We start from the raw sequence: 115,343 nt of genomic DNA, 5'->3' as shown, positions 1-115,343 counted from the left end.
CTCTGGCCTGAAGCTGAACCGGGATCGGCGATGCGTGCGCGCCGCGGCCGGCCGACGGCGTCGAAAATTGAAGCGTGGCCGCTATAACGCCATGTAAGACATGGGTTTTTTGTCGTGGGGCGATTCTCCGGCCAAGCAGCGGCCGCCGCGTCTGCGCGCGCAGCCGAGCCGGCCCCGCCACTCGGGCAATGCCCGGGTATGTATAATGAGTACATACTTTCTGGAGCGTACTCATGGAAGCCACCGTCGCCGAGCGGGGTCAGATCACTCTCCCCAAAGCGGTGCGCGATGCCCTCGGCCTGACCAAGGGCACGCTGCTCAAGGTCGAACTCGACGGCAGCCGGATCATCCTGCGCAAGAGCGTGGACGATGCGATCTCCAAGGCGCGCGGCAAGTTCGCCCTGGACGGCTTCGATTCCGGCGAGGACGCCGCGCGCGCGATGCGCGACGAGGAATGAGCCGGTGATCGCGGTCGACTCGCCAGTGCTGATCGAACTGCTCAGCGACGGCCCGCAGGCCGACGCGGTCGAGTCGTGCCTGCGCCAGAGCCTGGTCGGCGGCCGCGTGGTCGTGTGCGACGTCAGCCTGGCCGAGATCTGCGCGGCGCTGCGCGGCGGCGCGCAAGCGCAGGAGGCGCTGGAGGAGATGGGCATCCATTTCAGCGCGCTGGAAGCCAAGTCGGCGTTGCGCGCGGGCGAGATGCACCGGCGCCACCGCCAGCGCGGCGGCGAGCCGCGCGGCTTCGGCGGTTTCCTGGTCGGCGCCCACGCCTTGCTCCAGTGCGACGGCCTGATCACCTGGAACGACACGTTTTATCGCGACTACTTCAAGGGCCTGAAGCTGATCGTGCCGCAAGCCTGAGCCCCCGTTCGACATCATTCGTTTTTTAGCGCACCACACCACCAGATCCACGCGGAGAATCTTTATGTTGGAAGCCTATCGCCACCACGTTGCCGAGCGCGCCGCGCTGGGCATTCCGCCGCTGCCCCTGACCGCCCAGCAGACCGCCGAAGTCATCGAACTGCTGAAGGCCCCGCCGGCCGGCGAGGGCGAGTTCCTGCTGGACCTGCTCACCCACCGCGTCCCGGCCGGCGTCGACGACGCGGCCAAGGTCAAGGCCTCGTACCTGGCCGCGGTCGCCTTCGGCACGGAGAAGAACGCGCTGATCCCGCGCGCCCGCGCCACCCAGCTGCTGGGCACCATGCTCGGCGGCTACAACATCCATCCGCTGATCGAACTGCTCGACGACGCCGAAGTCGGCACCGTCGCCGCCGACGCGCTCAAGCACACCCTGCTGATGTTCGACGCCTTCCACGACGTGCAGGAGAAGGCCGAGAAGGGCAACGCCAACGCCCGCGCCGTGCTGCAAAGCTGGGCCGATGCGGAGTGGTTCACCAGCAAGCCGGAAGTGCCGCAGTCGATGACCGTCACCGTGTTCAAGGTGACCGGCGAAACCAACACCGACGACCTGTCGCCGGCGCCGGATGCGACCACGCGTCCGGACATCCCGCTGCACGCGCTGGCGATGCTGAAGAACAAGCGCGACGGCATCGAGCCGGAAGAAGACGGCAAGCGCGGCCCGATCGCCTTCATCGAATCGCTGAAGGACAAGGGCCATCTGGTCGCCTACGTCGGCGACGTGGTCGGCACCGGCTCCAGCCGCAAGTCGGCGACCAACTCGGTGCTGTGGTTCACCGGCGAGGACATCCCCTTCATCCCGAACAAGCGCTTCGGCGGCGTGTGCCTGGGCTCGAAGATCGCGCCGATCTTCTACAACACCATGGAAGACGCCGGCGCGCTGCCGATCGAACTCGACGTGTCGCAGATGGACATGGGCGACGTGGTCGAACTGCGTCCGTACGAAGGCAAGGCGTTCAAGAACGGCGAGCTGATCGCCGAGTTCGCGCTCAAGTCCGACGTGTTGCTCGACGAAGTCCGCGCCGGCGGCCGCATCCCGTTGATCGTCGGCCGCGGCCTGACCGCCAAGGCGCGCGAAGCGCTGGGCCTGGCCCCGTCCACGCTGTTCCGCCTGCCGCAGAACCCGGCCGACAGCGGCAAAGGCTACTCGCTGGCGCAGAAGATGGTCGGCCGCGCCTGCGGCCTGGCCGAGGGCCAGGGCATCCGTCCGGGCACCTACTGCGAGCCGAAGATGACCTCGGTGGGTTCGCAGGACACCACCGGCCCGATGACCCGCGACGAGTTGAAGGACCTGGCTTGCCTGGGCTTCTCGGCCGATCTGGTGATGCAGTCGTTCTGCCACACCGCGGCGTATCCGAAGCCGGTCGACGTCAAGACCCACCACGAGCTGCCGGCCTTCATCAGCAACCGCGGCGGCATCGCCCTGCGTCCCGGCGACGGCGTGATCCACTCGTGGCTCAACCGCATGCTGATGCCCGACACCGTCGGCACCGGCGGCGACTCGCACACCCGTTTCCCGGTCGGCATCTCGTTCCCGGCCGGCTCCGGTCTGGTCGCGTTCGCCGCGGCCACCGGCGTGATGCCGCTGGACATGCCCGAGTCGGTGCTGGTGCGCTTCAAGGGCGAAATGCAGCCCGGCGTGACCCTGCGCGACCTGGTCAACGCGATCCCGCTGGCCGCGATCAAGTCGGGCCTGCTGACCGTCGCCAAGCAGGGCAAGAAGAACATCTTCTCCGGCCGCATCCTCGAGATCGAAGGCCTGCCGCAGCTCAAGGTCGAGCAGGCGTTCGAGCTGTCCGACGCCTCGGCCGAGCGTTCCGCCGCCGGCTGCACGGTGAAGCTGGACAAGGAACCGATCATCGAGTACCTGACCAGCAACATCACCCTGCTGAAGTGGATGATCGCCGAAGGCTATGCCGACCCGCGCTCGCTGTCGCGCCGGATCAAGGCGATGGAAGGCTGGCTGGCCAACCCGCAGCTGCTGGAAGGCGATGCCGACGCCGAGTACGCCGCGGTGATCGAGATCGACCTCAACGAAATCGTCGAGCCGATCGTCGCCTGCCCGAACGACCCGGACGACGTGAAGACCCTGTCCGATGTCGCCGGCGCGGTCATCGACGAAGTGTTCATCGGTTCGTGCATGACCAATATCGGCCACTTCCGCGCGGCCGCGAAGCTGCTGGAAGGCAAGCGCGACATCCCGACCCGTCTGTGGGTCGCGCCGCCGACCAAGATGGACGCGTCCGAGCTCACCAAGGAAGGCCACTACGGCACCTTCGGCACCGCCGGCGCGCGCATGGAAATGCCGGGCTGCTCGCTGTGCATGGGCAACCAGGCGCAGGCGCGCGAGGGCGCGACGGTGTTCTCCACCAGCACCCGCAACTTCCCCAACCGCCTGGGCCGCAACACCAACGTGTACCTGGGTTCGGCCGAGTTGGCCGCGATCTGCTCGCGTCTGGGCCGGATCCCGACGCGCGAGGAGTACATGGCCGACATCGGCGTGATCAACGCCAACGGCGACAAGATCTACCGCTACATGAACTTCGATCAGATCCAGGACTACAAGCAGGTCGCCGACACCGTCGCCGCCTGATCGGTTCCGCCCGGTCAGCGGCGGATCGAGAAAACCCCGGCCTCGCGCCGGGGTTTTTCTTTTTCGGTCGGGCGCTCGCGAAACGCTTTACGCCGGGCCGGCGAACGTTCACGCTGCGCCGCACGAGTGGGGGCGGCGGATGCCCTCGTTCGTCTTCATTCCATCCCCCGAGAAGGATTTCGCCATGAACCGTTCGTTGTCCCGCTTCGCATCCGTCGCCGTCTCGGCGCTGGCCCTGGCCCTGCCGCTGGCCGCCAGCGCCGCCGAAGCGCCTTACCGCGACGCCGCGCAGGTGCGCGCCGAACTGGCCAAGATCGTGACCTGCGAAGCCACGCGCGAGGAGTTCATGCGCATGGGCAGCGCGCTGACCCCGCTGTACTACGACAAGCCGGAGGAGGTGCAGCCGGCGCTGGCGGGATGGCGCAACGCCAAGGACGCGAACACGTTCGTGGCCATCTTCGAGATGCCCGAGCCGATCAAGGTCTACGGCCACTCGACCAAGCAGGTGATGATGGCCGGCGAGGGCCTGCTCGCGGTGATCGACGGCGACGTCGCCGACGCGCTGTCCAAGCAGTTCAAGCTCAAGCCCAGCGACGAGCCGCTGGCCAAGCACATCCGCACGCGCGAACTGCGGCGCGAAGCGCTCGGCGACGGTATCGACGCCACCGTCACCCAGACGGTCAGCACGCTCAGCACCCATCCGGGCAAGACCATGGTGGGATGCGAGTACAAGATGGTGTGGTGACCCGCCAAGGCGCCTGGCCTGGGAGTCGCGGAGACTCCAGGCCGGCGCGGCGGTTGGATCGGCGCGGTCGCCGCTTGCGCCGCTCCTGCAGGAACCCCATGCCGATACGCGACGACTTGCGCCTGCGGTAGGAGCGGCGCAAGCCGCGACCGCGCACCATCCCGAACCTGCGTCTGCGCGAAGCCGCGCGAATCCTGCGAACCGGACGCGCGGGCTCAGGCCGACGTCAGCGCCGCTGGCGGCCGCCCGCCCGGCTCAATCCAGCCGCGCCTCGGTCGCATCGACCATCGCCCGCTTGCGCAGCAGGAAGTCCCAGTAGCTGCCGCCGAGCTGGCGCCACAGCACCGCCGAGCGCACCGCGGCCAGCAGCACCGCGCGCACTTCGGCGACCACCCCGGGCTGGCCCAGGTAATGCGGATTGCCCTGCACCAGCACCCGCGGGCGCAGGTGGCTCAGGGTGTCGGCGTAGAGCGTGCCGAGCGCGGCGATCACGTCGGGGTGGCTGCTGCCCAGGCGCTGGGCCTGGTCGGCCTGGGCGCGGATGCCGCCCAGGACCTTGTCGGCCATCGCCGCGTCCTGGACGAAGCGGCGCTCCAGCTGCAGCACCGCCAGCGCCAGCCGCGGCAGGTGTTCGTCGTGGCTGCGGCTGGTGAAGTAGTCCTGCACCAGCACCAGGCCGGGGCGCAGCTGGGCGACGCTGCCGTACACCGCCGTGGGCGAGGAGGCGTCGATGCGGAACACCGACTCCAGCGCGGTTTCCAGCACGCTGGCGTTGGCCTGGCCGGTGTCGGCGATGCGCCGCACCTGGGCCAGCGCCTGGGCGAGGCCGGCGAGGGCGAGGACGCGTTCGGAAAGTTCGGCCATTACGGATTCGTCGTCAAAGTCGTCGGGAAAGGGGAGGCCGCGCGCAGGCCCGGCACCGGCGCGTCGGTGGCGGCGATCACCGCGCCGCCGAGGCATTCCTCGCCGGCGTACAGCACCAGCGACTGGCCCGGGGTGACCGCGCGCTGCGGCTGGGCGAAGCGCACCGACAGGGTACCGTCCTCGCCGACCTCGACCTCGCACGACTGGTCGGGCTGGCGGTAGCGGGTCTGCGCGGCGCAGGCGAAGCGGCGCCCGGGCGGGTGGCCGGCGATCCAGTGCGCGGTCTCGGTGACCAGCGCCTGCGAGCGCAGCCAAGGCGTGTCGCTGCCCTGGTCCACGTACAGCACGTTGCCGGCTACGTCCTTGCCGACCACGTACCACGGCGCCTGCTCGAAGCCGCGAACGCCGCCGATGTTGAGGCCCTCGCGCTGGCCGAGGGTGAAATAGAACACGCCCGGGTGGCGGCCGACGACGCGGCCGTCGACGGCGCGGCTGTCGACGGCACGAATCTCGCCTTCGCGCGCCGGCAGGTAGCGGGCCAGGAACTCGCGGAAGTCGCGCTCGCCGATGAAGCAGATGCCGGTGGAGTCCTTCTTGGCCGCGGTCGGCAGGTTCGCCGCCCGCGCCATCTCGCGCACGTCGCGCTTGAGCAGCTCGCCGAGCGGAAAGCGGGTGGCCGCCAGCTGGGCTTGGCCGAGCTGGTGCAGGAAGTAGCTCTGGTCCTTGCTCCGGTCCAGCGCCTTGAGCAGGCGGAAGCGGCCGCCGGCCTCATCGACCCGGGCGTAGTGGCCGGTGGCGATGTAGTCGGCGCCCAGTTCGCGCGCGGCGTCGAGGAAATGCTTGAACTTGATCTCGCGGTTGCACAGCACGTCGGGATTGGGCGTGCGCCCGGCCGCATATTCGGCGACGAAGTGTTCGAACACCCCGGCCCAGTACTCGCCGGAGAAATCGCGGAAGTGGATCGGCAGGCCGAGCCGGCCGGACACCGCGACCGCGTCGCGGCGGTCGTCCTCGGCGCGGCAGTCGCCGCTGCCGTCGTCGGCCCAGTTCTGCATGAACAACCCCGACAGGGCTTGCCCGGAATCGCGCAGCAACAGCGCGGCGACCGAGGAATCGACCCCGCCCGACATGCCCACGATGGTGTCCGCCGACCGTGCCATGGCCATCAGCGCGGCGCTGCGGCGTCCGCGAAGTGCTGGACCAGGTCGAGCGAATGGCGGCGCCCGCCGAGGTAGTCGGCGGCGACCTGCCACACCAGCGGGCTGCGGTGGTCGCCGGCGCGCGCCTGCAGCTCGGCCGGGGTCAGCCACAGCGCCTGGACGATGCCTTCGTCGAGCGGCCGTTGCGGATCGTGGCGGACCGGCTCGGCGGCGAAGGCGAAGCGCAGGTAGTGGCGGCCGCTGCCGCCGGCGGAGGCGGCCGGCGCTTTCCATTGGTAGGCGCCGACGAAGGCGGTCAGGCGCACCTGCCAGCCGGTCTCTTCCAAGGTCTCGCGCAGCGCGGCTTCGAGCAGGCTTTCGTCCGGCTCCAGGTGGCCGGCCGGCTGGTTGAGCACCAGGCGCCCGCCGACGGTCTCCTCGACCATCAGCAGGCGGCCGCCGTCGACCACCACGGTGGCCACGGTCACGTCGGGTTGCCAGAAACGGCCTTCGCGGTAGCTCACGTCAGAATTCGTCCTGGCCGGGGGTGAGTTCGGCTTCCATTTGATCGGCCGCCCGCACCGCATAGTCGATCGCATCGTCGAGGGTCTGCTGCGACGCGTCGGCGTCGAGCTTGACCACGAACACCGCGACGCCATCCTGGCTGACCCAGCCGCCGAGCTTGCTGAGCTGGCCGTCCTCGAGCAGGCGGTTGGCGACCGCCGCCGGCAGCGCGCCGCGGTCGGCGCTGCGGTAGGCGGGCGACCAGATCTCGCGCACCTTCAGCGAGCCGTAGCGCTGGGTGCGCGAGAGCACGTAGGCCATCTGGCTGCGTTGCTCGTCCAGGGCGAAGGTGAGGACGAAGTCGCCGTCCTCGTCGACCTCGTACTTGTAGCCCAGCGCCTGCAGCTGCGCGCGCAGGGCCGGGTCGCCGTCCTTGGACGCGGCGCCCTCGGCCTTGTCCTCGCGCGCCGGCTTGGCGGCGGCCTTGGTCCCGTCGGTCGAGGTCGCGGCCGACGCGCCGGGCTTGGCCGGGTCCGCCCACGCGGGCGCGGCGGCCAGCGCAGCGAGCAGCGCGGCGCCGGCGAGGCGGAACGTGGAGCCGGTCGGAAAGCCGGAGATGGGGCGCATGCGGGTCCTTGAATTCGCGGGCATCGGCGCAATCTGCACCGACGGCACCGCTACAGATGGCGGCGCTGCGGCATTTTGCAATGCGGCCGCGGATGCGTCCAACGCCGCGCCGCGACCGCCGCGCGCGTGACAGGGGCCGCGTCCTGAGAGGGCAGGAGTCTATAATCTTCGCATGGCCAAACAGACCGATCACGAACACAGCCACGGGGTCCTGGTGGAAGCCGGCAAGCCCGAGCTCGCCCGTCCGCCGCTGTATTCCGTAATGCTGCTCAACGACGACTACACCCCGATGGACTTCGTAGTCGAGGTGTTGATGCGCTTTTTCCCGATGAACGTCGAAAAAGCCACACAGATCATGCTGCACGTGCATACCCGCGGCCGCGGCGTATGCGGCGTCTTCACGCGCGAAGTCGCCGAATCGAAGGTAGCGCAGGTGAACGAATTTTCAAGGATGCATCAGCACCCCTTGCTGTGCACGATGGAAAAGGCCTAAAAGGGAGCTGAAGCATCCCCCTGGGGCGGGGCATGGAAAAGCCGGCGAGCGCCCCCACGTAGCGAGCATACGTCCTGGAGGCTCCGTCCCCATGTTCAGCAAGGATCTCGAATACAGCATCGGCCAGTGCTACAAGCGCGCCCGCGAGGCGCGCCACGAGTACATGACGGTCGAACACCTGCTGCTCGCACTACTCGACAACCCGTCCGCCGAGGCCGTCCTCAAGGCCACCGGCGTCGACTTCGCGCGATTGCGCAGCGACCTGGAGCAGGCCATCGCGACCTCGGTCCAGGTCCTGCCCGACGACGTCGACCGCGACACCCAGCCCACCCTGGGCTTCCAGCGCGTGCTGCAGCGCGCGGTCTACCACGTCCAGTCCTCGGGCAAGAAGGAGGTCACCGGCGCCAACGTGCTGGTGGCGATCTTCGGCGAGAAGGACTCGCACGCGGTCTACTTCCTCAACCAGCAGGACGTGGCCCGCCTGGACGTGGTGAACTACCTGTCCCACGGCATCGTCAAGCAGGGCGGCGAAGACGGCCACGCCCACCACGAGGAAGAGGCCAAGCCGGCCGAGGGCATGGACGCGGACGGCAAGTCCGACGCCCTGGCCGAGTTCGCCAGCAACCTCAACCAGCTCGCCCGCGACGGCAAGATCGACCCGCTGGTCGGCCGCGCCGACGAGGTCGAGCGCACCATCCAGGTGCTGTGCCGGCGGCGCAAGAACAACCCGCTCTACGTCGGCGAGGCCGGCGTGGGCAAGACCGCGATCGCCGAGGGCCTGGCCAAGCGCATCGTCGACGGCGAAGTGCCCGAGGTGCTGCGCGGCGCCACCATCTTCGCCCTCGACCTGGGCGCGCTGGTGGCCGGCACCAAGTACCGCGGCGACTTCGAGAAGCGGCTCAAGGCGGTGCTGGCCCAGCTCAAGAAGCAGCCCGAGTCGATCCTGTTCGTCGATGAGATCCACACCATCATCGGCGCCGGTTCGGCCAGCGGCGGCACCATGGACGCCAGCAACCTGATCAAGCCGGCGCTGTCGTCCGGCGAGCTGCGCTGCATCGGCTCGACCACGTTCCAGGAATACCGCGGCATCTTCGAGAAGGACCGCGCGCTGGCGCGGCGCTTCCAGAAGATCGACATCGTCGAGCCGACGGTCGGCGAGACCTACCAGATCCTGCAGGGCCTCAAGCCCAAGTACGAGTCGCACCACGGCGTCACCTACGCCGACGACGCGCTGCAGGCGGCGGTCGACCTGTCGGTCAAGCACATCGGCGACCGCCTGCTGCCGGACAAGGCCATCGACGTCATCGACGAGGCCGGCGCGCGCCAGCGGCTGCTGCCGGAGAGCGCGCGCAAGAGCCTGATCGACATCGAGGAAATCGAGACGATCGTGGCCAAGATGGCGCGCATCCCGACCAAGCAGGTCTCGGCCAGCGACAAGGACGTGCTCAAGAACCTCGAGCGCAACCTCAAGATGGTGATCTTCGGCCAGGACCCGGCGATCGAGACCCTGGCCTCGGCGATCAAGCTCGCGCGCTCGGGCCTGGGCAATCCGGACAAGCCGATCGGCAACTTCCTGTTCGCCGGCCCGACCGGCGTCGGCAAGACCGAGGTGACCAAGCAGCTCGCGCTGCAACTGGGCATCGAGCTGGTGCGCTTCGACATGTCCGAGTACATGGAGCCGCATTCGGTCAGCCGCCTGATCGGCGCGCCTCCGGGCTACGTCGGCTTCGACCAGGGCGGCCTGTTGACCGAGAAGATCGTCAAGACTCCGCACTGCGTGCTGCTGCTGGACGAGGTCGAGAAGGCGCATCCGGACATCTTCAACATCCTGTTGCAGGTCATGGACCGCGGCACGCTCACCGACACCAACGGGCGCGAGGCCAACTTCAAGAACGTGATCGTGGTGATGACCACCAACGCCGGCGCGGCGCAGGCCTCGCGGCGCTCGATCGGTTTCACCAAGCAGGACCACTCCACCGACGCGATGGAAGTCATCCGCAAGGGCTTCTCGCCGGAATTCCGCAACCGCCTCGACGCGGTGGTGCAGTTCCAGGCGTTGGGCTTCGACCACATCCTGCGGGTGGTGGACAAGTTCCTGATCGAGCTGGAGACCCAGCTGCACGAGAAGAACGTCTCGCTCTCGGCCACCCCGAGCGCGCGCGACTGGCTGGCCCAGCACGGCTTCGACCCGCTGATGGGCGCGCGGCCGATGGCGCGGGTGATCCAGGACCAGATCAAGCGCCCGCTCGCCGACGAACTGCTGTTCGGCAAGCTGGTCGGCGGCGGTCGGGTCAGCATCGACGTCAAGGACGACCGTCTCGTGGTCGACGCCCAGGCCGAGCCGGAGAAGCTGTTGCCGGCGACGGTGTAATCGTCGGCCGCGCTTGCGGCGGAAAGGAAAAGGCGGCCCGTGGGCCGCCTTTTTCTTTGCGCGAGCTTGCCGGCGCGGATCGGTTGCGTGGAGGCGATCGCGCCGTCGACCTGCGGACGCGGTCGGCCTGCGAAGAGGCGGCTGCGCCGGACCGACGGTTTCTTATACGTCGACACCGCGAACGCGTGGGCCGGGCCCGCGCGTTCGGGTTTTCGCGTTTTCGCGTAGCGGCCGGCTCAGCGCCGGGTATAGCGCTTGTAGGCCTGCGCGTCGATCTTCTCCACCCGCGTGATCGAGCAGTAATCGCGCTCGGTGGTGAGCTTCGAGCCTTGCGGGCACAGGCGCGCGCTCTGATCGTCGGTGGAGATCGACAGCTTGCCCGAATAGCTCAGGTCGCTGCAGCCCTGGCGCGTCTGCGCGCGGTAATACTGCTCGCCGTCGCGGATCGCGACGGCGCCGTCGCCGGCGCGGCGCACGCTGTGCTGCGCGCCCAGATCGGTGCAGTCCTGCAAGGGCTCGGCGGCAAGCGCGGGTGCGCAGGCGGCGGCGAGCGCGGTGGCGACGGCGATGGCGGACAACAGCTTCATGCTTCGTATCCTCGGGCTTGGGTGATCGGCGTATGCGCAAATCTAGCGTCGGCGCGCGGCGGCCAAATCTGGAAAAAGTCGCGGTGACCTTCGTCACGGCATGACCTTCGGCCCAGACGCGCGGCGTCGTTGCGGCATCCGCGGTGCGGACGTCGCTTCGTCGCTAGAAATGCGTTCGATCCATGGATGCATTCGCGGGTGCGATGGTTGCAGCGGCGATGTACGTCGTTCGCATCGCGCCGCGATGCGCCGGTGAGTCGCCGGCGCTGGCGTGGAAGACGCGCGACGATGCGTGCGCATCGCGACATGGCGGCTGCGTCGTCGCAACGCGGCAGTGAATCCAAGCGAGAGGTTGCGTCGTGCGCACGTCGCTTCGGCACGCCGGCGGATGCGCGCTGTCGGCAAGCGCCTCAGTCGTGGCGGTCGCGGACCCGGTTGCCTTGCTGCGCTGCGCAAAGATGCAGCGCGCATGGACGCGCGAAACGCGCTGCGCGTCGCATCGGCGACGTGCGCAACAACGCGCGCCCTGTCGGTTTTGCCAGGGGCCGTCGGCGCCTCCGGGCGCCGGTGCTAGCGTCCGCTCGCCCGCGGCTTGCGGGCGGCGGCGATGCCGCCTCACCAGGAAGAGGAGTCCGATCCGATGAAGAAGCGTTCCCTCGCGGCGATGGCCGCGTTCGTGTTCGGTTGCGCGGTGGTCACCACGGCGATGGCCGGCGATGCCTGCCAGACCTGCTGGCAGCGCTACAACAAGTGCGTGTCGATGCTGGATGTGCAGACCTGCGAGTACCAGGTCGCGAATTGCCTGAAGAGCAACGGCTGCCCGAACCCGCCGTGGTGAGCGGCGCGCTCGCGCGCGCTTGAGCGATCGATGGATGCATGGACCAAGGAGCTGACATGAAGTCTCGCCACACCCTGCTCGCGGCGCTGGCCGCGTTCGCGTTCTCCGCCTCGGCCATCGCGGTCGCGGCGCCGCCGTTCAATCCCTGCCAGCAGTGCCGCGATGCGTATCAGCGGTGCATGAACAATGGCGGTCTCGACGGCACCCGCGATTGCGAAACGCCGTTCAGCCAGTGCCTGCTGAGCGCCGGCTGCCCGCTCGAGTAAGACCCAGGCGCGGGCCGGCACAGGCTCGCGCGCTCCACGCCGGCGACGGACGTGCCGTCGCCGTGCCGGAAACGAAAAAGGCGGCCATTGGCCGCCTTTTTCAACAGGTTGCCGCCATTACTTCATGCGGTACGTAATCCGGCCCTTGGTCAGATCGTAGGGCGTCATCTCGACCTTGACCTTGTCGCCGGTCAGGATGCGGATGTAGTTCTTGCGCATGCGACCCGAGATGTGGGCGATGATTTCGTGCCCGTTTTCGAGACGCACGCGGAACATGGTGTTCGGAAGAGTTTCCGCCACCGTGCCCTCGAATTCGATCACGTCGTCTTTTGCCATGTGCTTCCCAGGAAGGTGGACTCGCAGAGGAGTCCTGGAGTCGGGTGTGTGGGCGTCGCGCGCCCGCGAAGCCGCTTATTTTGGCACGGCTGCGGCCTGGGAGCAAAAAATCCGTTAATCGGGTCGCTGGCGGGCCCGCGGAGGGCGCCGGGTGGGCGTCTCAGCCGCCGGGCGCGGGCAGGGGCTCGGCCAGTTCCGCCGCGGCCATCGTGCCGAAACGCCCGGTCCAGGGGCCGGGCTCAAAGCCGGGCCGGGCCGCCAGTTCGCCGGCCCGTTCCAGGAACCGGGCGCGCGGCATGGCCTCGGCGCCGAGGCTGGCCAGGTGCGGGTTCTCGACCTGGGCGTCGAGCAGCGGCCAGCCCCAGCCGTGCAAGCGCCGCGCCATCGCTGCCAGCGCCGCCTTGGAGCCGCCGGAGACCGCACTGAACATGCTTTCGCCATAGAACATGCGGCCGATGGCGATGCCGTAGATGCCGCCGACCAAGGCCTCGCCGTCGAACACCTCGACCGAGTGGGCGTGGCCGAGGCGGTGCATGCGGGTATAGGCCTCGATCATCTCCGGCACGATCCAGGTGCCGTCCTGGCCCGGCCGCGGCGCCGCCGCGCAGGCGCCGATGACCGCCTCGAACGCGGTGTCGGCGCGCACCGTCCAGGCGCTGCGGCGCAGGCCGCGGCGGAACTTGGAGGCCAGCCGCACGCCGTCGGTGCGGAACACCGTGCGCGGGTCCGGGCACCACCACAGCAGCGGATAGCCTTCGCTGGGCCAGGGGAACACGCCGCTGCGGTAGGCGTTGAGCAGGCGCGCCGGGCCGAGGTCGCCGCCGACCGCGAGCAGTCCGTCGGGCTCGCTCAGGGCGCGATCGCCGGGCGGGAAGGGCGCTTCGGGGTCGCTGGGCAACAGGAACGGCAGGCGCTTCATGCGGCCGATGATGGCCGATCCGGCGGCGCGTCGTCGTCGGCGGCGGCGTCAGCAGCCTCCGCCTTGAACGGCGAATGCGCGCGCAAGGTCGCGGCGTAGCGCCGGATCGAGGCCGCTTCCTCGCGGCACCACGGCCGCAGCGCGTCGCGGAAGGCGGGGTGGGCGATCCAGTGGCGGCTGCGCACCTCGGCCGGCAGGAAGCCGCGCGCCAGCTTGTGCTCGCCCTGGGCGCCGGGCTCGAACGCGCGCAGGCCTTCGCGCAGGCAGTACTCGATGCCCTGGTAGTAGCAGGTTTCGAAGTGCAGCCCCGGCAATTGCGCGTGCGCGCCCCAGTAGCGGCCGTAGAGGGTGTCGTCGCCGCGCAGGCACAGCGCGCCGGCCACCGGCTCGCCTTCGTATTCGGCCAGGAACATCACCAGCGCCCGCGGCATCGTCCGCGCCAGGTGGCCCAGGAAGTCCAGGGTCAGCGCGGCGTGGTTGCCGTACTGGTCGAAGGTGCTGCGGTAGAAGCCGTACATCGTCGCCAGATCGGCGTCGCTGGCCTGCGCGCCCTCGACGGTGCGGAACACGACGCCGGCGCGCGCGACCTTGGCCCGTTCCTGGCGGATGTTCTTGCGGTGCTTGTGGTCGAACGCGGCGAGGAACTGGTCGAAGTCGCGCCAGCGTAGGCCGTGCGGGTCGGCCGGGTTGCGCCAGTGGTACTGCACGTCCACGCGCTGCAGCCAGGCGCCGTCGCCTTCGCCGGCGAAGGCGGCGTCTTCGTCCTCTCGATGGAAGTTCACGTGCGCCGAGGACAGTTCCTGGCGCTCGCACAATTGCGTCATCGCCTGCAGCAGCAACCGCCGGTGTTCGGGTTCGCGCGCGAGCAGGCGCGGGCCGGTCACCGGCGAGTAGGGCACCGCCGCCAGCCACTTGGGGTAATAGTCCAGGCCGTGCTGCTCGTAGGCGCGGGCCCAGGCATGGTCGAACACGAACTCTCCGTGCGAGTTCTGCTTCAGGTACGCCGGCATCGCCGCGACCAGATGCTCGCCGCGCCAGACGCTGAGGTGGTGCGGCGTCCAGCCCCAGTCCTCGCGCAGGCAGCCGGTGGCCTCCAGGCCGTGCAGGAAAGCGTGGGCGAGGAACGGATTGGCGCCGTCGTGCAGCGCGTCCCACTGCGCCGCCGGCACGTCGGCGAGCGCGCCGAGCAGGCGCACGGCGTAGGCGTCGCCGGCCTCGCTCACGGCGCGGGCGCGGCCCCGCCGGCGCGCAGGTACACGTCGGGGTCGTGTTTTTGCATGTGCTGCTCCGGCCGCGGCAGTGCGGTGAAACCGAGCTTGGCGTACAGCGGCTGCATGTCGCTGGTGACCAGCAGCCAGCGGCGCAGGCCTTGCACGCGCGGGTCGGCCATCAAGGCCTCCACGACCGCGCGGCCGTAGCCGTTGCCGCGGTGCGCGGGCACCACGAACACGTCGGCCAGATAGGCGAAGGTGGCCTGGTCGGTGACCGCGCGGGCGAAGGCGACGAGTTCGCCGTCGAGGTAGCCGCGATAGCACAGCGAGCCGTCCAGCGCGCGGCGCAAGGTCTCGGCGGGAATGCCGGCGGCCCAGTAGGTCTGCGAGAGAACGCCGTGGACGACGGCGAAATCGGCATCGGACAGGGCGTCGTCGCGGAAGCTCAGCATCGTGGCGGCTCTAGAGGCTGGAGGCTGGAGGATCGAACCCGAGGTGTGGCGAACGGCCCGTCGCCGTCATGGGCCGGCGGGCGCGTGGCGCCCGTCCGGCTTGCGCGCGAGAACTTCGCGCTCAGGCGTCCTTGTCGAGGAACTTCTCGGCGTCCAGCGCGGCCATGCAGCCGAAACCGGCCGAGGTGATCGCCTGGCGATAGACCTGGTCGGCGACGTCGCCGGCGGCGAACACGCCATCCACCGAGGTCTGGGTGGCGTTGCCGTCCAGGCCGGTGCGGATGGTCAGGTAGCCGTTCTTCATCTCCAGCTGGCCGTCGAACAGGCTGGTGTTCGGGGTGTGGCCGATGGCGACGAACAGGCCGTGGATCGCCAGTTCGCGGCTGGAGCCGTCGAGCACCGACTTGAGCTTGAGCCCGGTCACGCCGGCGTCGTTGCCGGTCACTTCGTCGACGGTGTGGTGCCACACCGGCTCGATCTTGCCGGCCTGGATCTTGGCCTGCAGCTTGTCCTGCATGATCTTCTCGGCGCGCAGCGTGTCGCGGCGATGCACCAGATAGACCTTGCGCGCGATGTTGGACAGGTACAGCGCTTCCTCGACCGCGGTGTTGCCGCCGCCGACCACGGCCACGTCCTGGTCCTTGTAGAAGAAACCGTCGCAGGTCGCGCACGCGGACACGCCGCGGCCCTTGTACTCGTCTTCCGAGGGCAGGCCCAGGTACTTGGCGGTGGCGCCGGTGGCGATGATCAGCGCGTCGGCGGTGTACTCGCCGCTGTCGCCGATCAAGCGGAACGGGCGCTTGGACAGGTCGGCGGTGTGGATGTGGTCGAACTGCACTTCGGTGTCGAAGCGTTCGGCGTGCGCCTGCATGCGCGCCATCAGGTCCGGGCCCATCAGGCCGTGCGCGTCGCCGGGCCAGTTGTCGACCTCGGTGGTGGTCATCAGCTGGCCGCCCTGCTGCAGGCCCGTGATCACCAGCGGCTTGAGGTTGGCGCGCGCGGCGTAGACGGCGGCGGTCCAGCCAGCGGGGCCGGAACCGAGGATGACGACGCGGGAGTGCTTGGTTGGGCTCATGTATATGATCGCGGGCTGTAAGGAATGCGCTGCGCGCAGAAAGGAATCGACGCAAGTTCGCGCAGCGCCGGGGCCTGTAAACGATTCATCGGCCCATACGCCGGCGTGTAGAAGATTCCGGAGCAGGGCATAGCTTGGAGGCGCCGCCCCTGCAAAACAAGGCGTGGCGCGCGGACGCAACGTTGCGCGACGCGACGCGCGGCGCGAACCGCCAAACCGCAGCTGGCATTGCGGCCGGGGTGAGAGTAAAAAGCCGCGTGTGCGGGCCATCCCCGCCCGACGGAACCGCGTCACGGTGCGTTCCGGACGGCCGCGGATGGTGCGGCGCCGCACCTCGCCACGTTCGCCACCCCGCCCATTCCAAACGTTCCATCCCTCACCGCTCACAGAAAACACAACCTGGCTCGGCGCGCCGCGGATGCGGCGTTTTTTCTGGGCCGCACTGGAGACTGCAATGCGTATCGGCGTACCGAAGGAAACCAAGACTCTCGAAGGGCGCGTCGCGCTCGTCCCCGCCGCCGCGGGCGACCTGGTCAAGCGCGGCCACGAGGTCTGGCTGGAGCAGGACGCGGGCGTCAAGAGCGGCTTCAAGGATGCCGACTACACCCGTCTGGGCGTGAAGATCGCGCCGGACGCGGCGGGGCTGTACGAGAAGGGCGAGCTGATCGTCAAGGTCAAGGAGCCGATCGCCGGCGACCTGCAGCACCTGCGCAAGGATCACCTGCTGTTCTGCTACCTGCACCTGGCCGCCGAACCGGCGCTGACCAAGCACCTGCTCGACATCGGCTTGACCGGCGTCGCCTTCGAGACCGTCGAGCTGCCCAACGGCGACCTGCCGCTGCTGGCGCCGATGTCGGTCATCGCCGGCAAGATCGGCGTCCAGGTCGGCACCCACCTGCTGCACCAGCCGATGTCGGGCAAGGGCAAGCTGCTCGGCGGCCTGCCGTCGACCGAGCGCGGCAAGGTCGTGGTGTTCGGCGCGGGCAAGGCCGGCGGCGCGTCCGCCGCGCTGGCCGCCGCGGCCGGCGCCAACGTCACCGTGTTCGAAATGCGCCAGGACCGCATGGACGAGATGATGCGCCTGGGCAACAACGTCACCGCGCTGTACCCGTACCACGACGTGGTCGCGCGCGAAGTCGCCTCGGCCGACCTGGTCATCGGCGCGGTGCTGATCACCGGCGCCAAGGCGCCGCACGTGATGACCCGCGAGATGCTGCGCGACATGGAAGACGGCAGCGTCGTGGTCGACATCGCCATCGACCAGGGCGGCTGCTTCGAGACCTCGCGTCCGACCACCTGGAAGGAGCCGACCTACGTGGAAGAGGGCGTGACCCACTTCTGCGTGACCAACATGCCCGGTGCGGTGCCGCAGACCTCCTCGCAGGCGATCTGCGCGGCGATCCTGCCGTGGGTCAACAAGCTCGCCGCCGGCAACGACTGGCGCAACAACCCGGCGCTGGTGCGCGGCATCAACGTCGAGGGCGGCAAGATCGTCCATCCGGCGCTGCAGGACATGAAGCTCTGAGGACGCAGGCCCGGGTCCCGGATGTCCGGGCTTGGGCCGGCTGAGCCGCACAACAAAGGGTCGGGCGGAGTATTCCGTCCGACCCTTTGTGCTTTTATGGTGCCGGTGCGGCCGCAGGCCCGCCGTACCGGCTGAACAGGGGCCGCCCGGCGTTCCCCCGCTCGTTTCTCGCTCCTCGTTACTCACTCCCAAGCTCTTCCTGTATATTCAACGACTAACGGAATCTAGCTAAGGCAGCACATCACGGTGGCGTCCGCTCCCACAGCCAGTCGCAAGAAGGCCAAGGCTTCCGCCGAGGCCGCACCGCGCGCGGCCGCGTCGTCGCCGCCGTCGCCGAAGCGGCAGCGGTTGATGCGCGATATCTCGCTGATCGTGATCGCGCCGTTGCTGCTGTATCTGCTGGCCAGCCTCTTCACCTTCTCGCCGACCGATCCGGGCTGGTCGCATTCGGGTTCGATCACCGCGCCGCTGCACAATCTCGGCGGCCGGGTAGGCGCCTGGATCGCCGACGTGCTGCTGTACCTGTGCGGCTACGTCGCCTTCCTGCTGCCCTTCATGCTCGGCGCGATCGCCTGGATCGCGCTGTTCGGCATGGACACCGACGGCGACGGCGAGGCCGATCTCGGCCCGGCGCTGCGCCTGGTCGGCATCGTCGGTTTCCTGGTCTCCTCGGCCGGCCTGCTGCAGCTGCGCATCGGCGCGGTCGACAATTTCTCCGCCGGCGCCGGCGGCATTCTCGGCCAGTTGGTCGGGCGCTCGCTGTATTCCGGCTTCGGGCCGGTCGGCGGCAACCTGTTCCTGGCGGCGCTGCTGCTGATTTCCTTCACCCTCGCAACCGGGGTGTCGTGGTTCGCGGTGATGGACTGGATCGGCCAGCGCGTGCTGACCCTCGGCCCGGTCGCGAGCAAGCTGTTCCGCCGCGGCAGCCAGCAGGCGACCGAGTGGCGCCAGACCCAGGTCATGCGCGAGGAGCGCGAGGAAGCGCGCAAGGCCGACACCGAGCTGCGCGCCAAGCGCGAGAAGGTCAAGATCGAGCCGCCGCCGGCGCCGGTGGTGGAGAAGAGCGAGCGCGCCAAGCGCGAGACCCAGATCCCGCTGTTCCACACCGCCGACGGCAGCGGCGTGCCGCCGCTGGCGCTGCTCGACGATCCCAAGCCGCAGCCCAAGGGCTACAGCGAAGAGACCCTGGAAACCCTGTCGCGGCAGATCGAATTCAAGCTCAAGGACTTCCGCATCGACGCGCAAGTGGTCGGCGCCTATCCGGGCCCGGTCATCACCCGCTTCGAAATCGAGCCCGCGCCGGGCGTCAAGGTCAGCCAGATCTCCTCGCTGGACAAGGACATCGCCCGCGGCCTGTCGGTCAAGTCGGTGCGCGTGGTCGACGTGATCCCGGGCAAGTCGGTGATCGGCCTGGAAACGCCGAACACCTCGCGCGAGATGATCTTCCTGTCCGAGCTGCTGCGCTCGAAGGAATACGACAAGTCCGGCAGCCCGCTGACCCTGGCGCTGGGCAAGGACATCGCCGGCCGGCCGACCGTGGCCGACCTGGCGCGCATGCCGCATCTGCTGGTCGCCGGCACCACCGGTTCGGGCAAGTCGGTCGCGGTCAACGCGATGGTGCTGAGCCTGCTGTACAAGGCCTCCGCGAAGGACCTGCGGATGCTGATGATCGACCCGAAGATGCTCGAGCTGTCGGTCTACGAGGGCATCCCGCACCTGCTGGCGCCGGTGGTCACCGACATGAAGGAGGCCGCCAACGGCCTGCGCTGGTGCGTGGCCGAGATGGAGCGGCGCTACAAGCTGATGTCGGCGGTCGGCGTGCGCAACCTGGCCGGCTTCAACAAGAAGGTCAAGGACGCGCAGGACGCCGGGCAGCCGATGATGGACCCGCTGTTCAAGCCCAACGCCGAACTCGGCGAAGTGCCGATCGCGCTGGAGACCCTGCCGTTCATCGTCATCTTCATCGACGAATTCGCCGACATGATGATGATCGTCGGCAAGAAGGTCGAAGAGCTGATCGCGCGCCTGGCGCAGAAGGCGCGCGCGGCCGGCATCCATCTGATCCTGGCGACCCAGCGTCCGTCGGTGGACGTGATCACCGGCCTGATCAAGGCCAACATCCCGACCCGCATCGCGTTCCAGGTGTCGAGCAAGATCGACTCGCGCACCATCCTCGACCAGTCCGGCGCCGAGACGCTGCTCGGTCACGGCGACATGCTGTACCTGCCGCCGGGCACCGCGATGCCCGAACGCGTGCACGGCGCGTTCGTGTCCGACGAGGAAGTGCATCGCGTGGTCGAGCACCTCAAGCAGATCGGCGGCGGCCCGGATTACATCGAGGGCGTGCTCGACGAGACCCAGACCATGGGCGACGGCACCGTGGTCGGCGCGACCGGCCTGCCGGAAGCGCCCAGCTCCGGCGGCGACGAATCCGACCCGCTCTACGACGAAGCCGTGCGCATCGTCACCGAGACCCGCCGCGCCTCGATTTCCGGGGTGCAGCGCCGGCTCAAGATCGGCTACAACCGCGCCGCGCGCCTGATCGAGGCGATGGAAGCCGCGGGCGTGGTGACGCCGCCGGAACACAACGGCGACCGCAGCGTGCTGGCGCCGCCGCCGCCGAAGTAAGCCCGCGGCATCGCCGCAGCGCGCGGGCGTCCGCGAGTGTCCGCCGGTGCCTTTTCCCGATCCGCGTGTCCAGGCAGCGGCCTTAGAGCGAGGTTGCGCAAGCGCCGTGTTTCCGGCGGATCGGGCGAGGCGGAAGATCGACATCGCCGCGCGCATGGGCCGACGCGCGCTACGTGGCAAAATGCGCGGTGAACCCGGATGCGGCCGTCGCGAGCCCGTTCAGTTTCGTCCCAGCACACTGCCGCCATCTCATCCAGGAGTCGCCCGTGACCCGTTTCGTCCGCCAAGCCGCCCTCGCGTTGTCGCTGTCGGCGACGCTGTTCGCCGGCGCCGCCGTTGCCGGCGCGCGCGACGACCTCAACGCCTTCACCCGCGGCCTCAAGGGCCTGGACGGCCAGTTCGCCCAGCAGGTCTACGACCCCAACGGCAAGCTCAAGGAATCCTCGACCGGGCAGGTCGCGCTGTCGGCGCCGCGGCTGTTCCGCTGGGAATACGCTAAGCCGTATCCGCAGCTGATCGTCGCCGACGGCAAGAAGGTCTGGGTGTACGAGCCGGACCTGCAGCAGGTCAGCGTGCGTCCGCAGGGCGCCGAGGAGCAGAACAGCCCGCTGGCGGCGCTGATCGATCCGAGCAAGCTCGATGCGATGTTCGCGGTCAAGGAACTCGGTGGCGGCGACGGCGGCCTGAGCTGGTTGCTGCTGACGCCCAAGAGCCAGGGCGAGGCCAGCTTCCGCAGCGCGCGCCTGGGCTTCAGCGGCGGCACCTTGAGCAAGATGGAGATCGTCGACGCGCTGGGGCAGAAGACCGAGATCAGCTTCTCCGGCTGGAAGCGCAACCCGAGCTTCCCGGCCAGCACCTTCAAGTACGCGCCGGGCAAGGGCGTGGATGTGATCGGCGAGGGTTGAGTTCCGGCGCGGTTGGATCTGCGCGGAGCCGTTCGGAAATCGGGAACGCGAGCCTTCGGGCTCGCGTTTTTCTTTTGCAGGCGCCCACGCGCATCCGAACCGCGGCTACAACGCCTTCTCGTAGCGGATCGTGGTCAACCCGCTGTTCCATTCTTCGTCGGGATAGCGCGCGGTCTCGCGGTAGCCCAGGGCCAGGTACAGCGCCTGGCTGGCGGTGTTGAAGGTGTCGGTTTCCAGGCTCGCCAGCGCCAGGCCGTCCGCGCGCATCGCGGTTTCCAACGCCTGCATCAGCGCCCGGGCGATGCCGCGGCGGCGGCCGCGCGCGCTGACGTGCAGGGAGTCGACGAAGCCGGCGTCGCGGCCGGCGAAGCCGAGCACGGCGCCGTCGATCTCGGCGACCAGCAACTGCGGCAGTTGCGCGTCGATGTAGCGTTCGGCGACGCGGTTGTCGCGGTAGTCGGCGATGGCCTGTTCGGTCAGCTGCGGGCGCCAGGTGTCGAGGAAGGTTTCCTCGAGCAGGGCGAGTACGGCGGCGCGGTCGTCGGCGTGGGCGGGGCGGATCAGCGGAGCGGCGGCGGACATGGCGGCGACGACGGGGGCGGGGCGCCATTGTCGCCGTCGCGGGAGATCGGGCATAGCCTCGTGCGGGTGCGGGTGCGGGTGCGGGCGCGGGCGCAGGCGCGACGCGGTACTTCGCGGACCGCGCCGTCGTAACCGACGGCGCGGTCGCCGGCGGCTCAGCGCGGAATCGCCTCTCGCTGCAGGGTGGCGGCGTCGACCGTGGCGCAGGGCGCTTCGTTGGCGAACAGGCGGTCCAGGTCCAGGCTCGGGTCGAGCTTGAGCGCGTCGGCCACGCAGGCGGCGCGCTTGATCGAACTCGACGCCTGGTACCAGTCGCAGTTCTTCGGGTTGACCTCGAACGCGTTCTTCTTCCACTGCTGGGTCGGCGCGGCGTCGCGGGTCACGCAGCGGGTCGAGGCCGGGAAGGCGTACCACGCGCCGCCGTCGCTCTTGTCGTCCTTGCCGGTGGCGGTGCAGGTCTTGCCGCTGTTGAGGCAGACGCGCTTGCACTGCTTGAGCAGGTCGAGGTCGCTGGTCTTGCAGGCCTTGTCGCCGAGCTCGAAATTGCAGTTGCAGTAGGCGTTGGGCGCGCTGGCGATGCGGATCACGCTGAAGCGGATGGCCAGGGTCTTGGGGCCGCCGGCATAGCCCTTGATGACCGGTTCGAACGAGGCCTGGCTGGTGCCGTTGGCTTCCTGCAGCGACAAGGAATCGCGGCCGGCGGCGTCGGTCAGCAGGGCCGGCCAGGTCTGCACGCGGTAGACCGCGATGGTCTCGCACGGCGAGCCGTCGGGGCAGGCGGCCTGGGCGCCGCCGGCGGCGAGCAGCAGCGTCAGCGCGGCCAGGGCGCGGCGGAAGGAACGGGGCGGGAACGGACGAAGGGACATGGGCGACTCCGGACGTGAGGCGGTGGGCCAGGGCGCGCGCGGCGCCGGTACCTGTGCGAACGCCGGCGGCGCGGCGTTGTGAGCGGCGGCGCGGACCGGGCCGCCGCGGGCGCCGTCCCGACGGGCGCGCCGTGCCCGCGCCGGTTTTGCCGTGTCCCGCCGTATGCGCGCGCGCCGGTTCGCCGCGGGTCCGCCGACAGCCGCCGCGGCGCGATCTTGTTATCGTGGCGGTCCCCCCGTGCTAGCCCGATTCGCCGCAGTGGCCCGCAAAACCGCCTCACGTTCCGGCAACGCCGGAGACACGCCCGACCTGCTCAGCGTCGACCGCGAAGGCCTGCGCCCGCTGGCCGAACGCATGCGCCCGCGCGCGCTCGACGAGATGGTCGGCCAGCGCCGGTTGCTCGCGCCGGGTTCGGCGCTGCGCCGCGCGGTCGAATCCGGGCGCGTGCATTCGATGATCCTGTGGGGCCCGCCGGGCTGCGGCAAGACCACCCTGGCGCTGCTGCTGGCGCGCTACGCCGACGCCGATTTCCGCGCCATCTCCGCGGTGCTGTCCGGCCTGCCGGAGGTGCGCCAGGTGCTGGCCGAGGCCGCCCACCGCTTCGCCGAAGGCCGGCGCACGGTGCTGTTCGTCGACGAGGTGCACCGCTTCAACAAGACCCAGCAGGACGCGTTCCTGCCGCACATCGAGCGCGGCACCATCATCTTCGTCGGCGCGACCACCGAGAATCCCTCGTTCGAACTCAACTCGGCGCTGCTGTCGCGCTGCCGCGTGCACGTGATGGAGGCGGTCTCGCCCGAAGACGTGCGGGTGACCCTGCGGCGCGCGCTGGAGGACGCCGACCGCGGCCTCGGCGCGCAGCAGGTCAGCGCCGGCGACGACCTGCTGCTGCAGATCGCCACCGCCGCCGACGGCGACGTGCGCCGCGCGCTGACCCTGCTGGAGATCGCCGCCGAACTGGCCCAGGACGAGGGCGGCGAGGTCACTCCGGCGACCCTGGCCCAGGTCCTGGCCGACCGCACCCGCCGCTTCGACAAGGGCGGCGAGCAGTTCTACGACCAGATCTCGGCGCTGCACAAATCCGTGCGCAGCTCCAATCCCGATTCGGCGCTGTACTGGTTCGCGCGCATGCTCGACGGCGGCTGCGACCCGCATTACCTGGCGCGGCGGCTGACCCGCATGGCGGTGGAGGACATCGGCCTGGCCGACCCGCGCGCGCTGCAGATGGCGGTCGACGCGTGGGACACCTACGACCGCCTCGGCAGCCCCGAGGGCGACCTGGCCCTGGCCCAGGTGGTGATCTACCTGGCCAGCACCGCCAAGTCCAACGCCGCCTATGCCGCGTTCAACCAGGCCAAGGCCGACGTGGCCGAATACGGCACCCAGGAGGTGCCGCTGCACCTGCGCAACGCGCCGACCAAGCTGATGAAGCAACTCGGCTACGCCCAGGGTTACCAGTACGACCACGACGCCGACGGCGGGGTGGCGCTGGACCAGACCGGTTTCCCCGACGCGATGGGCGAGCGGGTGTACTACCAGCCGGTGGCGCGCGGGCTGGAGATCAAGCTCGGCGAGAAGTTGCAGCGGCTGCGGGTCTTGCGCGAGCAGGCGCGCGGCGAGGGCGTGGACGGGGAGTAAGTAGGTTCGGACGTCGCCGCGGCGGCTCCCCGTAGGAGCGGCGCGAGCCGCGACCGCGACAATCCGCCGACGACGAGGCTTGCGGCGCAGCTGCGATGTCGCGGTCGCGGCTCGCGCCGCTCCTACAAAGAGCGGCGCGGCTTACTCGGGCTGGTTCGACGCCGGCAGCCGGGTCATCCGCAGCACTTCGTCGCTGGGCGCGCTGGACTTGTTGACCAGCACCTGCTGGAGCGACTCGACCTCGGCCCAGACCATGTGTTGCAAGGCCTGCAGCAGGGTGTTGCCGGCGTCCGACAGGCTCAGCCGGCCGTCCGCGCTCAGCGCCAGTCCGTCCTCGATCAGGGCGTGCTTCATATGGCTGGTCTCCGGCTGCACGCCGCGCTGCAGCCCGACCAGCACGCTCAGCAGAGCATGTTCCCGCAACGACACCTTGAACAAAGCGATAGTCCCCTGGGCGCACCCGGCACGTAGTGCTTTATATGTGCCTGTAATCACGATATGGGATCGCATGTGATGACATTTTTGACTCGCATCCGTGCAGGTGAAAGTGGCGTTCACGCCGTCGCCAGGGTACGGTAGCCGGCGCGCGCCGGGTCGCCGGCGGCCGGACGCGTTGTAACTGTCACGCCGATGGCGCATCTTCGCCGCTCCCGCCGGTGCTCCTGCCGGCGGTCGCCACCAGGAATCGGAATTCCATGCTGATCTACGACCGCGTCGTCCCGCTCAACCGCGAAACCCACCGCCGCCTGCGCATCCGCACCGCGCAGCACAACGCGCGGTTCGCCGCCTCGCTCAACTCGGTGCCGGTGGCCACCATCGAGTTCCCGGCCGCGGCCAACGAGTACGCGATCGTGTTCGCCAAGCTCGCCAACGGCGACTTCCTGCCGGCGGTGCTGGTCGGCCTGCGCAGCCAGCAGAACCTGTACGTGGACGAGAACGCGCGCTGGCGCCGCGGCTACGTGCCGGCGTTCCTGCGCCAGTACCCGTTCGTGCTGGCCGAGGACGCCGACACCGGCACGGTCACGGTGTGCGTGGACCTGGCCTACGACGGCCTGTCGGAGGACGAGGGCGAGCCGCTGTTCGGCGAGGACGGCGGCGACACCGAGAGCCTGACCCGGGCGGTGAACTTCCTGCAGGAGCTGCACGGCGAGTTCAAGCGCACCGCGGCGTTCGCGGCCAAGATCAAGGAACTGGACCTGCTGGAAGAGAAGGTGATCCGGTTCGGCAATCCCGACCAGCCGCAGGCCGAGTTGAACGGCGTCTACGCGGTGTCGGAAGAGAAGCTGATGAAGCTCACCGACGCGCAGCTGCCGGAGCTGTTCCGCACCGGCGTGCTCGGCCTGATCTACACCCACCTGCTGTCGATGCGCAACCTGGAGCGGCTGTCGGAACTGGCGCAGCAGGCGCCGGCCACCGCCGCGGCGAACGCGCCGCAGGGCGACGCGGCGAACTGAGCCGGCCGACGTCGGCGCGGTTCCCGCAAGGGCGGCTTCGGCCGCCCTTTCTTTTTGCCTGGCGCCCGGCCGGCGATTCGCGCGGCGCTGGCCAGCGACGGTCGTTGCCCGCGACTCGAAGCCACCCGGCCTCAGTAGCAGGGTCCTGAGTTTGTGCGAGGGCTTTACTGATGTCGGAGGGCATTGCTGTTGTGGGAGGGCCTTCAGGCCCGATGCTCTTCTCTCAGGTTGATGCGATCTGAAAGGAAAGCATCGGGCCTGAAGGCCCTCCCACAACAGCTAAAGGCCCTCTCACGCGAGTCGGCCGCCATCGTCGATGTTGCCAAGACGAAATATCGCGGCATCGGCGCGGCCGCGATCGCTATCGCATCGCTTCTCATCGGCAGGCGCGAGAGCGCCGCCGCGTGCGACAGCGCCGCCATGTCGCGCTCATATCGCATGCGCGCATTCGACTTGCTGGATCGACAACGAGACGAAGACGAAAACCGCTCGACCGCCCGCGACGAAAACGCGCCGTTCGCGCCGCGCTTCGCGACGCACGCACGCTTGCCCTTGTGCACGCCGACAGAATCGCGACGGCTTCGCACTTGTCGCTGCGACTAAAGAATCGTTCGTCGCTGAGATCGATCCGCCCACGAAGCAACTACAAATCGGCGCATTTCTCACCTGTGTGATATCGCTCAGCTACGCATGAGATGTCGCGTGACCGAACGCGTAGTTCTCATGTCATGCGCCGGACTTGTGAGCGACGCGTTGCAAACGCGATACATCTGTGACGCCTTTCGTGTGCCTTGTCATGTAGCAGTTCAAACATCGTCATATAGCGAACCTACCTTGGCGCGGTCTGCCGTCCCCCGATCGCGGGGCCGGCGCAACAGGGATGGTTTCGGGTCGATGCATCTACGCCTCATCGCAGCCGTCGGTCTGACCATGTTCGGACCGACGGTTCTCCATGCGCAGGAAACCGCTCCCCAGGCCGGCGCCGTGCCGGCCGCGGCGGCGCGCTTCGACATCCTCGCCTACCAGGTGCTCGGCAACAGCAAGCTGAGCAATCTGGACATCGAGAAAGTGGTCTATCCGCACCTGGGCCCCAAGCGCAGCGAAGAGGACGTGGAGAACGCGCGCGCGGCGCTGCAGTCGCTGTACGACAGCCGCGGCTATCCCACCGTCAGCGTCGCGATTCCCGAACAGGACGTGGCTACCGGCCTGGTGACCTTGCAGGTCAACGAACAGAAGATCGGCCGGTTGCGGGTCAACGGCGCCGATTATTTCTCGCCCGACGACATCGAGCGCGCCGCGCCGTCGCTGGCTGAGGGGGCCGTGCCCAACTTCAAGGACGTGCAGCGCGACATCGTCGCCTTGAACCAGTTGCCGGACCGCCGCGTCACTCCGGAAATCAAGGCCGGAACCACGCCCAACACCGTCGACGTGGATCTCAACGTCGAGGACAAGCTGCCGCTGCACGGCTCGCTGGAACTCAACAACCGCAACAGCGCCAACACCAGCGATCAGCGCCTGGCCGCGAGCGTGCGCTACGACAATCTGTGGCAGCTCGGCCACAGCGTCAGCCTGTCGGCGCAGGTCGCGCCGCAGCGCAGTTCCGACGCGCAGGTGTACTCGGCTTCGTACCTGGCGCGTTTCGGCGCTTCGCCGTGGTCGCTGCTGGGCTATGCGGTGCGCAGCAAGAGCGACATCGCCGTGGTCGGCGATCTCAACGTGATCGGCAACGGCACCCTGGCCGGGCTGCGCCTGATGCGCTCGTTCGCCGCCGGCGAGGGCTTCTATCATTCGCTCAGCGTCGGCGCGGACTACAAGGACTTCACCGAATCGCTGATCCAGGGCGCCGACCGCGGCGCGGTGCCGATCGAGTACTTCCCGCTCAGCGTCAACTACAACGCCGATTGGGTGAAGGAACGTTCGGTCGCCGACCTGGCGCTGTCGGCGGTGTTCAACCTGCGCGGCGTCGGCGACGGGCGCGCGGCGTTCGACGCCAAGCGCTACCAGGCCCAGCCCAACTTCTTCTATCTGCGCGCCAGCGGTTCCTACACCTGGAAGTCGGCCGGCGACGCGCAGCTGATGCTGCGCCTGCAGACCCAGTTCGCCGGCGAGCCGCTGATCAGCAACGAGCAGTTCAGCATCGGCGGCCTCGACAGCGTGCGCGGCTATTACGAATCCGAAGCGCTCGGCGATCTCGGCGGCGCGGCGACGCTGGAAGCGCGCACGCCGTCGTTCGCCGACAAGCTCGGCGAGGCGTTCCAGGAACTGCGCCTGCGCGCGTTCGTCGATGCCGGCTATGCCCGCATCAACGATCCGCTGCCCGAGCAGTCGCGCAGCGAAACCCTGGTCAGCGCCGGGCTCGGCGCGACGATCAAGGCCTTCGGCCATCTCAACGGTTCCATCGACGTGGCCCATCCGTTGTCCAACCCGAACGGACGCGAACGCAAACCCGACTCGGTCGAGGTGGGCGTGCGGCTGTGGGGCGAGTTCTGACGAAGTCCGAAATCTGAAGTCTGGAGTGTGGGAGGGGCTTGCGCCCCGACGCTTTTGTCCCAGATCGCCGGCAGCGCTCGTCGCGACCGGACCGGAAGGCATCGGGCCTCAAGGCCCTCCCACCAGTACCGAACATCTCTTGGGGAAAGTGTCGTGACTCAATTGCGCGTGCTGTTGGCCTGTTCGCTGTTGCTGCTGTTGTCGCTGCTGTCGGCCCCGGCCGCGGCGGCCTCGTGGTGGGACGGCAAGTGGAACTACCGGGCCAAGATCGATCTCAACACCACCTCCACCGGCGCTGCGACGACCGAGCCGGGCGGCCGCGCGCAAGTGCTGGTGCGGCTGCATTCGGGCAACTTCAACTTCGCCGACGCCAAGGAGGACGGCAGCGACGTGCGCTTCATCGCCGCCGACGACCGCACGCCGCTGAAGTACCACTTCGAGAAGTACGACGGTCTGGTCGACCAGGTCGCGCTGGCCTGGGTGGACGTGCCCAAGCTCGACGCCAACGCGGCGGCCTCGGTCTACGTGTATTTCGGCAATCCCGAGGCCACGCCGGGCAGCGATCCCAAGGGCAGCTACGACGCCGACAGCATCGCGGTGTTCCACTTCGCCGACCAGGGCGCGGCCGGCGCCGACACCACCGCCTACGGCAACAACGCGCAGGCGCCGCTGACGCTGGCGCAGACCGCGCTGATCGGCTCGGGCCTGCAGCTCGACGGCAAGGCGCCGGTGAAGGTGCCGGCGTCGCCGTCGCTGAATCTCGCCGCCGAGCAGCCGCTGACCCTGAGCGCGTGGATCAAGCCGGCCGGCGCCAACGCCAGCGGCGTGATCGCCTCGCTGCCGGGCGCGCTGACCGTGGGCATCGAACAAGGCGTGGTCTACGCCGAGAGCGCCGACGTGCGCACCGCCGCGGGCGCGCCGCTGGTGGGCGAGGGCTGGGCGCACGTGGCGGTGCGCGCCGATGCCGGCAAGCTCGCGGTCTACGTCAACGGCGCGCCGGCCGGCGACGCCGCGGCGGCGCTGCCGGCGGCGGCCGCGGGCCTGCTGGTCGGCGGCGAGGACGGCGCGGCGCGGCCGAACTTCATCGGCCAGATCGACGAACTGCAACTGTCCAAGGTCGCCCGTCCGCTCGGCCTGATCCAGGCCGCCGCGCACAGCCAGGGCCTGGACGCCAAGCTGCTGACCTTCCAGCCGGTCGAGCAGCGCTCCGGCGACGGCGGCCACAACTACTTCGGCATCCTGTTCAACGCGCTCACCGTCGATGCCTGGGTGGTGATCGTGATCCTCGGCTTCATGGCCGCGATCTCGTGGTGGGTGATGATCGGCAAGGGCCTGTTCGTCGGCGCCACCGCCAAGGCCAACGAGCGCTTCCTGCTCGCGTTCCGCAAGCACGCCGCCGAATACCCGCTGCACGACGCGGCCTGGGTGCGCGCGGCCGAGGGCAGCGGCCCGCTCAACGGCGAGAAGTCCAACCTCGCGCGCTTGCTGGCGATCGGCCTGGACGAACTGCGCAACCGCATCGCCGCCGGCGGCGGCCGCCAGGTGGTGCGGCCGCAGTCGATCGCCGCGATCCGATCGGCGCTCGACGCCGCCGCGGTACGCGAGGGCCAGCGCCTCAACAAGCTGATGGTGATGCTGACCATCGCCATCTCCGGCGGCCCGTTCCTGGGCCTGCTCGGCACCGTGGTCGGCGTGATGATCACCTTTGCCGCGGTGGCCGCGGCCGGCGACGTCAACATCAACGCGATCGCGCCCGGCATCGCCGCGGCGCTGCTGGCGACGGTGGCCGGCCTGGCCGTCGCGATCCCGGCGCTGTTCGGCTACAACTACCTGCTCAGCCGCACCGAGGCCATCGGCGCGGACATGCAGGTGTTCGTCGACGAGCTGGAAAAGCGCATCGCCGAGGACTACGCCGGCGACGCGCCGCTGCCGGCGCACCTGGCCCGCAGCGTGTCGACGGAGACGCTGCCGTGAAGGTCCAGGGCAAGAAGCCTTACGACGACATCAACATCACGCCGATGCTGGACCTGGCGTACGTGCTGCTGGTGATCTTCATCATCATGACCACCGCCGCGGTGCAGGGCATCAAGGTCGACCTGCCCAAGGCCAGCGCGGCGCAGCCGCTGTCGCAGCCCAAGACCAAGGTCATCGCCATCGACAACGCCGGCCAGGTCAGCATCGACGCGGTGCCGGTCAGCATGAGCGAGCTGGAGCAGCAATTGCGCAACGCGCTGGCCAACGACGCCGAACTGCCGGTGATCCTGCGCGGCGACCGCGCGGTGCAGTACGACAAGGTCATGGCGGTGCTGGACCTGTGCAGCAAGCTCGGCATTTCCTCGATCGGCCTGGCCTCGCAGCGCCAGGCCGCGGGCTAGGGCAGGGGCCTGGACGTGTCCGAGACCTACGGCCGCGGTTCCAAGTTCTCGCGCGCGCTCGGCGTGCTCGGCGCCATCGGCGTCGTCGCGGTGATGGCGTGGCTGGTGTGGTCGCTGATGCAGGGCGCCGGTCCCACGACCAAGCGCCAGCCGCCGCGCATCACCCAGGTGATCCTGCCGCCGCCGCCACCGCCGCCGCCTCCGCCGGAACCCGACAAAGTGCAAGACGAGCCCAAGCCGGTCGAGAACACGCCGTTCGAATCGATCGAGCCGCCCAAGGACGACTCGGCCGAACCGCCCGGCGATCCGCTGACCGCCGACGCCGGCCCGGGCAACAACGAGTTCGGCTTGCAGGCCGGCACCGGCGGAGGCGGCACCCGCATCGGCGGCAACGGCGGCGGCGGAAATCCGTATGCCGGCTACGCCGCGATGGTGCAGCGGACCGTGCAGCAGTACCTGCAGCAGGGCGAGAAGACCCGCAAGGGCCGCTACAGCGCCACGGTGGCGATGTGGCTGAACCCCGACGGGACGATCCAGCGCTCGCAGGTGATCGCCGGCACCGGCAAGCCCGAGCTCGACGCGGCGATCGTCGCCGCGCTGCAGGGCCGCTCGCTGCCGCAGGCGCCGCCGGCGGAGATGCCGCAACCGATCAACTTGCGCATCGGCGCGTCGTCGCCGGGCTGACCGCGGCGCGCTTCGATACGACTTCAACTTCAGGAAGGCCACGCATGACCGCTTCGATCCAACCCCGCCGCCGTCTCCGTCCCCGCCTGCGCGTGCGCGCGCTGGCGCTCGCGCTGCTGGCGGCCTGCGCCGCGCCGGCGCTGGCCGCCTCGCCGGCGGACGCGGCGAAGATCAGTCCCGAGGTGACGCTCAAGCTGATCGACCTGCTGGTGGCGAAGGGCGTACTGACCCGCGGCCAGGCCGACGATTTGATCGCCGAGGCGCGCGCGTCGGCCGCGACCGCTCCGGCGACCGCGGCGGCGACGCCTGCCTATCAGACCGCGCCCGGCGCCGTCGTCGTGCCCTACGTGCCCGAAGTGGTGCGCCAGCAGATCAAGGACGAACTGCGCGCCGAGGTGGTGCAACAGGCCAAGAGCGAAGGCTGGGCGGCGCCGAACGCGCTGCCGGAGTGGACCCAGCGCATCAGCGTCTACGGCGATCTGCGCGCGCGCGCCGAGGACGTGCTCAACGACGGCGAGAACTACCGCGAGTTCCCCAACTTCGCCGCGCTCAACAGCGGCTCGGGCTACGACGTCGCCGATCCGGTCGCCAACCCGGTGCCCTACGTCAACACCACCAAGAACCGCGGCCGCATGCGCCTGCGCGCGCGCCTGGGCGTGCATGCGCAGATCGCCGACTGGGTCGAGGCCGACCTGCGCCTGGCCACCGGCAGCGACCGCAGCCCGGTCTCGACCAACCAGACCCTCGGCGCCGGCGGCAACCTGTCCAAGTATTCGCTGTGGCTGGATCGCGCCTACGTGCGGCTCAAGCCGACGTCCTGGCTCAGCGCCGACATCGGCCGCACGCCGAATCCGTTCTGGACCAGCGAGCTGCTGTTCGACAACGACCTCAACTTCGACGGCGTGGCGGTGAAGACCCAGTTCGCGCACGACCCGGATTTCAAGACCTTCGTCAACGTCGGCGCGTTCCCGGTGTTCAACACCGACTTCGACTTCGGCTCGACCCAGAAGATGGACAAGGAATCCAGCCGCGACAAGTGGCTGTACGGCGCCCAGGCCGGGCTGGACTGGAACTTCGCCGACGCCATGTCGCTCAAGCTGGGGCTGGGCTATTTCCTGTTCGACAAGCTCAACGGCCAGTTCTCCTCGCCGTGCCTGGCGCCGACCGCCAAGGACGTGTGCGACACCGACCTGTCGCGCCCGCAGTTCCAGCAGTTCGGCAACACCATGTTCGCGATCCGCAACATCGTGCCGGCGCAGGGCGCGCCGAACGGTCCGCAGCTGCAGTACTTCGGCTACGCCAGCGAATTCGGCGTGGCCAACCTGCACGCGGCGCTGGAGATCGCGCGCTTCGACCCGGTCAAGATCGTGCTCGAGGCCGACGTGGTCAAGAACACCAAGTACGACGCCAAGCGCATCCGCGCGCTCGGCCCGCTCAACAACTTCAAGCCGACCCTGGACCCGGCCGACACCACCGCGATCTTCGACGGCGGCGACATGGGCTACTACGTCAACCTTCTGGTCGGCCAGCCGAAGATCGAGAAGGCCTGGGACTGGAACGCGAGCATCGGCTACAAGCGGCTCGAATCCGATGCGGTGCCGGATGCGTTCGCCGATTCGGATTTCCATCTCGGCGGCACCAACGCGCGCGGCTTCATCGTCGGCGGTTCGCTGGGCCTGGCCCGCAACACCTGGCTGGGGCTGCGTTGGCTCAGCGCCAACGAGGTCACCGGCCAGCCGTATTCGGTCGATGTGATCCAGCTCGATCTCAACACCCAGTTCTGACCCGGAAGGACGCCTAGCGTATGAGTCTGCCTTCGATTCGCCATGCCGCCCTGCGCAGCGCGCCGTTGCTGGCGGCGCTGTGGTTCGCCGCGTCCGCCGCGCATGCGCAGAGCGCCAACGAAACCCGCCTGCGCGACGCGCTGCGCGACACCGCCTCGCGCCTGCGCACCGCCGAGGCCGCGCTGGCCCAGCAGCAGGCCGCGACCGCCGCGGCCGAGCGCGAGCGCGACGAGCTCAAGGGCCGCGCGGCCAAGCCCGCGCCGGCCGCCGACGGCGCGCAACTGGCGGCGCTGCAACAGCGCCTGGGCCAGGCTTCGGCGTCGGCCGAGCAGGCGCGCGGCGAGGCGCTCAAGTGGCGCAGCGCGCAGGAACAGGCCGCGCACAGCGCGCAGCAGAAGGAACGCGAGCGCGCGGAACTGGCGAAACGGCTCGACGCCGCGCAGGCGCGCGCGGCCGATTGCGCGGCCGGCAGCGAGGCCTTGTACCAGGCCGGGCGCGAGCTGGCCCAGCTGTATCGCGATCCCGCCTATGCCAAGGGTAAGCGGGTGACCTTGCTCGGCTTCGGCCAGGTCGAGCGCGAGAACCGCGCGCGCGAACTCGAGAACAAGCTCGAGGACGAACGCGCCAAGACCGCCCAGTGCGGCGCCGGCGATGCCGCCGCGCGCACCGCCGGCACGATGTCGAACGGCTGATGCGTATGCCGCGCGCCCGCGCTGTCGTGGCCCGTCGCGCGGTTTCGCGCGCGACGCGCGCGCCTGCGGGCGCGCGGCGGACGTTCGCGCGCACGGCGCTGATGCTGGCGCTGTGCGCCGTCGCCGCGGCGCTGCCGGCGCAGCGGCGGATCCTGCCGGCCTCGCAGCCGTCGCCGCCGCCGTGCGTGCAGGTGCGCATCGGCCACGACGAGGCCGGGCGCTGGGATTGCGTCAACGCCGCGATCAAGACCGAAGTCGGCAAGACCGCGCCGGTAAGCGCCGCCGATTCGCCGGGCGAGCGCCTGGCGCCGATCGGGCAGGGCCTGGCGGTGCCGGCGGCGACGCGGCAGCGGCTCGGCGACCAGTACGGCAAGTCGATCGTGCCGCAACGACCCGAACGCGCTTTTCCCGCGACGCCTCTGTCGCGGCCGCCGGTGCGCTGAGATGCGCGCGCGGACAGCCGCAAAGTTTTTCCCATTCCACCGCGTCGCCGCGTTGCGCGACGCCTCCGCCGCGTCCACGCCCACGCCGCCCGCGCAAAGGAAGCCGTCATGACCCGCAAGCCCCTCGCCGGTAACGCCCCTGGCCGTCCTTCGCCCGCGCGCTTGCGCCTGTTCGCGCTGAGCGCGGCGATTTCGCTGGCGCTGGTCGGCGGCGCCGCGTACGCGGATCCCAATCCGTTCGCGCGTCGCGGCGCCGATCCGGCTGCGCAGGCCGCGCGCAACGTGCAGCAGCAGGGCCTGCAATCGGCGCAGGCGCAGCAGATGGCGCAGCGCTCGCTGGCCGCGTTCGCCCAGGCCGCGCGCGTGCGCTCCGCGCTCGACGCCGCGCAGGTGGCCGCGCGCGCCGCGGCGGCGGCGTCGAGCGCGGCCAACCAAGTGCCCGACGGCATGGTCCAGGGCGGGCTCAAGGTCGCCGCCGGCGTTCGCTTCGAACCCGGCGCCATCGCGGTCGAAGACCCGCGCCTCAACCAATCCAAGCTGTGGCTCGGCGCCAAGGGCCCGAGCCAGAACAACGACGCGTCCGGCAACGTCACCGTCACCGTCGAGCAGACCCAGAAGAAGGCGATCCTGAGCTGGGAGAGCTTCAACGTCGGCCGCCGCACCACGGTCTACTTCGACCAGCGTGGCGGCAACCAGAGCGGCGGCGGCAACGACTGGATCGCGCTCAACCGGGTCGACGATCCCAGCGGCCGGCCCAGCCAGATCTTCGGCCAGATCAAGGCCGAAGGCAGCGTGTATCTGCTCAACCGCAACGGCGTGGTGTTCGGCGGCACCAGCCAGGTCAACACCCGCTCGCTGCTGGTGTCGTCGTTGAACCTCTTCAGCAACGACGTCGCCCAAAGCAACCGCATCTTCATCGGCGAAGGCGTGCGCCGGGCCAAGGCCGATGCGGCGGTGCTGACCTCGGAACTGGCCGAGTTCGTCGGCGGCGCCGCGGCGCGGCCGCAGGCCTCCGGCGACATCCGCATCGACGCCGGCGCGCAGATCAAGACCGGTTCCGGCGGCTACGCCCTGATCGCCGCGCCGAACCTCAGCAACGCCGGCAGCGTGACCGCCGAAGACGGCCACGCGCAGCTGGCCGCGGTGGTCGGCGCGTTCTCGACCCCGGCGCCGGCCGGCGCCAGCAACGAACTGAATCTGCGCTACAGCGGCGTAGCCCCGCAGGCCAGCGCGCCCAACGTCGGCTACGGCCGCCTGGACAACACCGGCATCGTCGCCAGCAAGCGCGGCACGGTGACGCTGACCGGCTACGACCTGCATCAGGACGGCTATGTCGGCACCACCACCTCGGTCAGCCGGCCGGGGCGGATCTCGATCGTGGCCGCCAACCACTCGCGTTCGGCCGGCGTCGACAAGCCGGCCGATCTCAGCGGCAGCACCGGCGGCAAGCTCAGCTTCGGCAGCGCTTCGGTCACCGCGATCCTGCCCGAGCGCGACGGCGAGACCACCACCTCGGCGGCGACCGCCGACAAGGCGTTCCAGGCGCCCAACGCGGTGCTGGCCGCGGCGCAGATGCGCCTGCAGGAAAGCTCGCTGGTGCTGATGCCCGGCGCCAAGCTCGACCTGGTCGGCATGGAGCCGCTGCGCGACGGCACCAGCAAGCCCGAGGTCGCGCGCATCCAGATCGACCGCGGCGCGCAGATCAACGTCGCCGGCCTGGCCGACGTGCAGCGGCCGATGTCCGACCACTTCATCACCATCGAGCGCATCGGCGAGAACGAACTGGCCGATTCGCCGCTGCTGCGCAGCGGCGCGTTCTACCGCAAGAAGGTCGTGCTCGACGCGCGCGAGCGCGGCGTCGCCGACGACGGCCGCGCCTGGGTCGGCAGCCCGCTGCTCAACGCCGCCGGCTACGCCGACCAGCGTCCGCGCGGCATCGACCAGTTGCTGGTCGACGGCGGCACCATCAACGTCAGCGCGCGCGAATTCGTCGCCCGCGGCGGTTCGGTGATCGACGTCAGCGGCGGCTTCCTGCATTACCAGGGCGGCATGGTCGAAACCCCGCGGGTGATCGGCGCGGACGGGCGCACCTACCGCCTGGCCGGGGCCGACCCGTCGCAGTCCTACCTCGGCTTCGCCGGCCAGTTCTCGCTCGACCACCAGCGCTGGAACGTGCGCGAGTATTTCCATTCCGCGTTCGCGCGTTCGGACCGCTACTACGAATCCGACTACGTGCAGGGCGGCGACGGCGGCGAGATCAACATCGTGCTGCGCCAGGACGCCGGCACCGACGCGACCCGGGTCGACACAGGGCTGGTGCTGGCCGGCGAACTGCGCGGCAACGCCGAATCCGGGCGCGACCAGCGCGAGCGCGGCGCGCCGGCGCTGGGCGGCAAGTTCAGCGTCTCGGTCAGCGGCGCCGGTTACGGTCGCTGGACGTTGCAGAACGGCGCGGTGCCCGACGTGGCCGCGGACTTCTCGATGCAGCAGCGTTTGACGCAAGGGCAGGGCGGCACGCTGTCGGCCCAGGCGTTGAATCAGGCCGGCTTCGGCACGGTCGAGCTCAGCGACAAACTCTCGCGCATCGACGTGGCCGGCGACGCGCACCTGCAAGTCGATGCCGGCGGCCGCATCGCCCTGAGCGGGTCGCGGGTGAACGTGGCCGGCACCTTGCAGGCCGATTCGGGCGAGATCGCGCTCAGCGCGACCAGCGAGAACGACGCGAATCCCGAAGCCGGCGCGCGCCGCGGCATCACCGTGCAATCCGGCGGCCGCCTGCTCGCGCGCGGACAATGGGTCAACGACCGCGACCGCGTCGCCGACCAGCGCCAGGGCGGCGCGCACATCGATGGCGGCCGCATCAGCCTCAGCGTCTCCGAATATCCACTCTTGGACGGCGCCGGCGGCGGCCGCGACGCGAGCGGTTCGATCGTGCTCGATCCGGGCGCGCTGCTCGACGTGTCCGGCGGCGGCAGGATCCTGCCGAACGGCCAGCTCGCGGCCAAGGACGGGGTGCCGCTGGGACGCGGCGGCGATATCGCCTTGAAGCTGTACCAGCCGCGCGAAGGCACCCAGTCGCTGAATCCGTTCCTGCCCGCGTCGGCGTTCGACGCCGAGCCCGGCGCCGGCGAACTGCGCTTCAGCGCGCAGAACCTGCGCGGCGGCGGCCTCGCCGGCGGCGGCACGTTGAGCCTGCACGCGCGCGACATCCTGATCGGCGCGTCGGCGACCGATCCGCTCGCCGGCGATGCGCGCACCCTGCGCCTCGATGCCGGCTTCTTCCGCGACGGCGATTTCGGCGCCTACGACCTGGTCGCGCGCCACGACGCGCGCATCGTCGCCGGCACCCAGCTGAGCGTGTCGCAGCGCAATTTCCTGCCCGACCTGGACGCGCTGCGCGAACTGCGCAGCGGCGGCGATCTCTACGCCGGGCTGAACACCGCCGGCGTGGGCCAGTACGGCGCGTTCGGTCGCCTCGACGACTATCACCGCGACGCCGCCGACTTCTTCCTCGAAGCCGGCGCGGCCGCCGGCCGCACCCTGCCGAACGTGACGGGGCTCGACCAAGTTCGCGACACGCTCACGCTCGAACGCGGCGCGCAGGTGCAGGTCGACGCCGGCGGCGCGGTGCGCCTGGGCTCGCGCGGCCAGCTCACCGTGCTCGGCTCGGTGATCGCGCGCGGCGGCAGCATCGATCTGTCCGGCGACACCTCGAGCACGGCGCTGTCGCCGTCGCACAGCCCGTCGCAGGTGGATTACTGGCGCGCGGACAAGTCGGTGTGGGTCGGCAAGGACGCGGTACTGGATGTATCCGGCGTGGCCTTGCTCAATCCGTTCAAGGCGCCGCTGCCGAACGGCGGCGCGGTGCCGCGCGACGGCAAGCTGCTTGACGGCGGCCGCATCCGCCTGAGCAACGACGGCGGTTATGTGGTGGTCGAGCAAGGCGCGCGACTGGATCTGTCCGGCGCGCGCGCGGTGTTCGACCTGCCGGCCGATAGCGGCGCGATCGGCCAGGCGCCGCTGCAAGCGCGCACGGTATGGAGCGACGGCGGCGACCTGGTGCTGGCCGCGGCCGGCGGCCTGTTCTTCGACGGTCGCATCCAGGCCGCCGGCGGCGACGCGCAGGCTCGCGGCGGCAGCGTGCAGCTGCTGACCGCGCAGAGCGTGCGACCGCTCGACGTCAGCGGCGGACGCGCGCCGCTGGCGACGTCGCAGATCGTGTTCCATCAAAGCGGCAGCCAGCTCGACCCGGCCGCGCGCGCGGGCGGGGCGATCGAGCCGGGCCGCGAAACGCCCTCGGGCACGGTGCATTTCCAGGCCGACTCGCTAGACGGTTCCGGCATCGACACCTTGCTGGTCGGGATCGGCGAAGACGGCCTGATCCGCGGCCCGGGCGTGGCGCCGGTGGTGTTCGACGGCGACGTGGCCCTGTCGCCGGCGCGCGCGCTGATGATCAACGCGCGCGCGTTCCAGGCCGGCGGCGAGCGCGGCGCGGCGACGCTGCGCTCGGCCTACGTGTCGCTGCAAGGCCTCGGCGGCGACGCCGCGACGGCGCTGCCGGAACCGGGCAAGCCCGGTACGGCGACGCTGAAGGTCGAAGCCGGCTTCATCGACATCGGCGGCCGCGTGGCGCTGCGCAACTTCGCCGACGCCGCTTTCGACAGCCGCGGCGACATCCGCTTCCACACGCCCAGCCTCTACCAGAGCGCGACGATCAACAACGAAGTGCGGCTGGTGCCGGGCGAACTGCTGAGCGGCGGCAATCTGTCGTTCCGCGCCGCGCAGTTGTATCCGGCCAGCGGCGAAACCTTCATCGTGCGCGCGCTCGGCGCCAAGGACGCGAGCGGCCAGCGCGCCGACACCGCGATCCGCATCGCCGGCAACGGCGCGGTCGCGCCGCTGCCGCTGTCGGCCGGCGGCAAGCTGCTGCTGGACGCGAGCGAAATCGAACAGGCCGGTACGCTGCGCGCGCCGGCCGGGCAGATCGTGCTCGGCGCGGGCAACGCCGACGATCCGGCCACCCGCGCGCTGTTCAACCAGCTCGCGCTGACGCCGACGCGCAAGGTGACCCTGGCGCCGGGCAGCCTGACCTCGGTTTCGCTCGACGGCCGCGTGCTGCCGTACGGTAAGACCGTGGATTCGCTGCAATGGGACGGCAACGACGTCGAGCAGCGCCTGACCGCGCCGCCGCTCAAGCGCATCTCGCTCGACGGCGCCGAGCTGTCGCTGCAGGACGGCGCGCGCGTCGACCTGTCCGGCGGCGGCGATCTGCAGGCGTTCGAATGGGTCGCCGGCACCGGCGGCAGTCGCGATGTGCTGTCGAGCTTCGCGGTGAGCTACGCCGACAGCGGCAGCGGCACGCGCGCGCCGCTGTATGCCGACGGCCGCGAGGTCTATGCGATCGTGCCGGGCGCGCAGTCGCCGCTGGCGGCGAGCGACCCGCTGTTGGACCAGGGCGCCGGCGCCAGCCAGGTCGGCAAGTCGGTGTACCTGTCCGGCGTGCCGGGGCTCGCCGACGGCGTCTACACCTTGCTGCCGGGCCGCTACGCGACCTTGCCGGGCGCGTTCCGCGTGGTCCAGCGCAGCGGCGGCCAGGACGCGCTGGCCAGCCAGAACCTGACCGCGCCGGACGGCACCCACCGCGTCGCCGGTTATTACGTCGATGCGCTCAGCGGCGCGCGCGATGCGCGTTCGCAGTCGTTCGATGTGCAGTCGGCGGCGGTGTGGGGCCAGTACTCGCAGTACCAGCTCAGCCGCGCCAACAAGTTCTTCTCCGAACAGGCGGGCAAGGCCGGCCGCTTCGCGCCGCAGCTGCCGCGCGACGGCGGCCAGTTGGTGCTCAGCGCGCAACGCGCGCTGGAACTGGCCGCGCGCCTGGACGTGGCCGCCGCCGACGGCGGCGCCGCCGCGCAGATCGACGTGGTCGCCGACGCGATCCAGATCCGCGGCCGCAACCAGGCCGCGCTCGAAGGTTATGTGCAGCTCGATGCCGGCCAACTCAGTGCGCTCGGCGCCGGCAGCCTGCTGATCGGCGGCGTGCGCGAGCGCGGCAGCGACGGCACCGCGATCTCGGTGCGCGCGCGCGACGTGCTGCTGTCCAACGATGCCGCCTCGCCGCTGCAGGGCCCGGAGATCGTGCTGGTGGCCAAGGCCGGCGACGGCAGCCAGGGCGTGCGGGTCGAGGACGGCAGCGTGATTCAGGCGCGCGGTACCCTGGCCGGCGCCGGCGATCTGCAACTGGTGATCGGCCAGAACGCCGACGCCGCCAGCAACCGCCCCGCGATCAACGGCGACGGCGCGCTGCTGCGGGTGTCCAACGCCGGCGCCGCGACCCTGCAACGGCGCGGCCTGCCGGCGTTCGAGCAATCGCGCGGCCTGCTCGACGTCGGCGCCGGCGCGCGCCTGGACGGTGGCGCGGCGCTGATGCTCGACGCCTCCGGCAACGCCCGCGTCGACGCCAGCGCGGTGCTGGCCGGGCGCGACATCCAGGCCAGCAGCGGGCGGGTGGTGTTCAGCGCCGACCCGGACGCGCGCTACGACGGCTTCGTGGTCGGCCGCAACACCCTCGCGCAGTTCGGCCAGGCCCAGCGGGTGAGCCTGCGCAGCTACGGCGAGATGGCGTTCTACGGCGATATCGACGTCGACAGCGACCGCGAACTCAACCTCAGCGCGCGCCGCTTCGGCGGCGACGGCGGCACGGTGCGGCTGAGCGCGCAGCGCCTGACCCTGGGCAACGAACTGGGCGTGCAGGGCGGCCCCGCCGGCGATGTGCCGGGCGGGCCCGGCACGCTCGAACTGCGCGGCGATTCGGTCGCCTTCAGCGGCGGCGATTCGCAGTTCGCCGGTTTCGCCAAGGTGTCGGTCGAAGCGGCCAAGCAGATTTCCGCCGGCGGCCGCGGCAGCGTCGATTTCGGCGCCGCCGAGCTGCGCCTGCAGGCGCCGCTGATCCAGGCCGAAGGCGGCGCCGACCAGAGCCTGCGCAGCAGCGGCGCGATCACATTGGCGCGCGTCGGCGACGCCGCGGCCGACGCGGCGCGGCCGCAGGGCGGCGCGCTGGAACTGCGCGGCGCCAGCATCGCCGGCAGCGCGCTGATCCGGGCCAACTCCGGCCGCGCGACCCTGGTCGCGACTCGGGGCGACGTGCGCCTGGACGCGGGCAGCGCGATCGACGTGTCGGCGTTGTCGAAGGCGATCTTCGACCAGCCGGTGTACGCGCCGGGCGGGCGGATCGAACTGCGCGCCGAGCGCGGCGGCATCGCGCTGGCCAGCGGCACGCAGCTCGACGTGTCGGCCGCGGCCGGCGGCGGCGACGCCGGCGAGCTGCGCCTGCTCGCGGCGCAGGGCGCGATCGCGCTCGATGGGGCGCTCAAGGGCGCGGCGCCGAAGGGGCAGGGTGGCCGCATCGAACTCGACAGCGGCGCGGCGCTGGACCTGGACACGCTGGCGCAGCGTCTGGCGCAAAGCGGCATCGACCGCGGCATCGCGGTGCGTAGCCGCAGCGGCGACCTGCAGCTCAGCGCCGGGCAAACGCTCAAGGCGCGCGAAGTCAGCCTGATCGCCGACGGCGGCAGCGACGCGCTGTTGCGCGACGCGGCCAACGGCAACGTGCGCATCCTCGGCGACATCGACGCGTCCGGCAGCGCCGGCGGCCGCATCGATCTGTACGGCCGCCACGGCGTGGACCTGCAAGGCCGCCTGCTGGCCAACGGCAGCGATGCCGGCAAGCGCGGCGGCACCGTGCGCATCGGCACCAGCGGCCGCAGCGACGGCAGCCTCAACGACTTCTTCGGCTATCAGAACGTCGCCGCCGACGCGGCCGGCGTCGTCCGCATCGGCCGCGACGCGCTGATCGACGTGCGCGGCGGCAGCGCCGGCGACTTGTCCGGCGGCAAGGTCGAACTGCGCGCGCCGCTGCTGGTTGGCGGCGACGTCAACATCGCGGTCGAGAATCCGGCGGCGTTCGTCGGCGCGCGCGAGGTCGGGCTGGAAGCGTATGCGGTGTGGAGCGCAAGCGATGCGGTCGATCCGGCGCATCCGGAACGCCACTTCGACGGCATCGTCGATCCGGCCGGCTGGTACGGTGCCGACGGCCAGCTCGTCGCCGGCAAGTGGCGCGACGCCAGCGGCGCCGAACTGGCCGCGCCGCAGACGCCGGAACAGCTCGCGCTCTACCTCAAGACCCATTACTTCACCCCCGACGCGGCCAACGCCGCGCACCAGGGCTTCTACGGCTATCTCGACGGCGACAGCGTCGAGCATCAGGCCGGCACTTTGATGCGGTTCGCCCAGGCTCCGGGCTTCGCCTTCGGCGAACGCTTCGCCGGCATCGCCCACTTCCGCGCGCGTCCCGGCATCGAGCTGCAAAATCCCGAGGCGAGCCGCGACGGCGGCGCGATCCGGGTGCTGACCAACTGGAACCTCAACTCCGGCGACCGCAACGCGCCGGACTTCCGCTACCAGGGCGCCGCGCCGGTGCTGACCCTGCGCGCGGCCGGCGACGTGCAGGTCAACGCCAGCATCAGCGACGGGTTCTACAACTACAACGCCGCCGGCAGCGGCGCGGTCGGCAACTACGACGGCTCGGTCGCCGCGCGCATGACCTGGCTGCAGAACAATCCGCTGAGCATGCCCGACAGCGAGCAGTTCCTGCCGGCGCCGCAGCCTTACGATCCCAACGACGAGTCCGGCCAGTACTACGGCCAGTACGACGAACTGTTCGGCATGATGACCCGGCCCGACAGCGCGCTCGACAACATCGTCGGCCCCGGCACCTCGCTGATGGGCTTCATCGACTTGCTGATCTCGATCGCCGGCACCGGCGACGCCGGCATCGACGAGCCCGCGCCGCCGGCCGGACCGGGCGACTACGCCGGTTATCTGGAGCGCTATCGCGGCTATGTGATCGACCTGGCCAACCGCGTCGCCGCCGGCGAAGCGCCGCCGATGACCTGGGTGCCGCGTTTGCCGGTGCTCGGCCCGGTGCCGCCGGCCGCCGACCGCACGCCGATGCTGCAGGCCAGCGCCGAACGGCCGACGCCGTGGCTGGAGCAGCAGCTCGCCGGCGGCGACAGCAGCCGTTACCGCTTCGTCGCCGGCGCCGATTTCAGCAGCGTCGCGCCCGACCGCGCCGGCAGCGGCGCGGCCGACCTCGTGTTCGACGGCCACACCACCTTGCGCAAGACCGGCCAGAGCGATCTGCTTTTGCCGAACGTGCTGCGCACCGGCACCGGCGAGATCGAACTGGTCGCCGCGCGCGACGTGCGCTTCGCCGACCGCGACGCGCCGGCCAGCGTTTACACCGCCGGCCGTCCGGGCGACGGCACTAGCGCCGACACCTCGCGGCCGCGGATCGAAGGCGCGAGCTCGCCGCAGAACCTGGGCGGCCCGCTGGTCGCGGTCACCGGCGCGGTCAATCCGGAAGCGGCCGGCGACCTCAGCGTGCGCGCCGGTCGCGACATCGTCGGCAACCGCCAGATCCGCGACAGCGACGGCCGCCGCAGCGGCGTCGCCGGCAGCTATCTGGTCCAGTACTGGTGGCCGTGGATGCAGACCGGCAACGTCGCCGACGCCGACGGCCGCCTGGTCTCGACCTCGATCAACTTCGGCGGCTTCGCCCAGGGCCTGCTCAGCGTCGGCGGCGACATCCGCCTCGACGCCGGCCGCGACCTGGTCGAAGTGTCGGCGTCCTCGCCGACCACATGGCAGCGCGACGGCGCCGGCGGCCTGCGCCGCTTCGGCGGCGGCGACCTGCGCGCCAGCGCCGGCCGCGACGTGCTCGGCGGCGATTTCTTCGTGTCCCAGGGCGAGGGCTCGCTCAACGCCGGCGGGCGCATCGGTTCGGCTTACGAGTTGAGCGTGCCGGTGTTCATCGAGAACGTCAGCAGCCAGACCACGACGATGAGCTCCGGCGTGGCGCCGATCCTGGCGATGCAGGACGCGCGCTGGAACGTCGGCGCCAGCGGCGACGTCGACATCGGTCGGGTGCTCAATCCCTCGTACGCGCGCTTGACCGAGCGCGAAGTCGATTCGCAGACCTTCGGCGCCGACGCCGCGCTCAACGCGACCTCGACCACCGGCGACGTGCAGCTCGGCAGCCTGCTGCTCGGCGACGCGCTGTTCGCCTACGGCGGCCGCGACCCGAACCGTCCGCAAGCGCCGTACAACATCGGCGGCAGCTCGTTGTTCGCGCAGGTGCTGCCGGGTTCGCTGAGCCTGACCGCGATCGCCGGCGACGTGCGCGTGCGCAACGGCGGCCAGCTGTTCCCGTCCGCGCGCGGCGGCCTGAACCTGCTCGCCGGCGGCGACGTACTGCTGTACGCCGACACGTTCCCGCGCCTGGATACGCTGCGCCTGCTCGACATCGACCCGGCCTGGATGCCGTCGCCGCTGCGACCGCTGTCGAGCCTGCCGGAGCAGACCGCGTTCGACTTCTCGCGCCTGGACGTGTTCATCCCGAGCCGCGACCAGCGCGCCAACCTGCACCGCGACGATCGCGAACCGGTGCGGGTGTACGCGCTCGGCGACATCGTCAACGGCCAGCCGGACCAGCGCCAGAGCTTCAACACCCTGACCCTGGAACTGCCCAAGCCGGCGACGATCCGCGCCGGCCGCGACATCGTCGACCTGGACCTGCGCGGACAGAACTACCGCGCCAGCGACGCGACCCGGGTGCTGGCCGGACGCGATCTGTACTACCGACCGCTCGGCCGCAGCATCAGCGGCCGGGTCAGCCGCTACAACTGGATGGAACTCGGCGGGCCGGGCAGCTTCGAAATCCAGGCCGGGCGCGATCTGGGCCCGTTCACTTCGGCCAACGAGGCCTACGCGTTCAATCAGCTGCGCGCCGAAGGCGGCGGCATCCGCACCATCGGCAATCGCGACAACGCCGGGCTCGGCTACGACGGCGCCGACCTGGTGGTGCGCTTCGGCGTCGCCCCGGGCATCGACACGCGCGCGTTCGCCGCGCGCTATCTCGATCCGGCCGGCGAGGAATCCGCGGCCTATGCGGCCTGGCTCGCCGCCTACGTACGCCAGCAGCGCCGCGATGCCGGCGGCGACGGCGACGGCCAAGGCGACGGCGCGCTGTCGCCGCAACAGGCCTGGGCCGAATTCGCGCAACTGCCCGAAGCGGCGCAGCAGCGTCTGGTCGACAAGGTGTTCCTGGACCTGCTCGAACGCGCCGGCCGCGACAACAAGAACCCGGCCAGCCCCGAGTTCGGCAAGTACGCCGCCGGTTACCGCGCGATCAACACCTTGTTCCCGCAGGCGTTGGGCTACACCGCCAACCGCCTCGACGGCGGCGCCAACGGCGCCGACGCGCCGGTCGCGACCGGGCGCATGGACATGCGCGGCTCGACCGTGCAGACCCAGCAGGGCGGCGACGTGCGCATTCTCGGCCCCGGCGGCGAGGTGCTGGTCGGCAGCGTCGCCGCGCCGCCGCTGGTGACGAACAACCGCGGCGAGACCGTGATCGGCCCCAACCAGCAAGGCGTGCTGACCCTCGACGTCGGCGACATCGGCATCTTCACCGACCGCAGCGTGCTGCTCGCGCAGAGCCGCATCTTCACCCAGCGCGGCGGCGACCTGACCATCTGGAGCTCGAACGGCGACATCAACGCCGGCAAGGGCGCCAAGACCTCGTCGGACAAGCCGCCGGTGCGCTACGTCTGCGACGTCGACCAGTACTGCCGGATCGACGCGCGCGGCCTGGTCACCGGCGCCGGCATCGCGACCTTGCAGACCGCAGCGGCCGGCAAGGCCGGCGACGCGGTGCTGATCGCCCCGCGCGGCACCATCGACGCCGGCGACGCCGGCATCCGCATCGGCGGCAACCTGATCGTCGCCGCGCAGACCATCGCCAACGCCGACAACATCCAGGTCGACGGCGACTCCATCGGCATCCCGGTCGCGCGCAACGTCGACACCGGCGCGCTCAGCGCGGCCTCGTCGGCCAGCTCGGGCGTGAACGCGGTGGCCGAGCAGATGGCGGAAAAGCGCCCGGCGATGGGCGGCCGCGACCTGCCGGCGCTGATCTCGGTGCAGGTGATCGGCTTCGGCCAATGCGAGGCCAGCAACCCGCGCTGCGCGAACTCGCCGTAACGCGGCCCGCCGAAGCATCGGCGCGAAGGGCAGGGGAACGAAACGGGGCGGCCGACAGGCCGCCCTTTTTTTGAGCGGCGAGCGCAGCATCTTCGCTTCAGTCGCGCGAGGCAAAACGATCCAGCCGACCTCGATCGCAACCACGCACTCTCCCTGTAGGAGCTGCGCAAGCTGCGACCGCGAGAATCAAGCAACGCCGAAAGCCCCTGCACTCGATTACCGCAAGTACGCGGTATCTTCGGCTTTCATTTCCGCGCAGCGCCAGTGCGACATCGCAGCGTGCACTTCTGTCGCAAAGCAACCAGGCGGGCACGAACCGCGAATGCAGGCAGCCACGCGACGCTTGCGCGCAATCCCGCCACGATCTCCATCGCCAGAGAGTCTCCGCGTCGTTGCGAACCGCTGAGAACCGTGCCCGCCTTTCGCAACGCTAATTGCGAAACGCCGAAGCCGCGCATGCGAACACGCGAACACTGCGGATTCCCGCGCAGATGACAATCGACACGCGTCGCAATCGCACCCTGGACTCATCGCTCATGACCGTGACGCAGTGCGCGCACACGCTGTCATCTGTGTAACCACGCGATCGCGCGCAGACACAAAACCTTCGCATCGCTTACGAAAACACGATTTAGATCGCGCTAAATCCCTGCCGATTAATCACTTGAAGCATGTAATAAATACTTACCCGCATGGTCGCTGCGCTTGCACACGCCGCACCCATCCTGTCGCCGCGCCAACGCAGCCCATCCGAGGCGACGCGTCGGCGCCCTGCAACGAATCGATACGGATTGATCCGCGGGCATTCGGTCCGCACCCTCAAAAGGAGACGTCTCGTGCATCGCAACAAGCTTCATGTCGGCCTGCTGGCCGCTACCGCTGTCCTGGTCTTCGCTGGTTCGGCCAACGCGGCCGATCTGTACGGCGGCGGCGCCACCTTCCCGGCCCCGGCCTACGTCGGCGACCTGTACAACGGCACCTCGCCGGTCGCCAAGCTGTCGCGCGATTCCGCCATCACCCTGCCGGCCGTGACCTTCAGCGTCGCCGGCCTGGGCAACTCCACCGGCACCAAGGTTCCGGTGTTCAAGGACTTCCACACCCGCTACTCGGCCGACGCCGTGTCCTACTGCCAGACCGGCAGCGGCACGGGCAAGAAGATCCTCAACAACGACGGCATCTTCGCCAACGGCGCCTGCTCGCCGGCCGGCATCACCGGCTTCAGCTCGGTCTCGGGCCAGTCGGCTCCGGACTTCATCGGCACCGACGCGCCGATCGCGACCGCCGACTACAACACCTTCATCACCAACATGGCGTCCACCCGCACCGCGATCGTGCAGATCCCGGTCCTGGCCGGCGCCATCGCCCTGCCGTTCAAGGACACCGTCGGCGGCCTGACCTCGGTCGCGCTGAACACCGAGCAGGTCTGCCGCATCTTCGCCGGCGACATCAAGAACTGGAACGATTCGCGCCTGGCCTCGCCGGTGGCCGGTTCGCACCCGATCACCATCGTCTACCGTTCGGAAGGCAGCGGCACCTCGTTCGCCTTCACCAGCTACCTCGCCGCGCAGTGCAACGGCAAGTTCGGCCTGGCCGCCGACTTCTTCAAGCCGAACCAGAGCTTCGCCACCGCCGCCGCTCTGGCGCTGCCGAACTACTCGGCGTCCTCGGCCCAGGCCGGCAACAACGGCGTCGTCTCCAAGGTCAAGACCACCACCGACGCGATCGGCTACGCCGACATCGCCGAAGTGCTGAGCCAGGGCGTGATGTACGCCTCGGTCAACGGCAACGACCCGGCCCTGTTCGGTTCGACCGGTGCGGTCAGCCTGGCCCCGGCCGCGCTGCTGTCGGGCAAGGTGCTCGACGGCGCCACCGTCGCCGACGTGCCGGCCAGCGTCGCCGCCCCGGCGCGCAACTGCACCCGTCTGGTCAACCCGACCGCCGTGATCTCGGGCGCTTACCCGATCGCCGCGGTGACCTACCTGGCCGCCTACAACGCCGGCAACGGCACCAAGGCCACCCCGCTCAAGAACCTGTTCAAGCAGTTCTACGCCCCGCTGCCCGTCGGCGGCGTGACCCCGCCGGATACCCGCGTCGCGCTGCCGACCGGCTATGCCTACATCGACGGCAACGCGCTGTTCCGCAGCTCGGCGGTCGGTTCGATCAACAGCTGCATCAACTGATCGCGGGCGTGGCGGCGGCACGGATGGCCGCCGCCACGCATGGCGGCCGGTTCGAAAGAACGTTCTGAAGCAACGCTTCGATAAAGAAACATCGCAAAAGCGACGCCGCAAAAAGAAAAGCTCCCCGGTCGCATCGGGGAGCTTTTTTCTTGCCCGTTCGCCTGGCGGCGCCTCGGGTCAGGCGTGGATCGGTCGCGCGTGGATCAGTCTTGCTTGGATGGGTCTTGCTTGGATAGCGCTTGCTTGGAGCGGGACCGGACCCGGATCAGGTGCCGCAGAAGCAGGTCGCGTTGGCGCCGACGCGCGCGCCGGCCGGGCTTTCGGCGTAGACCGAGCAGGCCGAGGTGTCGGCGGTGCCCTTGTTGGCCGGCGCTTCGGCCTTGGCGTTGCAGGTGCTGACCGAGACGCGCTTGCCGTTGCCGACCACGGTGGCGATGCAGTTCGACGACACCTGCTCGCCGCTGCTGAGGTTGGCGGTGTTGTCGACCGCGACGACCGCGTCGCGGGTGGTGGCCAGCGCGGTGCCGAACACTTCGACCTTGGTCGAACCGGTGGGGCAGGCGAAGTCGGCGGTGCAGAACGCGCTGTCGCCGGCGGCGGCGCCGTCGACCGTGGCGTAGACCTGCACCACGCCCGGCAGCAGCTTGAGCGTCTTGCACTGGCTGGCGGCGTCGGCGTGCGGAGCGGCGAGCAGGCCGAGGCCGAGCGCGGCGACGGCCGCGAACAGCTTGGCGCGGATTGCGTAGTCCATGAGTTGTCTCCTTGAAGGTTGGATGGAACCGGCGCGGATGCGCGGCATCCGGGGGACACGGACGGACACGCCGACGCAGGACGTACAGCAACGGCCGCATCGCGCGGCCGCGAGGAGAGTGCAAGTGAAAGACCAAAGGCCGGATCGCGCCGGTGGGCGTCGGCCGGTAGTGCGCAGCGTCGTAGGCGTGCTTGTCCCCGCGCGCTAGGAGAACAAAACCACGTGTCGGCGCGGTTGCACGGGTGTGAACGCGCGCATGAATGCGCGTGCCACCGCGCACGCGGCGCGGCGGCTGGCGAGTCTCAGCTCTCGCTGCGCGCGAGCTTGCGCTCGCGCCGGTGCATCAGCACGCCGGCCACGCTGACGCCGATCGCCACCAGCACCACGATGATCGTGGTCAGCGCGTTGATCTCCGGGGTGACGCCGAGCTTGACCTTGGAATAGACCAGCATCGGCAGCGTGGTCGAGCCGGGGCCGGAGGCGAAGCTGGCGATGACCAGATCGTCCAGCGACAGGGTGAAGGCGAGCAGCCAGCCGGCCAGCAGCGCCGGCGCGATCAAGGGCAGGGTGATGACGAAGAACACCCGCCACGGTTTCGCGCCCAGGTCCATCGCCGCCTCTTCCAGGCTGGCGTCCATCGAGGTCATGCGCGAGCGCACCACCACGGTGACGTAGCACGCGGTCAGGGTGATGTGGGCCAGGGTGATCGTGGTCATGCCGCGCTCGGGCCAGCCGAACAACTGCTGCAGGCCGACGAACAGCAGCAGCGAGGACAGGCCGAGCATCACGTCGGGCATCACCATCGGCGCCGAGTTCATCAGGCTGAGGATGCCGCGGCCCGGGAACTTGCCGAAGCGCGACAGCGCCAGGCCGCTGGCGGTGCCCAGCGCGACCGCGGCGGTGGCCGAGATCGCGGCGATGATCAGGCTGCGCTGCGCCGCTTCGAGGATCTGCTCGTTGCGCGCCAGCGCCGCGTACCACTGCAGCGAGAACCCGCCCCAGGTGGTGGCGCGGTCGGAGCCGCTGAAGGAATAGACGATCACCGAGACGATGGGCAGGTACAGGAACGCGTAGCCCAGCGCCATCATCGTGTACAGCGCGAACGGCCGCCGCTTCACGACTGCGCCTCGCGCGCGACGCGGCGGCCTTTATCAACTCTGTTCTCGATGTACTCGAACAACAACGTCGGCAGCACGATCAACAGCAGCATCGCCACCGCGATCGCCGCCGACAGCGGCCAGTCGCGGTTGGTGAAGAACTCGGTCCACAGCACCCGGCCGATGGTCAGCGCGTCGGGGCCGCCGAGCACGTCGGGAATCACGAACTCGCCGACCGCGGGAATGAACACCAGCAGGCTGCCGGCGAGGATGCCCGGGAACGACAGCGGCAAGGTCACCCGCCGGAACGCCTGCCACGGCTTGGCGCCGAGGTCGGCGGCGGCTTCCAGCAAGGTGAAGTCCAGGCGGATCAGGGTCGCCGCCAGCGGCAGGATCATGAAGGGCAGGTAGTTGTAGGTGATGCCGATGTACACGGCGAGGTTGCTGTGCAGCACCGCCTGGCCGGGTTCGAGCACGCCCAGGCCGGCCAGGGTCTGGCTGAGCCAGCCGTTGGCGCGCAGCAGGCCGATCAACGCATAGGTGCGCAGCAGCGAGCTGGTCCAGAACGGCAGGATCACCAGCACCAGCAGCAACAACCGCCACAGCCGCGGCGCGCGCGCGATGCCGTAGGCGATCGGATAGCCGAGCAGCAGGCAGCACAGCGTGGACACGCCGGCGAACAGCAGCGACTTCAGGTATGCCGCCACGTACAGCGGATCGGCCAGCAGCGCGGCGTAGTTGGCCGCGTGCAGGCGCAGGGTGGTGGCGCCGTTCTCGGCGGTCTCCAGCAGCGGCGTGTACGGCGGCACTTGCCCGAACACCGACTGGGCGAAGCTGATCTTCAGCACGATCAGGAACGGCACGCAGAAGAACAGCGCCAGCCACAGCATCGGAATCGCGGTGACCAGGAAGCGACCGCGACGGGTGCGGAATTCGTCGCCTACGGCGCGGAACCAACCGAAGAGGTTATAAACAACATCAGCCCAGAAACCCCAAACCCCCAAGCCCTGCCTGCGTTCCTGCCCGCTCACGACCGACCTCCCGTGACGATGCCCGCGGCCCAGAACCACCAGCACCCCGAGCCGCGCTTTTGCTGTAGAGCGCTCATGCCCGCGCTCCCGCCGCGGCAGCGGCCGCAAAACCCGAATGCGAAAATCCGCCGCTCACGACGTCAACACCACAGCGCTCGCCGCATCCCACGACAACCACAACGTATCGTCCCAGTCGTAATGCGGCTGCGAACTGCGCGCCACATGCGTCTCCTGCACCCGCAGCACCGCGCCGGCCTCGGTCTGCACGTGATAGATCGACACGTCGCCGAGGTAGGCGATATCGCGGACCTTGCCCATCACCGCGTTGTCGAAGCCCTCGGGCCGGGTCTCGTGCACGTCGATCTTCTCCGGCCGCACCGCGATGCCGACCGCGGTGCCTTCCGGCAGCGGATCGGGATGGCGCGCGAGCAGTTCGCCGCCGACCCCGTCGCACTGGATGCGCAGGTCGCCGTCGCCGTCGTGGCCGAGCACGCGTCCTTCGAGCAGGTTGATGCCGCCGATGAACTCGGCGACGAAGCGCGTGGACGGGTATTCGTACAGCACCGCCGGGGTCGAGACCTGGACGATGCGGCCGGCGTCCATGACCGCGATGCGCGAGGACATGGTCATCGCTTCTTCCTGGTCGTGGGTGACCATGATGAAGGTGGTGCCGACGCGCTCCTGGATGCTCACCAGTTCGAACTGGGTGTGCTCGCGCAGCTTCTTGTCGAGCGCGCCCAGCGGCTCGTCGAGCAGCAACAGCTTGGGCTGCTTGGCCAGCGCGCGCGCCAGCGCCACGCGCTGGCGCTGGCCGCCGGAGAGCTGGTCGGGCTTGCGGTTGCCCAACTGCGGCATGCGCACCAGCTCCAGCATCTGCTGCACGCGGTCGCGGATCTCGCCGGCGCCGGGCCTGGCGCCGCCGCTGGAATGCTTGAGGCCGAAGGCGATGTTCTGCGCCACGCTCATGTGCGGGAACAGCGCATAGCTTTGGAACATCATGTTGACCGGCCGCTCATACGGCGGCAGGTCGGTGACGTCGATGCCGTCGATCAGCACCCGGCCGCGGTCGGGCGATTCGAAACCGGCCAGCACCCGCAGCAGGGTGCTCTTGCCCGAGCCCGAACCGCCGAGCAGGGCGAAGAACTCGCCGCGGTAGACGTCCAGCGAAATGTCGTCGCAGGCGTAGACCTTGCCGAAGGTCTTGGTTACGCCTTCGATGCGCACGAACGGCTGCGCGGCGGGATCGCGCCAGGGTTCCAGCGCGGGGCTGCGGGCGGGGACGCTCACGCGCTCAGTGCCCGCTCTTGATGCTGGTCCACGCGCGCACGCGCTGGCGCTGCACGTCCTCGGGCAGCGAGCGCGGATCGACCAGCTTGGCGCGCACGTCCTCGGGCGGGTACACGCCCGGGTCCTGGGCGATGGCCGGATCGATCAGCGGCGCGGCGTCCTTGTTGGCGCTGGCGTAGGCGACGTGGTTGCTGATCGCCGCGGCGACCTTGGGATCGAGCAGGTAGTCGATGAAGGCGTGGGCGTTGCCGGCGTGCTTGCTGTCCTTGGGGATCGCGATCACGTCGACCCAGCGGATCGCGCCTTCCTTCGGGATCACGAAGCGCAGGTTCGGCGCCGGCTTGCCGGCCTTCTTGGCCGCGTCGAACGCGGCGGTGCTGGCCTGGGCGATGTCGCCGGAGTAGCCCATCACGATGCAGGCGTCGCCGTTGGCGAAGGCGTCCTTGTATTCGGCGTTGTTGAAGGTGCGCACGAACGGGCGGATCGCGGCGTAGACCTTCCTGACCGCGTCGATCTCGTCGGCGGCGCCGGCATTGGGATCGCGGCCGAGCCAGATCAGCGCCGCGCCGAAGGCTTCCTGGTCGTCGTCGAGCACGGTGATGCCGCACTTGCCGAGCTTGGCCGCGTTGGCCGGATCGAACAGCAGCGACCACGAGTCCAGCGGCGCGTTCTCGCCGAGCGCCTCCTTGATCTTGTCGACGTTCAGGCCCAGGCCGGTGGTGCCCCACATGTACGGCACCAGGTGTTCGTTGCCCGGATCGATCGAGGCGAGGTTCTGCAGCAGCTGCGGGTCCAGGTGGCTCCAGTTCGGCAATTTGCTCTTGTCGAGCTTGGCGTACATCCCGGCCTTGACCTGGCGCTGGGCGAACGGGCGCGCCGACGGGAACACCGCGTCGTAGCCCGAGGCGCCGGCGCTGAGCTTGCTTTCCAGGGTTTCGTTGGCGTCGTAGACGTCGTAATTGACCTTGACGCCGGTGGCCGCCTCGAAATTCTTGACCGTGTCGTCGGCGACGTAGTCCGACCAGTTGTAGACGTTGAGCACCTTCTCCTCGGCGCCGGGCTTGCCCGCGGGGGCGTTGGCGTCGGCGGCGGGCTTGCCGCCGCAGGCGGCGAGCATGAGGACGGCGCAGGCGAGCGGGGCGAGGCGCAGGGTCACGGGAATCTCCTGGAAAGACGGGCGGCCCGCCGCAGACGCAACGGGGGCGGGGCGTTGGCGGGGATGTTCGGAAACGGGCCGCGCGGTGTCAACGGATTATGCGATCGCCCGGGTCTACGCGGCGTTCGCGCGGAACTCGCGCGGCTGCGGCGCGGCGCGAGGGCGTCGAGGCGGGCGGGATCGCGATCCGGGCGGGTCGGGGCGGCCCCTGCCGGCACGGTGCCGGGCAGCGCCGGGCCAGACTGCGACCGGCGTCGGCCGATCGCCGCGGCCGCGGCCCTGGTTGGCGCGCGCCGCGGCGCGACGTGCGGTATCGTCGCGCTCCGGTCCGCCGGTCCATGCCGCCGCAGCCGCGGACCGGCTCCGTGCCGAAATCTGTTCCGCCCGCCGCCGATCCGCCATTCCGTCGTCGTTTCGCGCGCGCCGCCGCGTCCCGCCAGGGCGTCGCGCCGCATGTTTTCCAGGGAGATTCCAGATGTCCGACCGCCGCCCGCAACCGCGCCTGCGCGCCCCGCAACTGCTGCTGGCCGCCGCCCTAACGGTGGTCGCGCCCTGGGCCTGGGCCCAGGAGAGCAGCGACAGCGAGCGCGACTGGGACGTCCGCGGCGGCGTCGTCGCGATGAGCGACTACGTCTGGCGCGGCGTCTCCCAGACCCAGGAAGACCCGGCGCTGCAGGCCGAGATCAACCTGGAACACCGCAGCGGCTTCTATGCCGGCGCCTGGGTGTCGAGCATCGACTTCACCGCGCCGGGCGAAGACAGCGACGGGGTGCACTACGAACTCGACGGCTACCTGGGCTGGTCCGGCGAACTGCGCCCGGGCCTGGAACTGGATGTGGTCCTGACCCGCGCCGCGTATCCGGGCGCCAAGCGCGACTTCGACTACGACTACACCGAACTGGAAGGCACCTTGAGCTTCGCCGAGCACTACCACGTCGGCCTGGCCTATTCGCCGGATATTTTCGGCCTGGGCGGCAAGGGTTACTACTGGAACGTCGGCGGCGAGTGGCCGCTGGGCGAGAGCGGCTTCGGGCTCAAGGCCCAAGTCGGTTACTACGACCTGCAGGACCCGCTCGGCGACAGCTACAACGATTACTTGTTGGCGCTGACGCGCGAGTTCGGGCCGTTCCATGCCGAGTTGCAGTACACCACCACCTCGAGCTACGGCCCGAAGATTTCCGAAGGCCTGGACGACAAGAAACTGGCCGACGACAAGCTGGCCGTGCTGGTGGGCTGGAAGTTCTGATCCGCGCACGGCGGCGCGCGACCCGCGCAAGCCGCCGAAGCTCCTGTAGGAGCGACGCAAGTCGCGACCGCGCCAGATCGACTACGGCGAAAGTTGCGTCGCAGTTGCGTTCCCACGGTCGCGGCTCGCGCCGCTCCTACAGTCGGATACGCACCCGCCGAAGCTCCCTGTAGGAGCGACGCAAGTCGTGACCGCGCCAGATCGACTACGGCGAAAGTTGCGTCGCAGTTGCGTTCCCACGGTCGCGGCTCGCGCCGCTCCTACAGTCGGATACGCACCCGCCGAAGCTCCCTGTAGGAGCGACGCAAGTCGCGACCGCGCCAGATCGACTACGGCGAAAGTTGCGTCGCAGTTGCGTTGCCACGGTCGCGGCTCGCGCCGCTCCTACAGTCGGATACTTACCTGCTGAAGCCCTTGTAGGAGCGACGCGAGTCGCGACCGCGCCAGATCGATTACGGCGAAAACTCCGCCGCAACCGCATCGGTGCAGCCGCGCCGCGCACCTCAACGCTCCAGCTTGCGCCCGCACACCTCGCTGACCAACCCGCGCAGCCACGCATTCGCCGGATCCGCCTCGCTGTTGGCGTGCCAGTACAGATGCAACTGCGCCGCCGGCAGCGCGAACGGCAGCTTCAGCCGCGCCAGCGCGCCGTCCGGCGCGATCCGCGCGGCCAGGCTCTCGGGCAGGGTCAGCAGCGCGTCGGACTGCGCCGCCACCGCGCAGGCGGCGTGGTAGCTGCGGCAGCGCAGCGCGATGTCGCGCTGCAGGCCCAGGTGCAGCAGCGCCAGATCCTCGATCACTTGCCCGGTGGCGCGCGCCGACACCGCCACGTGCCGCGCCTGCAGGTACTGCTTCAGGCTCATGCGCCGCGCCAGCGGATGATCGGCGCGCGCGACCACGCAGAAGCCGTCCTCGAACAGCGGGCGGTGGCGCACCGGATCGCGCACCGGCAAGGCCACGTCCACCGCCAGGTCGACCTGGCCGGCGGCCAGCTCGCGGCCGAGATCGCGCCGCGGCAGGCCCACGCTGGCCAGGGTCGCGCCCGGCGCCTGCGCGCGCAGCGCCCGCATCAGCGCCGGCAGCAGCACGGTCTCGGTCGCCTCGGGCATGCCGATGCGGAACGACTGCCGGCTCGATCCCGGCTCGAACCGGTCGCGGTGCTGCAGCAGCTCGCGCAGCCGCGCCAGGGTCTCCAGCAGCGGCGGGGCGAGCCGCTGGCAGGCCGCGGTCGGGCTCATGCGGCGGCCGTCGCGCACGAACAGCGGGTCGTCGAACTGGCGCCGCAGCCGCGCCAGCGCGTGGCTGACCGCCGACGGCGTCAGGTACAGCGCCTGCGCGGCGAGGCTGAGGTTGCGTTCGCGATAGACCGCCTCGAACACCTTGAGCAGGTTGAGGTCGAGCTGCTCGCTGCGGGTATGAATCTGGTTCATGCACAGACGTTAGCAAAGATCACTTCATTCATGCCGGCCGCGCGCCTAGGATGAATCGGCCGGGACGTCCCGGCGTCCGGAGCCGTCCGCATGGACTTCGCCCCCAGCGCGCGCAGCCAGGAATACCTGCAGCGCCTGCACGCCTTCATCGACCGCCACGTCGCGCCGTTCGACCCGGTCTACCGGCGCGAGAACGCCGAGCTCAACGCCGGCGCCGACTGGCGCGGCTGGCGCGTGCATCCGCGCATCGCCGAGCTCAAGGCGCTGGCGCGCGAGGCCGGCCTGTGGAACCTGTTCCTGCCCGACGCCGAACTCGGCGCCGGCCTGTCGGTGCTGGAGTACGCGCCGCTGGCCGAGGCCATGGGCCGCTACGAGTTCTGCGCCGAGATCTTCAACTGCAACGCGCCCGACACCGGCAACATGGAAGTGCTGTACCACTACGGCAGCGAGCCGCAGAAAGCGCGCTGGCTGCGGCCCTTGCTCGACGGCGCGATCCGCTCGGTGTTCTGCATGACCGAGCCGGAGGTGGCCTCGTCGGACGCGACCAACATGCGCGCGCAGATCCGCATCGAAGGCGACGAGATCGTCGTCGACGGCCGCAAGTGGTGGTCCACCGGCATCGGCCATCCCGATGCGCGGGTCGCGATCTTCATGGGCCTGACCGACGCCGACGCCGCGCCGCACGCGCGCCACGGCATGGCCCTGGTGCCGCTGGACGCGCCGGGCGTGCGCATCGAACGCATGCTGCCGACCTTCGGCGAATACGATCCGCCTTACGGCCACGGCGAGGTCAGTTTCGAGCAGGTGCGGCTGCCGCTCGATCATCTGATCCAGGGCCCGGGGCAGGGCTTCGCCATCGCCCAGGGCCGGCTCGGGCCGGGCCGCATCCACCATTGCATGCGCGCGATCGGCGCGGCCGAGCGCGCGCTGGAGCTGCTGATCCGCCGCGGCGCCGGGCGCGAGGCCTTCGGCCAGCCGATCCTGCGCCTGGGCGGCAATCTGGAACGGGTGGCGCAGGCGCGCATGGCCATCGACCAGGCGCGCTTGCTGACCTTGTACGCTGCGTGGAAGATCGAACGTTTCGGGGTCAAACAGGCGATGAGCGAAATCTCCGCGATCAAGGTGGTCGCGCCGAACATGCTGCAGGAGATCGTCGACCAGGCGATCCAGATCCACGGCGGCGCTGGCGTCAGCCACGACACGCCGCTGACCGGCCTGTTCGCGCTGGCGCGCGCGCTGCGCATCGCCGACGGTCCCGACGAGGTCCATCGGGCGATGGTGGCGCGGGTGGAACTGGCCAAGTACGGCATCGGCGGCAAGCGCGAGGCGGCGGCATGAGCGCCGAGCAACGCGTGTTCGTCACCGGCGGCGCCTCGGGCCTGGGCCGGGCGCTGGCCGAAGGCTATGCGCGCGAAGGCGCGCGGGTGTTGATCGGCGACGTCAACGCCGCGCGCGGCGAAGAGGCCCTGGCGGCCTTGCGCGCGCTGCAGCCCGAAGCGCATTACCTGCACTGCGACGTGACCCGCGAAGAAGACCTGCAGGCCGCGGCGCAGTGGATGCAGGCGAACTGGGGCGGCGCCGACCTGGTGATCAACAACGCCGGCGTCGCCGACATGGGCCCGGTCGAGGCGATGCCGCTGGCCGACTGGGAATGGATGGTGCAGATCAACCTGCTCGGGGTGGTGCGCGGCTGCAAGGCCTTCATCCCGATGCTCAAGCGCCAGCGCGGCGGCGCGCTGCTCAACATCGCCTCGATGGCCGGACTGGTGCATCCGCCGTTCGCCGGCGCGTACAACGCGACCAAGGCGGCGGTAGTGGCGCTGTCGGAAACGCTCAAGGCCGAACTCGAACCCGACGGGGTGCGCGTCGCCGTGGCCTGCCCGGCGTTCTTCCGCACCAACCTCGGCGAAAGCCTGCGTACCCGCGATCCGCGCTATGCGCGCTGGATGAAGAAGCTGGTCGACGAATCCAAGATCGACGCCGAGTCGGTCGCGCGGCTGATCCGCGAGGGCGTGGCGCGCGGCGAGTTCCGCATCCTCACCCATCCGGCGGCCAGGCGTTTCTGGCTGCTCAAGCGGCTGCTGCCGTATCGCCTGTACGAGGCGGCGATGCGCCGCGCCGGCGGTCGCGGGCGCGCGCGCTCGCAGCCGGCCGACGGGCCGCGCTCGGCATGAGCGCGGCGGTCCGCGACGATGCGCGTCCGGTGCGCGCCGGCGAGGAACTCGACGCCGCCGCGGTCGACGCCTGGCTCAAGCCGCGCCTGCCGCATCTGCAAGGGACGCTGGAGATCGCCCAGTACGCCGGCGGCGCGTCGAACTGGACCTACCGCCTGCGCTACATTAACGACGACCTGATCCTGCGCCGCCCGCCGGCCGGCAAGAAGGCCAAGTCCGCGCACGACATGGGCCGCGAATTCCGCATCCAGCAGGCGCTGCGGCCGGTGTTCGAGTTCGTGCCACGGATGCACGCGCACTGCGACGACGACAGCGTGATCGGCGCGGAGTTCTACGTCATGCAGCGCCTGGACGGGCTGATCCTGCGCAAGAACCCGCCGGCCGGTTTCGAACTGTCGCGCGAGCGGGTGGCCGCGCTCGCGCACAATGTGCTCGATACCCTGATCGCATTGCACCAAGTGGATTACCGCGCCGCCGGCCTCGACGGGCTGGCACCGGGCGCGGGTTACGCCCAGCGCCAGATCGCGGGCTGGAGCAAGCGCTACGGCGATGCGCGCACCTGGAACGTTCCGCGCGGCGGCAAGATCATGGCCTGGCTGCGCGAGAACCTGCCGCAAGAGGAAATCATCCGCCTGACCCACAACGATTTCCGTTTCGACAACGTCGTGCTCGACCGCGACGATCCGACTCGGGTGATCGGCGTGCTCGATTGGGAACTGGCCACGCTCGGCGATCCGCTGATGGACGTCGGCAACCTGTTGGCCTATTGGGTGCAGGCCGACGACGACTTCATCGCCCGCGACACCCGTCGCCAGCCGACCCATCTGGCCGGCATGCCGAGCCGGCGCGAGGTCATGGACTACTACAGCCAGCGCACCGGCTGGCGTCCGCGCAGTTGGGCGTTCTACGAGGTCTACGGCCTGTTCCGGCTCTCGGCGATCGCCCAGCAGATCTATTACCGCTATCACCACGGCCAGACCCGCAACCCGGCGTTCAAGCGCTTCTGGCTGTCGGTGAACTACCTGCACTGGCGTTGTCGCCGGGCGATCGCGCGCGAGGAGCGCGGCGCATGACCACGACCCTGCACTTGATCCGCCACGGCCAGGCCGCGTTCGGCGCCGCCGACTACGACCAACTCAGCGATCTGGGCCGCGAGCAATCGCGCCTGCTCGGCGCCGCGCTGGCGCCGCTGGCGGGCGAAGGCGATCTGGCGATCTGCGGCGGCATGCGCCGGCATCGCGAGACCGCCGAGGAATGCCTCGCCGCGATGTTCGTTCGCGACGATATGCCCGCCGCCGCGCGGGCAAGCGCCTCTCGCGCTGGCGAGAGAGGGATTGGAAGGAATGCCCCCACTTGCGACGAACGCTGGAACGAGTTCGACCACGTCCAGATCCTCGCCCGGCATCGCCCCGAGTATGCCGACCACGCCCGCCTGAGCGCGGACCTGCGCGCCCAGTCCGATCCGCACCGCGCGTTCCAGACCTTGTTCGCCGCGGCGATGCAGCGCTGGGCCGGCGGCGAATTCGACGGCGACTACGACGAACCGTGGCCGGCGTTCCGCGCGCGCTGCACCGCCGCGCTGCAGGCCGCCGCCGCGCAGGCCGGCGGCGCGCGCAACGTCTGGATCTTCACCTCCGGCGGGCCGATCGCGGCGGTGGTGCAATCGCTGCTCGACGCGCCCGACGCCCAAGCCCTGCGCCTGAGCTGGACCCTGGTCAACGCCAGCCACACCCAGGTGCACGCCGCCCGCGGCGGCCTGCGCCTGTCCACCTTCAACGGCCACGCGCACCTGCACGCGCGCGATGGCCTGATCACCTACCGCTGAGGCCGACCGTCATGCGCAAGCGCATCCTCATCACCGGCGCCAGTTCCGGTCTGGGCCGCGGCATGGCCCGCGAATTCGCCGGCCTGGGCCGCGACCTCGCCTTGTGCGCGCGCCGGCTCGACCGGCTGCAGGCGCTCAAGGCCGAACTCGAAGCCGCGCACCCCGGCATCCGCGTGGCGGTGCGCAGCCTCGACGTGACCGACCACGACGCGGTGTTCCGGGTGTTCGGCGAACTGCGCGACGAACTCGGCGGCCTCGACCGGGTCGTGGTCAACGCCGGCATCGGCCAGGGCGCGCCGGTCGGCAAGGGCCAGTTCGCATTGAACCGCGCCATCGTCGAGACCAACTTCCTCGCCGCGCTGGCCCAGTGCGAAGCGGCGATGGAGACCTTCCGGGCGGCCGGGCAGGGGCATCTGGTGTTGATTTCCTCGATGAGCGCGATGCGCGGCCTGCGCGGCGGCCTGACCGCCTACGCCGCGAGCAAGGCCGGCGTGGCCGCGTTGGCCGAGGGCATCCGCACCGACATGCTGCGCAAGCCGTCGATCCGGGTCAGCACGGTGTTTCCCGGCTACATCCGCACCGAAATGAACGACGGCGCGCCGGCGGCGCACACCCCCTTCATCATCGACGAAGCCACAGGCTGCCGCCTGCTGGCGCGGGCGATCGAGAAGGAGCCGAACAAGGCTTACGTGCCGTGGTGGCCGTGGGCGCCGTTGGGGTGGTGGATGAAGCGCGCGCCGTTGTCGTGGGTGGCGCGGCTCAACTGAGCTGGCACAACACTTCGCGGGCTTTGTAGGAGCGGCGCAAGCCGCGACGGGCGAATCATCGGTTGCGATCGATTGCGATGCAGCTTGCATCGTCGCCGATTTGTCGTGGTCGCGGCTTGCGCCGCTCCTACAGGGGCTTCGGTCGGTATGAACGCCGCCACCTGCCGTCATTCCGGCGAAAGCCGGAATCCATTTTGATCTTGCCGTTGCCGTTGCCGTTGCCGTTGCCGTTGCTATTGCCTTTGCTTGTGCTCGCCCTTGAGCGCGATGCAGTAGCTCCGCAGCCCCGGAGGGCGTGCGCATGGATGCGCACGCGCGCCATGGGGCAGGATGCCCCTTATGGCGCGGCCCCGCGCCCGGTGCTGGACCTAGTGGCTCTTGATCCGAAAAAGAGAAGGCCTTTTCTTTGGTTACTTTCTTTGTGGCTTAAGACAAAGAAAGTGACCCGGCCGCTTGCGGACGGAAGCCCTTGATCTTCGCTTGTCGTCACAAGTGCGCACACGCAAAGAAGAACTCCACCGCGGCACGCCCCCCTGTAGGAGCGGCGCAAGCCGCGACCGTGCCATCGCAGCGAGGGCGAAAGTTTCGTCGTAGTTGCGTTGGCGCGGTCGCGGCTCGCGCCGCTCCTACAGTCGGGTACGCACCCCCTCGCCCGTCATTCCGGCGAAAGCCGGAACCCATGTTGACGTTGCTGCTGCTTTCACCATTATCGATGTTTTGTGTGACGACAAGCCACCATCAACAGCTTTCGTCCGCAAGCGGCCGAGCTACTTTCTTTTGTCAGCGCGACAAAAGAAAGTAGCCAAAGAAAAACGCTTGTTTAAGGTCAAAAGACACTGAGTCCAGCACCCGGCGCGGGGCTGCGCCATAAGGGGCATCCTGCCCCATGGCGCACGCGCGCATCCATGCGCGCGCCCTCCGGGGCTGCGGAACGTGGGCCTCGGGCGGGGTTGCGTCCAAGCTAAAAGCAAACGGCCACAGCAACAGCCAACGGCAAAATCAAAATGGGTTCCGGCTTTCGCCGGAATGACGGAGCGGGGAAGTAAAGCAGGGCAGATGAAGAGCGGAGTAGATGAAGAGCAAAGCAACTACGCGCGCCCGGCCCCGCTGCCCTCGCAACACTCCGCCGCCAGGTCCTGCAGGATCGGGCAATCCGGCCGATCGTCGCCATGGCAGCGCCGCGCCAGATCCTCCAGCGTGCGCTGCATCGTCTGCATCTCGCGGATCTTCTCCGCCAGCTCCGAGGCATGGTCCAGCGCCAGTCGCTTGACTTCGGCGCTCTCGCGCGAACGGTTGTCCCACAGCCCCAGCAAGGTCTCGATCTGCTTGATCGAAAACCCCAGCGAACGCGAGCGTTTGATGAAGCGCAGCCGGTGCAGGTCGGCGTCGCTGTACAAACGGTAGCCGGCGACGCTGCGCCCGGCCTCCGGAATCAGGCGGATGCTCTCGTAGTGGCGGATCATCTTCGCGCTGACCCCGCTGAGCTGGGCGGCCTCGCCGATGTTGTGCAGGCCCTCGGCCTTGGCCTGGGCCAGTTCGGGCGCGGTTGCGTGGCGGCTCATCGGTAGGGGACTCCTGATCGAACGGGCGCTGGCGTTCATGCCGGCTTCCAGCGGCGCAGCAGCAGAGTATTGCCCAACACGCTGACGCTGGAGAACGCCATCGCCGCGGCGGCGAACACCGGGTCGAGCAGGCCGAACGCGGCCAGCGGGATGCCGACGACGTTGTAGCCGAACGCCCAGAACAGGTTCTGGCGGATCTTGCGGGTGGTGCGGCGGGAAATGGCGATGGCGTCGGCGACCAGGGTCGGCTCGGTGCGCATTAGGGTGATGCCGGCGGCCTGCATCGCCACGTCGGTGCCGCTGCCCATGGCGATGCCGACGTCGGCGGCGGCCAGCGCGGGCGCGTCGTTGACGCCGTCGCCGACCATCGCCACCGCGCCGCCGCGGCCCAGGTCGGTCACCGCCGCGGCCTTCTGTTCGGGCAGCACGTCGGCGCGCACGTCGTCGATCCCGAGCTGTTGCGCGATCGCGTTGGCGGCGCCGGCGTGGTCGCCGGAGATCATCGCCGTGCGCAGGCCCTGCGCATGCAGCCGGGCGATCGCCGCGCGCGCGCCGGGACGCGGCGCGTCGCGGAAGGCCAGCAGGCCCAGCACCTGCGGCGCGGCGCCCAGGCGCTCGCGCGCCAGCCACGACACGCTGTGGCCGTTATCGCCCAGGGTCTGCGCCTGTTCGCGCAGCGCGCCCAACTCGGCGCCGGCTTCCTCCAGCATGCGCGTGCTGCCCAGCGCCAGCGCTTCGCCGCCGACGTTGCCGCGCACGCCGCGGCCCGGCACGGCGCGCACCTGGGCGGCGCCGAGCGGCGCGGCGCGCTCGGCCGCGGCGGCGACCAGTACTGCCTTGGCCAGCGGATGCTCGCTGCCCGACTGCAGCGCGGCGGCGCGCGCGAGCAGGCCGGCGCGGTCGCCGTCGGCGGCGATCCATTGCGCCAGCACCGGCTTGCCCTCGGTCAGGGTGCCGGTCTTGTCGAAGGCGACGATGGCGATGCGGTGCGCGGTCTCCAGCGCTTCGGCGTCCTTGATCAGGATGCCGTGGCGCGCGGCCACGCCGGTGCCGGCCATGATCGCGGTCGGCGTGGCCAGGCCCAGCGCGCAGGGGCAGGCGATCACCAGCACCGCCACCGCGTGCAGCAGCGCCTGGCTCCAGTCGCCGCTGTAGACGCCCCAGCCGATCAGGGTCAGCAGCGCCAGGCCGATCACCACCGGCACGAACACCGCGCTGACCCGGTCGACCAGGCGCTGGATCGGCGCCTTCTTGGCCTGCGCGTCCTCGACCAGGCGGATGATCCGCGCCAGCGCGCTCTCCGCGCCGACCGCCAGGGTCTCGACCACGATCCGGCCCTCGCCGTTGACCGCGCCGCCGGTGACCGTGTCGCCTTCGCCGCGCGCCACCGGCAGCGATTCGCCAGTGATCAGCGATTCGTCGGCGTGGGTGCGGCCCTCGCGGATGCGGCCGTCGGCGGGAATGCGCTCGCCGGGCAGGACCACGACGCGGTCGCCGACCTGCAGCTCGGCGATGGCGATCTCGCGCTCGACCCCGTCCTTGAGCACCCGCGCCCGCGCCGGTCGCAGCGCCTGCAGCGCGCGGATCGCGGCGGTGGTCTGGCGCTTGGCCCGCGCTTCCAGCCACTTGCCGAGCAGGATCAGGGTGATGATCGCGGCCGAGGTCTCGAAGTACAGCGCCATCGTCTCGCCGCGCAGCAGGTGATACAGGCTCAGGCCGTAGCCGGCGCTGGTGCCCAGCGCGACCAGCAAGTCCATGTTGCCGCTGCCGGCGCGCAGCGCGGCCAAACCGGCGCGGTAGAAGCGCGCGCCGAGCCAGAACTGCACCGGCGTGGCCAGGGCGAACTGGACCCAGCCCGGCAGCATCCAGTGCTGGCCGAACAGCAGGCCGATCATCGGCGCGACCAGCGGCAGGGTCAGCGCCGCGGCGAGCAGCAGGTGGCGGGTCTGGCGCGACAGCGCGGCCTGGGCCTGGGCTTCGCGCGCGTCGATGCGGCCGGCGTGGGCGGGATCGCCGGCGGCATCGGCCGGCGCCGCCGAACCGCCGCCGCCGTCGCCCGGGCCGTCGCCGCCCGGCAGCTGCGCGCGATAGCCGGCGCGGGCGACCGCGTCGATCAGCGCCGCCGGCTCGACCGAACCCAGCGCCTCGACCCGGGCGCGCTCGGTGGCGAGGTTGACCGTGGCCGCGATCACCCCGGGCACCGCGCGCAGCGCCTTCTCGATCCGGCCCACGCACGAGCCGCAGGTCATGCCGGTCACGTCCAGGGTGGTCTCGCGGGTCGGCACGGTGTAGCCGGCCGCGGTCACCGCGGCGACGATCTCGGCCGGCCCCAGCGGCGCCTCGTAGGCGACCTCGGCGCTTTCGGTGGCGAGGTTGACGGTGGCCTCGGCGACCCCGGGCAGGGCGCGCAGGGCCTTCTCGATCCGGCCGACGCAGGAGCCGCAGGTCATGCCGGCGACGTCGAGCCGCAGGCGCTGCAGGGCGGTGGAGGGAAGGGCGGTAGCGTTCATGGACGAGTCCTGGTTGGCTGACGCCGCACAGGTTGGGGCTTGCCATGATGGTAAGGTCAAGGTTGATCGCGCGGCGTGAGCCGGCCCCGCCCGGATCGGCCCGCCCGGATCGGCCGGTTCGGGACGAATCGGTGCTCAAGGGCGCTGAAGGGTTCAGTCGCACCGGCCGCGACCGCCCGGCCGCAGGCTGGCCGGTGCCACAATCGCCCCCATATCCACACCATCCCCGCATCGCCCTCCGGCAGGCCGCTCGCCATGGCCCCAGACGCCCACCCCGCCCACCCCGCGCTCGACGCCTTCCATCCGGCGATCGCCGCGTGGTTCCGCGCCGCGTTCCCGGCGCCGACCCGCGCGCAGGAACTGGCCTGGCCGAACATCCGCGCCGGCCGCAACACCCTGGTCGCCGCGCCGACCGGTTCGGGCAAGACCCTGACCGCATTCCTGGCCGCGATCGACGCGCTGGTGCGCGAAGGCCTCGAACACGGCTTGAGCGACGAAACCCGCGTGGTTTACGTGTCGCCGCTGAAAGCGCTCTCCAACGACATCCACCTCAACCTGGACGCGCCGCTGGCCGGCATCGCCGAACGCCTGCGCTCCATGGGCCTGCCCGACCCGGGCATCCGCACCGCGGTCCGCACCGGCGACACCCCGGCCGGCGAGCGCACCGCGATGCGCAAGCGCCCGCCGCACATCCTGGTGACCACGCCGGAGTCGCTGTACGTGCTGCTCGGCTCCGAATCGGGGCGGGCGATGCTGGCGAGCGTGCGCTCGGTGATCGTCGACGAAATCCACGCGGTCGCCGACGACAAGCGCGGCAGCCACCTCAGCCTGAGCCTGGAACGCCTGCGCGAACTGTGCGCGCGGCCGCCGGTGCGGATCGGCCTGTCGGCGACGCAGAAGCCCATCGACGAAGTCGCGCGCTTCCTGGTCGGCAGCGACGCGGTCGGCGCCGACGGCGCGCCCGATTGCGCCATCGTCGACATCGGCTACGACAAGCGCCGCGACCTCGCCCTGGAGCTGCCCGGTTCGGCGCTGACCGCGGTGATGTCGCACGACCAGTGGGACGAGGTCTACCAGCGCGTGGCCGAACTGGTCGGCGAACACCGCACCACGCTGGTGTTCGTCAACACCCGGCGCATGGCCGAGCGCGCGGCGAAGCACCTCGCCGACCGGCTCGGCAAGCAGGTCGTGGCCGCGCACCACGGCAGCCTCTCGCGCGAACTGCGCCTGGACGCCGAACAGCGGCTCAAGCGCGGCCAACTGCGGGTGCTGGTGGCGACCGCGTCGCTGGAACTGGGCATCGACATCGGCGACGTCGATCTGGTCTGCCAGCTCGGCTCGCCGCGCGCGATCGCCGCGTTCCTGCAGCGCGTCGGCCGCGCCGGCCACCACGTCGGCGGCGTGCCCAAGGGCCGGCTGTTTCCGTCCTCGCGCGACGATCTGGTCGAATGCGCGGCGCTGCTCGACAGCGTGCGCCGCGGCGAACTCGACGCCTTGCGCATCCCGCCGGCGCCGCTGGACGTGCTGGCGCAGCAGATCGTCGCCGAAGCGTCGATGCGCGACTGCGGCGAGGACGAGCTGTTCGCCTGCGTGCGCCGCGCCTGGCCGTACGCGCGGCTGGAGCGCGCCCAGTTCGACGCGATCGTGCGCATGCTCGCCGACGGCTTCGCCACCCGGCGCGGGCCGCGCGCGGCCTATCTGCACCGCGACGCCGTGCACCGGCGCCTGCGCGCGCGGCGCGGCGCGCGCATGACCGCGGTGATGTCCGGCGGCACGATTCCCGACACCGGCGACTACGCGGTGGTGCTGGAGCCCGAGGCGACGGTGATCGGCAGCGTCAACGAGGACTTCGCGGTCGAGAGCCTGGGCGGCGACGTGTTCCAGCTCGGCAACGCCAGCTACCGCATCCTGCGGGTCGAACCGGGCCGGGTGCGGGTCGAGGACGCGCAAGGCCAGCCGCCGAACATCCCGTTCTGGCTCGGCGAGGCGCCGGGCCGAACCGACGAGCTTTCGCACAGCGTCTCGCGCCTGCGCGCGGCCGCAGGCGCGGCGTTCGAGCGCGCCGGCGACAGCGCCGGAGCGGCGCGGCTGCTGGCCGACGAGTTCGCGCTCGACGCCGCCAGCGCGCTGCAGCTGGCCGATTACCTCGGCCGCACCCGCCAGGCGCTGGGCTTGGTGCCGACCCAGGACGTGCTGGTGTTCGAGCGCTTCTTCGACGAATCCGGCGGCACCCAGCTGGTGATCCATTCGCCCTACGGCAGCCGTATCAACAAGGCCTGGGGCCTGGCGCTGCGCAAGCGCTTCTGCCGCAAGTTCAACTTCGAACTGCAGGCGGCGGCGACCGAGGACGCGATCGTGCTGTCGCTGTCCACCAGCCACAGCTTCCCGCTCGAGGACGTGGCGCGCTATCTGCATTCGGCCTCGGCGCTGGACGTGCTGATCCAGGCGCTGCTCGATGCGCCGCTGTTCGGCGCGCGCTGGCGCTGGGTCGCGACGACCGCGCTCGCGTTGCCGCGCTTCGCCGGCGGCAAGAAGGTCGCGCCGCAGTTGCAGCGGATGAAGAGCGAGGACCTGCTGGCGACTGTGTTTCCCGATCAGGTCGCCTGCGCCGAAAACCTGGCCGGCGAGCGCGAAGTGCCGGAGCATCCGCTGGTCGAACAGACCTTGCGCGATTGCCTGTCCGAGGCGATGGACAGCGACGGCTGGCTGCGCATGCTGCGGCGGCTGGAGGCCGGCGAGATCCGCGTGGTCGGCCGCGACGTCACCGGCCCGTCGCCGATCGCGGCCGAAGCGCTCAACGCCAAGCCGTACGCTTTCCTCGACGACGCGCCGATCGAAGAACGCCGCACCCAGGCGGTGATGGCGCGCCGCTACGGCGACGCCGACAGCGCCGACGATCTCGGCCGGCTCGATCCGCAGGCGATCCAGGCGGTGCGCGAGGAGGCGTGGCCGGAGGTGCGCGACGCCGACGAAATGCACGAAGCGCTGATGGGGCTGGGCTTCGTCGCCGCCGAGGAAGCCGACGCGCACGGTTGGGACGGCTGGCTCGGCGAACTCGCGGCGAACGGCCGCGCGACCGCGCTGCGCCTGCGCAGCGACGATGCCGCGCCGGCTTGGTGGATCGCCACCGAAAACCTGCCGCAGGTCATGGCGCTGTTCGCGCAGGCCGCGGCCGCGCCGGCGGTGCGGGTGCCGCGGGAATACGCCGACGTCGAATGGAGCGCCGAGACCGCGCTGGTGGAACTGCTGCGCGCGCGCCTGACCGGGCTGGGGCCGACCACGGCCGCGCGCCTGGCGAGCGATGCGCGGCGCGAACCGTCCGAGGTCGAACTGGCGCTGCTGCGGCTGGAATCGGAAGGCTACGTCATGCGCGGCCGCTTCGAGCCCGAGAGCCTGCTCGGCGGCGACGAACAATGGTGCGAGCGGCATCTGCTCGCGCGCATCCATCGCTACACGGTCGGCCGCCTGCGCCGCGAGATCGAGCCGGTGGCGCCGCGCGACTACGCGCGCTTCCTGTTCGACTGGCAGAAGCTGTCGCGGGCCTCGCGCATGAGCGGTCCGCAGGCGCTGCAGGCGGTGCTGGCGCAACTGGAAGGTTTCGAAGCGCCGGCCTCGGTATGGGAAAGCGAATTGCTGCCGGCGCGCATCGGCGACTACGAATCGGCCTGGCTCGACGAACTGTGCGGCGCCGGCCGGATCGCCTGGGCGCGGCTGCGCCCGTGCAACGCCAGCGCCGACGCCGGCGTCGAACCGGCCGTGCCGCAAGGCGTGCCGAGCGTGCGCCAGACCCCGATCGTGCTGCTGCCGCGACGCGCGCTGGCGGACTGGCAATGGGCCGCCGGCCGCAACGCCGACCCGGCGCCGGTGTCCTCGCGCGCGCAGCGCGTGCTCGACGCGCTGGCCGCGCGCGGCGCGTCGTTCTTCGACGAACTCGAACGCTCCGCGCACCTGCTGCGCACCGAACTGGAAGAGGCGCTGGGCGAGTTGGTGGTGCGCGGGCGCATCACCTGCGACAGCTACGCCGGCCTGCGCGCGCTGCTGGTGCCGCCGTCCAAGCGCGCCGGCGGCCACGGCCAGCGCCGCCGCCGCGCGCTGCTGACCGAATTGTCGGACGCCGGGCGCTGGTCGCTGACGCGGCCGGACGAGGCGTCGCCGGCGGGTCAGGCGCAGGCCGATCAGGCGCAGGCGTCGGCAGCCGCCGCCGAATCGGTCGAACACATCGCCTGGCGCCTGCTCGAACGTTACGGCGTGGTGTTCTGGCGGCTGATCCAGCGCGAGGCGGCGTGGCTGCCGCCGTGGCGCGACCTGCTGCGGGTGTACCGGCGGCTGGAAGCGCGCGGCGAGATCCGCGGCGGCCGTTTCGTCAGCGGCATGACCGGCGAACAGTACGCGCTGCCCGATGCGGTGGCCGCGCTGCGCCAGGTGCGCCAGCGCGAGCGCGACGGCGACATCGTCTGCGTGTCGGCGGCCGATCCGCTCAATCTCACCGGCGGCGTGCTCGCCGGGACCAAGGTGCCGCGCATTCCCGGCGCACGCATCGCCTTCCGCGACGGCGTCGCGGTGGCGAGCCTGCTGGCCGGGCAGGTGGAGTGGATCGAGGAACTGCCGGCGGACGCGCAGCGCGAGGTGCAGCGGCTGCTGCAACGGCGTCCCGGCGGCGCCGCCGCGGCGGCCGATACGCGCATCGATGAAGTCATGCGCCATCTGGGCTTGAGCGTTCGCTGAGGCGACCGGCGGCGCAATCTGAGCGGTTCAGCGCGGAACCGCGACGCAGTTCCGTCGTGGCGGCAAACGATGTGAAGCGGCGCGGCGCGGATGCGCGCAATCGCGCTGCGTCGCGGCGATTGGACGCAATCGCATTCATCGTTGCGCCGCATTCGTTAGCGCGAACATGAACGCGAAAACAATGCGCTTGCGCTGTATCGACACCCTCTTCGCGCGGCAGGGTGGCATGGTGCCCGACGGGGGCCGTGATCGAAGCGAAAGCGCGAACGCGCACGCGGAAACCGACGACGCGTCCGCACTCTTGTTCGCAGCATTCGCCTCCCGCACCGGCGCGACGGATCGGTACGCGCGCCGCCTTCTTCGAGGAACCGCAATGCGCCTGGAATCCCTGCAGACCGCCGGCCAACGCCGCTCCGCCGCCGTCGCGCCACTCGCCGCCGCGCCTTCGCCGATGTCGCCCGACGCGGTCGATCTGGACTCGGAACTGAGCTATTGGCGCGCCAACTACCGCCTGCTGTTCGGGCGTCCCGGCTTGCGTTTCAGCGACTACGAGCCGGCGGTGAAGCTCGGCCTGGATGCGTACGTGCGCGGCCAGGTCGAAGACTGGCCGGAACTGGACGAACAGCTGCGCGACCGCTATCGCCGCGTGCATGGCGCTTCGCGCCTGGACTGGGACGATGCGCGCGCGGTGGCCGTGGCCGCCTGTGAACGCATCCAGCGCGAGCGCGGACGGCGGTGAGCGCGCTGCGCCGCGGCTTCGAGCGCGGCGCCAAGGCGGCGTCGCGATTCGCCGGCCACCCGCTGTGCTTCGGCCTGGCGGTGGCGGTGGTGGTGGCTTGGGTGGTGTCGGGGCCGCTGTTCGGTTTCTCCGACACCTGGCAGTTGGTGATCAACACCGGCACGACCATCGTCACCTTCCTGATGGTGTTCCTGATCCAGAACTCGCAGAACCGCGATGCCGCGGCGGTGCAGATCAAGCTCGACGAACTCATCCGCGCCACCCGCTCGGCCGAGAACGCGCTGCTGGATCTGGAAGAGCTCGACGAGGACGCGCTGGAGCGCTTTCGCAAACGCTACGAAGAACTCGCATGCAAGGCGCGCGACGAAGCCCGGCGGCGCGAGGCCGACGGCGACGTCGATTCGCGGCGCGATGCCCGGGAGCGACACCGGGCCGAAGAAAAGCGCGAACTGCGCGACATGAGCGAAGACCGTGGACACCGGCGCGGCGCCGGGCGCGACAACTAAGCGTCCCCGCTGTTTGTGGGAGGGCCTTCAGGCCCGACGCTCTCCGCTCCGATCACTGCGACCGGAGCGGAGAGCGTCGGGCCTGAAGGCCCTCCCACATGGGTTATCGCTTGCCCATTCACGCCGTCCTCCAGGATTACTCGGCCATGACGCCGCGCGCATGAACCCGCGACCTCGCCTTAACGCCACGCAGGTCGGCGCTTAACCCGCTGCCCGTTAGCGTGGAATCCGACAACACGCGACGCATTGCCTGCGGCGAACGCTGCTCGCAGCAATCGCGCCCTCTACCGGGCCGGGCGATCCGGCCCCACGCTATCGGAGACCGAACATGCCCCGCGGCGACAAGTCGTCTTACACCGACAAGCAAAAACGCCAGGCCGAACACATCGAGGAGAGCTATCGCAAGGAAGGCGTGCCGAAGCAAGAAGCCGAGGAGCGCGCCTGGCGCACCGTCAACAAGCAGGACCACGGCGGCAAGAAATCCGGTTCGGGCCGCAAGGATTCGCATTGAGTAGAACCTGCGCGCCCGCAACCCCATCGCCGCTCATTCGCAGCGCACGCGCTGCATATTCGGAGAAACCGCATATGAAAACCGCGCACATGAAGACCCTGTCCATCGCCGCCGCGCTTGGCTTGGCGCTGTCCACCGCCGCCGGCGCGCAGACCGCCGGCACCCGCGCCGATGCCGCGCAGGATCCTGCCGCGACCGCCGCCGGCGATTCGCAGCAGCCGGTCGGCGATACCTGGATCACCACCAAGGTCAAGACCGAATTGATGGCGACCAGCGGCGTGCCGGGCACCGACATCAAGGTCGAGACCGTCAACGGCGTGGTCAAGCTGTCGGGCAGCGTCGACAAGGCGCAGGCCGACAAGGCCGCGTCCATCGCGCGCAACATCGACGGCGTCAAGAAGGTCGACACCAGCGGCCTGACGGTGTCGAAGGCGCGCTGATTCCGTCGCGGCCGCCGGGGCGGCGCGGAACGCGGCGCGGGCAGGGGGCGCCGCGGCCCGCGCGCCGCGCATCCCCGACCGGCCGCGCCGGCGGAGCGAACCGTCATGACCAAACTCGCCGACCGTGTCTACCGCGACCCCGCCGACCTGCGCCGCCTGACCGCGTTGGTCGAGCAACTGCCCGACGAAGGCCTGGTGGACCTGCAATTGGTCGACGGTAGCTGGCGCGCGGCGGTGGTGACCACGCGGCCGAGCCTGCAGACCTTCCTCGACCGCGACGGCCGCGAGGGCATCAATGCGGTAGTGCGGATCGACGATCCGCGCACCGGCCGCAGCGATTACCTGTGGATCGACGAACTCGCGCAAGTGCGCCCGATCCATTCGGCCCAGCGTCGTTTCACCGATTAAACGCGACAGATCGAGCGCGAGGCCGAGATTTGCGCGCGTCAGTCGGCGCTCCCTTGGTTTGGGCCCGTCGCGCCATCGCGCGCAGCGCGCTTGGTCCTAATTATCGGAAAAGCGCATCGATCCAGTTTCCAGGAGTAACCACATGCCCACCTGCGATGTCTGCGGAAACGACTACGACAAGGCATTCACCGTGACCATGCCCGATCGCGGCGGCACGTTCGACTCGTTCGAATGCGCCATACACGCGCTGGCGCCGCGCTGCGCGCACTGCGATTGCCGCATCGTCGGCCACGGCGTGGAGCACGCCGGCCGCTACTATTGCTGCGCGCACTGCGCCGGCCATGCCGGCGTGCAGGGAATCCGCGACCGCGCCTGAGCCGCCGCGCGGTCCGGGGCGGCGATGCGACGGCGGGCCGTGAGCGAACGTGAACCAGGCCTCATCGCGGCCGATGTGAACGCGTTCTGCACACCGCGCTCGCGGGCGCTGGGGGAAGATCGGCCCATGTCCTTTCTGCGCAGCCGCGAACCCGAACGCCCCGCCGGCGCCAGCGAAGGCCGCGGCTTCGTCTACGTGCTGCCCTGCGCCTACGAGGACCTGCTCAAGATCGGTCACTCGCGCAATCCGCTGGAGCGCGCGCAGGCGCTGCAGCCGCGCTATTTCGAATTCTTCGATCTCGACCGCGCCTTCGCCGTGGAAGTAGATAAGGTGCGCGAAGCGCGCGCGCTCGAACATGCGCTGCACGCGCGCTTGCGCGAGCACAACGCGCCTGCGCCGCTGACCGTTCGCGCACAGGCCGCCGGCCTGGGCGAGTGGTATCGCGGCGCCTGGACGCAGTTGCAGGACGAGGCGACGTGTTGGCAAGCGCAGGGCCATCGCCTGCACCGGCCGCTGTCGGCGTGGTTCGCGCGCGAACTGGCCGGGCAGGGCGAGGCGCTGTATGCGCGCGCCGAGGCGCTGCTGGCGCAACTGCAAGGCGACACCGCGGCGCTCGACGACCCCGCGCTGGCGCCGTTGCGGCGCAACCTGCTCGACACCCTCGACGCGCACCGCGCGCTCGCCGGCGATCTCGACCGGCGCCTTCCGGCCGCATTGCTGGACTGGTACCGGCGCGGCGGCCGCCCCGTTCCCTAGGCCCAACGCTCAGGAGTGCACTATGACCAAACTCGACAAACCGCTGCGGCGCGAACTGGACATCGACGGCAAGGCCTACACCCTGACCGTCGACCCGGATGGATTGAAGCTGACCGAAAAAGGCCGGCGCAACGGCGTCGAACTGCGCTGGTCGGCGCTGGCCTCCGGCGACGACGCCGCGGCTCCGACGCCGCCGCTGTCGCAGTAACCCGGCGGCGCAGGCAATCCGATTGTAGGAGCGGCGCAAGCCGCGACCGCGAATCCACCACTGCGGCGAAGCTTTCGGCGTAGCCGAGTTGTCGCAGTCGCGGCTCGCGCCGCTCCTACAGTCGCTGCGCCCAGCCACGTTTGCCCCTGAAGGAGCGGCGCAAGCCGCGACCGCGAAACCACCGCTGCGTCGAAGCTTTCGGCGTAGCCGAGTTGTTGCAGTCGCGGCTCGCGCCGCTCCTACAGTCGCTGCGTCCAGCCACGGTTGCCCCCTGTAGGAGCGGCGCAAGCCGCGACCGCGAATCCGCAGCGATGGCGAAATCCGCGCCCCGAGCCGTTGCCGCCTCCAGGCAACCTTCAGTGGCCGCGAACCCGGAACGCCGCGCTGATGCGCGCATCGGTCACGCCCGGGTCCTTGGGGATGCCGTGGTCGTAGTGATGCTGCGAGGCGTGGCTCATCACCAGCAGGCTGCCGGGTTCGAGTTCGATATGCCAGCTCGCATGCGGTTTGCGCTTGGCCCGGATCGTCATGCGCCGGGTCGCGCCGAGCGACAGCACCGCGATGGGCTGGCCGGGGACGAGGTCGTGCAGTTTGTCGTTGTGCGGGGCGACGCTGTCGCGTCCGTCGCGGTAGAGGTTCAAGCCGATGCTGTCGAACGGCGCGGCGAGGACTTCGCGTACCCGCCCGGCGGCGGTTTCCAGCAGCGGCGGCAGCCGGTCGCGGCCGATGCGGTAGCGGGCGACGCGGCGCGGCACTTCGACCAGGCGTTCGTACATCAACCGTTGTTCGCTGTTCCACGGCGCGCTGTCCCACAGTTCGGCGAACAGGCGCGCGCACCAGTCGGGCGCGAACACGTCGGGCAGGTAACGCACGCCGCCTTCGGCATCGAGGATGGGTTGCTGCGGTTGCGCGGCGAACAGCGAGGCCTGGTGCATCCGCGCAGTCTGCGCGGGCGCCGTCTCAGTCTGCGAGACGGTGCCGCGTCGCGCGCCGCAACCGCTATCCGGCGAGCGCGGCGCTCGCGGTGTCAGCCGCCCTTGGGCCGCCGCTCCAGCTTCGGCAGGAACCATGCGAGCAGGCCGATCGCTGGCAGGTAGGCGCACAGGCGGTACACGGCCTCGATGCCGATATGGTCGGCCAGTTGCCCCAGCGCGGCCGCGCCCAGGCCGCCCATGCCGAAGGCGAAGCCGAAGAACAGCCCGGCGATGACGCCGGTGCGGCCGGGCACCAGTTCCTGCGCGTAGACCAGGATCGCCGAGAACGCCGAGGACAGGATCAGGCCGATGATCACCGTCAGCACCGTGGTCCAGCCCAGGTTCGCGTGCGGCAGCAGCAGGGTGAACGGCAGCACGCCGAGGATCGAGAACCAGATGACGTAGCGGCGGCCGATGCGGTCGCCGATCGGTCCGCCGGCGAGCGTGCCCAGCGCGACCGCGCCGAGGAACACGAACAGATGTACCTGCGCGCTTTGCGCGCTGACCCCGAACTTGTGCATCAGGTAGAAGGTGTAATAGCTCGACAGGCTGGCCATGTAGAAATACTTGCTGAAGATCAGCAGGCCCAGCACCGTCATGGTCGCGACGATGGTCTTGCGCGGCAGCTTCGGCGCGGTGGCGGCGCGCGCGCCGGCCTTGCGCTGCAGCGGAATCTGCTCGCGATACCACAGGCCGATGCGGCTCAGCAGCAGCATCGCCGCCAGCGCCGCGAACGCGAACCAGCCGACGCTGCCCTGGCCGCGCGGCATGACGATGTACGCCGCCAGCAACGGCCCCAACGCCGAGCCGAGGTTGCCGCCGACCTGGAACAGCGATTGCGCCAGGCCGTGGCGGCCGCCGGAAGCCATGCGCGCGACCCGCGAGGACTCGGGGTGGAACACCGACGAACCCGAACCGACCAGCGCCGCGGCCAGCAGCAGCACCGGGAACGTGGTCGCGCGCGACAGCAGCAGCAATCCGCTGAGGGTGAAGCCCATGCCGATCGCCAGCGACCACGGCATCGGGCGCTTGTCGGTGTAGATGCCGACCAGCGGCTGCAACAGCGAGGCGGTGACCTGGAAGGTCAGGGTGATCAGGCCGATCTGGCCGAAATCCAGGCGGAAGGATTCCTTCAGCAGCGGATACAGCGCCGGCAGCAACGACTGGATCATGTCGTTGAGCAGATGGCAGACGCTGAGCATGCCGAGGATCGGCAGGGCGATCTTGTTCGCGGTCTCGGCGGCGGGCGGTGCGGCTTGGAAGTCGGGAACCGGCGGTGCGACGGCGCTGTCGGCCGTCGCGGGGGAGGAGGTATCCAGGGAGGTCATGGCGGAAGGCGGCGGGGAAGGGAACGCCGGCGGCGGAGCCGGGCGGCGCGGCCCGTTCAGTAAACGCCTGCGCGGCCTTGCCCGCGTTATAGTTCGGGTCAACATTCTTCGAGATCGGGCCAATGCGCAATGTCCTGGCCGGGCAGGCCGACCAGTTGCCCGGGCGGATCGTGGCGACCTCCAACGAATACCCCACCGGCCACCGCATCGCCCGCCACAGCCATCGTCGCTCGCAGCTGCTGTACGGGGCGCACGGGATCATGGTGGTCGGCACCCAGGCCGGGCGCTGGATGGTGCCGCCGGAGCGCGCGGCCTGGATTCCCGCCGGCATGGCCCACGACGTGCACGTGCTGGCGCAGATCAGCACGCGCAGCATCTACGTCGAGCCGGAGGTCAGCGCGGCGTTGCCGGGCGATTGCCGGGTGATCGGGGTGTCGACGCTGATGCGCGAACTGCTGCTGGAGACGCTGGACCTGCCGCTGCAGGCCGACACCGCCGGCGGCTCGCGCCCGGACCTGATCTACTCGTTGATCGTGCGCGAGATCGAACGCGCGCCGGTGTTGCCGCTGGATATTCCGTTCCCGTCCGAACCGCGCCTGGCCGCGCGCTGCCGCGCCTACCTCGCCCAGCCGTCGCCGCACGACGGCATCGACGACTGGTGCCGCGACCTGGCGATGAGCCGGCGCACCTTCACCCGCCGCTTCCGCGCGCAGACCGGCAGCAGCTTCGCCCAATGGTGCCGGCAGGCGGCGATCTTCGCCGCCTTGCCGCGGCTGGCCGCGGGCGAGCCGATCACCGCGTTGGCGCTGGACCTGGGCTACGAAAGCGCGTCGGCGTTCACGACCATGTTCAAGCGATTGATCGGGATGCCGCCGAGCCGCTACCTGGCGACGGCGCGGGCGTATGCGCCGGAGCGCTAGCGGTTCGGCGTTGCCAGAGCGAAGCCCGCATCGGTCGCGCCGATGCATGGCCGACTGTAGGAGCGGGGCAAGCCGCGACCGCGACACAACGCTTGCGGCGTAAGCGTCGTCGCAGTTGCGTTCCCGCGGTCGCGGCTCGCGCCGCTCCTACAGGGAGAAACGCGGTCCGACGAAGCGATTGTCGGACGCAGCGACTGTAGGAGCGGCGCAAGCCGCGACCGCGACACTGCGCTTGCGGCGCTCCCGTCCAGGAAGCCAGCCCCGGCTTCAGCCGATCGCTTTCGCCGCTTCGTCGATCAACGCCGCCACTTCGGCCGGCTTCGATGCCAGCGAGGCGTGGCTGGCTTCGAGCGTGATCGTCTTGCTCGGATTCATCCGCGCCGACATGCGCTGTTGGTTCTGCGGCGCGATCATGCGGTCGTGGGCGGAAATCTGGTACCAGGTCGGCTTGGACTTCCAGGCCGGCGTCGAGATGGCGTCGCCGAAAGTGCTCGCCAGCGGCGCTTTCTGGGTCACCGCCATCACCAGGCCTTCTTCGGCGCTGAGGTCCTGGCAGAAGCTTTCGTGGAACTTGTCGGCCTTCAGCCACAGGTAGCCGTCGCTGTCGGGGGCGAGGTTCGGCGCCGCTTCGGGCAGGTGTTCCTGGGTGATGCCGCCGGGGCTCTCGCCGCTGTCGGGCGCGAACGCGGCGATGTAGACCAGGCCGGCGACCTTGTCGTGGTTGCCGGCCTCGGTGATCACCGCGCCTCCGTAGGAATGGCCGACCAGCAGCACCGGGCCCGGCGCCTGTTCGATCATCTTGCGGGTGCGGGCGGCGTCGTCGGCCAGCGAGGTGAGCGGGATCTCCACTGCCCGCAGGTCGGTGTAACCCTTGCGCGAGAGTTCGACGATGGTCTTGGCCCAATGCGCCGCGCCGCCCCAGAAGCCGTGTACGAGAACGATGGTGGGTTTGCCGCTCATATCCTTGACCCCAGGTTGGGTGAATGCGCCAACGCGATGTTCGTACGGCGGCCGGTTGGCGTCGGCGGCTGCGCCCGCGCCGCGGTCGTGCGTCGGAAGCGGCGGGGTACCGAAATTTCCATAGCCGCAAACCAGGGCGCGTGAATTTTCGATGCGCGCTTTTAATGTTGCTGAATGCTGCGGGATTCATGGTTTTGGCTATCGAAATAGCCAAGGCTGCTGGACGGCTCCGGTTGACCGTGTGTGCGTTCGTCGGCGGGTTCGCGCACGCGGCGCAGGCCGTCGGCGTTGTCGTCGCCCCGGGACGGTTCGATCCGATGCCGACCGCGGAGTCGGACCCAGGCGGACGAGCATGGCGAGGACGCGGCGTTGTCGTGGCACGGCCCGGGCCGCCGCGGCGCAGCGACTGCAGGAACGGTGCAAGCCGCGAGCGCGGCACTACGCTTGCGGCGCTGGTTTCGGCGCGGTTGGGTTGTCGCGGTCGCGACTCGCGTCGTTCCTACAGGGGCTCTGTCGCCGCGGCCCGGGTTATTTGGCGATCAGCAGGAACAGCGAGCGGGCCTGCGCGCCGTAGGTCGTGTTCTCGCCGCCGATCAGGGTCTCGCTGCCGGGTGCGGCGACCGCGTTGGGGCCTTCGTTCCAGGTCGCGGTGTCGGTCACGCGGTACCACTGCTTGCCGTTGCCGGGCCATGGCAGGACGAAGTTCACCGGCCCCGACCAGCCGTTGTAGGCGACATAGATCGCGCTGGCGCTGTCGCCGAATTCGCTGCCGTCGATGCGCCAGGCCAGGGCGTGGTTGTCGGCGCCGTTGAAGTAGGCGCTGTCGGCCTGCGCGCCGTCGGGCTTGAACCAGCGCAGTTGCTCCATCGCGTTGCCGTTGTTGTCGCTGCCCGAATAGAAGTTCGCCGGGCGCAGCGCCGGATGCGCCTTGCGGAACGCGATCAGGCGCTTGCTGTAGGTCTCGTGGTCGGCCTCGACCGCGCTGCGGGTCCAGTACAGCCAGTTGGCGGCCGAGTCGAGGTTGTAGGTGTTGTTGTTGCCGAACTGGGTGCGCAGGGCTTCGTCGCCGCCGGTGATCATCGGCACGCCGGCGCTGAGCATCAGCAGGGCCAGCCCGGTGCGCGCGGCCTTGCGCTGGTCGGCGACGATGCCGCCCTGGTTCCAGCTCAGGTTGTGGTCCTCGCCGCCGTCGGACGGCCCGTACGGCCACGGCTGGTTGTTCTGCTTGTCGTTGTAGGCGTACAGGTCGTTGAGGGTGAAGCCGTCGTGGGCGACCACGAAGTTGATCGAATGCCAGGGCTTGCGGCCGTCGTCGCCGTACAGGTCGTTGGAGCCGGCCACGCGCGTGGCCAGGGTGCCGGGCGTGACCGTCTCCACGCCGAGCTTGTTCTGCTTCTTGCGCAGCGCGTCGCGGTACAGGCCGTTCCACTCGGCCCAGCCGGCGGGGAAGCCGCCGACCTGGTAGGAGTTGCCGCCGATCGCCCACGGCTCGGCGATCAGGTCGAGGCCGGTGCCGCCGGCGGCCGGGCGCGGCGGCAGCTCGGCGACGATGCGGTTGAGCGCGTTGCCGCTGTCGTTTTTGTCGAAGTTGAAGCAGCCGTGCTGGCAGCTGTTGCCGAGCACCGAGGCGAGATCGAAGCGAAAGCCGTCGACGCCGAGCGCGTCGCGCCAGTAGGCCAGCGAATCGACGATGAGGTTCTGGGCGACGGGATGGCGGGTGTTGTAGTTGCCGCCGACGCCGGTGTTGTCCCAGGGGTATTTGTAGTCGCTGGTCAGCGAGTAATACGCCGGGTTGTCGAGGCCGCGGAACGACAGCAGGTTGTACACGCTGAGCCCGTCGGTACCGCTCCACGGGCCGCCTTCGCCGGTGTGGTTGTAGACCACGTCGATGTAGACCTTGATGCCCGCGTCGTGGAAGGCCTTGACCATCGCCTTCCATTCGCGGGTCGGTCCGCCGGCGGATTTGTCGTAGGCGTAGCGGCGGTCCGGGGCGAAATAGTTGAGGGTCATGTAGCCCCAGTAGTTGTCGCCCGCGGTGGAGTTGGGGTCGACATCGTTCTGGTCGTTCTGCGCTTCCTGCACCGGCAGGAACTCGACCGCGGTGACGCCCAGCGCGGCCAGCGCCGCGGCCTTGCGCGCGGCGCCCTTGTAGGTGCCGCGCTCGGCGGCGGGCACGCTGTCGTCGTTGCGGGTGAGCCCGCGCACGTGCACTTCGTAGATCACCTCGTCCTTGAGCGCGCGGGTCGGCTTGCTGCCGGTGGACGTCGCATCCGCGGCCAGCGCGATGCCCTTGCTCGCGCACAGGCCGCTGTCCTTGTTGCGGTGCGCGGCGCCGGTGGCGTAGATCGTGCCGTCGGCGCAGGTCGCGGTATTCGGGTCCTGGCTGATTTCGCGCGCGTAGGGATCGAGCAGCAGCTTGTTGGGATTGAAACGGTTGCCGGCGTTGTCGACGTCGCTGACGAAGCCGGCGGCGCTGCCCTTGGTCCAGGCGGCGTCGTAGGGCCAGTTCGGGCCCCAGGCGCGGTAGCCGTAATAGACCGTGCCGGCGATGCCGTAGGTGTTCTTGATCGTCGCGGTCGGCAGCGACAGCGACCACACCTGGGTCGCGGCGTCCTTGCTCAGCGCCAGACGCGCGACTTCCTGGGTGCCGGTCGGGTTCTTGTACAGGAACACCTCGACGCGGGTGGCGCGCGAGGAATAGACGCGGAACGCGAGATTGGCCTGGGCGGCGTCGTAGCGCGCGCCGAGTTGCTGCGCGTCGATGGCGGCGTGGGCCGGGTTCAGCGCGCAGGCCAGCGCGGCCAGGGCGAGGGCGCGCAGTGTCGCGCCGGCGCGTCGCCGCTGGCTCGGTCGGTGTTCGTCCATCATCGCCGTTCTCCGTGATCGCGCGCGCCGCGAAGGTCGCGGGCATCTGCGACGACTGTAGGAGCAAGCCGCAGCGCAGCATGGTGCGCTGCAATCGTATTCATGCGGAGCAGGCCGATGCGTATCACAACGCGCGAATCTCCACGCCGTCATCCCCGCGAAAGCGGGGATCCAGAGACTTCAGAGCGTTGTCGCGATAAAGCCCTGGATCCCCGCTTTCGCGGGGATGACGGCAGGGCGGGGCGATTCGGCTGGACTCGATTCGATCCGCGAACCGGGCCGAAGGCGCGACCGTATGTGTCCCGCCCGCAGCGGACTCACTTGATCCGATGCTTGCCCAGCTTGCGCGCCAGGGTGCGCCGGTGCATGCCCAGGCGCCGCGCGGTTTCGGAGATGTTGAAGTCGGTCGCCGCCAGCATTTCGTGGATGCGTTCCCATTCCAGGGTCTTGATCGAGGTCTGGCGCTCGGTCAGTTCGACGTTGACGTCGCCCTGCGCGCGGCCGAACGCGGCTTCGATGTCGTCGGTGTTGGACGGCTTGGCCAGGTAGTGCAGGGCGCCGAGCTTGATCGCCTCGACCGCGGTGGCGATGCTGGCGTAGCCGGTCAGCACCACGATCAGCATGTCCTCGTCGTGGGCGTGCAGCGCCTGCACGCAGGCCAGGCCGGAGTCGCCGCCGGCGAGCTTGAGGTCGACCACGGCGTAGCCGGGCGTGTGTTCGCCGAGCAGCGCCTGCACCTCGGCCAGGTTGCTGGCGTTGTGCACGAGGTAGCCGCGGCGCTCGAACGAGCGCGTCAGCGTGCGCGCGAACGCGGCGTCGTCCTCGACGATCAGCAGCCGGCGCGGCTCGTCGTCCTCGTCGTCGAATCCCGGCGGCAGCGGCGGCAGTTCCTCACTCATCCGACGACTCCGGCGGCGTCAGCGCGGCCAGCGGCAGGCTCATGGTCACCACCGCGCCGCTGGGTTCGCGGTTGCGCGCGACCATGCTGCCGCCGAGCTGGCGCGCCACGTTGAGGGCGAGGAACAGGCCCAGGCCGCCGCCGGGGCGGCCCTTGCTGGACTGATACGGCTTGCCGAAATGCGACAGCATCGCCGGGGCGAAACCCGGGCCGGCATCGCTGACCCGCAGCACCAGCCGGTCCTCGTCGCGCCAGGATTCCAGCCCGACCCAGCCGGGCGAGGCCTCCAGCGCGTTGTCGAGGACGTTGCAGATCATCTGCTTGAGGCCCGAGTCGGAAATGATCGCCACATCCTCGCCGAAGCCGTTCTCGTAGTCGAATCCGCGCACCGGCCGGGTGGTGCGCCATTCGCCGACCAGGTCGTCGAGGAATTCGGCCACGGTGGTGATCGCCGGCGCCTCGCCGCGCGCTTCGCCGGCCGATAGCAGGATGCCGGTGACGATGCTCTTGCAGCGGGTCAGCTGGGTCTGCATCTCGTCGAGTTCCTGCAGCAGCTCGGGCTGCTGGGTGAACGGCGGCATCCGCCGCCAGTCGCCGAGGATCACCGACAGCGTCGCCAGCGGCGTGCCCAGTTCGTGCGCGGCGCCGGAGGCGAGCAGGCCCATGCGCACGATGTGCTCTTCCTCGGCGGCGCGCTGGCGCAGGTCGGCCAGGCGCTGGTCGCGCGCGCGCAGGTTGCGGCCGATGCGGGTGATGAACACCACCAGCAAGGTCGCGTTGAGGGCGAAGCACAGCAGCAGGCCCTGCACGTAGGGATCGCGCAGGCCGCGGGTCGGGTCGGCCGGAATCACCACCGGGCCGGCGAACGCGGTCAGGGCGATGAAGCAGGCCGTGGTCACCACCACCACCGCGCAGCTGGCCCAGGTGCGCAGCAGCACGCAGGCCAGCGCCACCTGCAGCAGGTACAGGAACACGAACGGATTGGCCGCGCCGCCGCTGAGGTAGAGCTGCGCGGTCAGGGTGAGGATGTCGACCAGCAGGGCCAGGAACAGCGCGCCGTTGGTCACTTCCTCGCGCTTGCGCCAGCGCAGCATGCTGACCAGGTTGAACGCGGCCAGGCAGGCCAGCACGATCGCCATCGGCATCAGCGGCAGCTTGATGCCGAAGCCGTAGTGGACGAAGACGATGGTGGCGACCTGGCCGATCACCGCGATCCAGCGCAGCTGGATCAGCTGGTGCATGTTCTTGACCCCGGTGCCGTCGCGCGAGGCCGGGAGGGGCGGGGCGAGCTGCATGCGTTTGGGCAGGAACGAGTGAAGAGGAGTGAGGAGCGAGTAAAGCACGGCAGGCGGGCGGAAGCGGCGGGGAGGCGTTGCGGCGGTCGACCGGCGTTGCGGCGCTAGGCGGCCGCGGCGCGGCGCCGGGCTTCTTCCCGCCACACCCTCCAGCCCGCCCACAGCACCATCAGGGCCAGGGCGAACCAGGTCAGGGCGTACTGCAAATGGTGGTCGGGGAACTTTATCACCGTGAGTCCGCCGACCGGCCATTGCGGCGCGGTGCGCAGGTCGCCGGGCAACGGCGCGGCGCGCTCGGCGTCGACGAAGTAGGGCGCGACGGCGCCGTCGAGCTTGCGCGCGGCGGCGATCGCGGCGACATCGCGCGAGAACCAGCGGTCCTGCCCGGGTTGGTTGTCGCGCAGGAAACCGCCGCCGGGTTCGCTCAGCCGCAGCAGGCCGGTGACCACGGCCTCGCCGGGCGGCGGCGGCGCGGATTGCGCGGCGCGCGCGTCGGGCACGTAGCCGCGGTTGACCAGCACGGTGTAGCCGGCGTCGGTGCGCAGCGGGCTCAGCAGCCAGAAGCCCGGCCCGAGGTCGGTGACTGCCTGCACCCGGGTGTCGGCGCCGGGCAGCCAGCGCCCGCGCAGCCGCACGTGGCGGTATTCGTCGCGCGCCGCGCTCACGCCGGGCCACTGCGCCGGTGCCGGCGGATCGCCGGGTTCGGCGTACACGCGCGACTCCACCCGCTGGATCAGATCGCGCTTCCAGCCCAGCCGCTGCACCTGCCACGCGCCGAGCGCGATCAGGCCGGCGAACAGCGCCAGGAACACGGCGCCGATCAGGCCGAGGACGAAGGAACTGCGCGGCGGTTTGACGCTGGTCGCCATGGGATGGCCTCGTGCGGAAGACGAGAGGGGCGAGCCGGTTGCGTGGGGATCATAGCCCTGCGGGGACCGGGGCGGGGTAGGAGCCGCGGAAACTGCGCGCGGATTGCCGGCAAAGGGCCGGCTGAAGTCTCTGGATCCCCGCGTTCGCGGGGATGACGTGCGGGCGGGAGCGCGGTGAGTGCGAACCGCGCCGCCGCCGACGCCGGGAAACCGCGAAGAGGAGCGCTATCCACTCACTCCTCCCCGCTATCTCCTACGGCTTTCAGGGCATGTTCCGCATCTCGTGCGGCATCGGCATCATGTTCACGTTCAAGTGGTGCATGACCCACAGCGAACCGGCCAGGGTGATCACCACGATCACGATGGTGAAGATCAGCGCGAGCATGTTCCAGCCGCCCTCCGACTTCGTGTTCATGTGCAGGAAGTAGACCATGTGCACGACGATCTGGATCACGGCGAAGGCCAGGATCACCGCGGCGGTGACGCCCGAGGACGGCAGCACCTTGGCCATGACCAGCCAGAACGGGATCGCGGTCAGGAACACCGACAGCAGGAAGCCGATGGTGTAGCCCTTGACGGTGCCGTGGTAGTCGTCGTGCTCTTCGTGGTCGTGGCCATGATCGTCGTGGCCGTGCGCGTTGTCGTGGTGTTGCGCGGACTGGGTCACGGCAGCACTCCCATCAGGTAGACGAAGGTGAAGACGCCGATCCAGACGACGTCGAGGAAGTGCCAGAACATCGACAGGCACAACAGGCGGCGGCGGTTCGGCGCGGTCAGGCCGTGCTTGCCCAGCTGCACCATCAGCACCACCAGCCAGACGATGCCGAAGGTGACGTGCAGGCCGTGGGTCGCGACCAAGGCGAAGAACGAGGACAGGAACGCGCTGCGCTGCGGGCCGGCGCCTTCATGGATCAGGTGGGCGAACTCGTACAGCTCCAGGCCGATGAAGGCCAGGCCGAACACGCCGGTGATCGCCAGCCAGCCCTGCACCGCGGCCAGCTTGCGCTTGGTCATCGCGATCATCGCGAAGCCGTAGGTGATCGACGACAGCAGCAGCATCGAGGTGTTGATCGCCACCAGCTGCAGGTCGAACAGGTCCGCGCCCGACGGGCCGGCCGCGTAGCTGCGGCCGAGCACGCCGTAGGTGGCGAACAGCACCGCGAACACCAGGCAGTCGCTCATCAGGTAGAGCCAGAACCCGAGCAGGGTGCCGTTTTCCGGATGGTGCTTGCCCTTCAGGTCCAGGAAGCGCGAAGCCGAAGAGGCCGGCTGCGCCTGGGCGTGGGAGAGGATGGCGGTGGCGTCAGACATGGGCGGCGGCCAGTTGTTGCGTGCGCAGGTTTTCCGTGGCGGTCACTTCGTCCGCCGGGATGTAGTAGTCGCGCTTGTAGTTGAAGGTGTGGACGATCGCGGCGACCAGCATCGCGGCGAAGAACACACCGGCGACCAGCCACATCTGCCAGATCAGGGCGAACGCGCAGACGGTGCTGAGCAATGCGATGACCAGGCCGGCGGCGGTGTTCTTGGGCATGTGGATGGCCAGGAAGCCCGAGGTCGGACGCTGGAAGCCGTTCTGCTTCATGTCGTGCCAGGCGTCGTTGTCGTGCACGACCGGGGTGAAGGCGAAGTTGTAGGCCGGCGGCGGCGACGAGGTCGACCACTCCAGGGTGCGGCCCTGCCACGGGTCGCCGGTCGGGTCGCGCAGCTTCTCGCGGTTGCGGATGCTGACGAAGATCTGGATCAGCATGCAGGCGATGCCGATCGCGATCAGCGCGGCGCCGAAGGCGGCGATGAGGAACCAGATCTGGATCGAGGGATCGTCGAAGTGGCTCATGCGCCGGGTCACGCCCATCAGGCCGAGCACGTACAGCGGCATGAACGCGAAGAAGAAGCCGATCTGCCAGAACCAGAACGAGCACTTGCCCCAGAACGGATCGAGCTTGAAGCCGAAGGCCTTGGGCCACCAGAAGTTGATGCCGGCGAACAGGCCGAACAGCACGCCGCCGATGATCACGTTGTGGAAGTGGGCGATCAGGAACAGGCTGTTGTGCAGGACGAAGTCGGCCGGCGGCACCGCTAGCAGCACGCCGGTCATGCCGCCGATGGTGAAGGTGACCATGAAGCCCACCGTCCACAGCATCGGCACCTCGAAGCGGATGCGGCCGCGGTACATGGTGAACAGCCAGTTGAAGATCTTCGCGCCCGTCGGGATCGAGATGATCATCGTGGTGATGCCGAAGAACGAGTTGACGCTCGCGCCCGAGCCCATGGTGAAGAAGTGGTGCAGCCACACCAGGTACGACAGGATCGTGATCACCACCGTCGCGTAGACCATCGAGGCGTAGCCGAACAGGCGCTTGCCGCTGTAGGTGGAGACGATCTCGGAGAAGATGCCGAAGCACGGCAGGATCAGGATGTAGACCTCGGGGTGGCCCCAGATCCAGATCAGGTTCACGTACATCATGGGGTTGCCGCCCAGATCGTTCGTGAAGAAGTTGGTGCCCGCGTAGCGGTCGAGCGAGAGCAGCACCAGCACCGCGGTCAGCACCGGGAACGCGGCCACGATCAGCACGTTGGTGCACAGCGAGGTCCAGGTGAACACCGGCATCTTCATCATGCTCATGCCCGGCGCGCGCATCTTGACGATGGTGGCGATCAGGTTGACGCCCGACAGCAAGGTGCCGACGCCCGCTATCTGCAGCGCCCATATGTAGTAGTCGACGCCGACGCTGGGACTGTAGGCGATGCCCGACAGCGGCGGGTAGGCCAGCCAGCCGGCGGTGGAGAACTCGCCGACGAACAGCGACACCATCACCAGGCCGGCGCCGCAGGCGGTCATCCAGAAGCTGAAGTTGTTGAGGAACGGGAACGCCACGTCGCGCGCGCCGATCTGCAGCGGCACCACGTAGTTCATGAAGCCCGTCACCAGCGGCATCGCCACGAAGAAGATCATGATCACGCCGTGGGCGGTGAAGATCTGGTCGTAGTGGTGCGGCGGCAGGAAGCCGGCGTTGTCGCCGAAGGCCATCGCCTGCTGCATGCGCATCATGATCGCGTCGGCGAAACCGCGCATGAGCATGACCAGCCCCAGCACGATGTACATGATGCCGATCTTCTTGTGGTCGATGCTGGTGAACCACTCGTTCCAGAGATAGCCCCAGAGCTTGTAGCGGGTCAGCAGCGCGAGCACGGCGACGCCGCCGAGCGCGACCATGGCGAAAGTAGCGATCAGGATCGGCTCGTGCAGCGGGATCGCGTCCCACGTGAGCCGGCCGAAAATCAGCTTGGCGAGGTTGGATTGGTCAGACATCTTCGCTCCGAAGTCCGCGTGCGGACCTGCGCGCGCGAGGCGCGCGGTTGAATGCTTGCGCTAAACGCTCAGGGGGCCAGGGTGGCGACGCCCCAACTGGGGACGGCCGACGGCTCGGTGACGCACATCGCCGAGAGCACCACCGGGCCGCCGCGCAGGTCGCCGCGGCGGCGCGGCGCCAGCGCGTTGGCGCTGTTGCCCAGGCCGCCGTTGGCGTCGATCATCATCATCTCGTCCATGCACATCTTCGATGCGTCGACGCAGCGGTTGAGGATGGCCTTGTACAGGCCCGGCGCGACCGCGGAATAGCGGCGCACCGGTTCCTTCTCGCTGGGCTTTTCCAGCTCCAGGTAGCCGGCGCGTTCCAGGGTCTGGCCGCCGGCGCGGTTGTTTTGCACCCACCGGTCGAAGCCGGCCTGGTCCAGGCCGTGGAACTTGAAGCGCATGTGCGAGAAGCCGGCGCCGCTGTAGTTCGCGGAGAAGCCCTCGTACTCGCCCGGGTGGTTCATCACCGCGTGCAGTTGGGTCTCCATGCCCGGCATGGCGTAGATCTGGCCGGCCAGGGCGGGAATGTAGAAGGAGTTCATGACCGACGACGCGGTGATCTTGAACTTGATCGGGCGGTCGACCGGCGCGGCGATCTCGTTGATCGTGGCGATGTTGTACTCGGGATAGAGGAACAGCCACTTCCAGTCCAGCGCCACCACCTCGATCTCCAGCGGCTTGACGTCGGCGGCGACCGGCTGGCCGGCCTTGATCCGGTCGAGCGGGCGGTACGGGTCGAGGGTGTGGGTGCTGACCCAGGTGATCGCGCCGAGCACGATGATGATCAGCAGCGGCGCCGCCCAGATCAGCAGCTCGAGCTGGGTCGAGTGGTCCCAGTCGGGCTTGTAGGTCGCCTTCGTATTGGAGGCGCGGTAGCGCCAGGCGAAGAACAGGGTCAGCGCGATCACCGGCACGATGATCAGCAGCATCAGCACGGTGGAGACGATGATGAGATCGCCCTGCTGGCGGGCCACGTCGCCGGGCGCGTTGAGCAGGAGCGTATTGCAGCCCGCCAGCGGCAGCAGCGCGCCGGCCAGGAGCAGGGGACGGAGGAGGGACTTGATTGCGTTCATCAACCTGACGCTTAAGCACGACAAGGCCGCGAGGCTCGCGGCGACCGCGCAATTGTGCGCCGCAGCGAGGGCCGGGACGATTGGACGTTTTGTCCTATGGCAGCGTGGCAATCCGGATGGGAAGCTTACGCCGTCCCGATCTTCGGGGCGCAGGCCCGTGCGCGGTTTCCGCCGCCTCCGGCCGCGGCGGTTTCGGCGCGAAACCCTGGCAAATCCCGTGTTTTCGGGCCTTGCGGCCCGTTCGTCGGGAGCATGGCGCTCGTTCGCGAACGGCGCGGCGGCGCGGCCAGGAGTAAGGTATCGGCACGGCCGGATGAACCGATCCGCCCAAGTCGGCACGTTCGCCACGGCCCGCAGCGCCCCGCGGCATTGCGCACTTTCTTTCCCGCACCACGCACCGAGCTGCAGCAGACGATGCAAACGCCAAATCACGCAAACCCCGATTCCATGACCGTCTCGGTGCACGGCACCGATTCGCACGCCGAGGTCGCGCCCGGCGACATCGCGGTCGGCGTGGTCATAGGCCGCGCTTCGGAATACTTCGACTTCTTCGTCTACGGCATCGCCTCGGCGCTGGTGTTCCCGTCGGTGTTCTTCCCGCACCTGGGCAAGCTCGAAGGCACGCTGTGGTCGTTCGCGATCTTCGCGTTGGCGTTCATCTCGCGTCCGCTGGGCACGGTGTTGTTCATGTGGATCCAGCGCCGCTGGGACCGCAGCACCAAGCTCACCATCGCCTTGTTCCTGCTCGGCACCTGCACCGCCGGCATCGCCTTCCTGCCGGGCTTCGCCAAGATCGGCGCGCTGTCGCTGGTGCTGCTGTCGGTGTTCCGCCTCGGCCAGGGTGTGGCCCTGGGCGGCAGCTGGGACGGCCTGCCGTCGCTGCTGGCGCTCAACGCGCCGAAGGAGCGCCGCGGCTGGTACGCGATGCTCGGCCAGCTCGGCGCGCCGGTCGGTTTCATGATCGCCGCGGCGCTGTTCGCTTATCTCAGTACCGCGCTGTCGCGCCAGGACTTCCTCGACTGGGGCTGGCGCTATCCGTTCTTCGCCGCGTTCGCGCTGAACGTGGTGGCGCTGTTCGCGCGCCTGCGTCTGGTGGTGACCCACGAGTACGAGCGCGAACTCGGCGAGCAGCAGCTCGAGCCGACGCCGGTGCTGGAGCTGTTCCAGGCCAAGGGCCGCCATGTCGTCATCGGCGCGTTCGCCGCGCTGGCCAGCTACGCGCTGTTCCACATCGTCACGATCTTCCCGCTGTCGTGGATCGTGCTGTATTCCGACCAGTCGGTGCCGCAGTTCCTGGTGGTGCAGATCGTCGGCGCGGCGCTCGCCGCCGGCGCGGTGGTGGCCTCGGGCTGGATCGCCGACAAGTTCGGCCGTCCGCGCACCCTGGCCGCGCTGGCCGCGGCGATCGCGATGTTCAGCGGCTTCGCCCCGACCCTGCTCGGCTCGGGCGAACTTGGCCAGGACGTGTTCATCCTGGTCGGCTTCATCCTGCTCGGCCTGTCCTACGGCCAGGCCGCCGGTTCGGTCACCGCCAACTTCGGCGCCAAGTACCGCTACACCGGCGCGGCGCTGACCTCCGACCTGGCCTGGCTGATCGGCGCCGCGTTCGCGCCGCTGGTGGCGCTGGGCCTGTGCGCGCACTTCGGCCTGGGCTTCGTCGGCCTGTACCTGCTGTCGGGCGCGGTCTGCACGATGGCGGCGCTGGGCGTGAACCGGATGCTCAAGCTGCGCAGCTGAAGCCGGAGCGAGAAGCGAGTTTGGAGAAGTGAGGAGTGAGCGAAAGCCACTCCTCATTTTTTGCCCGACATCAAGCCCTTCTCTCGCTCCTCACTCCTCTCCGCTCACTCCTCGCTCCCGCGCGCTATCTCCGCGCCACCGCCACGCACCGCGCCAAGTCCTCCAGGTACGCCTCCACCCCCTGGTCGTGCACCGGCGTTACCGTCATGTGCAGCGCCGCGGGACTGGCGAGGCGGCTGATCTGCCAGCCGCGCTCCTGCATCGCGTCGCCGACGGCGTGGATGTCGAATTCGTCGGAGCCGAACGCGATCACGCTCAGGTCCGGCTTGCCCAGCACGTGCAGGCCGCCGATGCGCTCGATGCCCTCGATGTAGCGGTCGCGCAGGTGCATCACCCGCTGCGCCAGCGCGCGGTAGCCGGTTTCGCCGAGGTAGTGCATGACCGCCCAGGCCGCGGCGACCGCGCCGCCGGCGAGGGTGCCCGACAGGGTCTGGCTGCGCCAGGTGCCCTTGGGCCATTGGTTGTATTCGAAGGTCTGGTGGGCGTGGTCGTCGGGGTCGGCGTGCAGCAGCACCGACACGCCGTTGGCGGCGTAGCCGAAAGTGTGCAGGTCGGCCGACAGCGAACGCACGCCCGGCAGGGCCAGGTCGAAGCGCGGCACGCCGGCGACGAAGCGCGCCACGTGCGGGGCGAGGAAGCCGCCGATGCAGGCGTCCACGTGCAGCCACACGTCGCGGTCGCGGGCGATCCGGCCGATCGCCTCGACCGGATCGATCGCGCCGAACGGCTGCGACGGCGCCGAGGCCACGATCATCATCGTCTCCGGTTCGATGCATTGGCCCAGCGTCTCGACGCTGGCGCGGTAGTCGCCGCCGATGGCGACCCGGATCAGGTCCAGGCCCATGATCTCGGCGGCCTGTTCGTACACCGGGTGGGCGCTGGCCGGCAGCAGCAGGTGCGGCCGGCGCACGTGCGGGCGGCGCGCGCGGAACGCGCGGTAGGCGCTGCACACCGCCAGCATCGCGCTCTCGGCGCTGCCGCAGGTGACCGTGCCGGCGGCCTCGCGTCCGCCGCCGAGCAGCGACAGCGAGATCTGCACCAGGTCCTCCTGCATGCGCTGCAGGCTCGGGAACAGGTGCGGCGCGCGCGCGTTCTCGCTGATGAACATGGCGTAGGCGCGGCGGGCCACGTCGAGCACGTCCTCGCCGGCGTAGTAGACGTCCAGCGAGGCGCGGCCCTGGCGCCAGTCGGTGTCGGCGCTGCGCAGCGCCGACAGGGCTTGCTGCAGTTCGCTCCAGGGTTGGCCGCGGGCGGGCAGGGTCTTGCGTCCTTGGACGGCGAGGGAAGGCATCATCGGCGCGGTTCTCATGTCGGTGGGGGCGGGAACGGCGGTGGGGGACAACGGGGGAGAGCAAAAGCGCGGGCGCCGCGTCGGCGGTGCCGGCGCGGGTGTGCGCGGTATCGATGCGCGGATGGGATCGGCTTCGCGTTATCGCGGCGCGCGCGCGGCAGCGGCCGGAACGCGCGCGACGGCGTGACCGGTTGCGCGCGCGGAATGCCTCAAGGTTCGCAGCCGGCGGGCGACGCGGTGCCGTATCGGTGCGCGGCGCGTTGCGGCGGCCGCGGCGGTCGCCGCGCGGGCAAGGGCGAAGGGCGCGCCGGTCGGCGCGAGGCGGTCGGATTCTTCAAAGGACTGGCTCCGTGTCGCGAAGAAATGATTCGTGTAGCGGGAGGTGTCGTGCCGGGCGTGTCGCGTGCGGGCGCGCCCTGGGCGATCGGCGGTCGGCGTCGGACGAGGTCGTTGTTGTTCTGGTCCGGGCGCGCGATGCCGTTGCGACGCAATACGGGAATCGAAACTGCCAAGACAGTGTTACGTCGCAGTGTCGGCGCGGTCAACGCTGGCGCCCGCTGCGCTGTCCAAGTAGCGATGGTTATCGCATTGCGCGGCGCGGACGATCACACAATTGCGCTCGCGCCGCGATGCGCGCGTCGTTCACGATCGCGACGGCGTCGCGCGAGGTCGCGCAAAACCCCGAGAAAATGGCGGTATACGAAACATCTTCGAGCGAAGGGAAAAGCGTTCGCCTCGACACGATGCGCGAACGAACGGTCGATGATCGAATGGACCGATCCTGCAAACAGGTCGCGGCGCGCCGAGGCCGGCTTGGGCAGGAGACAGCGGACGGCAGACAGCAACGGCGGCGCTGCGCTTCTCGCTGTCTCCCTCGGCTAGTCCATTGCGGCGGGGCTCAAGCGGCGGCGAGGGTCTTGGCGAACACGCTGCGGCCGTCGATGTCGCGCAGGTCCACGCTCAGCGCGCGGCTGTCCGGGTCGATGTTGACCTCGCCGAAGAACTGGAAGCCGGCCAGCGGCGAGGCGTTCGGCGCCGGCGGCGCTTTCTGGAACACCACCTGCGGGCCGAAGGTGGCGTCGAGCGCGTTGGGCCCGAACGAGCCGGCGTTGAGCGGGCCGGCGACGAATTCCCAGAACGGCGAGAAATCCTGGAACGCGGCGCGGTTGGGATCGTAGTAGTGGGCGGCGCAGTAGTGCACGTCGGCGGTCAGCCAGACCACGTTGTCGACCGCGCGTATCGCGTGCAGCAGTTCGGCGAACTCCAGCTCGCGCCCGCGCGGCAGGCCCGGGTCGCCGTTGGCCACCGCCTCCCAGCGCGGCCGGCCCTGCGCGTCGTTGCCGTCGGGCACCTGCAGGCCCAGCGGCATGTCGGCGGCGACGATCTTCCACAGCGCGCGCGAACGGCGCAGGTTCGCCGCCAGTTCGCGCAGCTGGCGGCGGCCGAGGAAGGCGCTGTCGGCGTCCGCCGCCGACTGCAGGTTGGCGCTGTTGCCGCCGCGGTAGCTGCGCATGTCGAGCACGAACACGTCCAGCAGCGGGCCGTAACGCACGACCCGGTCGATGCGGGTGCGCTGGCCGTCGCCGTCGCGGCCGCGCGCGCGGCGTTGCGGCGAGTATTCCAGGAAGGCCTGGCGCGCGCGCCGCACCAGCACGTCGATGTCCTTGACCGTGTAGCGCGGGTCGGCCGACAGGTCCTTGGCCGGCGACCAGTTGTTGACCACTTCGTGGTCGTCCCATTGCCAGATCTGCGGCACCTGCGCGGCGAAGCGGCGCAGGTTCTCGTCGCGCAGGTTGTAGCGGTAGCGGCCGCGGTATTCGTCGAGGGTCTCGGCGACCTTGTGCACGCCGTCGGCGACCAGGTTGCGCCAGATCCGGCCGTCCTCGGCCGTCGCCTGTTCGGCGATCGGGCCGTCGGCGTAGATGGCGTCGCCCGAATGCAGGAAGAAGTCCGGATCGCGCCGGCGCATGGCTTCGAAGATGCGCATGCCGCCGATCTCGGGATTGATGCCCCAGCCCTGGCCGGCGACGTCGCCGCCCCAGACCAGGCGCACCGGGCGGGTGCGCGCGAGCGCGCCGGTCGGCGCCGGGCGCAGGCGGCCTTCGCACCAGTCGCTGCGCACGCCGCTGTGGGCGTCTTCGAAGGCGACGCGGACGCGCCGCGCGGCGGTGCCGGACAGCGGCACGTCCAGGCGCGCGATGAAGTCGCCGGCCGCGGTCGCCAGCGGGCCGCGCAGGCGCAGGGCGCGGCGGAAGCCGTCTTCGTCGCCGATCTCGATCCACAGCCGCGCGGCGCGGTCGGCGCGCGCCCACACCGTGGCGCCGCCATCGCCGACGTCGCCGAACTGCAGGCCGCTCGGCAACTGCGGCCGCGCCGATTCGGCCGACACCAGCGCCGGCCCGGCGAGCGCGGGCAGGGCGCCGCCGAGCGCGCCCAAACCCAGGGCGCTGCCGGACTGCAGCAGGAAGCGGCGGCGGGAGGCGTCGTGGTCGTGCATGGCGGGAGCCCGGCAGCGGGGATGCCCGAGGGTAACCGGCGCCGATGGCAGCCGTGTGGCTGTGGTCGCTGACTGTGGGAGGACTACAGTCCCGATGCTGTTCTGTCCGCTCGCAGCGATCTCGCACAAGGGCGTAGGGACTGAAGTCCCTCCCACAAACCCGGCTTCAGAACCCCACTTGCCACTCCAGCCGGACGCCCAGCGTGCTCTTGCGCCAGCGCTGTTGCCTGAGCCGTTGCCCTTCGTCGAGATATTCGAAGCTCTCGCCGCCGTCCTGGCGCAGCAGGTTGGTCAGGGTCAGGCGCAACTGCGCATCGTCGCTGCGTTTCCACAGCGCGTAGGCGTCTAGTTCGCGCTTGGGTGTCTGCGCTTCGATTTCGCGCGCCGCGGTGCGCACCGGGCCGCCGCTGCGGTGGGTGTAGGAGGCGCCGAGGGTCCAGTGCGGCGCGGGGCGGTAGTCCAGGCTGAGGGCGCCGGTGTAGCGCGGCTGGCGGTCGATGCGGTTGTCGGGGCCGGGAATGGCGTCCACGCGCGACCAGTGGCGATTGAATTGCAGGCCGATGTCGAGGTCCGGTGCGCGCTTGCGCAGCCTGGCCAGCGACAGCTTGCCGTCGAGCTCCAGGCCGTGCGACGAGGCGTCGCCGGTATTCAACGGCGACGCCACCCAACGCCCGTCGAGCAGCCGCGTGCTCTCGCCGATGAAGTCCTCGATCCGCCGCGCATAGCCGCCGACGCTGAGCGTGGCCGCTTCGCCCCAGTCGCGCTCGTAGGCCAGGTCCAGTCCCGTCGCCAGTTCCGGGCGCAGCGCCGGATTGCCCTGGCGGTCGGGATCGAGCGCGCGGTTGTTGGTCGAGGTGTACGGACGCGGCGTCAGTTCGCGCAGTTCCGGTGCGCGGTAGCTGCGGCTCAGGCCCAGGCGCAGGCGTTGGTCCGCGGCCAGTTTCCACAGCGACTGCAGTACCGGCGTCAGCAGCTGCGCGTCGTTGCGCAGCGGGGAGAAATCGCTGCCGGCGCTGCGGATGTCGATGCGTTCCCAGCGCGCGCCCAGGTACAGCGACCAGCGCGGCGTCGGCGACCACTCGTCCTGCAGGTAGGCCGCGCTGCGGCGGATGCGCGCGTCGAAGGATTGGTCGGTCAGCGCGCCGGGGAAGCCGGGGAACTCGGCCAGCCGCTGCACCCGGCGCTCGCTGCGGCGATCCTGGCCCAGGTCCCAGCCGGCCTGCACGGTATGCGCGCCGCGCACGGCGAACGAGTATTTGCCGCTGAGCGCGTGGTTGCGCACGTCCAGCCGGCTGTCGGTGGCCTCTTCCAGATTGCGCGCGCCGTCGCGGCCGTCGGCGTCCTCGCGATAGCGGGTGCGTTCGCGGTTGCCGTCGAGGTTGAGCTTGGTTTCCAGGCGCGCGCCGCTGGCGAAGCCGTGGGTCCAGGCCAGTTCGTTGCGCAGCTGCAGCAGGCGCAGGTCGGTGCGCTGGCGATAGTCCGTGTGATCGAGCTCGGGCCCGAGCGAGGTCGACCAGTGGATGTCGCCGCGCTTGCGGTGGCGGCGGACCTCCAGGCCGCTGCGCCAGGCGATGCGGTCGCCGTTGGCGAGGGTGCGCTCGGCCGCCGGCGCCAGCGACAGTTGTTCGCGCACGCCGCGCGCGCGCAGGTCGGTGCGGCGCGCCAGGGTCTGCGCGCCGGCGTCGTCGAAGGCCTGCTCGATGCCGCGTTCGTCGACCTGGTGATCGTTGCGCAGCACGCTGGCGTCGAAGCTGCTGCTGGAGGCGTCGCCGCGGCGGGTGCGGCTCCACGCCGCGCTGGGCTTGAAGCCGTTGCCGCTGTGCTTGAGCGCGAAGGTGAGCCGGTCGCGGTCGCGGCGCGCCTGCTTGGCCAGGACGATGTTGATCGTGCCGGCGATGGCTTCGCCGCGCAGGTCGGCGGTGGTGGTGCGCAGCAGTTCGATCCGTTCGACCTGATCCGGCCGCAGCGTGGCCGGGTCGAAGCCCGGCGGCGCGGCGCGGCCGTCGATCAACACCTGGGTGTAGCCCTTGCCAAGCCCGCGCAGGGCGATCGCACCGCCGCCGGCGCCGTCGGACACCGACACGCCGGGCAGCCGCTTGAGCGCGTCGGCCAGGGTGTCGTCGCCGTAGCGGGTCAGTTCGTCGCTGGCGACGACGATGCGCGAGGCGGTGTCGTCGCGGCGCGGGTCGTAGTCCTGCGCCTGCACGGTGACGGTGTCCAGGCGGGTGACGGCGTCGCTGGCGGCGTCCTGGGGCGGCTGGGCGAGCGCGGCGCCGGCGCTCGATGCGAGGGCGAGCGCGGTGTGCAGAGCGGTGCGGCGTAATGCGGCGGAGCGGGGCAAGGGCATCGGCGGGCGATCCGGTGGAGCGCGCGGGGCCGGCGGCGGGCAAGCCGCCGGCCTCCCGCGACGGCGGGCGAACGGAAGACGGATGGGGAAAGGTGGGAGCGGCGCGCTCAGCGCAGCAGCGGTTCGGGATCCACGCGCTGGCCGTCGTGCAGGACTTCCATGTGCAGGTGCGGGCCGGTGGCCTGGCCGCTGGCGCCGGAGCGGCCGATCGGCGCGCCGGCGGCGATGCGCTGACCCTCGTGCACGTCGAAGTCCTGCAGGTGGGCGTAGAGCGTCTGCCAACCGTCGCCGTGGTCGAGCACCACGACCTTGCCGTAGCGCTCGCCTTCGGGATAACGGTCGGTCGCGGCGACGACCAGCGCGGCGGCCGGCGCGTACACGCGGGTACCGCGGCGGGCGGCGAAGTCGAGGCCGCGGTGCGGACGCACGCGGATGCCGCCGGTGACGCCGTAGCGGCTGGTGATGCGGGTATTGGTGAGCGGGACGGCGAGGGCGATGGATTCCGACGGCGCCTGCGGCCCGGCGTCCGGCGCCGCGCGAGCGTCGTCGTTCGCCTTGCCGGGCGGGGCGGCGGACGCTTTCGCGGATGCGGCCGCGATGTCTGCGCCGTGCGCGGCGACGGCGGCCGGAGCGCGGGCGGCGATGCGCGGCGGATCGCCGCCGGCGGCGGCCTGCGCCACGGCCAGCGCGCTGCTGCCGCCCAGGGCCAGCGCGATCAACGCCAGGCGCGCGCGCGGGCGCAGGCGCGGCCGGTCGTCGCCGTGCAGCATGTGCTGCATGCGCAATTGGTGTTGGCCGGGGTCGCGGCGACGGGTGAACGCGCTGGCGCCGGCCGGCGCGGCGCGGCCGACGGCCAGGCGCAGGGTGTTGAGATAGGCCTGCGCGCAGGGTCTGCGCTGGGCGGGATCGGCGCCGATCGCGGCGGCGTCGCAGCGCAGCTCCGCGGCCAGTTGCACACGTGCGGCCAGCGCGCGCAGGAACGGGTTGAACCACAGCGCCGCCTGCACGAGCCGCATCAGCGCGGTGCGTTCGGGGTCGAGGCGGCGCAGGTGCGCGGCTTCGTGGCGCAGCACCAAGGCGAGTTGGGCGTCGTCCAGGTTCGAGGCCAGCGCCGCGGGCACGACCACGCTGCGGCGCGGCCAGCCGAGGGCGAAGGCGGTGGCGGCGTCGCGGCTCAGCAGCACCCGTACGCCGCGCGCGCGCAGCGCCTGCGACTCGCGCCGGCTGCGCGCGCCGCGGATGCGATCGCCGGCGGCATGCGCGGTTCGCAGCGATCGCCGCAGCGCGAGGCTGTCGCGCAGCCAGCGCGCCAGGCTCCAGGCCACGCCGGCCAGGTACAGCGCGAGCGTCGCGCTCGCGAGGTCCACGACCGGTTGCGCCGCGAAAGCCTCGGCCGCTTGCGCCGGCGCGGCATCGTCGGCGAACGCGTCCAGGCGCGGCAACGGCAGGCCGGACGGCAACGGCCATGCCGGCGCGGCGGCGCCGCTGAGGTGCCAGATCGACGCGGCGAGGCTCGGCGCCAGCGCCAACAGCCACAGCGCCAGCCAATAGCCGAACGCGGCGTGGGAAATGCGCAGGCGGCGGTGCGCGGCGCCGCCCAGGAACCAGGCCAGCGCGCCGGCGAGCAACTGCGCACCGGCCTGCGCGAGCCAGAACCCGGCGTCCGCCGCGCTCACCGCGGTCGCTCCGGATCGGCGTCGCGCAGCATCGCTTCGAGCTGTTCGAGTTCGCCCTGGTCGAGCAGGCGGCTGTCGGCGAAGGCCTGCATCGGCAGCGGCCCGTCGATCTCCAGCACCCGGCGGGCGAAGTCGGCGCTGAGCGCGGCCAGGGTCGGCAGCTTGGCCACGGCGGCGTGGAACACCAGCAGCCCGTGGTGGTCGGCGCTGGCGATCAGGCCCTTTTCGAGCATGCGGTCGAGCGTCTTGCGGGTGGACGAATACGACCACTCCAGTTGCTCGCCGACCGCGTTATGCAGTTCGCGCGCGCTCAGCGGCTGTTGCCGCCACAGGCATTTGAGCAGTTCCAGTTCGGCGTTGGACGGGCGTGGCGGCATGGCGGCGGTCGGGTGTGGATGTCGTGTCGCTAACATACGACACTTGTCGCATGCGCTCAAGCGGTACGGCGATGCTGGCCATTGCGGCATGGCGCCGGCGGCGGCGGCGCGGCTGGCTCCCGACCCGGCCGCGCGCTGGCGGGCGGCGATGGGCGATGTGCGCGTAGTTCGCTCGACGGCGGGCAACCCGATGCAGGCTTGCCCGCGCGGCCGATGGCGATCGGAGAAGGGGCCGGACCGGCGAACGCTCGCCGCTGCGCCGCGGGTTCAGTCGACCGCTTGCTCGGCCTGCACCGAGAACAAACGCCACCGGCCTTCGCGCTGCTGGTACGACAAGCCGATGTTGCGCCGCTCGCAGCCGCGGCCGGGGCCGTCGCTCGCGGGCAGGCAGAAATAGACTTCGAACTCGGCGCCGTCGCTCCAGCCGTCGGTGAACTCGATGCGCTCCAGCCGGGCCTTGCCCGGAACCGTGCCGGTGGCCTGCAAGGTGGCGAAGTCTTCGCGCACCTGGCGCTCGGACACGCTGGGTTTGCACGCGGCGAGCGCGGCGATGCAGGCCAGCGCGGCGGCGAGCGGGCGGGCGAGGCCGGATAGGGCGCGGAGGTGGCGACGGTCCATGTCGGGCGCGCAACGGAAGCGGCCTCCCTGGCCGCGGGAAGGCGATCATTCGCGATGCGCGCGGGGAACGCAAGCGCGTCGCGCGGGCGGATCGCGCGACGGCGTTCGCGTTTTCGCCATCGCCGCGGCGTAGCGCCGCGAGTGCGCGGGAGGCGGCCGGCGGCGCGGTCGGATTGCGTCGCGACGGGCGCGGATCGCTGCGCAACCAACGCGGGACGCGCAGCGGTCGGGGCCGAGGACTGGCGGCATGTTCGCGGCCTGCGGCTGGCGACGTCGTCGGTTTTCGCGGCGGCGCGCCGATCGTCGCGTTACGGCCGCAGCGCAGTGCTCGGACCGCGCGCGCAGCGCGAATGCGGACCGCCGCGCGAGCGGATGACAATCGGCAGGGGACGCGGACGGCCGCGCTGGCGGAAGCTGCCTCGCCGATCCGCGCCCGGCCTGGAACCTTCGCATGCTGCCTCGCCTGCTCGCCTCCGTCCTGGTGTTCGTCGTCGCGCTCCTGGCCGCCGCGCCCACGCGCGCCGCACCGGTGGACACGCTCGATCTGGCCGTGCCGCAGATCCCGGCCCCGGTCGCGGTGGAAGGCCGTCAGCGGCTGCTGTACGAGCTGCATCTGACCAACTTCGGCGCCGCGCCGCTGCGGCTGCAGGCGTTGAGCGTGCTCGATGCGAACGATGGCGCGGTACTGGCGTCCTGGCGCGGCGACGCGCTGGCTGCGCGCGGCCGGGTCGTCGGCGCGCGCGATTCGGCGCTCGGCGATGCGTTGCAACCGGGCCAGCGCGCCGTGCTGTTCCTGGAGCTGGACCTGCCGGCGCCGATGCCGAAGGCGCTGCGCCATCGGGTCGAGTTCTCCGCGTCCGCCAGCGCTCCCGGCGGCGCGTCCGGCGGCGCCGATCCCGGCCAGGTCGAAGGCGCGCAAGTGGCGCCGTTGCCGGCGGCCTCGCTGCGGTTGGCGCCGCCGCTGCGCGGCGGGCCGTGGGCGGCGGTGTACGCGCCGCAATGGCCGCGCGGGCATCGGCGGGTGTTCTACGCGCTCGACGGCCGCGCGCGCCTGCCCGGCCGCTACGCCATCGATTTCGTCCGCGTCGACGCGCAGGGCCGCACCGCCCGCGGCGATGCCGATCTGGCCGCCAACGCGCTCGGCTACGGCGAGCCGGTGCTGGCGGTGGCCGATGCGGTGGTCGCCGCGGCGCGCGACGGCATCGGCGAGAGCGCGCGCGTGTCCGCGCATCCGCGCCACGACTTCGACCGCGCGCCCGGCAACTACGTGTCGCTGGCGCTCGGCGACGGCCGGTATGCGGTGTACGAACACCTGCAGCCGGGCAGCCTGAAAGTCCGTACGGGCGAGCGCGTGCGCCGCGGACAGGTCATCGGTGCGCTCGGCTTCACCGGCGATTCGACCGGTCCGCACTTGCATTTCCATGTCGCCGACGCGGCGCCGCCGCTGGCCGGCGAGGGCGTGGGCTATGCCTTCGAGGCGTTCGGTTTGCTGGGGCATTACCCGGGCGCGAGCGGACTCGGCGAACGGCCGTGGCAGGCGCGCGACAAGGACGTCGCGGAGCGGCGCCGCGACGAGTTGCCCGAATCCAACGCGGTGATCGAGTTCGCGCGCTGAGTGCGGCGTCGGCGCGGCCGTTGCGAGCGAGTATTGCGGCGGTTCGCTCGTTGCGAGCGGGGTCGGCAGTGCCGGCGCGAACAGTGCGGGACCGATCCGCAACGAGGCGGAGCTCTTGTGGGAGGGGCTTCAGCCCCGACGCCTTTCGATCCGGTCGCCGCGCGCGGATACAAAAGCGTCGGGGCTGAAGCCCCTCCCACAAAGGCATCGGGCTGAAGCCCTTCCCACAAAGGCATCGGGCTGAAGCCCTTCCCACAAAGACATGGTGCCGAAGCCCCTCACGAGAGCATCGCAGCCGAAGCCCGCTTCCACAAAAGCCCGCGACGCAGGCTCGCCACGTGCGTTTCAAGCCGGCATCAGTCCCGCCTCGCGATCCAGCGCCGCCGCGCTCCCCGGCACCGGCAGGCGCCCGGCCAGCAGATCGCGGCCGCGTTGGCCCGGCGCCATGACGATGCCGGAACAGACCAGGAAGAACCGCTCCAGCGCCAGCGACACCACGTTGATCACGCAGAAATGTCCGGGTTCGTGGTGGTTGATCGCGTAGTGCAGGTCGATGCCGCGCGCGCGCAGGCGCGCGGTCAGCAGTTCCAGCAACGCGGTCGGCGGCAGCGGCGCCGGCGCCGGGAAGTCCCAGCGGCGGCGGCGCAGGCGCGCGCGGTCGATCGCGAACACCGCGCAGTCGCGCAGTTTCGGATAGGCCGACAAGGCGTTCAGCACGGCCTGCGAATAGCCGGCCAATCGCGGCTGCAGATGCGGCAGTTCCAGCGCCTGCACCAGTTCGGTGATCGCGCGCATGGCGGCGTGTTCGGGGTACAGCGAGGCGCCGTAGCCGCAGGGATGGATCGATTCGCCGTCGCGCAGGTCGCTGGCGGTGGCGATGATGCACGGCACGCCGAGGTCGCTGGTGGCGTCGATCAGCACGATCTCGCGCTGCAGCTGCGCCTCGGCTTCGCCCAGGCGCCGGTCCAGCGCCGGCGGCAGTTCCTGCGCCGGCAGCAGGTAGCCGTGGGCGGCGGGATCGCCGAGGAAGTGCCCGACCAGGAACAGCGACCAGGCATCGCGTTCGATCAGTTCGCCGATCGCGTGCACCGCGGCCTCGGCCAGGCTGCTGCCGATCGCGGTGCCGTTGTTGGAGCCGAAGCGCAGGGCGCTGGTGTAGTCGAAATCGTCCTGCGGCGCGCGCCAGTCGAGATAGGTGGGGTAGGACAGGAACAGCGGCAACACCGCATCCGGCTCGCCGGCGGCGAAGGCGCGGTAGCGGCGGCAGGCGAGCCGGCGATCGGGCTGCTGGGCGAAGGCGGCGCGCACCGGCAGTTGCGCCAGCAGCGGATCGGCCAGGCAGTCGGCGCCGCTGCGCAGGCTCAGCACGGCGTGCGCGGGCGCCTTGCCGGTGAACAGATGTTCGACCGCTTCGAACAGTGCGCCGACCCGCGACGGGTCGGCCTCGCCCTTGCCGAAGCCGTTGCCGAGCAGGCGTCCGTCGGCTTGGTCGTAGAGCGAGCAGATCGTCGCCGCGAACGGCGCGCCGACGCGCTCCAGTTCGGCGCGCCAGCCTTGCGCGTCGAGGAAATCGCGCATGGCGCGTTCGGCCTCGTCGAGGCTGCGTTCTCGTTCCAGGGGAATCATCGGCTGCGCTCTCCCTCGCGCTGGATTCGCCGCGCGCGTCGCCTGCGGCGTCGGTGCGGCGGCACGCAGGCGCGCCTGCATGCCGCCGCCGCGCCGGCCCGGGCCGGTCGCGCTGTTGCCGGCTTACTTGGCGTGCGCTTCCAGGAAATCCAGCTCGTCGGCGGTGATTTCCGGCTGGACGTCGTGGGCTTCCAGGGTCGACGTCGGTTCGATCAGACGCACGCCGCTCTTCACGATCAGCGGCATATCGATGGTCTTCTTCATGTGCTCCCTCCAATGGTCGATGGGTTGTTCCTTCGTGCCACAGCGCAGCGGGCCGTTGCGGGCCTGCGCCCTCCCGGCGGCTGCCGCTCCTCTATACCAAAGCCGCCCGCGGCCTGCGGGGCGGACCGTGGAATCTGTGATGCAAGGGCGCAGTGCGTGATCGCCGCGCGCATTCAGCCGGGCGCGGGATGTGATGTCAGTCGCGCCGACGGCCGAACGCCGCGTAGGCCAGCACCGCGGTCAGCACGCACAGCCCGATCACCACGCTGAGGAAGCCGTGCGGATTCTCGGCCAGCGGGATGCCGCCGACGTTCATGCCGAACAGGCCGGCGACCAGGTTGATCGGCAGGGCCACCACGGTGACCACGGTGAGGACGAACAAGGTGCGCCCGGTCTGCTCGTTGACCAGCGCCGCCAGTTCTTCCTGGATCAGCTTGACCCGCTCGACCAGCGCGGCCGAGTCGCCGATCGCGGTGGAGAATTCTTCCGCGGCCTGTTGCAGGTCGCCGATGTCGTCGCGGCCGATCCAGTCCGGCGGGCGGTTGAGCAGCCGGAACAGCGCGGTCGGTTCCGGCGCCAGCAGCCGCTGCAGCCGCACCAGGCTGCGGCGCAGCGCGCCGAGCTGCTTGCGGTCGGTGGCGATGCGGTTGTCGAGCAGGCGGTCTTCGATCCGGTCGACCTGCACGGTGCACTTGCGCAGGATCTCGCCGAGCACGCTGGCCTGGTCGCGCAGCAGGTGGGCGAGCAGTTCCACCGGCGAACGGAATACCTGGCCCGAGCGCACCGCCGCGCGCAACTGGTCGACCGAGCGCAGCGGGCGCAGCCGCGCGCTCACCAGCAGGCGCGGACCGATGCACAGGCTGGTGGTGCCGACCTCGGAGGCGTCGAAGCTGGAATCGAACAGCACGTCGTGGATGACCGCGATCAGCGCGTTGTCGTCCAGTTCCAGCCGGGTCGAACCGACTTCGCTGCGCAGGCTGTCGTAGAACGCGTCGGGCATCCGCAGCGCGCGGCGCAGGTAGCGTTCGCTGCCGGTGTTGGACAGGGAGAAGTGCAGCCACAGGAAGCCGCGGCCGTCGCCGTCGGCGGGCGCCGCCAGGAACGCGGCGACCGCGTCGGTGCTGATCGGTTGCGCCGGCTGGCCCGGGACGAAGCGATAGCCCCAGATCAGGCCGTCTTCGTTGGAACCGTAGCTGGCGTCGGCGATGCGCATCGGGAGCGGCGATCCGGGCGGTGCGGGAGGAGCAGGCCGCCTACGCTAGCGGAAAGCGGTGGCGGCGTCATGGCGGGCGCGCTGCGTCCCGCGTTCGTGCGGCGGCGCGGCCGCGGCCGTCGCGCCGCGCGGGCCGGCGGCGGCGCGGCGTGGGCGGCTCAGCAGCGGCCGTCGCCGGTGTAGCTGCTGCCTTGCTTGCGCACGCGCAGACCGTCGACGCAGCGGAACTCGACCGGTTCGGGCACCGGCGCCGGCAGCGCCGCGGCTTCGCCGGCCGGCGCATCGGCGCGGCCGGGCGCGGTGTGCGCGGCCGCGGCGCCGCGCGCGGCCGGCGCTCGCATCTGGAACAGATAGACCAGGGCCAGGACCGCGGCGGTCAGCGCCAGCGCCAGGCTCACGATCACGCTGGGGCTGAGCAGGGCGCGCAGGCCCGCCGGGTCCGGGAGCGATTCGCGGCGGGCGTCCATGCGGCGGGTGTCCGTGGTGGGGTGGCGGCGAGCATACCCGCCGGACGGGCATGGCAGGGGCCTCGGGTCGGACGTTTCCCGTTCCGCTGCGAGGAAGTTTGGCGGCCATCGGGCACAGGAGCGTCGGGCCTGAAGGCCCTCCCACAGGTCTTTCGCGGACTGCATGAGGCTTGTGGGAGGGCCTTCAGGCCCGACGCTCTGCGCTCCGACGCGATGCCGCTTTCGAAACCGCTCCCGCAACCACTCAGCGCGCCGGATCCGCCGCCGCCGCCGGCTTGCGCAGCCGCAGCACCACCGTGGCGAGCACCCCCGCGACCATGCCCCAGAACACCGAGCCGATCTGGAACGCGGTGAAGCCCGACGCGGTGACCAGGAAGGTGATCAGCGCCGGATCGCGTTCCTGCGGGTCGCCCAGCGCCGCGGCCAGCCCGTTGCCGATGGTGGCGAGCAGGGCGATGCCGGCGATGGCCATCACCAGCGCCTGCGGGAACGCCGCGAACGCGGCCGCCACGGTCGCGCCGAACACGCCGGTGAGCAGGTAGAACACGCCGGCGGCGACCGAGGCGAGATACCGCTTGCGCGGATCTTCGTGCGCGTCCTCGCCCATGCAGATCGCGGCGGTGATCGCGGCCAGGCACAGCGCGAACGCGCCGAACGGCGCGAGCAGCAGGTTGGCCGCGCCGGTCCAACCGATCAGCGGCGAGGCCGGCGTGTCGCGGTAGCCGTGCGCGCGCAGGATCGCGATGCCGGGCACGTTCTGCGAGGCCATGGTCACCACGAACAGCGGGATGGCGACGCCGACGGTGGCGGCGAGCGAGAACCGCGGCGTGGTCCATACCGGCATCGCCACCGCCAGTTGCAGCTTGTCCAGGTGCAGCCCGCCCTGCAGCGCCGCCACCGCGATGCCGACCGCCAGCGCGACCAGCACCGCGTAGCGCGGCAGCCAGCGCCGCGCCAACAGAAAGCCCAGGAACATCGCGAACACCAGGGCGAAGCTGTGCTGCATCGAGGTGAACACATTGAGGCCGAAGCGCAGCAACACGCCGGCCAGCATGCCCGCGGCGAGGCTCGCCGGCAGCCGTGCCAGCACCCGTTCGAGCCAACCGCTGAAGCCGAGCGCGACGGTCAGCGCGGCGCTGATCACGAACGCGCCGATCGCTTCGGCCAGCGGCAGCCCGGCCGCGCCGGTGATCAGCATCGCCGCGCCGGGCGTGGACCAGGCGGTGACCACCGGAACCTTGTAGCGCAGCGACAGGCCGATGCAGGTGACGCCCATGCCGAGCCCGAGCGCCCACATCCACGACGCGATTTCGGCCTCGTCGGCGCCGCTGGCCTGGGCGGCGGAGAACACGATCGCGGCCGAACTGGTGAAGCCGACCAGCACCGCGACGAACCCGGCGACGACGGCGGACAGGGACAGATCGCGCAGGTGCGGCATGCGGACGCCAGGGCAGGGGGGGAGGCGACATCATGCGGCATCGGCCGCGTCGGCGGCTGTGCGTCGGCGGTGGTTTTGGCCGGGGGCGCGAGGTGCGGGTCGCGCGAGGCGGCCCATGCGTGCAGCCGTCGCGATGCGCGGGGATCGGGTCCGCCGCCCCGGCCTGCTGCGAGGGCGGGCCGCTGCGGTTGGGCCCCGCGCGCAAGCGTCGGCCAGCCGGACCGATGCGTTCTCATCCAGGCGGTCCGGAAGCCGGCGTCGAACTCACATTTGTCACCTCCATCGGCGCCGCGCTTGCCGCACTATCGGCCTTCCTCCAGGAGAGATGCGCATGGCCACCGCCAGCCGATCCAAGACGCCCGTCGCTAATACCGCAGTCAAGAACAGCGCAACGGCCAAGGCCGTGGCGAAGAAGGCGTCGGGCAACGCCGGCGCGGCCGGCAAGACCGCGGCGGCCGGCAAGCCTGCGGTCGCCAAGCCTGCCGCGAGCAAACCCGCCGCCGCCAAGTCCGCCGCGGCGAAGCCGGCTGCCGCGAAGAAGCCCGCCGCCGCGGCTAAGCCAGCTGCCGCGAAGAAACCGGCCGCACAAGCGCCGGCGGCCGCCGACAAGGTCAAGGGCCCGGCGTCCTATTTCCCCTCGATCGAGAAGACCTACGGCAAGCCGGTCGCGCACTGGTTCGCGGCCATCGACGCGCTCGGCGCGCGCAAACACATGGAACTGGTGGCCGAACTCAAGAGCGCGCACGGCCTGGGCCACGGCCATGCGAACGCGCTGGTCGCCTATCGCCTGGCCCAGGCCGGCAAGGCCTGAGCGGTCCGGCGGCGACGCGCGAGCGCGCCGCACCGGTTCGTGTCCAGGACTCAGCGCTCGGAACTCAGGGCAGAACCAGGATGTCGGTCCAGTCCGAGGCGGTCTGCGCGCGCAGCGCCGTGCCCAGGCTGGGGAACGGATCGACGAAGGCGCGGCGCTTGAGTTCGTTGAGCGAGATCAGCGAGCAGGTCGGGGCGGTGCTGTTGACGCACCAGTAGGCGCCGGCGACCCCGGCCGAGGGCACGTACACCGCCTTCCAGGTCTGGGTCGGCACCACCACCGCGCCGCTGGCGATGGTGGTGTTCATGTTGTCGAAGTCCGGGCCGGTGACGACGTACGCCGCGTCCCATTCCTTGGCCACGGTGCGCACGATGTTCTCGATCTTGGCCCAGCTGCCGCGATTGAGCTTGCCGGTCTGCGGAACGATGTTGGCGACCGAGAAGGTCTCCTTCTGCGCCGGCGTGGTCGAGGCGTCGCCGGCCGGCATCATGTGGCCGCGGTCGTAGCCGCTGTTGGTGTAGCTGGCGTGCTTGGTCGGAAAGCCCGGCTCGCTGAAGAAGCTGGAGTCGATGCGGCTGATCGATTCGGCGCCGATCACCTTGGCCCGGGTCAGGTGCTGGGCCGACCACAGGTTGGTGCCGGTGACCTTGGAGGCGTACAGGTTGTAGTCCTGGTAGCAGATCGACACGGTCTGTTCGTTGAGGTCGGCATTGCTTAGCACCGGCTTGCGGCCGCTGGGGTACTGGTCGTTGTGGGCGCTGGTGCAGGTCGCGGCGAGCGCGGCCGGGGCGGCGAGGGCGAGGACGAGCGCGGTGGCGAGGCGGGCAACCGGGGGCATGGCGGGGAATCCGATCAGGGCGGGAGGCGGGACAAAAATTCCACGTCCAGGGAACGGATGCGTGACAAAAAGCGTGCCGCGTCTGTGTTTCGCGACGCAGTCACGGTTTTAGTTCATGCCTCGGGCGTGCCGGTTGGGCTGCTCTACCGTGCCGTATTCGTGTCAGCGGCGTTCAGCGGCCTGCTTCTTGCCGATGCGTCGGGCACGACGCAGTCGCAGGCAGGCTTGCCACCGATCCAGCGGTGCCCCGGTTGCGTGCTGTCGGCGTAGCCGTGTTTTCGCGGTCGCGGCTTGCGCCGCTCCTACAGGGGGCTGCGGCGGCTGCGTATCCGACTGTAGGAGCGGCGCAAGCCGCGACCGCGAAACACGGCTACGACACAAGCCGCGCTATCGAAACGCGCTCCTCAACCCGCCGCTCCCTCAACCCGCCGCCGCGAACAAGCGCTGCAGCGAGCGCTGCTTGCCGAGCAGATCCGCCACCGTGTAGCCGTCGAGCACCTCGAAGAACGCGCGCATCGCCCGGCCCAGGATCGGCGGCAGCCCGCAGGCCGGCGCGATCAGGCAGCCGCCGCAATCGACCAGGTCGACATGGGCCTCGGTATGCCGCACCACCTCGCCCAGGCCGATGCGCTCGGCCGGCCGGCCCAGGCGGATGCCGCCGTTGCGCCCGCGCACGGTCTCGATGAAGCCGGCCGCGGCCAGGTCCTGCACCACCTTGGTCAGGTGGCTGTGGGAAATGCCGTAGGCCTGGGCGACCTGGGCGATGGAGACCAGCTCGCCGGCGTGCGTGCCCAGGTGGATCAGCACGCGCAGGGAATAGTCGGTGTACAGGCTCAGCTTCATCGGCTCAGTGTCGTCGGCGGACGGCGCGGCGGGGTGCGGCGATCGGTCGCGGCATGATAACAGTCATTTTCTTTGCATGTTTTAGCGGTGCGAAATATCATGCATTCGTGATGAATATTTAAGCCGAAGGGCGGGAGGAGCGCGCGATGCGCAGCTTCGAAGGATTGGACGAGGCCGCCTTGACGGCCTTGGTCCGCCGTTTCTACGCGGCGGTGCGCGCCGACGCCGAGCTCGGCCCGGTGTTCGCCGCCGCGGTCCGCGACTGGGACGAGCACGAGCGCCGGCTGATCGACTTCTGGACCTCGTCGATGCTCGGCAGCGGCCGTTATCGCGGCAATCCGGCGCAGTCGCACCTGGATCACGCCAGCCGGATCCGTCCCGAACTGTTCGCGCGCTGGCTGGCGCTGTGGCGGCGCTGCAGCGAAGAGGTCCTGCCGCCGGCCCAGGCCGCCGCCGTGCAAGAGCGCGCCGCCCGCATCGGCGGGCACCTGCAGCGCCTGCTGGCGCAGGCCTGAGCGCGTCGCCCGAAATTTTCCAAACCCGAGGAACCCAAGCATGAGCACCCCGCTGAGCGAGGCCACCGTGGCCGTCGTCCGCGCCACCGTGCCCGCGTTGGCCGCGCACGGCCACGCCGTCACCACTGCGATGTACCGCCGGCTGTTCCGCGACGAGCACATCGCCGCGCTGTTCAACCACGCCAACCAGGGCGGCGACAACGCCCAGGCGCACGCCCTGGCCGGGGCGATCCTCGCCTATGCGCGCAACATCGACGACCTGGGCGCGTTGTCGGCGGCGCTGGAGCGGATCGCGCAGAAGCACGTGGGCTACCACATCCTGCCCGAGCACTACCCGTTCGTGGCCCGCGCCTTGCTCGGCGCGATCGAGGACGTGCTCGGCGACGCCGCCACGCCGCAGGTGCTGGCGGCGTGGGGCGAGGCCTACTGGCTGCTGGCCGACCTGCTCAAGCGACGCGAGGCCGAACTGCGCGGCGAACTGGCGCACGCGGTCGGCGGCTGGAGCGGCTGGCGCGAGTTCGTCGTCGCCGGCAAGCGGATCGAGAACGCCGCCGCCGATGCGCCGATCGCCTCGTTCGAGCTGCGCCCCGCCGACGGCGGCGCGGTGATCGCGCACCGGCCCGGCCAGTACCTGACCCTGCGTTATGCGGTGCCGGGGCAGGGCCGGATCAAGCGCAATTACTCGATCTCCTGCGGACCCAACCGCGAGGCCTACCGCATCACGGTCAAGCGCGAAGCGCACGGCCACGGCGGCTCGCGCCACCTGCACGATGCGATGGCGATCGGCGAGCGCATCGAGCTGACGCCGCCGGCCGGCGACTTCTTCCTGCCCGACGCGCCGCCGCGCCCGGTGGTGTTGCTGTCCGGCGGCGTCGGCCTGACTCCGATGGTGAGCATGCTCGAAGCCATCGCCGCACGGCACCCGCGACTGCAGGCGCATTACGTGCACGGCACCGCCGACGGCGCCAGCCACGCCATGGCCGCGCACGTGCAGGCGCTGGCGCGGGCCCATGGCGCAATCCAGGTCAGCACGTTCTATGCCCAACCCGGCGCCGGCGACGCGCTCGGCCGCAGCCATCAGCGCGAGGGCCTGATCGATGCCGAGTGGCTGCGCGCCAACGTGCCGCTGTTCGAGTCCGACGTCTATCTGTGCGGCCCGCGCCCGTTCCTGCGCGCGCTGGTGCCGGCGCTGGCGCGCGCGGGCGTGGCGGACGAACGCGTGCACTACGAGTTCTTCGGGCCCAGCGACGAGCGCCTCGCGGCGTAGCGGATGCGCGGGAAGTCGGGCGCCGAGGTTGCGCCGATGCACGGACGCGTTCGGCGCCGCGGTCTTTTCCTCGTCGCCGTCATCGGGTACAAGTGTCGGCGTCGGGTGCGCAGGGGGGCGCCGCGGTCTGTCGACCGCGTCGCCGCGCCACGGTCATGGATGTCTTCGCCGCATAAGGATCAAGGAGTTTTTCGTGCGTTCCTGCGTTCTTCCTTCCCGCATTCTCTCCCTGCTCGTTCTTGCCGCGCTGGCGTCCGGCTGCGGCCGCGGCAACGACGCGCCGGCGGCCTCCGCGGCCGCGCCCGGCGGCACCCGAACCGCCGCGCTGGCGGCCGCGCACGCCGACGAGGCCGGCGCCGACAGCGACGTGCAGAAACGAGCCGACGCCATCGCCGCGCAGTTCCCGCCGATCCCGGTCATCGTGGTGCCGGAGATCCTCGGCGTCTCGCCCGCGCAGCGCGCGCTGGAATCGGCGATGGCGCCGGTGCTCGATCCCATCGCCGGGGTCAGCGTCTCGCCCGCGCGCTGCGGCACCGATGGCGTGTTGTTGAACGATGCCGGCATCACCAGCGTCGATGCGCAGGGCAACCTGAGCCGCAACGGCGATGCGGGCATCTTCAAGATCGCCGCCGACGGCAGCGGCAGCGCCAACTACGAAGGCGGCCTGATCACCATCAACGCCGACGGCAGCGGCAGCATCAACGGCGATGGCCGCGACGAAGACGGCGAGGGCGGCGCGCTGGTGCGGGTGGAGGCCGACGGTTCGGGTTCCTACAACGGTCCGGCCGGCGTGATCGCCCTGGACGGCAAAGGCGGCGGCAGCTGGAACGGCGACAGCGGCCTGATCCGCAACAACGGCGACGGCAGCGGCACCTGGAACGGCCCGCAGGGGCTGGTGACGATCAACAACGACGGCAGCGGACGCTGGAACGGACCGCTCGGCATCGTCGTGGTGAACGGCGACGGCACCGGCAGCATCGACACCCCGGCCAAACCGGTGAAGCTGCCGCCGCTGCCGAAGGTCGCGCCGGCCGGCCGCTTCCCGCCGCTGAAGAAGTTCGCCCCGCCCGGCGCGCCTTGCGGTTACCTGATCACCCTCAACGACCGGGTGCTGTTCGACTTCGACAAGGCCGACATCCGCAGCGACGCGGCCAAGGTGCTCGACGCGCTCGCCGCGGCGCTCAAGGACGTGCGCAGCACCGGCATGGAAGTCGGCGGCCACACCGACGCCAAGGGCAGCGACGACTACAACCAGGCGCTGTCGGACCGGCGCGCGCAGGCGGTGGTCGCGGCTTTGCGCGAGCGCGGCGCGGCGCAACAGGCCACGGCCAAGGGCTATGGCGAAGCGCGGCCGGTGGCGCCGAACGAGATCGGCGGGCAGGACAACCCGGGCGGGCGCCAGCTCAACCGGCGGGTCGAGATCTTCGTGCGGACGTGAGCGGCGGCGCCATCGAACGATGGCGCATCGCGACGACATCCCCCGCAACCAGCAGTGAGGTGAACATGAGAATCGCCAGCGTATCGATCCTGTGCATCGGTTTGGCCCTGCCGTTGAGCGCCGCGGCCGCGGATTTCAGCCTGGGCTACGAGGTCGACCGGGTGCCGGCGGCGCAGTTGAGCGTGCAGGCCTGCAACGCGGCGATCGGCCGCGGCGCGGCGGCGCTGGGCTATGTCGTGCGCGCCAACCAGGACCAGAAGACCTTGTCGTTGCATGTGTCCGGTCCGCGCCAGGAAGGCCGCTCGCTGGTGGCTTACTGCATCGCCGCCGGAAACCACACGGCGTGGGTCGTGCAGGCCTTCGACTATTCGGGGCCGGGGCTCAGCGAGCCCGGCGTCATCGCCAAGAAGGTCGCCGGCGAGATCCGCAAGGCGATCAAGCCGGCTGCGCGCTAGGCGACCGGCGATGCGGGGCGGCTTGGGGACAAGCCCTCAGGCCCGGTGTCTTGCGAGCGAACGGCCGCGCCGGCAACGGCGGATTCGCGCTGGAACCGCCGTTTGCGCGCATTGGCCCGGCGCTGCGGCCGCGACATCGCCGAAGCGCTCCGCACTCGGCCTATACTTGCCGACTCGCGCGGCCGCGCCGCGCAGTGTCCGCCTCGAGCCGCCGCCAGAGGAGTCCTCCTCCCTCTGCCGGAAGCTCTCGCCGTGCCTGTCGAATCCCGCCTTTCTCCCGTGTTCCCGCCGCGTACGCGCGGCCTGCCGCGCACCGCGCTCGCCGCCGCCCTGGCCGGCGCGCTCGCGCTCGCCGCGCCTATCGCCGCCTGCGCCCAGGACGCGGCCGCCAACCCTGCGCGCGATCCGCGGCAGCCCGATCCGACCGATCTGGACAAGATCGAAGTCAAGGCCAACCAGCTCGGCACCCTGACCGAAGGCAGCGGTTCCTACACGCCCGGCACCATCGCCACCGCGACCCGGCTGGTGCTGACGCCGCGGCAGACGCCGCAGTCGATCAGCGTGATCGGCCGCCAGGAGATGGACGACTTCGGCCTGACCGGCATCGACGATGTCATGCGGGTCACGCCCGGCATCAGCATCGTCACTTACGACAGCGAGCGCACCGAGTACTACGCGCGCGGATTCGCGATCCAGAACTTCCAGTACGACGGCATCCCGATGCAACGCGATTCGGCGTTCTCGGCCGGCAACACCCTCAGCGACACCGCGATCTACGACCGCATCGAAGTGCTCAAGGGCGCCACCGGCCTGCTGACCGGCGTCGGCGACCCGGGCGCGACCATCAACCTGATCCGCAAGAAGCCCACGCGCGCGTTCAAGGGCCAGATCGGCCTGGGCGCGGGATCGTGGGACGAGTACCGCGGCGAGATCGACGTGTCCGGCCCCTTGAGCGAGAGCGGCCGGGTGCGCGGTCGCGCGGTCGCGGTGCGCCAGGACAAACACGGCTACAGCGAGCGCTACCAGCGCGACACGTCGGTGCTGTACGGCATCCTCGAAGCGGATCTGGGCGACGACAGCCTGCTCACCGTCGGCGCCGATTATCAGAACAGCGACCCGCGCGGCTCCAGTTGGGGCGGCATTCCGCTGCTGGATGCCGACGGCGGGTTCTACCGGGTGCCGCGCTCGTTCAACAACGGCGCCGACTGGAGCCGCTGGCGCCAGTACACCCGCACCGGCTTCGCGACCCTGGAGCATCGCTTCGGCGACGGCTGGATCGCCAAGCTGCAGCTCAACCATCAGGTCAACGGCTACGACGCCGCGCTCGGCGCCGCCGCCGCGGGCCATCCGGACCCGCGCGACGGCAGCGGCGTGTCGCTGTGGCTGGGCAAGTACGTCGGCGAGACCGTCGCCAACGCCGCCGACGCCTACCTCAGCGGCCGCTTCGGCTGGTTCGGGCGCGAACACGAGGTGGTGGTCGGCGCGAGCGTGTCGCGCAAGCACTGGACCGGCACCGGCTATTTCGCGCCGGCCGACTATCCGCAACAGGTGGCCGACTACCGCCGCTGGAACGGCGACATCGCCGAACCGGCCTGGCAGCACGGTTTCGACAACGACCAGGTGACCCGCGAGAGCGGCGCGTACGTGGTCGGCCGCTTCGACCTGGCCGATCCGTTCAAGCTGATCCTCGGCAGCCGCATCGCCAACTACAAGACCGACGGGATCGACGAGAGCGGGGTGGTGGTGCCGTACGCCGGCGCCGTCTACGACCTCAATACCTACCTGTCGGCCTATGCCAGCTACGGCACCATCTTCAAGCCGCAGTCCGAGCAGGACGAGCGCGGCCGCGCGCTCGACCCGCGCGAAGGCGAGAACTACGAACTGGGCTTGAAGGGCGAGTTCTTCGACGGCCGGCTCAACGCCAGCGCCGCGCTGTTCCGCCTGGACCAGGACAACTATCCGGTGCCCAGCGGCGGCAAGACGCCCACCGGCGGCGACGCCTACCGCGCCCTGCAGGGCGTGCGCACCGAGGGCTACGAACTGGAGCTGTCCGGCGAGCTGCGGCCGGGCTGGCAGGTCCAGGCCGGCTACGCGCACAAGGTCGCGCGCCAGAACGGCGCCAAGGTGTCCACGCTGGAGCCGGAGGACCAGTTCAGCGCGCACAGCAGCTACCGCTTCGATGGCGCGCTCGCAGGATTGACCGTCGGCGGCGGCGCGCGCTGGCAGAGCAGCAGCTTCGGCCCGGTCGGCGCGCCCGGCGGCGGCACGGTCGAGCACCGCACCCGGCCGTACTGGCTGCTCGACGCGATGCTCGCCTATCGTTTCGACGAAAAGCTATCGGCCTCGCTCAACGTCGACAACCTGCTCGACAAGCGCTACTACACGATCTTCGACGTCTACAGCACCTACACCTGGGGCGAGCCGCGCAGCGTGCGGGTGTCGGCGACGTACCGGTTTTGAGCGGACACCGGCGGCGCGGGACGCGCCCGCGCCGCCGGTGCCGTGCGATCAGCGCGTCGGCGGCGACAGGTCGAGCACGTCGATGAACCCGTTCTCGGTCACGCAGGTGGCGTTCATGCAGGCGCGGGTGTAGGTCGGCAAGGCGCGCACGCGTTGCTCGATGCAGGTGACCAGCAGGAGCACCGATTCGCTGCCGCCGGCGGGGACCGGCGTGGTCTGTTCGATCGTGCAGCGATCGTTGTCGAGCGAGGTCTTGGCCGAGCCGGTACCGCCGGTTTCGCTGGAATAGCCCGCGCCGCCGACGGCCTGGAAGTTTTCTCCGCGCGGCGCGGCGCCGCCGGGCGCGGCGGCGTGGGCGAAGTCGTCGGAGGCGTCGGCGCGCGCCGCGTCCTGGCCTTGGGCGGCGGCGTTCGCCGGCGGCCGCGGGCTCGGATGGAACAGACCGTCGACGACGACGCCGGGCGTGCCGGCCGCGTCGGCCGGCAGCGTGCAGGCCAGGCTGCCGGCGGCGTCCGCGCCGCCGAGCACGGTGTCGCCGGCGGCGGGCACGCCGCCGACGAGTTCGCACATGCGTTCGTGGTAGCGCCGGGCCGGCGTCGCTTGCCGGTCGTAGCGGTAGACCAGCGCGCCGTCGGCGCGGCGGGTCAGGACCTGGGTCGCGACCCGGCTGCGGTCTTGCGCATCGATCCAGCGCACATCGCGTTGCAACGGCGCGGAGGGCGCCGCGCCGGCCTGGGCCGCGGCGAGGATCGGAAACATCGTGAGCGAAGCGAATGCGAGCGTTTTCATGGCCCTGTCTCCTTCTGGGGCTTGGGGGAGGACGTTCTGTCCGCATCGCCGCCCGTCGTCGTCGAGCGCGCGCACGATGCCGCCCGACCGTAGCAGCCGCCGGCCGGATCCGAGCGTGACTGCGGTGCGCGGCGCTGCGTGCGCCGGTCGCGAACCGGAGCGGAGGCGGGATTCGGCAAAGTCCGCCGCGGACGGGCTAGCCTCGCCGAACGCGCGGTCGTTTCGCGCCGATGCCGCCGGCGCCGTCGTTCAAGGCTGCGGCGCCGGCCACTGCATCTCGCCCTTGACCACCTTGGCGCTGAGTTCCAGCGATGCGGCCTCGCCGAGCTTGGGGTAGGCGGCCTGCATCGCCGCGATCAGCTGTTTGGAATCGCT

The 115,343-nt window shown here is 70.3% G+C and carries 95 protein-coding genes and 2 pseudogenes (1 of these 97 only partly in view); 47 read left to right on the top strand and 50 right to left on the bottom strand.

Going from position 1 to position 115,343, the window contains the following annotated elements; all coding sequences use genetic code 11:
• Positions 1-233 precede the first annotated feature (233 nt).
• The 4 genes from RDV84_RS20770 (at position 234) to RDV84_RS20755 (ending at position 4,256) form a co-directional block, all read left to right on the top strand.
• Positions 234-458 (top strand): AbrB/MazE/SpoVT family DNA-binding domain-containing protein, encoded by a 225-nt coding sequence (locus tag RDV84_RS20770; RefSeq protein ID WP_074868802.1) that lies wholly within the window; start codon positions 234-236, stop codon positions 456-458.
• Between the two features lie 4 nt (positions 459-462).
• Positions 463-861: a type II toxin-antitoxin system VapC family toxin gene (locus RDV84_RS20765; RefSeq protein WP_078995655.1), complete on the top strand. Its 399-nt coding sequence runs from the start codon at positions 463-465 to the stop codon at positions 859-861.
• Between the two features lie 64 nt (positions 862-925).
• Positions 926-3,511 (top strand): bifunctional aconitate hydratase 2/2-methylisocitrate dehydratase, encoded by a 2,586-nt coding sequence (gene acnB / locus RDV84_RS20760; protein ID WP_250442702.1) that lies wholly within the window; start codon positions 926-928, stop codon positions 3,509-3,511.
• Between the two features lie 184 nt (positions 3,512-3,695).
• Positions 3,696-4,256: a hypothetical protein gene (locus RDV84_RS20755; RefSeq protein ID WP_309151449.1), complete on the top strand. Its 561-nt coding sequence runs from the start codon at positions 3,696-3,698 to the stop codon at positions 4,254-4,256.
• 255 nt (positions 4,257-4,511) lie between these two features.
• Here RDV84_RS20755 and hflD read toward each other — a convergent pair whose 3' ends face one another.
• The 4 genes from hflD to RDV84_RS20735 are packed head-to-tail and all read right to left on the bottom strand — an operon-like array spanning position 4,512 to position 7,390.
• Positions 4,512-5,120, bottom strand: a complete 609-nt coding sequence (gene hflD, locus RDV84_RS20750) for a high frequency lysogenization protein HflD (protein ID WP_250442697.1) — start codon at positions 5,118-5,120, stop codon at positions 4,512-4,514.
• On the bottom strand, positions 5,120-6,280 hold the full coding sequence (mnmA, locus tag RDV84_RS20745) for a tRNA 2-thiouridine(34) synthase MnmA (protein WP_309151448.1): 1,161 nt from the start codon (positions 6,278-6,280) through the stop codon (positions 5,120-5,122). Before mnmA ends, hflD begins: the two co-directional genes overlap by 1 nt.
• A gap of 5 nt (positions 6,281-6,285) precedes the next feature.
• A complete protein-coding gene (locus tag RDV84_RS20740; protein WP_309151447.1) occupies positions 6,286-6,783 on the bottom strand; it encodes an NUDIX hydrolase in 498 nt (165 codons plus the stop codon).
• Between the two features lies 1 nt (position 6,784).
• A complete protein-coding gene (locus tag RDV84_RS20735) occupies positions 6,785-7,390 on the bottom strand; it encodes a type III secretion system chaperone family protein (protein WP_250442692.1) in 606 nt (201 codons plus the stop codon).
• A 172-nt stretch (positions 7,391-7,562) separates the two neighbouring features.
• Between RDV84_RS20735 and clpS the strand changes: the two genes are divergently transcribed.
• Positions 7,563-7,883, top strand: a complete 321-nt coding sequence (gene clpS, locus RDV84_RS20730) for an ATP-dependent Clp protease adapter ClpS (RefSeq protein ID WP_057947436.1) — start codon at positions 7,563-7,565, stop codon at positions 7,881-7,883.
• Between the two features lie 91 nt (positions 7,884-7,974).
• Entirely contained in the window at positions 7,975-10,254 is a 2,280-nt protein-coding gene (gene clpA / locus RDV84_RS20725) for an ATP-dependent Clp protease ATP-binding subunit ClpA (protein ID WP_057947437.1), read from the top strand.
• 236 nt (positions 10,255-10,490) lie between these two features.
• On the opposite strand, the gene RDV84_RS20720 is transcribed toward clpA, so the two are convergent.
• Positions 10,491-10,841 carry a DUF6491 family protein gene (locus RDV84_RS20720; protein WP_057947438.1) on the bottom strand — a complete coding sequence of 117 codons (351 nt, stop codon included), beginning with the start codon at positions 10,839-10,841 and terminating at the stop codon, positions 10,491-10,493.
• A gap of 640 nt (positions 10,842-11,481) precedes the next feature.
• On the opposite strand from RDV84_RS20720, the gene RDV84_RS20715 reads away from it, so the two are divergent.
• Both RDV84_RS20715 and RDV84_RS20710 read left to right on the top strand, forming a co-directional pair.
• Entirely contained in the window at positions 11,482-11,679 is a 198-nt protein-coding gene (locus RDV84_RS20715; protein ID WP_057947439.1) for a hypothetical protein, read from the top strand.
• A 56-nt stretch (positions 11,680-11,735) separates the two neighbouring features.
• Positions 11,736-11,945 carry a hypothetical protein gene (locus RDV84_RS20710; RefSeq protein ID WP_057947440.1) on the top strand — a complete coding sequence of 70 codons (210 nt, stop codon included), beginning with the start codon at positions 11,736-11,738 and terminating at the stop codon, positions 11,943-11,945.
• 117 nt (positions 11,946-12,062) lie between these two features.
• Here the strand turns inward: RDV84_RS20710 and infA are convergent, their stop codons facing one another.
• From infA to trxB, 5 genes are all read right to left on the bottom strand, one after another.
• Entirely contained in the window at positions 12,063-12,281 is a 219-nt protein-coding gene (gene infA, locus RDV84_RS20705) for a translation initiation factor IF-1 (RefSeq protein WP_031372296.1), read from the bottom strand.
• 160 nt (positions 12,282-12,441) lie between these two features.
• Positions 12,442-13,200 (bottom strand): leucyl/phenylalanyl-tRNA--protein transferase, encoded by a 759-nt coding sequence (gene aat / locus RDV84_RS20700; RefSeq protein ID WP_309151446.1) that lies wholly within the window; start codon positions 13,198-13,200, stop codon positions 12,442-12,444.
• Positions 13,197-14,423 (bottom strand): GNAT family N-acetyltransferase, encoded by a 1,227-nt coding sequence (locus tag RDV84_RS20695; protein WP_425606215.1) that lies wholly within the window; start codon positions 14,421-14,423, stop codon positions 13,197-13,199. The genes aat and RDV84_RS20695 overlap by 4 nt, the downstream gene beginning before the upstream one ends.
• Positions 14,420-14,863 (bottom strand): GNAT family N-acetyltransferase, encoded by a 444-nt coding sequence (locus tag RDV84_RS20690; RefSeq protein ID WP_078995665.1) that lies wholly within the window; start codon positions 14,861-14,863, stop codon positions 14,420-14,422. Before RDV84_RS20690 ends, RDV84_RS20695 begins: the two co-directional genes overlap by 4 nt.
• Positions 14,864-14,984: 121 nt before the next feature.
• Complete coding sequence (gene trxB, locus RDV84_RS20685) at positions 14,985-15,938, bottom strand: thioredoxin-disulfide reductase (protein WP_057947444.1); 954 nt, start codon at positions 15,936-15,938, stop codon at positions 14,985-14,987.
• Positions 15,939-16,392: 454 nt separating this feature from the next.
• Here trxB and RDV84_RS20680 point away from each other — a divergent pair, with 454 nt between their 5' ends.
• The 3 genes from RDV84_RS20680 to lolA all read left to right on the top strand — a co-directional run bounded on the left by RDV84_RS20680 (position 16,393) and on the right by lolA (position 20,996).
• A complete protein-coding gene (locus tag RDV84_RS20680) occupies positions 16,393-17,463 on the top strand; it encodes an alanine dehydrogenase (protein ID WP_057947445.1) in 1,071 nt (356 codons plus the stop codon).
• Between the two features lie 246 nt (positions 17,464-17,709).
• Positions 17,710-20,091, top strand: a complete 2,382-nt coding sequence (locus RDV84_RS20675) for a DNA translocase FtsK (protein ID WP_057947447.1) — start codon at positions 17,710-17,712, stop codon at positions 20,089-20,091.
• A 266-nt stretch (positions 20,092-20,357) separates the two neighbouring features.
• Positions 20,358-20,996 (top strand): outer membrane lipoprotein periplasmic chaperone LolA, encoded by a 639-nt coding sequence (gene lolA, locus RDV84_RS20670; protein WP_057947448.1) that lies wholly within the window; start codon positions 20,358-20,360, stop codon positions 20,994-20,996.
• Between the two features lie 105 nt (positions 20,997-21,101).
• Here lolA and RDV84_RS20665 read toward each other — a convergent pair whose 3' ends face one another.
• Positions 21,102-21,578, bottom strand: coding sequence for a GNAT family N-acetyltransferase (locus tag RDV84_RS20665; RefSeq protein ID WP_309151445.1), 477 nt, complete (start codon positions 21,576-21,578; stop codon positions 21,102-21,104).
• Positions 21,579-21,733: 155 nt separating this feature from the next.
• The gene (locus RDV84_RS20660; protein WP_309151444.1) at positions 21,734-22,444 is read right to left on the bottom strand and encodes a hypothetical protein; all 711 of its coding nucleotides are present in this window, start codon (positions 22,442-22,444) and stop codon (positions 21,734-21,736) included.
• A gap of 355 nt (positions 22,445-22,799) precedes the next feature.
• Between RDV84_RS20660 and RDV84_RS20655 the strand changes: the two genes are divergently transcribed.
• Positions 22,800-24,083 (top strand): replication-associated recombination protein A, encoded by a 1,284-nt coding sequence (locus tag RDV84_RS20655; protein WP_309153762.1) that lies wholly within the window; start codon positions 22,800-22,802, stop codon positions 24,081-24,083.
• Between the two features lie 141 nt (positions 24,084-24,224).
• Here RDV84_RS20655 and RDV84_RS20650 read toward each other — a convergent pair whose 3' ends face one another.
• A complete protein-coding gene (locus RDV84_RS20650) occupies positions 24,225-24,506 on the bottom strand; it encodes a hypothetical protein (RefSeq protein WP_139381752.1) in 282 nt (93 codons plus the stop codon).
• Between the two features lie 272 nt (positions 24,507-24,778).
• Between RDV84_RS20650 and RDV84_RS20645 the strand changes: the two genes are divergently transcribed.
• A complete protein-coding gene (locus tag RDV84_RS20645) occupies positions 24,779-25,537 on the top strand; it encodes a SapC family protein (protein WP_057947453.1) in 759 nt (252 codons plus the stop codon).
• A gap of 203 nt (positions 25,538-25,740) precedes the next feature.
• On the opposite strand, the gene RDV84_RS20640 is transcribed toward RDV84_RS20645, so the two are convergent.
• A complete protein-coding gene (locus tag RDV84_RS20640) occupies positions 25,741-26,097 on the bottom strand; it encodes a hypothetical protein (protein ID WP_138884945.1) in 357 nt (118 codons plus the stop codon).
• 370 nt (positions 26,098-26,467) lie between these two features.
• Here RDV84_RS20640 and RDV84_RS20635 point away from each other — a divergent pair, with 370 nt between their 5' ends.
• The 9 genes from RDV84_RS20635 to RDV84_RS20595 all read left to right on the top strand — a co-directional run bounded on the left by RDV84_RS20635 (position 26,468) and on the right by RDV84_RS20595 (position 48,284).
• Positions 26,468-28,027, top strand: a complete 1,560-nt coding sequence (locus RDV84_RS20635; protein WP_309151443.1) for a ShlB/FhaC/HecB family hemolysin secretion/activation protein — start codon at positions 26,468-26,470, stop codon at positions 28,025-28,027.
• A gap of 153 nt (positions 28,028-28,180) precedes the next feature.
• Entirely contained in the window at positions 28,181-30,001 is a 1,821-nt protein-coding gene (locus RDV84_RS20630) for a DUF2341 domain-containing protein (protein ID WP_309151442.1), read from the top strand.
• Positions 29,998-30,402: an ExbD/TolR family protein gene (locus RDV84_RS20625; protein WP_057947457.1), complete on the top strand. Its 405-nt coding sequence runs from the start codon at positions 29,998-30,000 to the stop codon at positions 30,400-30,402. The genes RDV84_RS20630 and RDV84_RS20625 overlap by 4 nt, the downstream gene beginning before the upstream one ends.
• Positions 30,403-30,417: 15 nt before the next feature.
• Positions 30,418-31,086 (top strand): TonB family protein, encoded by a 669-nt coding sequence (locus RDV84_RS20620; protein WP_123648000.1) that lies wholly within the window; start codon positions 30,418-30,420, stop codon positions 31,084-31,086.
• Between the two features lie 44 nt (positions 31,087-31,130).
• A complete protein-coding gene (locus RDV84_RS20615; protein ID WP_309151441.1) occupies positions 31,131-32,870 on the top strand; it encodes a putative porin in 1,740 nt (579 codons plus the stop codon).
• A gap of 20 nt (positions 32,871-32,890) precedes the next feature.
• Positions 32,891-33,562, top strand: coding sequence for a hypothetical protein (locus RDV84_RS20610; RefSeq protein ID WP_078995676.1), 672 nt, complete (start codon positions 32,891-32,893; stop codon positions 33,560-33,562).
• Positions 33,563-33,663: 101 nt separating this feature from the next.
• On the top strand, positions 33,664-34,005 hold the full coding sequence (locus tag RDV84_RS20605) for a hypothetical protein (protein ID WP_309151440.1): 342 nt from the start codon (positions 33,664-33,666) through the stop codon (positions 34,003-34,005).
• 108 nt (positions 34,006-34,113) lie between these two features.
• Positions 34,114-46,104: a filamentous haemagglutinin family protein gene (locus RDV84_RS20600; RefSeq protein WP_309151439.1), complete on the top strand. Its 11,991-nt coding sequence runs from the start codon at positions 34,114-34,116 to the stop codon at positions 46,102-46,104.
• Between the two features lie 836 nt (positions 46,105-46,940).
• Entirely contained in the window at positions 46,941-48,284 is a 1,344-nt protein-coding gene (locus tag RDV84_RS20595; protein WP_158229768.1) for a PstS family phosphate ABC transporter substrate-binding protein, read from the top strand.
• 265 nt (positions 48,285-48,549) lie between these two features.
• Here the strand turns inward: RDV84_RS20595 and RDV84_RS20590 are convergent, their stop codons facing one another.
• The 5 genes from RDV84_RS20590 to RDV84_RS20570 form a co-directional block, all read right to left on the bottom strand.
• Positions 48,550-49,035 carry a hypothetical protein gene (locus RDV84_RS20590; RefSeq protein ID WP_309151438.1) on the bottom strand — a complete coding sequence of 162 codons (486 nt, stop codon included), beginning with the start codon at positions 49,033-49,035 and terminating at the stop codon, positions 48,550-48,552.
• Between the two features lie 302 nt (positions 49,036-49,337).
• Positions 49,338-50,123, bottom strand: coding sequence for an ABC transporter permease subunit (locus RDV84_RS20585; RefSeq protein WP_078995746.1), 786 nt, complete (start codon positions 50,121-50,123; stop codon positions 49,338-49,340).
• 26 nt (positions 50,124-50,149) lie between these two features.
• On the bottom strand, positions 50,150-51,022 hold the full coding sequence (locus RDV84_RS20580) for an ABC transporter permease subunit (protein ID WP_250451022.1): 873 nt from the start codon (positions 51,020-51,022) through the stop codon (positions 50,150-50,152).
• Positions 51,023-51,295: 273 nt separating this feature from the next.
• Positions 51,296-52,450, bottom strand: coding sequence for an ABC transporter ATP-binding protein (locus tag RDV84_RS20575; protein ID WP_309151437.1), 1,155 nt, complete (start codon positions 52,448-52,450; stop codon positions 51,296-51,298).
• 4 nt (positions 52,451-52,454) lie between these two features.
• Positions 52,455-53,606 carry a polyamine ABC transporter substrate-binding protein gene (locus RDV84_RS20570; RefSeq protein ID WP_197414844.1) on the bottom strand — a complete coding sequence of 384 codons (1,152 nt, stop codon included), beginning with the start codon at positions 53,604-53,606 and terminating at the stop codon, positions 52,455-52,457.
• 475 nt (positions 53,607-54,081) lie between these two features.
• Here RDV84_RS20570 and RDV84_RS20565 point away from each other — a divergent pair, with 475 nt between their 5' ends.
• Positions 54,082-54,852, top strand: coding sequence for a TorF family putative porin (locus RDV84_RS20565; RefSeq protein WP_309151436.1), 771 nt, complete (start codon positions 54,082-54,084; stop codon positions 54,850-54,852).
• A 503-nt stretch (positions 54,853-55,355) separates the two neighbouring features.
• On the opposite strand, the gene RDV84_RS20560 is transcribed toward RDV84_RS20565, so the two are convergent.
• Positions 55,356-56,282 carry a LysR family transcriptional regulator gene (locus RDV84_RS20560; protein ID WP_309151435.1) on the bottom strand — a complete coding sequence of 309 codons (927 nt, stop codon included), beginning with the start codon at positions 56,280-56,282 and terminating at the stop codon, positions 55,356-55,358.
• Between the two features lie 90 nt (positions 56,283-56,372).
• On the opposite strand from RDV84_RS20560, the gene RDV84_RS20555 reads away from it, so the two are divergent.
• The 5 genes from RDV84_RS20555 to RDV84_RS20535 are packed head-to-tail and all read left to right on the top strand — an operon-like array spanning position 56,373 to position 61,048.
• Positions 56,373-57,620 carry an acyl-CoA dehydrogenase family protein gene (locus RDV84_RS20555; RefSeq protein WP_309151434.1) on the top strand — a complete coding sequence of 416 codons (1,248 nt, stop codon included), beginning with the start codon at positions 56,373-56,375 and terminating at the stop codon, positions 57,618-57,620.
• Positions 57,617-58,456 carry an SDR family oxidoreductase gene (locus tag RDV84_RS20550; protein WP_309151433.1) on the top strand — a complete coding sequence of 280 codons (840 nt, stop codon included), beginning with the start codon at positions 57,617-57,619 and terminating at the stop codon, positions 58,454-58,456. Before RDV84_RS20555 ends, RDV84_RS20550 begins: the two co-directional genes overlap by 4 nt.
• Positions 58,453-59,529, top strand: coding sequence for a phosphotransferase family protein (locus RDV84_RS20545; protein WP_309151432.1), 1,077 nt, complete (start codon positions 58,453-58,455; stop codon positions 59,527-59,529). The genes RDV84_RS20550 and RDV84_RS20545 overlap by 4 nt, the downstream gene beginning before the upstream one ends.
• Positions 59,526-60,281 (top strand): histidine phosphatase family protein, encoded by a 756-nt coding sequence (locus RDV84_RS20540; RefSeq protein WP_309151431.1) that lies wholly within the window; start codon positions 59,526-59,528, stop codon positions 60,279-60,281. Before RDV84_RS20545 ends, RDV84_RS20540 begins: the two co-directional genes overlap by 4 nt.
• Positions 60,282-60,292: 11 nt before the next feature.
• Positions 60,293-61,048, top strand: coding sequence for an SDR family oxidoreductase (locus tag RDV84_RS20535; protein ID WP_078995687.1), 756 nt, complete (start codon positions 60,293-60,295; stop codon positions 61,046-61,048).
• 1,088 nt (positions 61,049-62,136) lie between these two features.
• On the opposite strand, the gene cueR is transcribed toward RDV84_RS20535, so the two are convergent.
• Together cueR and RDV84_RS20525 are read right to left on the bottom strand one after the other, a co-directional pair.
• The gene (gene cueR / locus RDV84_RS20530) at positions 62,137-62,610 is read right to left on the bottom strand and encodes a Cu(I)-responsive transcriptional regulator (RefSeq protein WP_250442646.1); all 474 of its coding nucleotides are present in this window, start codon (positions 62,608-62,610) and stop codon (positions 62,137-62,139) included.
• A 35-nt stretch (positions 62,611-62,645) separates the two neighbouring features.
• A complete protein-coding gene (locus RDV84_RS20525; RefSeq protein WP_309151430.1) occupies positions 62,646-65,120 on the bottom strand; it encodes a heavy metal translocating P-type ATPase in 2,475 nt (824 codons plus the stop codon).
• A gap of 255 nt (positions 65,121-65,375) precedes the next feature.
• Between RDV84_RS20525 and RDV84_RS20520 the strand changes: the two genes are divergently transcribed.
• The 3 genes from RDV84_RS20520 (at position 65,376) to RDV84_RS20510 (ending at position 71,090) form a co-directional block, all read left to right on the top strand.
• Positions 65,376-69,845 (top strand): DEAD/DEAH box helicase, encoded by a 4,470-nt coding sequence (locus RDV84_RS20520; RefSeq protein ID WP_309151429.1) that lies wholly within the window; start codon positions 65,376-65,378, stop codon positions 69,843-69,845.
• Positions 69,846-70,011: 166 nt separating this feature from the next.
• A complete protein-coding gene (locus tag RDV84_RS20515; protein WP_309151428.1) occupies positions 70,012-70,584 on the top strand; it encodes a hypothetical protein in 573 nt (190 codons plus the stop codon).
• A 5-nt stretch (positions 70,585-70,589) separates the two neighbouring features.
• On the top strand, positions 70,590-71,090 hold the full coding sequence (locus RDV84_RS20510; RefSeq protein ID WP_309153761.1) for a low affinity iron permease family protein: 501 nt from the start codon (positions 70,590-70,592) through the stop codon (positions 71,088-71,090).
• Here the strand turns inward: RDV84_RS20510 and RDV84_RS26930 are convergent.
• Complete coding sequence (locus RDV84_RS26930; RefSeq protein WP_425608223.1) at positions 71,087-71,188, bottom strand: DUF6053 domain-containing protein; 102 nt, start codon at positions 71,186-71,188, stop codon at positions 71,087-71,089. The two genes, RDV84_RS20510 and RDV84_RS26930, sit on opposite strands and share 4 nt — an antisense overlap.
• 230 nt (positions 71,189-71,418) lie before the next feature.
• Here RDV84_RS26930 and RDV84_RS20505 point away from each other — a divergent pair, with 230 nt between their 5' ends.
• The 6 genes from RDV84_RS20505 to RDV84_RS20480 all read left to right on the top strand — a co-directional run bounded on the left by RDV84_RS20505 (position 71,419) and on the right by RDV84_RS20480 (position 73,789).
• The gene (locus RDV84_RS20505) at positions 71,419-71,601 is read left to right on the top strand and encodes a hypothetical protein (protein ID WP_057947477.1); all 183 of its coding nucleotides are present in this window, start codon (positions 71,419-71,421) and stop codon (positions 71,599-71,601) included.
• Positions 71,602-71,675: 74 nt separating this feature from the next.
• Positions 71,676-72,041, top strand: a complete 366-nt coding sequence (locus RDV84_RS20500; protein ID WP_309151427.1) for a BON domain-containing protein — start codon at positions 71,676-71,678, stop codon at positions 72,039-72,041.
• Between the two features lie 105 nt (positions 72,042-72,146).
• Entirely contained in the window at positions 72,147-72,449 is a 303-nt protein-coding gene (locus tag RDV84_RS20495) for a DUF3247 family protein (protein ID WP_057947479.1), read from the top strand.
• Between the two features lie 142 nt (positions 72,450-72,591).
• On the top strand, positions 72,592-72,825 hold the full coding sequence (locus tag RDV84_RS20490; RefSeq protein ID WP_057947480.1) for a hypothetical protein: 234 nt from the start codon (positions 72,592-72,594) through the stop codon (positions 72,823-72,825).
• A gap of 126 nt (positions 72,826-72,951) precedes the next feature.
• On the top strand, positions 72,952-73,581 hold the full coding sequence (locus RDV84_RS20485; protein WP_309151426.1) for a GIY-YIG nuclease family protein: 630 nt from the start codon (positions 72,952-72,954) through the stop codon (positions 73,579-73,581).
• 22 nt (positions 73,582-73,603) lie between these two features.
• The gene (locus RDV84_RS20480; protein ID WP_078995694.1) at positions 73,604-73,789 is read left to right on the top strand and encodes a hypothetical protein; all 186 of its coding nucleotides are present in this window, start codon (positions 73,604-73,606) and stop codon (positions 73,787-73,789) included.
• Between the two features lie 356 nt (positions 73,790-74,145).
• Here RDV84_RS20480 and RDV84_RS20475 read toward each other — a convergent pair whose 3' ends face one another.
• Both RDV84_RS20475 and RDV84_RS20470 read right to left on the bottom strand, forming a co-directional pair.
• Positions 74,146-74,724 (bottom strand): alpha-ketoglutarate-dependent dioxygenase AlkB, encoded by a 579-nt coding sequence (locus RDV84_RS20475; RefSeq protein WP_309151425.1) that lies wholly within the window; start codon positions 74,722-74,724, stop codon positions 74,146-74,148.
• Positions 74,725-74,816: 92 nt separating this feature from the next.
• Positions 74,817-76,091: an MFS transporter gene (locus RDV84_RS20470; RefSeq protein ID WP_425606217.1), complete on the bottom strand. Its 1,275-nt coding sequence runs from the start codon at positions 76,089-76,091 to the stop codon at positions 74,817-74,819.
• 122 nt (positions 76,092-76,213) lie between these two features.
• Here RDV84_RS20470 and RDV84_RS20465 point away from each other — a divergent pair, with 122 nt between their 5' ends.
• Complete coding sequence (locus RDV84_RS20465) at positions 76,214-77,011, top strand: AraC family transcriptional regulator (protein WP_309151424.1); 798 nt, start codon at positions 76,214-76,216, stop codon at positions 77,009-77,011.
• A gap of 267 nt (positions 77,012-77,278) precedes the next feature.
• On the opposite strand, the gene RDV84_RS20460 is transcribed toward RDV84_RS20465, so the two are convergent.
• The 9 genes from RDV84_RS20460 to cyoA all read right to left on the bottom strand — a co-directional run bounded on the left by RDV84_RS20460 (position 77,279) and on the right by cyoA (position 88,326).
• Positions 77,279-77,971 (bottom strand): alpha/beta hydrolase, encoded by a 693-nt coding sequence (locus RDV84_RS20460; protein ID WP_309151423.1) that lies wholly within the window; start codon positions 77,969-77,971, stop codon positions 77,279-77,281.
• A gap of 528 nt (positions 77,972-78,499) precedes the next feature.
• Positions 78,500-80,839: a glycogen debranching protein gene (locus RDV84_RS20455; protein ID WP_309151422.1), complete on the bottom strand. Its 2,340-nt coding sequence runs from the start codon at positions 80,837-80,839 to the stop codon at positions 78,500-78,502.
• A gap of 314 nt (positions 80,840-81,153) precedes the next feature.
• The gene (locus RDV84_RS20450) at positions 81,154-81,735 is read right to left on the bottom strand and encodes a response regulator transcription factor (protein WP_057947488.1); all 582 of its coding nucleotides are present in this window, start codon (positions 81,733-81,735) and stop codon (positions 81,154-81,156) included.
• On the bottom strand, positions 81,728-83,029 hold the full coding sequence (locus tag RDV84_RS20445) for an ATP-binding protein (RefSeq protein ID WP_078995698.1): 1,302 nt from the start codon (positions 83,027-83,029) through the stop codon (positions 81,728-81,730). Before RDV84_RS20445 ends, RDV84_RS20450 begins: the two co-directional genes overlap by 8 nt.
• 104 nt (positions 83,030-83,133) lie before the next feature.
• Complete coding sequence (locus RDV84_RS20440) at positions 83,134-83,898, bottom strand: SURF1 family protein (protein ID WP_309151421.1); 765 nt, start codon at positions 83,896-83,898, stop codon at positions 83,134-83,136.
• A gap of 262 nt (positions 83,899-84,160) precedes the next feature.
• Positions 84,161-84,565 carry a cytochrome o ubiquinol oxidase subunit IV gene (gene cyoD, locus RDV84_RS20435; protein ID WP_309151420.1) on the bottom strand — a complete coding sequence of 135 codons (405 nt, stop codon included), beginning with the start codon at positions 84,563-84,565 and terminating at the stop codon, positions 84,161-84,163.
• Positions 84,562-85,209, bottom strand: coding sequence for a cytochrome o ubiquinol oxidase subunit III (gene cyoC, locus RDV84_RS20430; protein WP_057947492.1), 648 nt, complete (start codon positions 85,207-85,209; stop codon positions 84,562-84,564). The genes cyoD and cyoC overlap by 4 nt, the downstream gene beginning before the upstream one ends.
• Complete coding sequence (cyoB, locus tag RDV84_RS20425; RefSeq protein ID WP_057947493.1) at positions 85,202-87,208, bottom strand: cytochrome o ubiquinol oxidase subunit I; 2,007 nt, start codon at positions 87,206-87,208, stop codon at positions 85,202-85,204. The genes cyoC and cyoB overlap by 8 nt, the downstream gene beginning before the upstream one ends.
• Positions 87,209-87,276: 68 nt before the next feature.
• Positions 87,277-88,326 carry a ubiquinol oxidase subunit II gene (gene cyoA / locus RDV84_RS20420; RefSeq protein WP_309151419.1) on the bottom strand — a complete coding sequence of 350 codons (1,050 nt, stop codon included), beginning with the start codon at positions 88,324-88,326 and terminating at the stop codon, positions 87,277-87,279.
• Positions 88,327-88,773: 447 nt separating this feature from the next.
• Here cyoA and RDV84_RS20415 point away from each other — a divergent pair, with 447 nt between their 5' ends.
• The gene (locus RDV84_RS20415) at positions 88,774-90,063 is read left to right on the top strand and encodes an MFS transporter (RefSeq protein ID WP_309151418.1); all 1,290 of its coding nucleotides are present in this window, start codon (positions 88,774-88,776) and stop codon (positions 90,061-90,063) included.
• A gap of 124 nt (positions 90,064-90,187) precedes the next feature.
• Here RDV84_RS20415 and RDV84_RS20410 read toward each other — a convergent pair whose 3' ends face one another.
• Positions 90,188-91,417, bottom strand: a complete 1,230-nt coding sequence (locus RDV84_RS20410; protein WP_175429181.1) for a pyridoxal phosphate-dependent decarboxylase family protein — start codon at positions 91,415-91,417, stop codon at positions 90,188-90,190.
• Between the two features lie 895 nt (positions 91,418-92,312).
• Complete coding sequence (locus tag RDV84_RS20405) at positions 92,313-94,067, bottom strand: alkaline phosphatase D family protein (RefSeq protein WP_425606218.1); 1,755 nt, start codon at positions 94,065-94,067, stop codon at positions 92,313-92,315.
• On the opposite strand from RDV84_RS20405, the gene RDV84_RS26925 reads away from it, so the two are divergent.
• Positions 93,967-94,260: a DUF6053 domain-containing protein gene (locus RDV84_RS26925; RefSeq protein ID WP_425608222.1), complete on the top strand. Its 294-nt coding sequence runs from the start codon at positions 93,967-93,969 to the stop codon at positions 94,258-94,260. The genes RDV84_RS20405 and RDV84_RS26925 overlap by 101 nt on opposite strands.
• On the opposite strand, the pseudogene RDV84_RS20400 reads toward RDV84_RS26925, so the two are convergent.
• From RDV84_RS20400 to RDV84_RS20385, 4 genes and pseudogenes are all read right to left on the bottom strand, one after another.
• Positions 94,207-96,258 (bottom strand): annotated as a pseudogene (locus tag RDV84_RS20400) (TonB-dependent receptor plug domain-containing protein); the annotation flags it as partial. The gene RDV84_RS26925 and the pseudogene RDV84_RS20400 overlap by 54 nt on opposite strands.
• A 107-nt stretch (positions 96,259-96,365) precedes the next feature.
• Positions 96,366-97,934 carry a peptidoglycan DD-metalloendopeptidase family protein gene (locus RDV84_RS20395; protein WP_309151415.1) on the bottom strand — a complete coding sequence of 523 codons (1,569 nt, stop codon included), beginning with the start codon at positions 97,932-97,934 and terminating at the stop codon, positions 96,366-96,368.
• Positions 97,931-98,311, bottom strand: coding sequence for a BlaI/MecI/CopY family transcriptional regulator (locus tag RDV84_RS20390; protein ID WP_250442614.1), 381 nt, complete (start codon positions 98,309-98,311; stop codon positions 97,931-97,933). The genes RDV84_RS20395 and RDV84_RS20390 overlap by 4 nt, the downstream gene beginning before the upstream one ends.
• Before the next feature lie 267 nt (positions 98,312-98,578).
• The gene (locus tag RDV84_RS20385) at positions 98,579-98,929 is read right to left on the bottom strand and encodes a hypothetical protein (RefSeq protein ID WP_309151414.1); all 351 of its coding nucleotides are present in this window, start codon (positions 98,927-98,929) and stop codon (positions 98,579-98,581) included.
• Positions 98,930-99,380: 451 nt separating this feature from the next.
• Between RDV84_RS20385 and RDV84_RS20380 the strand changes: the two genes are divergently transcribed.
• Complete coding sequence (locus RDV84_RS20380) at positions 99,381-100,544, top strand: M23 family metallopeptidase (RefSeq protein ID WP_309151413.1); 1,164 nt, start codon at positions 99,381-99,383, stop codon at positions 100,542-100,544.
• On the opposite strand, the gene RDV84_RS26920 is transcribed toward RDV84_RS20380, so the two are convergent.
• From RDV84_RS26920 to RDV84_RS20355, 6 genes are all read right to left on the bottom strand, one after another.
• The gene (locus tag RDV84_RS26920) at positions 100,427-100,780 is read right to left on the bottom strand and encodes a DUF6053 domain-containing protein (protein ID WP_425606219.1); all 354 of its coding nucleotides are present in this window, start codon (positions 100,778-100,780) and stop codon (positions 100,427-100,429) included. The two genes, RDV84_RS20380 and RDV84_RS26920, sit on opposite strands and share 118 nt — an antisense overlap.
• 109 nt (positions 100,781-100,889) lie before the next feature.
• A complete protein-coding gene (locus tag RDV84_RS20375; protein ID WP_309151412.1) occupies positions 100,890-102,170 on the bottom strand; it encodes a YcaO-like family protein in 1,281 nt (426 codons plus the stop codon).
• Between the two features lie 123 nt (positions 102,171-102,293).
• Entirely contained in the window at positions 102,294-102,434 is a 141-nt protein-coding gene (locus RDV84_RS20370; protein WP_157490371.1) for a hypothetical protein, read from the bottom strand.
• 196 nt (positions 102,435-102,630) lie between these two features.
• Positions 102,631-103,647, bottom strand: a complete 1,017-nt coding sequence (locus tag RDV84_RS20365) for a transporter (RefSeq protein WP_078995711.1) — start codon at positions 103,645-103,647, stop codon at positions 102,631-102,633.
• A gap of 158 nt (positions 103,648-103,805) precedes the next feature.
• On the bottom strand, positions 103,806-104,114 hold the full coding sequence (locus RDV84_RS20360; protein ID WP_057947504.1) for a hypothetical protein: 309 nt from the start codon (positions 104,112-104,114) through the stop codon (positions 103,806-103,808).
• Between the two features lie 244 nt (positions 104,115-104,358).
• The gene (locus tag RDV84_RS20355) at positions 104,359-105,552 is read right to left on the bottom strand and encodes a benzoate/H(+) symporter BenE family transporter (RefSeq protein ID WP_309151411.1); all 1,194 of its coding nucleotides are present in this window, start codon (positions 105,550-105,552) and stop codon (positions 104,359-104,361) included.
• A 607-nt stretch (positions 105,553-106,159) separates the two neighbouring features.
• On the opposite strand from RDV84_RS20355, the pseudogene RDV84_RS20350 reads away from it, so the two are divergent.
• Positions 106,160-106,363, top strand: a pseudogene (locus RDV84_RS20350) (DUF4287 domain-containing protein); the annotation flags it as partial.
• A 64-nt stretch (positions 106,364-106,427) separates the two neighbouring features.
• On the opposite strand, the gene RDV84_RS20345 reads toward RDV84_RS20350, so the two are convergent.
• Together RDV84_RS20345 and RDV84_RS20340 are read right to left on the bottom strand one after the other, a co-directional pair.
• On the bottom strand, positions 106,428-107,201 hold the full coding sequence (locus RDV84_RS20345) for a DNA/RNA non-specific endonuclease (protein WP_057947507.1): 774 nt from the start codon (positions 107,199-107,201) through the stop codon (positions 106,428-106,430).
• Positions 107,202-107,621: 420 nt separating this feature from the next.
• Positions 107,622-108,044 carry an Rrf2 family transcriptional regulator gene (locus tag RDV84_RS20340; RefSeq protein WP_309151410.1) on the bottom strand — a complete coding sequence of 141 codons (423 nt, stop codon included), beginning with the start codon at positions 108,042-108,044 and terminating at the stop codon, positions 107,622-107,624.
• 146 nt (positions 108,045-108,190) lie between these two features.
• Here RDV84_RS20340 and RDV84_RS20335 point away from each other — a divergent pair, with 146 nt between their 5' ends.
• The 5 genes from RDV84_RS20335 (at position 108,191) to RDV84_RS20315 (ending at position 114,179) form a co-directional block, all read left to right on the top strand.
• Complete coding sequence (locus RDV84_RS20335) at positions 108,191-108,559, top strand: group III truncated hemoglobin (protein WP_250442603.1); 369 nt, start codon at positions 108,191-108,193, stop codon at positions 108,557-108,559.
• Positions 108,560-108,599: 40 nt separating this feature from the next.
• Entirely contained in the window at positions 108,600-109,826 is a 1,227-nt protein-coding gene (gene hmpA / locus RDV84_RS20330; RefSeq protein WP_309151409.1) for an NO-inducible flavohemoprotein, read from the top strand.
• Between the two features lie 193 nt (positions 109,827-110,019).
• Positions 110,020-111,264, top strand: coding sequence for an OmpA family protein (locus RDV84_RS20325; protein WP_309151408.1), 1,245 nt, complete (start codon positions 110,020-110,022; stop codon positions 111,262-111,264).
• Between the two features lie 65 nt (positions 111,265-111,329).
• Positions 111,330-111,719: a DUF6180 family protein gene (locus tag RDV84_RS20320; RefSeq protein ID WP_057947511.1), complete on the top strand. Its 390-nt coding sequence runs from the start codon at positions 111,330-111,332 to the stop codon at positions 111,717-111,719.
• Between the two features lie 252 nt (positions 111,720-111,971).
• Positions 111,972-114,179: a TonB-dependent siderophore receptor gene (locus RDV84_RS20315; protein ID WP_309151407.1), complete on the top strand. Its 2,208-nt coding sequence runs from the start codon at positions 111,972-111,974 to the stop codon at positions 114,177-114,179.
• Positions 114,180-114,227: 48 nt separating this feature from the next.
• Here RDV84_RS20315 and RDV84_RS20310 read toward each other — a convergent pair whose 3' ends face one another.
• Both RDV84_RS20310 and RDV84_RS20305 read right to left on the bottom strand, forming a co-directional pair.
• Complete coding sequence (locus RDV84_RS20310) at positions 114,228-114,968, bottom strand: hypothetical protein (RefSeq protein WP_309151406.1); 741 nt, start codon at positions 114,966-114,968, stop codon at positions 114,228-114,230.
• Positions 114,969-115,217: 249 nt separating this feature from the next.
• A protein-coding gene (locus RDV84_RS20305; protein ID WP_309151405.1) for an MBL fold metallo-hydrolase crosses the window boundary here: on the bottom strand, positions 115,218-115,343 show its 3' end. Its footprint extends 771 nt past the window's final position; only the last 126 of its 897 coding nucleotides appear in the window; its start codon lies beyond the right edge, outside the window — the gene reads right to left on this strand; it ends in the stop codon at positions 115,218-115,220.

It is taken from the genome of Lysobacter yananisis (genome assembly GCF_031199375.1).
GTDB classification, from domain to species: Bacteria; Pseudomonadota; Gammaproteobacteria; order Xanthomonadales; family Xanthomonadaceae; genus Lysobacter; species Lysobacter yananisis.
Note: the sequence above shows the minus strand (reverse complement) of the source record. Positions and strands in the feature narration are given on the sequence as shown.

Coding starts and splice junctions, on each gene's coding strand:
- RDV84_RS20770 (WP_074868802.1), top strand. CDS start 234: ATGGAAGCCACCGTCGCCGAGCGGGGTCAGATCACTCTCCCCAAAGCG.
- acnB (WP_250442702.1), top strand. CDS start 926: ATGTTGGAAGCCTATCGCCACCACGTTGCCGAGCGCGCCGCGCTGGGC.
- RDV84_RS20755 (WP_309151449.1), top strand. CDS start 3,696: ATGAACCGTTCGTTGTCCCGCTTCGCATCCGTCGCCGTCTCGGCGCTG.
- hflD (WP_250442697.1), bottom strand. CDS start 5,120: ATGGCCGAACTTTCCGAACGCGTCCTCGCCCTCGCCGGCCTCGCCCAG.
- mnmA (WP_309151448.1), bottom strand. CDS start 6,280: ATGGCACGGTCGGCGGACACCATCGTGGGCATGTCGGGCGGGGTCGAT.
- RDV84_RS20735 (WP_250442692.1), bottom strand. CDS start 7,390: ATGCGCCCCATCTCCGGCTTTCCGACCGGCTCCACGTTCCGCCTCGCC.
- clpS (WP_057947436.1), top strand. CDS start 7,563: ATGGCCAAACAGACCGATCACGAACACAGCCACGGGGTCCTGGTGGAA.
- clpA (WP_057947437.1), top strand. CDS start 7,975: ATGTTCAGCAAGGATCTCGAATACAGCATCGGCCAGTGCTACAAGCGC.
- RDV84_RS20720 (WP_057947438.1), bottom strand. CDS start 10,841: ATGAAGCTGTTGTCCGCCATCGCCGTCGCCACCGCGCTCGCCGCCGCC.
- RDV84_RS20715 (WP_057947439.1), top strand. CDS start 11,482: ATGAAGAAGCGTTCCCTCGCGGCGATGGCCGCGTTCGTGTTCGGTTGC.
- RDV84_RS20710 (WP_057947440.1), top strand. CDS start 11,736: ATGAAGTCTCGCCACACCCTGCTCGCGGCGCTGGCCGCGTTCGCGTTC.
- infA (WP_031372296.1), bottom strand. CDS start 12,281: ATGGCAAAAGACGACGTGATCGAATTCGAGGGCACGGTGGCGGAAACT.
- aat (WP_309151446.1), bottom strand. CDS start 13,200: ATGAAGCGCCTGCCGTTCCTGTTGCCCAGCGACCCCGAAGCGCCCTTC.
- RDV84_RS20690 (WP_078995665.1), bottom strand. CDS start 14,863: ATGCTGAGCTTCCGCGACGACGCCCTGTCCGATGCCGATTTCGCCGTC.
- trxB (WP_057947444.1), bottom strand. CDS start 15,938: ATGAGCCCAACCAAGCACTCCCGCGTCGTCATCCTCGGTTCCGGCCCC.
- RDV84_RS20680 (WP_057947445.1), top strand. CDS start 16,393: ATGCGTATCGGCGTACCGAAGGAAACCAAGACTCTCGAAGGGCGCGTC.
- RDV84_RS20665 (WP_309151445.1), bottom strand. CDS start 21,578: ATGTCCGCCGCCGCTCCGCTGATCCGCCCCGCCCACGCCGACGACCGC.
- RDV84_RS20660 (WP_309151444.1), bottom strand. CDS start 22,444: ATGTCCCTTCGTCCGTTCCCGCCCCGTTCCTTCCGCCGCGCCCTGGCC.
- RDV84_RS20655 (WP_309153762.1), top strand. CDS start 22,800: ATGCGCCCGCGCGCGCTCGACGAGATGGTCGGCCAGCGCCGGTTGCTC.
- RDV84_RS20645 (WP_057947453.1), top strand. CDS start 24,779: ATGCTGATCTACGACCGCGTCGTCCCGCTCAACCGCGAAACCCACCGC.
- RDV84_RS20635 (WP_309151443.1), top strand. CDS start 26,468: ATGTTCGGACCGACGGTTCTCCATGCGCAGGAAACCGCTCCCCAGGCC.
- RDV84_RS20615 (WP_309151441.1), top strand. CDS start 31,131: ATGACCGCTTCGATCCAACCCCGCCGCCGTCTCCGTCCCCGCCTGCGC.
- RDV84_RS20610 (WP_078995676.1), top strand. CDS start 32,891: ATGAGTCTGCCTTCGATTCGCCATGCCGCCCTGCGCAGCGCGCCGTTG.
- RDV84_RS20605 (WP_309151440.1), top strand. CDS start 33,664: ATGCTGGCGCTGTGCGCCGTCGCCGCGGCGCTGCCGGCGCAGCGGCGG.
- RDV84_RS20600 (WP_309151439.1), top strand. CDS start 34,114: ATGACCCGCAAGCCCCTCGCCGGTAACGCCCCTGGCCGTCCTTCGCCC.
- RDV84_RS20590 (WP_309151438.1), bottom strand. CDS start 49,035: ATGGACTACGCAATCCGCGCCAAGCTGTTCGCGGCCGTCGCCGCGCTC.
- RDV84_RS20585 (WP_078995746.1), bottom strand. CDS start 50,123: ATGATGGCGCTGGGCTACGCGTTCCTGTACCTGCCCATCGTCTCGGTG.
- RDV84_RS20580 (WP_250451022.1), bottom strand. CDS start 51,022: ATGCTGTGGCTGGCGCTGTTCTTCTGCGTGCCGTTCCTGATCGTGCTG.
- RDV84_RS20565 (WP_309151436.1), top strand. CDS start 54,082: ATGTCCGACCGCCGCCCGCAACCGCGCCTGCGCGCCCCGCAACTGCTG.
- RDV84_RS20560 (WP_309151435.1), bottom strand. CDS start 56,282: ATGAACCAGATTCATACCCGCAGCGAGCAGCTCGACCTCAACCTGCTC.
- RDV84_RS20555 (WP_309151434.1), top strand. CDS start 56,373: ATGGACTTCGCCCCCAGCGCGCGCAGCCAGGAATACCTGCAGCGCCTG.
- RDV84_RS20550 (WP_309151433.1), top strand. CDS start 57,617: ATGAGCGCCGAGCAACGCGTGTTCGTCACCGGCGGCGCCTCGGGCCTG.
- RDV84_RS20545 (WP_309151432.1), top strand. CDS start 58,453: ATGAGCGCGGCGGTCCGCGACGATGCGCGTCCGGTGCGCGCCGGCGAG.
- RDV84_RS20540 (WP_309151431.1), top strand. CDS start 59,526: ATGACCACGACCCTGCACTTGATCCGCCACGGCCAGGCCGCGTTCGGC.
- RDV84_RS20535 (WP_078995687.1), top strand. CDS start 60,293: ATGCGCAAGCGCATCCTCATCACCGGCGCCAGTTCCGGTCTGGGCCGC.
- cueR (WP_250442646.1), bottom strand. CDS start 62,610: ATGAGCCGCCACGCAACCGCGCCCGAACTGGCCCAGGCCAAGGCCGAG.
- RDV84_RS20525 (WP_309151430.1), bottom strand. CDS start 65,120: ATGAACGCTACCGCCCTTCCCTCCACCGCCCTGCAGCGCCTGCGGCTC.
- RDV84_RS20520 (WP_309151429.1), top strand. CDS start 65,376: ATGGCCCCAGACGCCCACCCCGCCCACCCCGCGCTCGACGCCTTCCAT.
- RDV84_RS20515 (WP_309151428.1), top strand. CDS start 70,012: ATGAACGCGAAAACAATGCGCTTGCGCTGTATCGACACCCTCTTCGCG.
- RDV84_RS20505 (WP_057947477.1), top strand. CDS start 71,419: ATGCCCCGCGGCGACAAGTCGTCTTACACCGACAAGCAAAAACGCCAG.
- RDV84_RS20500 (WP_309151427.1), top strand. CDS start 71,676: ATGAAAACCGCGCACATGAAGACCCTGTCCATCGCCGCCGCGCTTGGC.
- RDV84_RS20495 (WP_057947479.1), top strand. CDS start 72,147: ATGACCAAACTCGCCGACCGTGTCTACCGCGACCCCGCCGACCTGCGC.
- RDV84_RS20490 (WP_057947480.1), top strand. CDS start 72,592: ATGCCCACCTGCGATGTCTGCGGAAACGACTACGACAAGGCATTCACC.
- RDV84_RS20485 (WP_309151426.1), top strand. CDS start 72,952: ATGTCCTTTCTGCGCAGCCGCGAACCCGAACGCCCCGCCGGCGCCAGC.
- RDV84_RS20480 (WP_078995694.1), top strand. CDS start 73,604: ATGACCAAACTCGACAAACCGCTGCGGCGCGAACTGGACATCGACGGC.
- RDV84_RS20475 (WP_309151425.1), bottom strand. CDS start 74,724: ATGCACCAGGCCTCGCTGTTCGCCGCGCAACCGCAGCAACCCATCCTC.
- RDV84_RS20470 (WP_425606217.1), bottom strand. CDS start 76,091: ATGACCTCCCTGGATACCTCCTCCCCCGCGACGGCCGACAGCGCCGTC.
- RDV84_RS20465 (WP_309151424.1), top strand. CDS start 76,214: ATGCGCAATGTCCTGGCCGGGCAGGCCGACCAGTTGCCCGGGCGGATC.
- RDV84_RS20460 (WP_309151423.1), bottom strand. CDS start 77,971: ATGAGCGGCAAACCCACCATCGTTCTCGTACACGGCTTCTGGGGCGGC.
- RDV84_RS20455 (WP_309151422.1), bottom strand. CDS start 80,839: ATGATGGACGAACACCGACCGAGCCAGCGGCGACGCGCCGGCGCGACA.
- RDV84_RS20450 (WP_057947488.1), bottom strand. CDS start 81,735: ATGAGTGAGGAACTGCCGCCGCTGCCGCCGGGATTCGACGACGAGGAC.
- RDV84_RS20445 (WP_078995698.1), bottom strand. CDS start 83,029: ATGCAGCTCGCCCCGCCCCTCCCGGCCTCGCGCGACGGCACCGGGGTC.
- RDV84_RS20440 (WP_309151421.1), bottom strand. CDS start 83,898: ATGGCGACCAGCGTCAAACCGCCGCGCAGTTCCTTCGTCCTCGGCCTG.
- cyoC (WP_057947492.1), bottom strand. CDS start 85,209: ATGTCTGACGCCACCGCCATCCTCTCCCACGCCCAGGCGCAGCCGGCC.
- cyoB (WP_057947493.1), bottom strand. CDS start 87,208: ATGTCTGACCAATCCAACCTCGCCAAGCTGATTTTCGGCCGGCTCACG.
- cyoA (WP_309151419.1), bottom strand. CDS start 88,326: ATGAACGCAATCAAGTCCCTCCTCCGTCCCCTGCTCCTGGCCGGCGCG.
- RDV84_RS20415 (WP_309151418.1), top strand. CDS start 88,774: ATGACCGTCTCGGTGCACGGCACCGATTCGCACGCCGAGGTCGCGCCC.
- RDV84_RS20410 (WP_175429181.1), bottom strand. CDS start 91,417: ATGATGCCTTCCCTCGCCGTCCAAGGACGCAAGACCCTGCCCGCCCGC.
- RDV84_RS20390 (WP_250442614.1), bottom strand. CDS start 98,311: ATGCCGCCACGCCCGTCCAACGCCGAACTGGAACTGCTCAAATGCCTG.
- RDV84_RS20385 (WP_309151414.1), bottom strand. CDS start 98,929: ATGGACCGTCGCCACCTCCGCGCCCTATCCGGCCTCGCCCGCCCGCTC.
- RDV84_RS20380 (WP_309151413.1), top strand. CDS start 99,381: ATGCTGCCTCGCCTGCTCGCCTCCGTCCTGGTGTTCGTCGTCGCGCTC.
- RDV84_RS26920 (WP_425606219.1), bottom strand. CDS start 100,780: ATGCCTTTGTGGGAAGGGCTTCAGCCCGATGCCTTTGTGGGAGGGGCT.
- RDV84_RS20375 (WP_309151412.1), bottom strand. CDS start 102,170: ATGATTCCCCTGGAACGAGAACGCAGCCTCGACGAGGCCGAACGCGCC.
- RDV84_RS20370 (WP_157490371.1), bottom strand. CDS start 102,434: ATGAAGAAGACCATCGATATGCCGCTGATCGTGAAGAGCGGCGTGCGT.
- RDV84_RS20365 (WP_078995711.1), bottom strand. CDS start 103,647: ATGCGCATCGCCGACGCCAGCTACGGTTCCAACGAAGACGGCCTGATC.
- RDV84_RS20360 (WP_057947504.1), bottom strand. CDS start 104,114: ATGGACGCCCGCCGCGAATCGCTCCCGGACCCGGCGGGCCTGCGCGCC.
- RDV84_RS20355 (WP_309151411.1), bottom strand. CDS start 105,552: ATGCCGCACCTGCGCGATCTGTCCCTGTCCGCCGTCGTCGCCGGGTTC.
- RDV84_RS20345 (WP_057947507.1), bottom strand. CDS start 107,201: ATGCCCCCGGTTGCCCGCCTCGCCACCGCGCTCGTCCTCGCCCTCGCC.
- RDV84_RS20340 (WP_309151410.1), bottom strand. CDS start 108,044: ATGAAGCTGAGCCTGTACACCGACTATTCCCTGCGCGTGCTGATCCAC.
- RDV84_RS20335 (WP_250442603.1), top strand. CDS start 108,191: ATGCGCAGCTTCGAAGGATTGGACGAGGCCGCCTTGACGGCCTTGGTC.
- hmpA (WP_309151409.1), top strand. CDS start 108,600: ATGAGCACCCCGCTGAGCGAGGCCACCGTGGCCGTCGTCCGCGCCACC.
- RDV84_RS20320 (WP_057947511.1), top strand. CDS start 111,330: ATGAGAATCGCCAGCGTATCGATCCTGTGCATCGGTTTGGCCCTGCCG.
- RDV84_RS20310 (WP_309151406.1), bottom strand. CDS start 114,968: ATGAAAACGCTCGCATTCGCTTCGCTCACGATGTTTCCGATCCTCGCC.